Genomic DNA, 115343 nt, shown 5'->3' on the forward strand with positions numbered 1-115343 from the left:
TTTGCGCTGTACGTAATCCAGCGTTGGCTTCAGCGTGGTTGCCACGGTCGCCAGTACGGCGATCCGCTCACCTTTTTCAATCGCCTCTTCCACCATTGCGCAGTCAATGCGCGCGAGCTGCAGTGGGGTCATAAACTGGCATTGCTCCACCGCAGTACCAATTGAGGAGCAGGCGGTAATAAAGATATCGCAGTCCGCCTTTTCGGCAATATGTACATAGTCGGCGATGCGGGCGGCAATATTGGGCGTCACGCCCTGGGCCTTCATTACCTGCTTGATCATGGATTCTTCCACCAGGTGCATGACTTCAACATCCGGCATGATGTCGGCAATCAGCTGTTGCATCATCGTAAGCGTGGCGGCACTGGTATGCAGCATGGCGACCTTTTTCATTGGGCAATCTCCTTAAGTAACGTTTCCGCGACGGCCAGCGCCGCATCATGATCTTCCTGCGCGGATAAACCGCCTACCGCGACGGCCCCAAGGCATTTTCCTTGGTGCAGAATCGGGATCCCGCCCGGCAGCGCCGTAAACAGCGGGTCGGCAAAATAACCAATATCCAGTTGCTCTTTCTGCAGTCGCTGTAAAAATGCCTGCGTGGTACAGCCCAGGCGGCTACTGGTGCGTGCTTTGCGCTGGGTTAACTCGATGGTTAACAGTTTGGCGTTATCCATCCGCACAAAGCTGAGTAGTTCGCCATTGGCGTCGCATACGGCCACGCTTAACGGGCGTTTTGCGTAACATGTTTCGGCGAGGTCGAGCGCAGAGGCCACGGCGCGCAGGGCATGCCCCAGAGTGAGAGTTGTCCTCGTGATTATCCTTTTGACAGATTTTCGCAAGCGGGTTGAACGGGATCTTTGGCTGCGGCGGCCTGCGCCTGTCTGGCGTCTTTCTTGCGCCAGTAGTTCGCGAGCAGCGAGCCGCTGACGTTGCCAAGCGGAGTCATCACCGCCGAGGCCAGGCCAACCGTTGCCAGTTTGCCCATCGCTGCGGCAAGCCCGGACGCCATGCCGCCGTTTTGCAGGCCGACTTCAAAGGCTACGGTGCGGGCAGACTGTACGTCCATGCGGAAGATCCAGCGGCTCATCAGATAGCCAATCAGGAAGCCGCCGAGGTTATGCATCAACATGGCGAAGCAGAGCAGGAAGCCGACCTGCACCAGGTTCTCGCGCCCGGCTGCGGCTGCGGTGGTCGTAAAGAAAATGATCCCCATCATTGAGATGGTCGGCATGATTTTCTTCACGCCCGCCACGCGGCCATACAGCCAGTTGTAGAACAATGCCCAGACGAGACCGCCTGCCACGAAGTTGAGCACCACCGCGTACATTTGCGCGTCGGCGCTGGCGTGACCAAACAGCGCGTCCCAGCCGCCAGCAATCATATACAGCAGCCAAAGAGCGCCGATCCCGGCCAGCATCTGGACGACACGGCGGCCTCGCACGCCCGCATAGGTTTTCAGATAGTCATGCAGAATTGCCGCGCCGATGGGGATTAATACGATTTTCACCACATCCATTACCATCGCGGTGAGCTGGATATCGATCATCGACCCCGCCAGCAGATTAACCCACAGCGGCGTCATCACCGTCGCCGCCAGCGTTGAGACTGCGGCGATCGAGACCGCCAGCGCCAGGTTGGCGTTCGCGATATAGACCATGACGGTAGAGGAGAGTCCGCTTGGGCAGGCGCCAATCAGCAGAATCCCGACCGCCACCTCAGGCGGAAAGTTAAAGATAAGCGTAATGCTCAGGCCGAGCAGAGGCATGATGACGAAGTGGCAGAAGGTGCCAATAAACACCGCCCACGGCATTTTGGCGACGTCAATAAAATCCTGGATCGTTAGCTTAGTGCCCATGCTAAACATGGTGGCCTGAATGACGAGGAACACGATCCATTTATGGGTGATATTGAAACCGCCCCAGACGATTAGATCCGTAGACCAGGTCATGGCGGCGACAAACCCTGCGATGATCCATAGCGTAAACTGATAGCTGCGTAGACCCGGCCAGTAGCCTGCACCGGCGGCGAATCCGGCGGTGAACATCACCAGCCCTGGCTGCCAGAGCGCCGCGGACTGGATTAACGCGCCGATAATCGCCAGCGCCGCGCCCGCAACGCTGACGCCGAGTCCGGTTTTGTGAATAACAGTGGTCATAGTCATGTTGAAATGTCCTTGCTGTTGTTATTGCTGCCGGGATGGAATAGATAACATGTGCCGCGCAATTTCTGGCGTGGCGACTTTTTTATCCATGCTGCGAATGAGCGTGGCGAGTTTGGCAACCTGCTGGTAATTATGCTGTGCTTTTTCTTCAGCGCTTAAATAATAGCTATCCTCAAAGCCGATTCGTACTTCACTGGCCCCCATGCCGACGGCGGCGGCAATAATATCGAAGTTCTTTCTGCCAAAATGAGTAATACCCCATAAGGCATCGCGCGGGATCATGCTACGCAGAGCAATTAAAGCGTCAATGGTTGCTGGCGTACTGCCGCGATGACCGAGGACGATATTAAAGAGCATGGGTTTTTGGAATTTTATTTTATCTTCAAGGTTCAGGATGTTATTAATCATGCCAATTTCAAAAACTTCAAACTCGGGAATGATATTGCGCTCGACTATTTGCCGGGAGCAATATTCCACGTCCGGACCGGGATTAAAGTACACCGCATCTCCGAGGTTGACGGAACCGACGTTCAGCGAAGCCATCTCTACGCCGGGGCAGGAGAGTGGCGCGCAGCGTTCGGCGATGGACATTGAAGAGACGCCGCCGGTAGATGCCTGAATAATCAGGTCTGAATGGCGCATGACGCTATCAATGGTCGCCTGAAAATCGGTGGTATCCGGCGTCAGGCGACCCTGTTTATCGCGAACGTGTAAATGCACGATGGACGCGCCATGCTCTACGCTGGCGAGTATTTCCTGCGCCAGTTCTGCGGGTATAACTCTGGGGCAATCCGCGGCAACGGGTGCCAGCGAAATAATAACAGTATCCGACATATTTTCCTCCGGTACAGAGATATTTAAATTATAGGTAAGGCGTTATCCAGTTTAATGAGTCGGGCCCTGATGTTGATGGTTGATATTCACAGCCAATCCAGCCCTGGTAATTCATTTTTCTAATAAAATCGAATAGCCATGTTTCATTTAATTCACCTGTTCCCGGTTCATGGCGATAGGGGACAGAAGCAATTTGAAAATGTTTAATTAAGGTGAAGTAGCGTTCAATATTTTTTGCCACATTGCCATGAATTTTCTGACAGTGGTAAATATCAAACTGTAAACCGATATTTTTCTTGCCAACCTCTTGAATAATAGATTCGGCCAACGGAAAGCTGTCAATAAAATAACCGGGCATATCCTGCGAATTTAACGGTTCAATCAGCACATCGATTTCCGCTTCAGCCATCATATCGCAGGCGATACGCAGCCGGTTGGTCAGGAGAGTGCGCTGAGCGTGAAGCGTCAGATCGCCGCAGCGCGAACCGGCCATAACGTGAACCCGACGACAGCCCAGCGCCGTGGCGTAATCACGCGCCACGTTGAGGCTATGGTGAAATTCCTGGTCTCGACCGGGCTGCGCGGCCAGTCCCCGCTCACCTTGTGCCCAGTTACCCGCCGGTGCGTTCATCAGCACCACCGGCAGGGACATTTCCCGCTGTGCAGCGTGCAAATGCGCCAGCGGGTGATGCCAGAGAAATAGCCCTTCAACGCCGCGAAAACCAGCCGCCTGCGCCGCCGCAAATCGCGCCGCTATCGGTAAATCTGTAAACAACCAGTCGAGGTTAGCCGCTAACTTCAGCATGGCGCGCACCCTCCCGGTTATCAACCAGATGCAGCTTAACGCCCTGGCTGGCAATAGTTTGCTGGGCGTTTTCCGGTAACCGGTTATCAGAAATAATGTCGGTTAACTGTTCCAGCCCACAGATATGGAACATGCCGTATTTGCCAAACTTACTGCTGTCGCAGACCAGCACCCGACGCCGGGAAACGGTGAGTACCGCTTCTTTAACCGAGGCTTTCCCTTCGCTCGGCGTCGACATGCCGCGTTCGGTATCCCACGATGAGGAGCTCAGAAACGCCACGTCAATATTAATGGTGCGCAGAAAACTGGCGGCGCTTTTTCCAAGGCATGAGCGGTTACGCTGATCCACCAGACCACCGGTGTGATAGAGCGTGATGTGCGGCATATCCATCAGATAGTGGCTGATGGAAAAATCGTTGGTTACTACCGTCAGATTGAAACAGTGGCTGGCGGCGACCGCTTTCGCCACTTCAAACAACGACGTTCCGGCATCCAGATACAGCGTTTGTCCGGGCTCAATGAGCATGGCGGCGAGCTGGCCCATTTTACGTTTCACGTCATGATTCAACTCGGCTTTTTCCCGCCATGGCAGCTCAGATTTCAGCAGGTTATTCAGCTTCACTCCGCCGTTAATGGCGATAACTTTGCCTTCTTCTTCCAGCAACTGGATGTCGCGACGCACGGTCATATGCGACACGCTCATCAAATCTGCCAGTTCATTAAATGAGGCGGCATTTTTTTCGTGCACGTAGCGGTAGATAAAATCACGTCGTTGCTCGGGGATCATTATGTCACCTCACGCTTGCCGGGAATGTTCAAGTTCGGCCACCGCTTCTTCTGAGAGCGGAACATAGCCAAGCGGTTTTAACGTCAGCCAGATGCGGGCGCTGTCTTCCAGTTCTTCAGCGTTAAACACCGCCTCACGCAGCGAGCGACCGCTTACTACCGGCCCGTGATTGGCCAGCAGCGCGGCCGTATGGTCTGCCGCGATTTCACTCAGTGCGCTGGCAATGCCTTCATGGCCAGGCTTGAAATAGGGCAGCAGCGGTAACTGCCCGACGCGCATCACATAGTACGGCGTTAACGGCGGCAGGCAGTTTTTCGGCGTGGTGCACGGCAGGCAGGAGAGCGCGGTCAGCCATGGAGAATGCAGGTGCACGACAGCACCGCAGGATGGCCGATGTCGATACCACGCCAGATGCATGGGCACCTCTTTTGAGGGTTTGTCGCCGCTAAGATGAACGCCGTTGGCATCCAGTCGACTTAGCGTGGCAGGATCAAGCTCGCCCAGACAAGAGTTGGTCGGGGTCACCAGATAGCCGCCATCTGGCATTTTGACGCTAAGATTGCCGGAACCGCCGCTGCTGTAACCGCGCATAAACAGGGAACGGCCATAGTGGACGAGTAGTTCGCGCAGTTGGTGTTCACTCACCGAATTCATAATGCGTACTCCTGGGCAGTAAAAAAGAAATCGTCGTCACCAAAGTTGCCTGACTTCAGCGCCAGCGCCAGACCGGAGGAAAATACCCACGGCACGCCTGGCGCAATGGCTTTGCCGACGGACAGACGCTTCACCTGCAAGGCTTCCACAACGGTGCCGGAGGTTTCTCCGCCCGCGACGATAAAGGTGTTTACACCCGCAGTTCGTAGCTTTGAACTCAGCCGGGCAAAAGCGTGTTCGATTGCCTGGCTGGCGACCTGTTCGCCGTGCTCCTGTTGAATACGTTTGAGTACGTCTGGCGGCTGGGTGGCGTATATCAGTGGCGCTAATGAGTCGCTGATATGCGTCATCGCCCAGGCGCTCAGTTCATCAGTGTAGCGTTCGGCATCAGACAGGCAGCGGGACACATCAAGCAAACGAGACGCTGCTGCGGCCTTATAGCGATTAACCTGACGATTGCTCATTGCCGAACAGCTACCGGAGAACACCACCGTTTTGGCAGGCAGTGGAAAAGAGTCCGGCGGCATGGATTGCTGGCCTCCGCTGCAGGCGGCCAGCGCGCCGCCGAGCCCGGAGCCACCGGCTAACAGAGGGCTGGCATGGAGAGCTTGCGCCAGCGTGTTGAGATCTGCTTCATCCAGCGTATCGACGATAACGTGACGCGTACCTTCAGCCTGAAGTTGGGCCAGGGCGTAAGTGACCGCTTCCACACCTTGACGCAGGGTCGTGAGGTTGATGCAACCAACCGCGCCTGGCGTTTGCGCGCTCAGCAGGCGCGGCAGGCTGGCATCGTTCATTGGATTGAGCGGATGCTTTTCCATCCCGGATTCGTTAAGCAGTATGCCGTGTACAAAAAGATGACCATGCACCACCGTGCGTCCGTTTTGCGGCAGAGCGGGGCAGTGGACGATCAGCGGAACCTGCAGGTCGTTCATCAATGCATCGCTGACCGGGCCAATATTGCCTGTTGGCGTGGAGTCAAACGTCGAACAATATTTAAAATAAATCTGGCGGACACCTGCATTTTGTTTCAGCCAGCGGGCACAGGACAGGGATTGGGTGACGGCCTGTTCTGCGGGTAATGAGCGGCTTTTCAGCGAGATGACGATAGCGTCAACCTCTTCATTCCAGCATTGCGCGGTATCGGGCATACCGGGCAGAAGCGCGACGCGCCACCCCTGCTGCGCCATAAAGCTTGCAATGTCCGTTGCGCCGGTAAAATCGTCGGCGATAACGCCTGTGGTGACGGCCATGGATCAACTCCGTTCAGATTGTTTGCTAATTGAACATATTATTCAGGAGGGCCTTTCACATTCACATGATGATTATCACAAATAAGCACATCATCGATTCAGATTAAAAACGGGTAATTTATTGAAAATAATGAGGTTAGGTGTTGAGTGTTGCGAAAAGAGTCTCACAAGAGAGTGTGAAGATTCGTTAATCTTTGAGAAAGCGGAGTCGGTGGTGTGCTGCAGAGTATTATCGTGGTCGCTATAATTTTCTTGCCAATTGATCATAATCATCTGCACAAATGAGATTATTTTTTGCGGTGAGCATCATTCTTTCCTGAGGCTAATTTTAGCATATTAGCGGCCTTAATATTATTAATGCCGGAGGATAACGTGCCGCTGAAAATCCAGGATGACTATTTACACCGTTTTTTCTCTATCGCAGAACTCTTCTCCCGAGCCACTGGGTTAGCCACAGTCGTCGTTGATATTAACGGTATAGCGTTGTCTGAATGTCATAATTTTAATTCGTTTTGCACATTAATGCGTGCGGATGAGCGCTATCGAGCAGGTTGCCAAAAGTGCGACAAGTACTGTGCTTTTGAGGCATTAAAACAGCTCAAACCCAGAATACTCACCTGTCATGCAGGGCTAAGCCTGTTCTCGATGCCATTAATCCATGAGGGACACCTTCACGGTTTTATTATCTGCGGGCAGGTGCGGGTAAAATATCAGGAATATAAAACTATCGCTATTGATAACAAAAACTCATGGATTAATAACCCCGAAATTAAAGCTGAGTGGGGCCAGTCTGCGGTGGTGGATAATAATGTACTGGTGGCGTCGGCAAATTTGTTAAGTTTTATTGTTGATAATTTTGAGAAAGAACAATTGATCTCTGAGAAGATTGTAGTTCCGGCAACCCGTTACGCTCATCATTATTTCACTGAGCCTTCACGTCACGAGAAAAAACTTATGGCGGCGCTGCGTTATATTGACGAGAATTTGTATGGTGAATTGTCTTTGGAATCTGTCGCGGCTCATGTGTGCTTAAGCGCGAACTATTTCAGCCGGTTTTTCAAGAAACGCCAGGGTGTTAATTTTAAAACCTGGGTGAGTCAGAAAAAAATGCAAAAAGCAGGGGAGTTATTACACGATCCGGTTCATTCCATAGACAGTATTGCCAGGAAATTGCAATACGCGCAAACCAGTTACTTTTGCCGCGTTTTCCGGGCGGCGCATCAAACGTCGCCCCAGTCTTTTCGTCACGCCAGACTTTCGCAGTAAAGATTGTCTGGCAGCGTGATGGCTTCAGGTATAAAAGAGAGCCGATCGCTCAGGGTCACCACATCTCCGATTACAATCAACGCCGGTGGAACAATATTAGCTTCCTGTGCCTTGCTCAATAATGAACCGAGCGTGCAGGTCAGGCGACGTTGATTTTCTCGGGTCGCGGACATAATTAGCGCGGCGGGCGTGTCTGCTGATTTTCCGCCCATCAACAGCTCTTCACAGATAAACGCCAGATTGGCGATACCCATGACGATGACCAACGTGCCGTTAAGTTTCGCCAGTTGACGCCAGTCCTGCTGCTGATTGCCTTCCCGCGTGTGGCCAGTCACCACGTGAAAGCCGGAGGCAAAATCGCGATGCGTCACCGGGATACCGGCATAGGTCAGGCCGCCAATCGTAGAACTAATACCCGGTACAACTTCAAAAGGGATGCCCATTTCAACCAGATCCTCCACTTCTTCAGCCCCACGGCCAAATACATACGGATCGCCACCTTTGAGGCGCACAATGTTGTGGTGTGTTTGGGCATACTGGACCAGCAGTGCGTTGATTTCATCCTGGGGAACGCAATGGAAGCCTGGATTTTTGCCGACATTGATAAGCAGGCAGTCAGGTAATGCCCATTCCAAAATTTTAGGATTGACCAGCCGATCGTAAATAATGACGTCGGCCTGTTTAATGCACATCATTGCTTTGAGGGTCAGTAATGAAATATCACCAGGACCTGCTCCAACGAGCCAGACCTTTCCGAAAGTTTTCACAATGTGTCCTTTATCACGTCTGTCAAAAAATGGCACAAACGACATCAATAAATGATTAAAAGCAGTCGTTTGCCCGTAAGTTATAACGTGAAATTATCCAGGATTAGCGCATGGATAATATTGATTAATCTCGCAAAGTTTTTTCTGCAATAAACAAGAAGACTTGAAAAATTATTAAGAACTTATTGGCACTATTTACTTAGGTTTAACCTTATTTAAATTGTGTTTATTGTTGTGCTTGAGTATTATTGGTTAATATTTATCCGCCATCAGTGTGAGCAAATCATGGATTGGATCAATGACATCAATGGAGAAAATAAAATATAACTCTCGGTGCTTATCTGGGTGCCTTGAATTATTTTTTATAAATTAAACTATTTTTGTACGCTGCATATGGAAGAGGTTATGAGAGGAAAAATACCCAAGACGGAGTTGCTGGTAACTTTTGAAGTGGTTGCGCGTCACGAAAGTTATACCCGGGCAGCTGAAGAGTTGGCGTTAACACAAAGTGCTGTTTTCCGCCAGGTGAATGCACTGGAGGATTTTCTTAATACCGCGCTATTTAATCATGCCAAAAAACGTATTTTTTTAAATGCGGCCGGCAAACTCTATTTAAGTATCGTTAAAGAAACGTTAAATAAACTCGAGCGCGATACGACCACAATAATGACCTGGCAACCGACCGTACAGGTTATTGAGCTGGCGGTAAATCCGACGTTCAGTACGCATTGGTTGATCCCCAACCTGCGCGAGTTTAACGAACTCAATCCTGATATTATCGTGAACATCCATTCGCTGGCGAATATCGGTGATTTTCTTAATCGTGAGTATGATGCGGCAATTATGCGCGAAGATTTCTACTCACCGTGGTCAGAGGTTGAGTACCTGTTTGAAGAGGAAATTCTGCCAGTATGCAGCCGCTGTCTGCTGGCTGAACCGGAACGGAAACTGTCAGTCCACGAACTGCTGAACGAATACCCGCTGTTGCACCAGAGTACGCGAATCAAAGGCTGGCAGGAATGGTTTGCGCTGTCCAACGTCAGCAGCCCGCTGGTAAATAAAGGCCCGAGATTTGATCTGTTGTCGATGTTGATTGCGGCGGTCCGTTCTAATCTGGGGGTTGCGCTGCTTCCTCGTTTTGCCATTCAGCACGATCTGGACAATGGAGATATGGTCATTCCTTGCGATGTTCCGATGCGCACCGGGAACCGTTTCATTATGACGTGGCGTGAAGAGAAATCGGAGTCTGCGCATTTACAGACATTTCGTAACTGGTTGCTCAGCAAGTCCGTGGTGTCGGCTACCTGATGGTGGTTTGCGCTTTATCAGGCCTACAACGATTGGTAGGCCGGATAAGACGCGTTAGCATCGTTATCCGGCAAAAGAACGGCTACCAGTCGATTCCAATCTGTGCCTGAATCCCGCGGTCAAACGCGTGCTTGACCGGGCGAATTTCACTGACCGTATCGGCCAGTTCCAGTAACAGCGCATGGCATCCGCGCCCGGTCACGATGACGCTTTGCTCCGCAGGGCGATTTTCGATGGCGCTGATAACCTCCTGGGTGTCCAGATAGTGGTAAGCCAGCATGTAGGTAAGCTCATCCAACACCACCAGATCGTACTGCGGATCAGCCAGCATGCGCTTACTTTCCTGCCAGACTACCGTTGCCGCCTCGATATCCGCTTGCCGATTTTGGGTTTCCCAGGTAAATCCGGTGCCCATAATATGAAATTCGACACCGAGCGGTTGCAGCGTGTTGTACTCGCCATTATCCCACTGGCCTTTAATAAACTGCGCGATGCCAACGGTTTTTCCGTGACCAACCGCGCGCGTTGCCGTACCAAAGGCTGCGGTGGATTTTCCTTTACCGTTGCCGGTGAAGACAATCAGGATCCCTTTCTTCTCCGTTGCCGCCGCCACGCGGGTATCAACCTGTTCTTTCAGTTTCTGCTGACGCTGGCGGTGTCTGTCATTATTGGCTCGCGCTTCCATGGTGACTCCTTAATGTCCTGCCGGACAGGTTGCGCAGCGGTGCTGCTGCTCAAACTGGCTAAAGAAGTTATTGCCTTTGTCATCCACTAATACGAAGGCCGGCATATTTTTAACTTCCATCATCCACACCGCTTCCATTCCCAACTCGGGATATTCAAGGCAGTGCAGGCTCTTCACGTACTGCTGCGCCAACAAGGCTGCGGCGCCGCCAATGCTGCCAAGGTTAAAACCACCATGTTTGCGACACGCATCCGTGACTTGCGCGCTGCGGTTGCCTTTCGACAACATGATCAGACTGCCGCCCGCGGCCTGGAAAGCATCGACGTAACCGTCCATGCGCCCGCCAGTTGTGGGTCCGAGCGAACCGCAGGCCAGATTACTGGGGGTTTTAGCCGGGCCCGCGTAATAGACGATATGGTTTTTCATGTAATCTGGCATCGGTTCGCCGTTATCCAGGCGCTCTTTGATTTTGGCATGCGCGATATCGCGAGCCACAACAATCGGGCCGCTTAACGATAAACGCGTCCCAATTGGCAGAGTGGTGAGATCCTGCAGGATCTCGCGCAACGGACGATTCAGATCCAGTTGTACGGTCTGGGCGCTATTTTCTACCCGCTGTGAATCGGGAATAAATTTGCCCGGATTATGCTCGAGTTTTTCCAGCCAGATTCCGTGTTTGTTGATTTTGGCCTTGATGTTGCGGTCGGCTGAGCAGGAGAGAGCCATGGCGATAGGGCAGGAGCCGCCGTGGCGCGGCAGGCGGATCACCCGGATATCGTGGGCAAAGTATTTGCCGCCAAACTGCGCGCCGATGCCAAACTCGCGGCTGGCGTTAAGCAGCTCGGCTTCCAGCGCCGTATCGCGGAATGCCTGACCCAGTTCGTTCCCGCTGGTGGGCAGGTTATCGTAATATTTAGTTGAAGCCAGTTTAGCAACTTTCAGCGTCTGGTCGGCGGACAAGCCTCCAACGACGAAAGCGATGTGATACGGCGGGCAGGCGGCTGTACCCAGTGATTTCATTTTTTCGATCAGAAACGCGGTGAGCTTTTCCGGCTGCAGAATAGATTTGGTTTCCTGGAACAGCGCCGCTTTGTTAGCAGAGCCGCCGCCTTTGTTGACGAACAGGAAACGGTATTCGTTACCCGGCGTGGCGCTGATGTCGATTTGCGCCGGCAGGTTAGTCTGGGTATTGACCTCGGTATACATGTCCAGCGGGGCATTTTGCGAGTAACGCAGGTTGTTTTCGGTGAAGGTGGTGTACACGCCTTTGCTTAATGCTTCTGCGTCATCGCCGCCGGTCCAGACATGCTGTCCTTTGCAGGCCACAATGGTTGCCGTCCCGGTATCCTGGCAGTTGGGCAGGACGCCTTTGGCCGAAACCTCAGCATTGCGTAGCAGTTGCAATGCGACGTACTTATCGTTACTGCTGGCCTGCGGATCGTGCAGAATGCTGGCTATCTGTTTTAAATGTCCGGCGCGCAGGAAAAATGAAGCCTCATAAAATGCCTGCTGGGCTAATAAGGTTAGCGCTTCTGGCGCAACCTTAATCACTTCCTCTCCGTCTAACTCCGTTACCGCAACGTGCTGGTTACTCAGTAATTCATATTCGGTATTATCTTTACTCTGAACAAAGAGTTCCTGCCAGACAAATGGTTTAGACATGTTTACATCTCACCTTTTAGTTAATATGTCGGATGGCGCTCACGCCATCCGTAATTGCTTAATGCGCTAAAAAGACATTGGCTTTTGTCGCTTCGGCGACATATTCGATCGTTTTCTGGGCGCGAACGCTGTTACCGGCTTCATCCAGCGGCGGAGAATAGACGGCAATCGCATATTCGCCCGGGACAACGGCGACCATGCCGCCGCCGACGCCGCTTTTTGCCGGGATGCCCACGGTGTAGAGCCATTTACCGCTGCCGTCGTATAGTCCGGCAATCGCCATTTCTGCCAGCACCTGCGGAACATATTTTTCATTCAGCAACTGCTTGCTGTTGAATGGAGATTTGCCTTTGTTCGCCAGTACCGCCCCCATTTTGGCCAGTTGCTCAACGGTGATATCCACCGAGCACTGACGGGTATAAATTTCGACAGCATCGTCGGTATTGCCATAGAAGCTGTTATAGGATTCCATCAGCTTCGCCAGCGCCTGATTGTGCTGGTTGGTTTCCATCTCGGATTTAAAGACCGGCTCATTAACCGTGAGCGTGGCGTCGGCCCAGACGTTCAGGTTGTCGAGGATTTTGTTCCAGCGATCGGTTTTGTCTTTGGCTTCAATTAGGCTAACGGTGCTCATCGCCCCGGCGTTTACCAGCGGGTTCTCAGGCGCGCCTTTGGTCAGCTCAACCGCTAAACCGGAGTTGAAGGGCATGCCGGTGGCATTGGCCCCGAGTTTTTCCAGCACCACCTGAGGGCCGTGCTGTTCCATGGCGAGCGCCATGGTGAAGACTTTGCTCAGGGATTCCATGGGGAAGGGTTTGTTAACATCGCCAACCTGGTAGATCTTGCCGTCCACCGTGGCAATGGTGATGGCAAAGTTATTCGGGCTGTAGGTCGCCAGGGCAGGGATGTAGTCGGCGACTTTTCCATCGTGGTTACTTTTATATTTTTGATGTGCCTGGTCGATAAGCTTTGCGTAATCCGGCGTGGTTTGCGCGAGAGTCGTTGCGCTGAACAAAACGCTGAAGGAAAAAATACTCACGCCGAGAAGAGTTTTAGTCATGGTGTAATCCTGTTGGTGTGCTCATCATGGTGCCGGATGGCGGTGTACCGCCTTATCCGGCCAACGGATAGTTAAACGTTATGCAGGCCGGATAAGCGCAAACGCCATCCGGCAATAACGTCGTATCAGGACAACGCGACTTCTGTTTCGGTAACCGGACGTTCTTGTTCCGGGGTCTTCACTGGTGCAGTGCCACGACAACCCTGGCCGAAGTGTTCACCTTCCCAGCGACCTACAATGGCAGCACCCATTGCGTTACTCATGACGTTGGTAGCAGAACGACCCATATCGAGGAACGGATCGACGCCCATCAACAGGATCAGACCAGCTTCAGGAATGTTGAACTGGTTCAGGGTTGCGGCGATAACCACCATTGATGCACGCGGTACGCCCGCCATCCCTTTAGAGGTCAGCATCAGGATTAACAGCATGGTAATTTGCTCGCCCATGCTCAGCTCAATGTTGCACGCCTGAGCAATAAAGACGGTGGCAAATGAGCAGTACGCCATGGAGCCGACCAGGTTAAAGGAGTAACCGATAGGCAGAACGAAGCTGGCGATTTTTGAAGAAACGCCGAATTTTTCCAGCTTGTCCAGGGTGCCAGGGAAGGCGGCTTCTGAACTGGAGGTAGTAAAGGCCAGCAGTGCAGGCTCGAGGATTGATTTGGTCAAACGCGCGATGCAAGGCCCGACTATCATGGTTGACAGGCCAATCAGGATTGCCCACAGCATACCCAGGGTCAGATAGAATTCACCCATGAAGATCCCGGCGCTGACCATCACACCCAGACCACGTTCGGCAATCAGACCAGAAATAGCGGCAAAAACGGTCAGTGGTGCAAACAGCATGACGTAGCCCGTCAGCTTCAGCATCACGTGTACCAGTGAATCCAGAACCTTCACGATAGGCTCGGCTTTTTCACCAATCGCGGCCAGGCTGCAACCGAGGAAAATTGAGAACACCACGATCTGCAGAATTTCATTACGCGCCATCGCATCGACAATACTGGTCGGTACCGCGTGCGAGATAAACACTTTCAGCGTGAATGGCTCTGACTTAACGGCGGCAACAGCCCCGACGTCATGTGGCACGAAGTTGATCCCCGCGCCTGGCTGGAAGATGTTAACGATAACCAGACCCAGTGCAATTGACACCAGAGAGGCGCAAATAAACAGGAAGAAGGTTTTCGAAAATATACGTCCCAGCGTTTTGGCATCGCCCATTTTGGCAATACCAACAACCAGAGTTGAAATAACCAATGGCGCGATAATCATTTTTACCATGCGTAAGAATATAGTGGTAAAAATAGAAATATCTGCTGCATAGGATTTTGCGGTTTCAGCCGCGGCCATATTATTTATGGCCACCCCGGCAATCATGCCGAGTATCAGGCCTAATATGATCATCTTCGTTAAACTTATTTTCTTCATGTGTACTCCATCGGATAAAGGCTGGTAATTGGAATTGTGTAGGGTGGCGTGCGCCTGAGCCTGGACAGCAGCTCAGACGCACGCCTGTTGTGACCAACCGCATGAATAATTCGAAGCACTGTGATACCGCTGAATTCTGTGCTCCAATGGTTGTTATTGTGTTTTTTGTTACAAGTCGAACTCAATACTTAATAATGGAGCGTGTTGCTGAGCACCATAAACATCATTATCACCGACGTTGCCGGAAATAATATCGCGCGGCATGACGATTTTTACGGCATTCGCCGGATCGAACCACACGATATTGTGAATGAAGTCAGGTTCAACATTATATAAACTGGCAATGAGCTGCGGCGTTAATTGCTCGCAGGCTTTTACCCGCTGATAGTCTTCCCTGGTTTTAAATAAAATATCTAAAACCAGTTCGTACGGTCCGGCGTTTTTGGAGCGAATAACCTGCGCCAGTGAACAAATTGAGTGTTTCATGCCTGAACTCCTTCTGGCGTCACCTGTTCAATGTGGAAATCAAATCGCAGCGCATCGCTCGCTTCAATCAGGTGATAGATCGAGAACTCATACACCGGTCCACTTTGAATATCAGATGGCGAGAACGGGAAGGCGAGGTTGCCCGCAGTCGCAATGCGATTTTCATAGCCGTAGTGCAGCAGGGTAGAGCGTACCAGCGAGCAAACGCTGTTGGCGATATCCTGCGTCGGCGCAACGACATCCAGTAAAATCCCCAGCTCATGACCGGCAGTTTTCATCGGTTCATGGTTGCCCATCACACCGTTCTTACCATACAGGTGGAACGTCATGCGGATACTGTCGTCATTCAGTGAGAGGTTACGCGCCACACTTGCTTGTACCTCTTCGAGAATGGTGTCAATCCCGGCAATCATAATTGGGTCGCGCGTTCCGGCGATGGTCAGGCAACGGAAGCCAACCTGACGCGCGCCTTCCAGTTTCAACGCATACGGTGTTTCTTCATGACGTGAACCACTGACATACACTTCGCCCTCGTTAACCTGGGTAAAGGTGCACGCTTTCAGGTTCAGCACGCCGCCTGGTCCTGGCAGGAAGTACGGATCGGACTTCTCATACAGGGTGTGCGCCGCAGCGGAAGTTTCAGTGAACTTACGCTTGGGATTGAACGCCTTCAGCGTAAAGCCGTTGTCATCAATGATCCCCATCGCACAATCTGAGCCGGAGCCAGGGGTGGCGGCAATGGCAGCACACTCAAGGATCTTCCCGCAATGGAGTGCCAGACCTTCATCAAAGCCCTGCATTATTGGCAGCGCGGCGAAGCAGGCCGGATCGTAGGCACGTCCGCCCAGAACCACCTGCGCGCCAGCTTCGAGCGCACGCTGAAAAGGCTCGACGCCCATCTGCGCGACAATGTAGGTGCTCTCTTCAATTGCATCGTGAGTCAGTTCAGGCACAAAATCGAGCGCGGTGATTTTGCCGTTATCCAGCGCCTGATGAACGATTTCTTTGTCGACATCAGACGGGATTAACGCCATTGAGAAGGACAGTTTTTCTTCCTGTGCGATCTCATGGATTATCTGGCGACACCACTCCAGATGCGGAGCTGCGCCAGAACCACCGGCCGTGCCGATCACTACCGGGATGTTGTTCTTCACGCCTGCCACGATCATATAGCGCAGATCGCGTTTCACACCGGCCCGGTCGGTAAAGGGTTTACCCGCCCCCAGATAGTGGGGGCCTGGATCGGAGGAACCTGCGTCAACAGCAATAAGATCCGGTGACTCTTCCATGGCTTTACGAAAACTTTCTTCCGGGAAGCCATAACCCAGGATAGCCGTAGGCGATAAGATCTTAAATGTGCGTGCCATCTCTTAATCCTTAGTTTGCAACAGCGCGATGGTGCGGTTCATTTCGTTAAACACGATGTTGAGACCTTCATCGAAACCCATACCCGGCTTGATCAGCATGCGCATTGGACGCGCAGCCAGCGCGACGTGTACGCAGGTACGCGCACTGATTTCCGTTTCGTTACAGGTACCGCCCTGATAGGCTTCCATTCCGTGTTTGTTGCAATACAGCACCGCATCGACGATGTTGTGAATACCGCCCAGATCCGGGGTCTTGATCTGCACCATGTGGCAACTGCCCGCGTCGGTGAAGTCCACGATATCCTGATAGGTGTTACACCATTCATCCGCAACAATTTTCACGCCGGAACCCAGACGGGTGAGCTCCTGAGTGATCTCGGTGAGCATGCGGATCTGATCCGGCTTGTTACCGGCATCTACCGGGCCTTCAATGTACAGCGGCAGGCCTTGAGCTTCGGCTTCCAGGCTGGCGATGTATTCGGCGCAACGCACCGGATCCATATCGAAGATCAGACCGATGGTGCCGTAGACATCAATATGCAGCGTCGGGTGATAGGTTTCGTTGGTGCGCAGGCTCAGGATGCGGTTTGATAACCAGCGGACGTACTCACGCAGTTTTTCGCCTTTGAAGCCCAGCTTCTCTTCTACGTTATTGATCAGCGCATGCGGCAGGACGTCCACACCTTTGAGGATCATCTTGTCGACGGCGATATAACGGTCGTCGCCGCTCTGGCCAAATAATGGAATGGCTTCCGGGACGCACGGCAGTTGCCATTCATCACAAACCACTTCTGCTTTCAGACGACCGGTAGCCAGTGCCGCCGCGTCGAGCAGCGCCTGAGACAGACCATAACGTACGGCGGTATGCAGCAGATGGCCGTCAATACGCAGTTCGTCAAAGAAACGGGCGTTGGTCAGGAACGAATCAACGTCGCGGCCTTCCAGCAGCGGTTTGATGTGATCGTTAAGGAACGGAATGAAGTTTTCAGCCAGGAACAGCGGATCGCGTCCACCTGCACCTGAATATTGCACCGCTGCACAATCGCCCACTGCTACTGCGCCGTTTTCCAGAATCAGCTGTACGGATACGCATTCACCCGCCTGACGAACAGACGTAAATCCAGGCGTTACCGGAGCGCCGGTATAGATAAACCCGTCATGACCGGCGCCGTTTTTGATGGCCTGCTGATCGTCAAAATAAAATGAGGAGTAGCCAGCTGTGAAAAGGGCCTGTTTAATTTTCATTATGGTCTTCCTATTAATTTACTGTGGGATACGGCGTTGATGTCATCAATGACCATCTGGAAAGAAGGCTTGCGGCCTTCGAAATGCGCGCGCTCTGCGACGTAGTCGTGGTGCAGGGCGAGAATGTCTTTCGGCAGCGGAACGGAGCCAGCTTCGAGAATACGGATGGCGCCTGTGTTATCGCGAACAGGCAGGATCTTACCGGCGTTACAGGCGGCGGGCGCGAAAGGTACATCCAGTACGCCTGCTTCAAAGGCCAGCACTGTACCGCGCGCAATGTCGCCATTGCCCAGTTCGAAGACTTTCTTCAGCACCGCGCGGACTTCGCTCTTAATCAGATCAACTTCCTGCTCCACGGCAGCGCACTGCGGGAATTTCTGGTCGCTGACCATGTTGAGCATCTGGCGTGAAGCTTTCAGACCCTGGGCGTTCGCTGCCGCCGTTGGGATACCGAACGCTTCGTGCGGGCTTTTGGTGATCACTTTGGTGGCACCTGACATACCGGCAACCGCTGCGCCCCAGGCGATAACGGAGAAGGCTTTTGCTTCATCTTCCGGGAATCCGCCCATCCACTGGTGGAAAACGGTACTCAGTTCGTAATCGTCGAAGCCGTGGTTATGGAAATATTCGTGGGAAAGTTCGCGCAGCGCCTGAATCGCTGCAATATCCTGCGTTAGGCTACCGACCTGGCCGTAGCCAACGGTAATTGACTTCACGCCTTGTTCCAGAGCCAACAGACCTTCGATAATCGCCACCGAGTGGGACATAAATGGCGGGATCAGGGTGCCGGTCAGTGGGCCAAATGGTTCACGGTTGATACGAATACCGTTCTCTTCGTACAGGCCCATCAGGCGGTCGCAGTACTGCCAGTCGCGGATGGATTTTTCCAGAGTGACACGTTTAGCGTAAGGAATGTTGTAGGAGATGCCGCCGCCTTCGTAGCTGGTAAAGCCACTGGCCATGGCGATTTCTGCCAGCAGGCGCGCATCCGGCGTGCCGTGACGAACCTGGATCGGTTTTTCCAGCGCTTCAGTCATACGACGGCAGGCAGCAACCCCGTGATTGACGACCGGTAAACCATTCAGCTTGGAAGTACCTGCTTCGATAGATTTCTGGATCCCGACGGCGGCTTCTTCATAGCGGTTCAGACGGGTATAGGCATCGATCGTACTCGGCAGGAGGTCGCACTCTTCCTGCAATGTTTTGAGCAGCGCAATATGCTCATCCATTAATGCTACGCCTGCGCGCGGCTGGCTCAGGGTTTTCCCTTCCTGATCGGCCTTCAGCAGAGCAAGGGAGAAGCGCTTTTTATCCGGAATTGATTGCTGGTACTTCACGCCATCTTCGAAGTTCTCAACGTCTTTGCCGGTTTCCCAGGTTTGTAATACCTGATGCCTTTCGGTCATGAATTCGTCATGGGTCAATTTTTTATTTCGAAGTTCCATTCGTAGCTGCCTTAAGTTTTATAGGGTTAAACACTGAATGCTGGTGCGAGCAGCGGCTTGCGGGTACAGCCTGGCGACGTTTGCCAGTAGCGGGAGCAGGCCATTTGAATCGCGGTAATACTCAAACTGATTCGGTAACAAAATTCTTTTACCCTGGTCGTCCAGCTCCCGGTATTTGAGCCAGTTATGGATATCGAACTGACTGGCGCGAGAGAGCCATCCCCCTGAACCGACGACTTTGCGTACGGTGGTGAGATCGCGACCCATCTGTAAATCCACGTTACCCACGCAGGTGCAAACCTGCTTTTTAGTGCCCGCGTGGCGCTCAGCGGCATAGCCCACGCACAAACCTGCCAGCAGGGTGTCGAAATATTTCTCCTCCTCGCTGAGCGGCAGGTAATCCGGTTGCCCAACCAGATGACGCAGGTAGCGGTAAAACGCTTCCTCGCGCTGCGGTTGTTGGGCGAAGATGACTTTCATCATATCCTGCGTACTTTCTCCCACCACGACGGCGGAAACGCGCATTCCCAGGTCGCCTTCAACGGTACGTTTGACGAACGGTTCAGGAACACCATGCAGGACGGTATCGGGGGAGAGGGTATTCGCGCTGGCCGAATAGACATCCGTGGTGGCTCCGCCCATATCAATCAGCATGAATTCCTTCCATGCGCTGTCGTAATCGCTAATGGCTTTGACTAACTCATATACCGTCCATGGCGTCGGCATTGGCTCTTCGCCGGTTTCGCCGACGATGACGTCCAGACCTTTACCTTTGACAATGCGTGACAAGAACACATCGCAAATCGCCTTGCGCGCGGCAAACGGATTCGGGTGATCGAGGTCAGGCAGAATGTTGTCTACCGTGGTCAGATCTTTATGTCCCAGAATCGTTTGTATTTCGTCCTGAATGTCCCGATTTCCAGCGTAGATAATGGCGCAATCAAGCGTTGAGCCTGCCAGCGCGTGCGCATTCGCCAGGCCGTAGCTTTCTTCGCCACCGTCTGTACCGCCGGTAAACAACAGAATATCTGGCGGTGATGATTCCAGCTCTTGGATGTCATGCCGGTTCAGTTTGTACGAATAATATTGCGCGATTTTCGCTCCTGCCGAATGGGCGGTAACTTTTGCTGATTCCAGCGTAATGGAAGGCACCAGCCCCATTGCTGCAACGGCGAGTCCACCCTTGGCCGAGGAGGAGTATTTCAACTGCACTTCACCACTTTTCAGTAACGGGCGAGCATCGGCAACGTTCAGCACCTGATTCAGGCTGGCAAAAAAACCGTCTGCCAGATGATGTGTGGTGGTTGGGGTCAGGACATGGTTTACCAGGGTTAATTCCTCGCCTTCATGGGCGAAGAGGGCAGCCTTGGTCCATGTCGAGCCGATATCGACAGAAACTGTTTGCATCAGATAGCCTCTTCCAGGCAACGCTGCTCGAGGCCATTGTGTTGGCGAATATCATTGGTGATAAGCGCGCAGACATCTTCCAGGTCGTGGCTCGGTGCGAAGACGCGGTTAAAACCCATCTCCTTAAACTTCACTTCCACATCGCCGAAGTCATGTTTACCAACTACCAGGTTGCCACCGACGTACAGCAGAATGTCGCCGAGGCCGCGTTCGATGCAGCGCTCACGTAACCCGAGGCAGTCAATGTCGCCATGACCGTAGATAGAGGACACCACGATGGCATCGGCGCCTGTTTCAATCGCGGCATCAATATATTCATCCTGGCTCACCATCACCCCGAGGTTGATTACGTGAAAATCATGAGCAGTAAAAACGCGATCCAGAACTTTATTACCTACTGCATGGCAGTCAGCACCGATGACGCCAATAACAAGTGTAGATTTCTTCATGGGTAATCCTCTGTAGGGCTGATGGTCAATAAGTGAAAATTATTTTCTAATATTTAGAACATGGTTTGTGACAACCTCTTAATAGGGTCGGAGTTTCTGTGTAAGCGGAAAAGGAAGCAATTGATCTATTTTCAAAATATCCTGCGCAAAATGATTGTTATATTTTTTATTTATAAAAATCCTTGTTTATTAGGTAGTTGAATGTTGTTTTTGCGGATTTTTTTAATTTGCCAGGAAAATGACGAATAAATGACTTGCCATGTTTGTGATCGAAATCTTATTTTGTTGTGCGTCTCATTCATGTGTCATTTTTTATAATTTAAAAAATTATCTTTACTAAATAACTTGTGAACGGGATAACGGTTTTTTATTTTTTAATCTTATATGACATAATTATATTTTGTTAAATTTAAGATAAAAATGATAATGAATCGTTTGTGGCATATTTAAACGTTGCCACATAAGAGAAAAAGAGAAGTGAGTGATAACTTTCAGTGATGCTTTAAGCGAAACGCCTGCGCTGTGCTGAGGAACGTCAAACCCAATGCGTCTGTCAATGAGGGACGCTTTCGCTTCCATTTGAGATAGTTACATCTTGGTGTTAATTATAAGTAAAATTTAAATGAATAATTTGTATGAAATAACAATTCCATGACTTGCTAAACAAAAAACTGTGAGCTACCCAGCAATAGTGACTCTTTATCTGCTGGCAATTTTGTCAGTCGGGCGGGTTAAAAGATCGTGTAGATTTAAATAAATATCCTATCATTTGTAGTAACGGCAATTACTCATTGAAAAACATACCGTTAACATGGCGTTCACTAGTCGCCTGACTGTTAAACACTATTAACATTAAATTTGAAAATTGATTTAAATCAATGTTTAAAACTTGGTAAACAGCCTCAAAAGAGGTTAAATTGCTGCAGATCAAATTGGTCTGAAAGTGATAAATTAGCTATAAATTGATCACTATCGAAAAATGCAAATTTACCTCGATAAAAACCTGTTTATTGTAAGGATTTTACGGCGTAATATAATTGCGGGATCAATTTGAGTGTTTTATTAACATGTTTGTAACCTTTCATCATTGTCCTTTCTTCAAATGAGAAGAAAGAGCAGCGGCGGAGGGAAGCAGATAAATTTGTATTGGGGCATGCGTGTGACCCTTTCTAACGGGGTTCACTCTCGGAGTCTTCATGCGATGAGCAAGGAGTCATGATGTTAGATATAGTCGAACTGTCGCGCTTACAGTTTGCCTTGACCGCGATGTACCACTTCCTGTTTGTGCCACTGACGCTAGGTATGGCGTTCTTGCTGGCCATCATGGAAACGGTCTACGTCCTTTCCGGCAAACAGATTTATAAAGATATGACCAAGTTCTGGGGCAAGTTGTTTGGTATCAACTTCGCTCTGGGTGTGGCAACCGGTCTGACCATGGAGTTCCAGTTCGGGACTAACTGGTCTTACTACTCCCACTATGTAGGGGATATTTTCGGTGCGCCGTTGGCGATCGAAGGTTTGATGGCCTTCTTCCTCGAATCCACCTTTGTAGGTCTGTTCTTCTTCGGCTGGGACCGTTTGGGTAAAGTCCAGCATATGTGCGTCACCTGGCTGGTGGCCCTGGGTTCTAACCTGTCCGCACTGTGGATTCTGGTTGCGAACGGCTGGATGCAAAACCCAATCGCTGCGGATTTCAACTTTGAAACCATGCGCATGGAGATGCTGAGCTTCTCTGAACTGGTGCTCAACCCGGTAGCACAGGTGAAATTTGTTCACACTGTGGCATCTGGTTATGTTTGTGGCGCGATGTTCGTTCTGGGGATCAGCTCCTACTATATGCTGCGCGGTCGTGACTTCGCGTTTGCTAAACGTTCTTTTGCAATCGCCGCCAGCTTTGGTATGGCTGCTATTCTGTCTGTTATCGTTCTGGGTGATGAATCCGGTTACGAAATGGGCGACGTGCAGAAAACCAAACTCGCTGCTATTGAAGCAGAATGGGAAACGCAGCCTGCACCGGCTTCCTTTACCCTGTTCGGTATTCCGGACCAGGATGCGCAGGAAAACCATTTTGCGATTCAAATTCCTTATGCGCTGGGCATCATTGCCACCCGCTCTGTTGATACACCGGTCATTGGTCTGAAAGACCTGATGGTGCAGCACGAAGAGCGCATCCGTAACGGGATGAAGGCGTATCAACTGCTGGAAGAACTGCGTGCGGGTACTACCGATCAGGCTGTTCGCGACCAGTTCAACAGCATGAAGAAAGACCTGGGTTATGGTCTGCTGCTGAAACGCTATACGGATAACGTCACCGACGCGACCGAAGCGCAAATTCAGCAGGCAACGAAAGATTCTATTCCTCGCGTTGCGCCGCTGTACTTCGCTTTCCGTATTATGGTGGCGTGCGGCATTCTGATGCTGGCAATCATCGCAGTGTCCTTCTGGACCGTGATTCGTAACCGTATCGGTGAGAAAAAATGGCTGCTGCGCACCGCGCTGTATGCGATTCCTCTACCGTGGATTGCCATTGAATCCGGTTGGTTTGTTGCAGAGTACGGCCGCCAACCGTGGGCGATTGGTGAAGTGTTACCAACAGCCGTAGCGAACTCTTCGCTGACCGCTGGCGACCTCATCTTCTCGATGCTGTTGATTTGCGGCCTGTATACCCTGTTCCTGGTGGCTGAACTGTATCTGATGTTTAAGTTCGCACGCCTTGGGCCGAGCAGTCTGAAAACCGGTCGTTATCACTACGAGCAGTCCACTGTGACTTCTCAGCCGGCACGCTAAGACAGGAGTCGTCAAATGATCGATTATGAAGTATTGCGTTTTATCTGGTGGCTGCTGGTTGGCATTCTGCTGATTGGTTTCGCGGTCACTGATGGCTTCGACATGGGGGTGGGCATGCTCACCCGTTTCCTCGGTCGTAATGATACCGAGCGTCGAATTATGATTAACTCCATCGCCCCGCACTGGGACGGTAACCAGGTTTGGCTCATCACCGCGGGTGGCGCACTGTTCGCTGCCTGGCCGATGGTGTATGCCGCTGCGTTCTCCGGTTTCTATGTGGCGATGATCCTGGTACTGGCGTCTTTGTTCTTCCGTCCGGTCGGTTTTGATTACCGCTCCAAGATTGAAGACATGCGCTGGCGCAACATGTGGGACTGGGGCATCTTCATTGGTAGCTTCGTTCCACCGTTGGTTATTGGCGTGGCGTTCGGCAACCTGCTGCAAGGGGTTCCGTTCCACGTAGACGACTACATGCGTTTGTACTACACCGGTAACTTTTTCCAGTTGCTGAATCCGTTTGGTCTGCTGGCGGGTGTCGTGAGTGTTGGGATGATCATCACCCAGGGCGCGACCTATCTGCAGATGCGTACGGTAGGTGAACTGCATCTGCGTGCGCGTGCAACGTCGCAGGTTGCCGCACTGGTCACTATGGTCTGCTTCGCGCTGGCTGGTGTGTGGGTGATTTACGGTATTGACGGTTATGTTGTGACCTCAGCACTGGATCATCATGCCGCCTCTAACCCGCTGACCAAAGAAGTGGCTCGCGTGGCTGGCGCATGGATGGTGAACTTTAACAATGCACCTATCCTGTGGCTGGTTCCTGCACTGGGCGTGGTTCTGCCGCTGTTGACCATCCTGACTTCTCGTATGGAGAAAGGGGCATGGGCGTTCGTCTTCTCTTCACTGACGTTAGCCTGCATCATCCTGACGGCTGGTATCGCAATGTTCCCGTTTGTGATGCCATCCAGCACCATGATGAACGCAAGTCTGACCATGTGGGATGCAACGTCCAGCCAGCTGACGCTGAATCTGATGACGTATGTAGCTTGTGTGTTCGTTCCGATCATTCTGCTGTACACCGGCTGGTGTTACTGGAAGATGTTCGGTCGCATCACCAAAGAAGATATTGAAAGCAACACCCACTCTCTGTACTAAGTAAGGAGCTTAAAATGTGGTATTTCGCATGGATTTTGGGAACGCTTCTTGCCTGTGCATTTGGGATAATCACAGCGCTGGCGCTTGAGCACGTTGAATCAGGCAAAGCCGGACAAGAAGATAGCTGATGACCAACATTATCGCGATGCAGTATAACGCGATGGACAAGCGCCCCTTGCGGGCGCTTTCCTTTGTGCTGGCAATCGTGTTGGCTGGTTGCATATTCTGGGATCCGTCACGTTTCGCGGCCAAAACCAGTGAGCTGGAAATCTGGCATGGTCTCCTGCTGATGTGGGCGGTCTGCGCAGGCATCATTCACGGCGTTGGTTTTCGTCCTCGCGCCGTACACTGGCAGGGCATTTTCTGCCCGCTAATCGCAGATATCGTCCTGGTTGTTGGTCTGATTTTCTTCTTCTTTTGAATAAGAAACATCCTTAAATATTTATGGGCTTGCATAAGCCCATAAATTTTTACTCTCCGTTTACTTTCCCCCATTCCAAACCACCATTCCCGCGCGTATAGTAGCGAAGTTTGAAAGCATTAACCTAAGGTTGTGCCCTGGAGTTGTGTGCGGTGGCGACACTGGACCATCAGGACGCAACTTAATTGCATTACCGGGATGTAAAGTGAATACAGCGCGATATACAACGACATTCTTGAAGCATCGCGGCGGCAAGAACGCGAGTCACCAGGCGCTTACAAAGTTAAGCGACCGGTGTGAGTGGGCGAAGCCAACAAAGAGGCAGTAAGAATGAACAAGTATATGTTTCGATGGCCGGTTCGTGTCTACTATGAAGACACCGATGCCGGTGGAGTGGTTTACCACGCCAGCTACGTCGCTTTTTACGAAAGAGCACGCACAGAAATGCTGCGTCATCATCACTTCAGTCAGCAGGTCCTGTTGGCCGAACGTGTAGCCTTTGTGGTGCGCAAGATGACGCTGGAGTATTTTGCGCCTGCCCGGCTCGACGATATGCTCGAAGTCCAAACCGAAATTACGTCAATGCGTGGCACCTCATTGGTTTTCACGCAACGCATTGTCAACGCAGAGAACACCGTGCTGAATGAAGCCGAAGTTCTGATTGTTTGCGTTGATCCACTCAAAATGAAGCCTCGTGCGCTTCCCAAGTCTATTGTCGCGGAGTTTAAGCAGTGACTGACATGAATATCCTTGATTTGTTCCTGAAGGCAAGCCTTCTGGTTAAACTTATCATGTTGATTTTGATTGGTTTCTCAATCGCATCCTGGGCCATTATTATCCAGCGGACCCGTATTCTTAATGCGGCTTCACGTGAAGCTGAAGCATTTGAAGACAAGTTCTGGTCCGGCATTGAATTGTCGCGCCTGTATCAGGAAAGCCAGGGGCGTCGTGATAACCTGGTGGGCTCGGAACAAATTTTCTACAGCGGATTCAAAGAGTTTGCGCGTCTGCATCGAGCGAATAGTCATGCGCCGGAAGCGGTCGTTGAGGGGGCATCCCGTGCGATGCGTATCTCGATGAACCGTGAACTGGAAACGCTGGAAACGCATATTCCATTCCTCGGCACCGTCGGCTCCATCAGCCCGTATATCGGTCTGTTCGGTACCGTTTGGGGGATCATGCACGCATTTATCGCGTTAGGCGCGGTAAAACAGGCAACGCTGCAAATGGTCGCACCGGGTATCGCGGAAGCGTTGATTGCAACGGCTATCGGTCTGTTTGCGGCAATCCCGGCGGTTATGGCTTACAACCGACTGAATCAGCGCGTGAACAAGCTGGAACTGAATTACGACAACTTTATGGAAGAGTTCACCGCGATTCTGCACCGCCAGGCGTTTACCGTTAGCGAGAGCAACAAGGGGTAAGCCATGGCCAGAACGCGTGGACGAGGTCGTCGCGAACTCAAGTCCGAAATCAATATTGTACCGCTGCTCGACGTACTACTGGTGCTGTTGCTGATCTTTATGGCAACCGCGCCGATTATTACGCAGAGTGTGGAAGTCGACCTGCCGGATGCGACCGAATCGCAAGCTGTCAGCAGTAACGACGAACCGCCGGTCATTATTGAAGTTTCCGGGATAGGGCAATACAGCGTGGTCGTTGAGAAAGATCGTATGGATCAACTGCCGCCGGAGCAGGTTATCGCGGAAGCGAAAAGTCGCCTGCAGACCAATCCGAAAACGGTCTTTTTAATCGGTGGTGCGAAAGACGTGCCTTATGATGAAATAATTAAAGCGCTGAACTTGTTACACAGTGCAGGCGTAAAATCGGTTGGCTTGATGACGCAGCCAATCTGATGACTGCGTTTTGCTGGCTTGAAAGATAGCGCGTAACAGGCGAACAGTTTTTTGGGAACCGAGAGTGTCAAAGGCAACCGAACAAAACGACAAGCTCAAAAGGGCGATAATTATTTCAGCGGTGCTGCATGTCATTTTATTTGCAGCGCTGATCTGGAGTTCGTTCGATGAGCACATTGATGCTTCAGCCGGCGGCGGTGGCGGTTCGTCCATCGACGCCGTTATGGTCGATCCTGGCGCCGTTGTGCAACAGTACGACAGGCAACAGCAACAGCAGGCAAGTGCTAAACGTGCAGAAGAGCAGCGTGAAAAACAGGCGCAGCAGCAAGCTGAGGAACTTCGCGAGAAGCAGGCGGCCGAGCAAGAGCGACTGAAGCAACTTGAAAAAGAACGTTTAGCCGCGCAAGAAAAAGTGCGCGAACAGGCGGAACAGCAGAAACAGGCCGAAGCCGCCGCCGCGAAAGCGCAAGAGCAACAGAAACAGGCTGAAGAAGCTGCGGCGAAGGCTGCTGCAGACGCGAAGGCCAAAGCTGATGCTCAGGCGAAACAAGCGGCAGATGCCGCGAAGAAAGCCGCTGCGGACGCACAGAAAAAAGCAGAGGCTGAAGCCGCTAAAGCCGCCGCTGATGCGAAGAAAATTGCCGAAGCACAAGCTGCTAAGGCTGCCGCAGACGCTGCGAAGAAAGCTCAGGCTGAAGCCGCTAAGCAAGCAGCAGCCGAGAAAGCTGCTGCGGAGAAAGCAGAAAAAGCCGCTGCCGCGAAAGCTGCCGCTGCTGAAAAGGCTGCGGCTGATAAGAAAGCCGCAGCGGAAAAAGCAGCAGCAGATAAAAAAGCCGCTGCCGATAAGAAAGCTGCGGCAGATAAAGCGGCGGCTGCGAAAAAGGCTGCGGCCGAAAAAGCAGCTGCAGCCTCTGGCGTTGACGACTTGTTGGGTGACTTAAGCTCCGGTAAGAATGCACCGAAATCAGGTGGTGGAGCGAAAGGAAACGGTCAACCGGCGAAAGATAGTGGTACAAGTGGTGCAAATGGCGGTGCATCTGGCGCTGATATCAGTGCTTACGCATCTCAAATTCGTAATGCGATCCAGAGCCGTCTGTATGGTGCCGATTTGTATGCGGGTAAATCTTGCGTATTACATATCAAGTTAGCACCCGATGGTCTGTTACTGGATGTGACCGAAGAGGGCGGAGATCCGGCATTGTGTCAGGCTGCGCTGACGGCTGCGAAAACAGCCAGAATTCCTAAACCGCCTAGCCAGGCTGTTTATGAAAAAGTAAAAGATGCCAAGCTGGACTTTAAACTGTAATAACGTCCCTGAGAATTCAGGGGAAACGGTCTAAGGTTGAGACAGTGTTCTGGTAGTTTTGTGTATTTGAGTTTGTTAACATTCTGCTAAATTATCGTGGGCTTTCCGTCCAGATAAGGGAGATATGATGAAGCAGGCATTACGAGTAGCATTTGGTTTTCTGATGCTGTGGGCAGCGGTGCTGCACGCAGAAGTACGTATCGAGATCACCCAGGGGGTGGACTCGGCACGCCCGATTGGTGTTGTCCCCTTCCAGTGGGCAGGGCCGGGTGCTGCACCTGAAGATATCGGTGGTATCGTAGGCGCTGACCTGCGTAACAGCGGTAAATTTAATCCGTTAGACCGTTCTCGCCTGCCGCAGCAGCCGGGTACCGCACAGGAAGTTCAACCTGCCGCATGGTCTGCGCTGGGTATTGATGCCGTGGTAGTAGGTCAGGTTACGCCAAATCCTGATGGTTCCTACAGCGTTGCTTATCAACTGGTAGATACCGGTGGCGCACCGGGTACCGTACTGGCACAGAACACCTATAAAGTGAACAAGCAGTGGTTGCGTTACGCGGGCCATACTGCAAGTGACGAAGTGTTTGAAAAACTGACCGGTATTAAAGGTGCATTCCGTACCCGTATCGCTTATGTTGTTCAGACGAACGGCGGCCAGTTCCCGTACGAATTACGTGTATCCGACTACGATGGCTACAACCAGTTCGTGGTACACCGTTCTCCGCAGCCGCTGATGTCTCCGGCATGGTCTCCGGACGGTTCGAAACTGGCATACGTCACTTTCGAAAGCGGTCGTTCTGCGCTGGTTATTCAGACGTTGTCTAATGGCGCGGTTCGTCAGGTAGCGTCGTTCCCACGTCACAACGGTGCACCTGCGTTTTCTCCGGATGGCAGCAAACTGGCGTTTGCCCTGTCTAAAACCGGTAGCCTGAACCTGTATGTCATGGACATTGGTTCCGGTCAGATCCGTCAGGTGACGGATGGTCGCAGCAACAACACGGAACCTACCTGGTTCCCGGACAGCCAAAACCTGGCCTTTACCTCTGACCAGGCCGGTCGTCCGCAGGTATATAAAGTTAACGTCAACGGCGGTGCTCCGCAGCGTATTACCTGGGAAGGTTCGCAAAACCAGGATGCGGATGTGAGCAGCGACGGTAAGTTTATGGTAATGGTAAGCTCAGCCAATGGTCAGCAGCACATTGCCAAACAAGATCTGGTAGCGGGTGGCGTACAAGTCCTGTCGTCAACGTTCCTGGATGAAACGCCAAGTCTGGCACCTAACGGCACTATGGTAATCTACAGCTCTTCTCAGGGGATGGGATCCGTGCTGAATTTGGTTTCTACAGATGGGCGTTTCAAAGCGCGTCTTCCGGCAACTGATGGTCAGGTTAAATTCCCTGCCTGGTCGCCGTATCTGTGATAATAAATAATTGATTAATAAAGGAATCATTGAAATGCAACTGAACAAAGTGCTGAAAGGGCTGATGATTGCTCTGCCTGTTATGGCTATTGCAGCGTGTTCTTCTAACAAGAACGCCAGCAATGACGGCAGCGAAGGCATGCTGGGTGCCGGCACTGGTATGGATGCAAACGGCAGCGGCAACATGTCTTCTGAAGAGCAAGCGCGTCTTCAGATGCAACAGCTGCAGCAGAACAACATCGTTTACTTCGATCTGGACAAGTACGATATCCGTTCTGACTTCGCTGCAATGCTGGATGCTCACGCTAACTTCCTGCGTAGCAACCCGTCTTACAAAGTCACCGTAGAAGGTCATGCGGACGAACGTGGTACTCCTGAGTACAACATCTCCCTGGGTGAGCGTCGTGCGAACGCCGTTAAGATGTACCTGCAGGGTAAAGGCGTTTCTGCTGACCAGATCTCCATCGTTTCTTACGGTAAAGAAAAACCTGCAGTACTGGGTCATGACGAAGCGGCTTACGCCAAAAACCGTCGCGCCGTACTGGTTTACTAAGAGAATTGCATGAGCAGTAACTTCAGACATCACCTGTTGAGTCTGTCGTTACTGGTTGGCATAGCGGCCCCTTGGGCCGCTTTTGCACAGGCGCCAATCAGTAGTGTCGGCTCAGGCTCGGTCGAAGACCGTGTCACTCAACTTGAGCGTATTTCTAACGCTCACAGTCAGCTTTTAACCCAACTCCAGCAACAACTCTCCGATAATCAGTCCGATATCGATTCCCTGCGTGGTCAAATTCAGGAAAATCAATATCAACTGAATCAGGTTGTTGAGCGACAGAAGCAGATATTGCTGCAAATGAATAATCTTGGCAGCGGTAGTGCGCCTGCGGCACAGTCTACAGGTGGCGATCAGAGTGGGGCGGCAACCCCTGCACCTGATGCGGGAGCAGCAGCAACGTCAGGGGCTCCCGTGCAAACTGGCGATGCGAATACCGATTACAATGCAGCGATTGCTCTGGTGCAGGATAAATCCCGCCAGGATGACGCAATTGAAGCATTTCAGAACTTCATCAAAAAGTACCCGGACTCTACTTACCTGCCCAATGCGAATTACTGGCTGGGTCAGTTGAATTACAACAAGGGTAAAAAAGATGATGCTGCGTTCTATTTTGCTTCGGTAGTTAAAAACTTCCCAAAATCACCTAAGGCTGCAGACGCGATGTATAAAGTCGGCGTCATCATGCAGGACAAAGGTGACACAGCAAAAGCTAAAGCGGTTTATCAGCAGGTTATCACTAAATATCCTGGCACTGATGGCGCGAAACAAGCGCAAAAACGCCTTGGCGCGATGTAATGACCACCATGCGACCAGAAATCGTGTTATTTCTGGTCGTGTCGTGTGATTCCTAAGCAGTTGAGTTATTTACATCGAAATTTTTGTTGCGCTAAAATCTGAAATCAGTAATATATGCCGCCGTTGCCAAGGGATATCAAACAGCCCGAAAGCGGCGAAAAAAGTGGGGCGTTAGCTCAGTTGGTAGAGCAGTTGACTTTTAATCAATTGGTCGCAGGTTCGAATCCTGCACGCCCCACCACTTAATGCAGTATCCAGCGTAGTATCGGGTGATTAGCTCAGCTGGGAGAGCACCTCCCTTACAAGGAGGGGGTCGGCGGTTCGATCCCGTCATCACCCACCACTCGGGGCGTTAGCTCAGTTGGTAGAGCAGTTGACTTTTAATCAATTGGTCGCAGGTTCGAATCCTGCACGCCCCACCAACTTTAACATTGTACTTAGGTGTTAAACGTGAAGGATAACGTTGCTTTAGCAACGGCCCGTTAGGGCGAGACGAAGTCGAGTCATCCTGCACGCCCCACCAATTCTTATATTGGTGTCGAGTAAAGAATTTTTCAGGTGACATCCGAGCGGGTCGTTAGCTCAGTTGGTAGAGCAGTTGACTTTTAATCAATTGGTCGCAGGTTCGAATCCTGCACGACCCACCATCCTGAATAATTGAAGCAGTAAACCCCATACGGGGGCGTTAGCTCAGTTGGTAGAGCAGTTGACTTTTAATCAATTGGTCGCAGGTTCGAATCCTGCACGCCCCACCAGTGTAAAAAGGCGCCCTAAAGGCGCCTTTTTGCTATCTGCGATTTATAAGATTGCCTGATGTCCTTTGCTTATCAGCCTACAGACGACACTACTCGTGTAGGCCGGATAAGACGTCAGACGCCATCCGGCATTCATCACACGCAATTATTGTGACTTTTCTGCGCCAATCCGCTATCTTGTTTAGCATACAAAACAAATCAAACCGAATATGGCGTGCGTCACGCTTTTAATCGGTTATTTCGTTAAGTCAGTGAAACGAGAAAGCAAGATGAGCGTGATATTTGATCCAGAAGCAGCAATTTATCCGTTTCCGCCGAAGCCAGTACCGCTAAGTGTGGATGAAAAGCAATTTTATCGTGAAAAAATTAAGCGCCTGCTGAAAGAGCGTGATGCCGTTATGGTCGCGCATTATTACACCGATCCTGAAATTCAGCAGTTAGCGGAAGAGACCGGGGGCTGTATTTCTGATTCTCTGGAGATGGCGCGGTTCGGTGCAAAGCATTCTGCCTCTACGCTGCTGGTTGCGGGCGTGAGGTTTATGGGAGAAACTGCCAAAATTCTCAGCCCGGAAAAGACCATCCTGATGCCGACCTTACAGGCGGAATGTTCATTAGATCTGGGCTGTCCGATTGACGCGTTCAGCGCATTTTGCGACGCGCATCCGGATCGTACCGTGGTGGTTTACGCCAATACCTCTGCTGCCGTTAAAGCACGTGCGGACTGGGTCGTGACTTCCAGTATCGCGGTTGAACTTATTGAACATCTTGATAGTTTAGGTGAAAAAATCATCTGGGCTCCGGACAGACATTTGGGCAACTACGTGCAAAAACAGACCGGCGCAGACGTGCTCTGTTGGCAGGGCGCCTGTATCGTCCACGACGAGTTTAAAACCCAGGCTTTAACACGCATGAAAGGGCTTTACCCTGATGCCGCGGTGCTGGTGCACCCGGAGTCCCCTCAATCTATCGTTGATATGGCAGATGCGGTTGGCTCAACCAGCCAGCTCATCAACGCGGCTAAATCGTTACCGCATAAGCAGTTGATTGTGGCGACTGACCGGGGCATTTTTTACAAAATGCAGCAGGCCGTTCCGGATAAAGAGCTGCTTGAAGCTCCGACGGCTGGCGAGGGGGCAACCTGTCGCAGCTGTGCGCATTGTCCGTGGATGGCGATGAATGGCCTGAAAGCGATTGCTGAGGGCCTGGAACATGGCGGCGCGGCTCATGAGATACATGTTGAGGACTCGCTGAGAGAAGGGGCGCTGTTGCCGTTAAACCGTATGTTGGAATTTGCGGCTACACTTCGAGCGTAATTATTTATTTTTGCTCTGGGGGAAAAGATGGACTTTTTTAGCACGCAGAACATTCTGGTACATATTCCGATTGGCGCGGGTGGTTACGATTTGTCGTGGATCGAAGCCGTGGGGACGATCGCCGGGTTGCTGTGTATTGGCCTGGCGAGCCTTGAGAAAATCAGCAATTACTTCTTCGGTCTGATAAACGTCACGCTGTTTGCAATTATCTTCTTTCAGATCCAGCTCTATGCCAGCTTGTTGCTGCAAGTTTTCTTCTTTGCCGCAAATATCTACGGCTGGTATGCCTGGTCCCGGCAAACCAACCAGCATGAAGCGGAACTGAAAATTCGCTGGCTACCGCTTCCAAAAGCGATCGGCTGGCTGGCGGCTTGCGTGGTGGCGATCGGCCTGATGTCGATCTATATCGATCCGGTCTTTGCGTTCCTGACAGGCATTGCGGTGAATATTATGCAGGCATTGGGATTACAGGTTGTTGTGCCTGAACTACAACCCGATGCATTCCCGTTCTGGGACTCCTGCATGATGGTGCTGTCGATTGCGGCGATGATCCTGATGACGCGCAAATACGTTGAAAACTGGCTGCTGTGGGTGATCATTAACGTCATTAGCGTGGTGATCTTTGCCCTGCAAGGCGTATATGCCATGTCGCTGGAATATATGCTCCTGACGGTTATCGCCCTGAACGGTAGCAGGATGTGGATTAACAGCGCGCGTGAGCGGGGTTCCCACGCGCTTTCTCATTAATGGTGATGATGTGAATGGCCGGACACGCCCTGATACAGGTGACAGTCCGGCCCATTGCACGGCTGATACTCCATTTGGATTGTGGCGTGTTCAATCTGGTAGTGATGGATAAGGAAATGCTGAATACGCTCCAGCAACGCATCGTGATCGTGTGGCGGGATCACCTGAACATGCAGTGTCATTACCGGTTTTTCGCCCACCATCCAGACATGGACATGGTGAACGTTGCGGACTTCAGGGATATCCCGGCTGAGATGGCGCTGCAGTGCGGCGATATCCAGCGTCAGCGGGGCACCTTCCAGTAATTCATTAACGCTATCTTTTAGCAATCGCCAGGCGCTACGCAGCACCAGCACGGAAACCAGAATCGAGAGAATTGGGTCCGCGGGTGTCCAGCCCGTCCAGATAATAATCAGCGCAGCGATGATTGCCCCGACAGAGCCGAGTAAATCGCCCATCACATGCAGCGCCGCGGCGCGGACGTTCAGATTTTTCTCTTCACTGCCGCGATGTAAAACCCAAAAAGCGAGCACGTTGGCCAGTAGACCCGCGACAGCAATAACCATCATCATGCCGCCAGCCACGGGGCGAGGCGTCTGGAAGCGCTCAATCGCCTCCCAGACGATTAAAATGGTGATAACGACCAATGCGATGGCATTAACAAATGCGGCCAGCGTCGTGAGCCTCAGCCAGCCGAAGGTGTGTCGTATTGTGGGCGGGCGACGGGAAAACCGGACGGCCAGCAGCGCGAAAAGCAGCGCCGCAGCATCCGTGAGCATATGCCCGGCGTCGGCCAGCAAGGCCAGTGAACCAGAAAGTATTCCACCCACCACTTCAACCAACATAAATCCGGCTGTAATGCAGAATGCGAACATCAGTCGGCGGGCATTATTGTCCTTGGGTTGCTCAGAGGAAGTATGAGTATGTGCGTGCGCCATTATGCCATCCCTTTGTTATTCTCATCTTTACTGTATGCCATCATACCGTTTTTGGGATGATAAAATTAAAAAGGAGAGCTATTGCTCTCCCGTTATTAGCTTTAATTTCAGCGTTACTGCGTGGTGCCATCAGTTTTTGTGTCAACATCATTGTTGATGCCGTTTCCGGTCTCAACCTTCTTATTCACATCAGGGCAGCGACCGTCCTTACACATCGTGTTTTTGTGCATCTCATCTTTGGTCATCCCTTCATGGTTCATTGATGAACCGTCCGGGTGCAGCATTGTGCCACCTGAATTCACGTTACTGTTGTCGACATTATTTGGTGCCACGTTTTCGCGGGCGTCTGGGGCGACTTGTCCTGCATCAGCCGAGGAATTTGCCTGACCGTTATTGGACTGCGCGTTGCTTTCTGCAGCCAGTGCCGCGCCGCTGGCGAGGCTAAGTGTAGCGGTAAGGAAGAGTGAAGCCAGCTTTGTCATATGCATATTATGCTCCTGTTAAGGTCGATATGTCGGATAACGTCTTCCAACAGTGCATGTGCCAGTTACATCATTAATATGTGGTTAATCGTTTTGCTATGGAAATTAAAACCAGCATAGAATCTTGAAATCTATGAAAATTAAAGCTGTTACAGTTAGAAATTGTAGTTTGGATCTCGTTTTTCGCTACTTTATTGCGTTTTTTTGGCCAATTCCAGGATTAATCCGTCCAAAGTGTAAAACCCCGTTTACACTTTATGACTGAAGATATAGATTGGAGGGATTGCATTCATTTATATAAGTATGGCAACGCTGGAATAATCATGAATTATCAGAACGACGATTTACGCATTAAAGAGATCAACGAGTTATTACCACCAGTCGCACTGCTGGAAAAATTCCCCGCTACTGAAAATGTCGCCAATACGGTGGCCCATGCCCGTAAGGCGATTCATAAAATTCTGAAAGGGAGCGACGATCGCCTTCTGGTGGTGATTGGGCCGTGCTCTATTCATGATCCGGCAGCTGCCAAAGAGTATGCCACTCGTCTGCTGGCGCTGCGCGAAGCGTTAAAAGGTGAGCTTGAAATCGTCATGCGCGTCTATTTTGAAAAACCGCGTACCACCGTTGGCTGGAAAGGGCTTATCAACGACCCGCACATGGACAATAGCTTCCAGATCAATGATGGGCTGCGCATTGCGCGTAAACTGCTGCTGGATATCAACGACAGCGGATTGCCGACTGCGGGTGAATTCCTCGATATGATCACCCCACAATATCTCGCCGATCTGATGAGCTGGGGCGCGATTGGGGCACGTACAACAGAATCTCAGGTGCACCGCGAGCTGGCATCGGGTCTGTCCTGCCCGGTTGGTTTTAAAAACGGAACCGATGGCACCATCAAAGTGGCGATTGATGCAATCAACGCTGCTGGGGCACCGCACTGCTTCCTGTCTGTCACCAAATGGGGTCATTCAGCGATCGTGAATACCAGTGGTAATGGCGATTGCCATATCATTCTGCGCGGTGGCAAAGAGCCGAACTACAGCGCTCAGCACGTTGCGGACGTGAAAGAAGGTCTGGTCAAAGCAGGACTCTCTGCGCAAGTGATGATCGACTTCAGCCATGCCAACTCCAGCAAGCAGTTCAAAAAGCAGATGGATGTTGCGAAAGATGTTTGCGGACAAGTCGCCGGTGGCGAAAAAGCAATTATTGGCGTGATGATCGAAAGCCATTTGGTGGAAGGTAATCAGAATCCGGATAGCGGTGAGCCGCTAACCTACGGTAAGAGCATCACCGACGCCTGCATTGGTTGGGAAGATACCGATGCGGTGCTGCGTCAACTGGCGGATGCGGTAAAAGCGCGTCGCGGTTAACCAAGTCCCCTGGGCCTGAGAAGCGTAGCGCCATCAGGCATTCCGTTGCAGACTGCCGGATGGGGCGATGTCTTATCCGGCCTACATTTTCTGGTCGTGCCGAAATAAAAAAGCGTGGAGGAATCCACGCTTTGTCTTTAACTTACCGCGAAAATTACTTCGCTTTACCCTGGTTCGCAACGGCCGCCGCTTTTGCTGCGATCTCGTCAGCGTTACCCAGATAGTAGTGTTTGATCGGCTTGAAGTTTTCGTCGAACTCATACACCAGCGGTACGCCGGTCGGGATGTTCAGTTCAAGGATCTCATCTTCGCCCATGTTATCAAGGTATTTAACCAGCGCACGCAGAGAGTTACCGTGAGCGGCGATAATTACGCGCTCACCGCTTTTCATGCGCGGCAGAATGGTTTCATTCCAGTAAGGGATAACGCGATCGATGGTCAGCGCCAGGCTTTCGGTAACCGGTAACTCTTTGTCGGTCAGCTTCGCATAACGCGGATCGTGACCCGGGTAACGCTCGTCGTCTTTGGTCAGTTCCGGCGGGGTAACCGCAAAGCCGCGACGCCACTGCTTAACCTGCTCATCACCGTATTTTTCCGCGGTTTCTGCTTTGTTCAAACCCTGCAGCGCACCGTAATGGCGTTCGTTCAGTTTCCAGGATTTCTCAACCGGCAGCCAGGCCTGATCCAGTTCGTCCAGTACGTTCCACAGGGTGTGGATGGCACGTTTCAGCACGGAGGTATAAGCAAAATCAAAGCTGTAGCCTTCCTCTTTCAGCAGTTTTCCTGCCGCTTTTGCTTCGCCCACGCCTTTCTCGGACAGATCAACATCATACCAACCGGTAAAACGGTTTTCGTTGTTCCACTGACTTTCACCGTGACGTACCAGAACCAGCTTAGTTACAGCCATACATTCACTCCTATAAATCACATCGAATGATAATAATTCTCATTATATTGCCGTAATGTGTAAGCGGCAATGCTTACGCATAACCATAGCGAAAATAGCGCTACAGTGTAAGGTTCTTGTGAACTCAAGGTTGCGATTTTGTCTTTGAGTGGTGGGGATTTGAGCGGTTCTACTGTGATTAACAAGCACCAGGCCCGAAAAGATACGTCATCGGGCCTGGGAGGGGAAACGATCAAGCTGGAATAAACTGATATTCCGTCACGCTGGCATACTCTTCACCCGGACGCAGGAAACAATCCGCCTGTGGCCACTCTGGGTGGTTCGGGCTGTCCGGCAGAAATTCACTTTCCAGCGCCAGGCCTTGCCAGTCTTCGTAGGCCTCTGGCCCGCGGGAAGGTGTACCACCGAGGAAGTTACCGGAGTAAAACTGCAATGCCGGGGCCGAGGTGTAGACCACCATCTGCAGTTTTTCATCCTGTGACCACAACTGAGCGACCGGCGTACGCGCATTGCCCTGTGCCTGAAGCAGGAAGGCGTGATCGTAACCTTTCACCTTGCGCTGATCGTCATCGGCCAGAAATTCACTACTGATGATTTTAGGGGTGCGGAAATCGAACGTGCTACCGGCGACGGATTTCAGTCCATCATGCGGGATACCCATTTCGTCAACCGGTAAGTACTCGTCCGCCAGAATTTGCAGCTTATGCTGGCGCACATCCGTTTTATCGCCGTCGAGGTTAAAATAGACGTGATTTGTCAGATTCACCGGGCAGGGTTTATCGACCGTGGCACGATAAGTTATCGAAATACGATTATCATCAGTCAGGCGATACTGCGCGGTGGCGCAAAGATGGCCTGGGAAGCCCTGATCGCCATCGTCAGACGTTAAGGCGAACAGCACCTGACGGTCATTCTGATTGACTATCTGCCAGCGACGTTTGTCGAAACCGTCCGGCCCGCCGTGTAGTTGGTTATTGCCCTGACTCGGCAGTAATTCAACGGTTTCGCCAGCAAAGGTATAGCGGCTGTTGGCGATACGGTTCGCGTAGCGGCCAATCGAAGCCCCCAGAAATGCAGCCTGTTCCGGGTATTGTTCCGGGCTGGCGCAGCCGAGTAATGCTTCGCGCACGCTACCATCGCTAAGCGGTATACGCGCAGAGAGCAGGGTAGCCCCCCAGTCCATGAGCGTGACTACCATCCCTGCGTCATTGCGCAGGGTGAGCAGGCGAAACGGTTGACCGTCCGGAGCCTGCACGGGGATTTCGTTTAACATTGTCCGGCTCCTTGTGAAGGTTTGCAGACGTAGAATGTTTCTTTAATACCGGTTTTTGCCTCGTACTGTGCGGCGACAGCCTGCTGAACGGCAGGAACCAAATCTTGCGGGATCAGCGCCACGATGCAGCCGCCGAAGCCGCCGCCGGTCATCCGCACACCGCCTTTATCACCGATGGTCGCTTTGACAATCTCTACCAGCGTATCAATTTGCGGCACCGTGATTTCAAAGTCATCGCGCATTGAGGCGTGAGATTCCGCCATCAGCTGGCCCATGCGCAGCAGGTCGCCTTTTTCCAGTGCCTGTGCGGCTTCAACGGTACGCGCATTTTCCGTGATGACGTGGCGCACGCGTTTGGCAACAATCGGATCCAGCTCGTGGGCGACAGCGTTAAACGCTTCGAGGCTGACATCACGCAGCGCTGGCTGCTGGAAGAAACGCGCGCCAGTTTCACACTGTTCGCGACGGGTGTTGTATTCGCTGCCGACCAGCGTGCGTTTAAAGTTGCTGTTGATGATCACCACCGCTACACCCTCGGGCATAGAAATGGCTTTGGTGCCCAGCGTACGGCAGTCGATCAGCAGCGCATGATCTTTCTTGCCAAGTGCGGAGATCAGCTGATCCATGATGCCGCAGTTACAACCGACAAACTGGTTTTCAGCTTCCTGGCCATTCAGGGCAATCTGCGCGCCGTCGAGCGGCAGATGATAGAGTTGCTGGAATACCGTACCAACAGCGACTTCCAGTGAGGCAGAAGAGCTTAAGCCCGCACCCTGCGGGACGTTACCGCTGATCACCAGATCCGCGCCGCCAAAGGCGTTATTGCGCTTTTGCAGATGCTTTACCACGCCACGCACGTAGTTTGACCACTGCTGGCTGTCGTGGGCGATAATCGGCGCATCGAGAGAGAACTCATCAACCTGATTGTCGTAATCAGCGGCGATGACGCGTACTTTTCGATCGTCGCGTGCCGCGCAGCTGATGACGGTTTGATAGTCGATGGCGCAGGGCAGAACGAAGCCGTCGTTATAATCGGTATGTTCGCCGATCAGGTTTACACGACCCGGTGCCTGAATAGTATGGGTGGCAGGGTAGCCAAACGTTTCTGTAAACAGAGATTGTGTTTTTTCTTTCAGACTCATTATTTACACTCCGGATTCGCGAAAATGGATGTCGCTGACCGCACGCAGTCGCTCAGCCGCTTGTTCTGCAGTCAGATCTCGCTGGGTTTCTGCCAGCATTTCATAACCGACCATAAATTTACGCACGGTCGCGGAACGCAGCGGCGGCGGGTAAAAGTGCGCGTGCAACTGCCAGTGTTCGTTTTCTTCACCGTTAAACGGCGCGCCGTGCCAGCCCATGGAGTAGGGGAATGAGCACTGGAACAGGTTGTCGTAACGACTGGTCAGTTTTTTCAACGCCAGCGCCAGGTCAGCACGCTGCTCGTTGGTCAAATCGGTAATACGCAGCACATGCGCTTTCGGCAGCAGCAGCGTTTCGAACGGCCACGCGGCCCAGTAAGGGACAACCGCCAGCCAGTGCTCAGTTTCAACGACCGTACGGCTGCCGTCTGCCAGTTCACGCTGGACGTAATCAACGAGCATCGGCGCGCCCTGTTCGGCGAAGTATGCTTTCTGTAGGCGATTTTCACGTTCAGCTTCGTTGGGCAAAAAGCTGTTGGCCCAAATTTGACCGTGCGGGTGCGGGTTCGAGCACCCCATCGCCGCGCCTTTATTCTCAAATACCTGCACCCAGGGATAGGTTTTCCCTAAGTCTTCGGTCTGCTCCTGCCACGTTTTTACGATTTCTGTCAGCGCAGGGACGCTGAGTTCTGGCAGCGTTTTGCTGTGATCGGGCGAGAAGCAAATTACGCGGCTGGTACCGCGCGCGCTCTGGCAACGCATCAACGGATCGTGACTGTCTGGCGCGTCCGGGGTATCGGACATCAGCGCCGCAAAATCATTGGTAAAAACATAGGTTCCGGTGTAATCCGGATTTACATCACCGGTAACGCGCGTATTGCCAGCACACAGGAAACAGTCCGGGTCATGTGCAGGCAGTACCTGCTTAGACGGGGTTTCCTGCGCCCCTTGCCACGGACGTTTGGCGCGATGCGGTGATACGAGGATCCACTGCCCGGTGAGCGGGTTAAAACGGCGATGTGGATGATCGACAGGATTGAATTGCGTCATGATTGGTCCTTAATCCGAATATCCTTGCGGGTGGCGTGACTGCCAGTGCCAGGTGTCTTGTGCCATTTCATCCAGTGTGCGGGTCACGCGCCAGTTAAGCTCGCGATCGGCTTTGCTGGCATCTGCCCAGTAAGCCGGAAGATCGCCATCACGGCGCGGGGCGAAATGGTAATTAATGGGTTTACCGCAGGCTTTGCTGAAGGCGTTGACCACGTCCAGTACGCTGCTGCCGATGCCTGCTCCGAGGTTGTAAATATGCACACCCTGTTTGCCCGCCAGTTTTTCCATCGCGACGACGTGGCCGTCGGCGAGATCCATCACGTGGATGTAGTCGCGAACGCCGGTGCCATCTTCAGTTGGGTAGTCGTTGCCAAATATGGCAAGGGACTCGCGGCGGCCCACGGCAACTTGTGCGATGTAAGGCATCAGGTTGTTGGGAATACCTTGCGGATCTTCCCCCATATCGCCCGACGGATGAGCACCAACCGGGTTAAAGTAGCGCAGTAAGGCGATACTCCAGTCGGGGTGTGCTTTTTGCAGGTCGGTCAGGATTTGTTCTACCATCAGCTTGCTTTTGCCGTACGGACTTTGCGGCGTGCCGGTAGGGAAGCTTTCAACGTAAGGAATTTGTGGCTGATCGCCATAGACGGTCGCGGAGGAACTAAAAATGAAGTTTTTCACGTTGGCTGCGCGCATTGCATTCACCAGACGCAGGGTGCCATTGACGTTGTTGTCATAGTACTCCAACGGCTTGGCAACCGATTCTCCAACGGCTTTTAAACCCGCAAAATGGATGACCGTGTCAATGGCATGATCGTGCAGAATCTCGGTTATCAGCGCTTCGTTACGGATATCCCCTTCCACGAAGGTCGGCTGCTTGCCACCTAAACGCTCAATGACGGGCAAAACGCTGCGTTTGCTGTTGCAGAGATTGTCCAGGATCACCACCTCGTGACCGTTTTTCAACAACTGCACGCAAGTGTGGCTTCCAATGTAACCGCTACCACCTGTAACCAATACTCTCATAATTCGCTCCGTTAAGCCTATGGTATGCAATAACCATAGCATAACAAAGATACGAAAAGTGTGACATGGAATAAATTAGTGGAATCGTTTACACTCCATAAGTTTCACGCATTTTTAATGGTTATTTTATTTTAAATCATTATGTTAGGTTGTTATTTCAGCGTTTGTCTGAAAAAAAGCAGAAAAAAAGGGCGTGATAAACGCCCTGCAATGAAAACTAACGCAGAGACGTTAGTCGATAGGCGTAGATGTCGTTCTCGGGCACAAACTCCAGTCGATGGGTAATGCAGGCTGGGGCATCTTCGGCGTGGTGAGAGACGAACAGCAGTTGAGTTTCACCTTCACCGATTAGCACATCCACAAAACGGCGAATCAGTTGGCGATTGAGCGGATCTAACCCTTGCAAAGGCTCGTCAAGGATCAACAACGTCGGGTGTTTAACCAGCGCGCGAACAATCAGTGCCAGCCGCTGCTGTCCCCAGGAAAGACTATGAAATGGCGCATCCGCGGTACGTTTATCGAAGCCAAGGATATCCAGCCACTGTTGCACCAACTTGTGCTGCCTGTCGGAAACGGCCTGATAGATGCCGATTGAATCAAAATAACCAGAGAGAATAACGTTGCGAACTGTGGTACTCACCCGGTAATCCAGATGCAGACTGCTGCTGACGTAGCCGATGTGTTTTTTGATATCCCAGATAGTTTCACCGCTGCCACGGCGACGGCCAAACAGGGTCAGGTCGTTGCTGTAACCTTGGGGGTGATCGCCGGTGATTAAACTGAGCAGAGTTGATTTTCCCGCTCCGTTGGGGCCGACGATTTGCCAGTGTTCCCCCGGATTTACCTGCCAGCTCAAATGGTGAAGGATAGGGCGATCGTTATACGAGACCGTGCCATCGTTAAGCACAATTCGCGGCTCGTTATCTGACAACGTACGGCGCACCGAAGGCTCGTCCGGCTCAGGTAACTGAATTCCTTCCAGCTGCTCGCTATGGGCAAGCTGAGCGATTAATGCCTGTTGCAGAAGGTCGGTTTTTGCGCCGGTTTCTGTCAGTGTGCAATCGGCAAGTACGCCAGCAAACTGCACGAACTCGGGAATTTCATCAAAGCGGTTAAGTACCAGCACCAGCGTAAAGCCGGCCTGATGCAACTCAGCGAGCAGTTCTGCTAACTGACGGCGTGACGCCACGTCCAGCCCGTCAAAGGGCTCATCAAGGATCAGTAAATCCGGCGCGGACATTAACGCCTGACAGAGCAGGGTTTTACGTGTTTCACCGGTGGAAAGGTATTTGAAACGCCTGTTGAGCAGGGAAGAAATGCCAAACTGCCGCGCCAACGCAGCGCAGCGGGCGGGATCGTTGACCTCATCCTGGATGATTTCGGCGGTGGTGCGCCCGGTGTCGTCTTCACCGGGACTAAGAAGATCGGTGTTGTTTCGCTGCCACTCGTCGCTGACTAGCTTTTGTAGCTGCTCAAAGGAGAGTCGGGTAATACGCGTGAACTGACAGTGGCGCTCGCCTTTCAGAAGCGGCAGTTCTCCCGCCAGTGCGCGGGCCAGCGCGGATTTCCCGCTCCCGTTAGCGCCAACAAACGCCCAGCTATCACCCGCGTTTAACGTCAACGCATCTAACTGGAGCGTTTTTGTGTCGCTAAGACGAAACGTGCCTTGCGAAATTTGCAACGATGACATTTTGTATCCCATTATTTGCAGCGATTAATAACAGGGATACGTGTTCTTCAGGCTGATGTCAATCTACTCAGCACAGCGTGGCGATAATCACTCTGTCAGCATTAAACCAGGCGGTGACGTTAGCGCCTTCTTGCAGCGTTGCGGCGTCTTGGGCCGGAACGGTGGCGCACAGCGTCTGGCCGTCTGGTAACGTCATCAGCACTTCACACTGTTCCGCACCGCGTTCAATATGGCTAATCGTGCCCTGCAACTGGTTATCGGCGGCCTGAGCGATGGCGTCGTCCTGAGTGATTCCCACCCATGGCGCTTTCAGCAGAATCAGTACTTCTTTGCCTTCCTCAAGACCCAGACGCTCGCCGCTTTGCGCAGTGATCGCCACTTTCAGGCGCGTTTCGCCATCGGCCAGCAGGACGTCGACATGCTGCTGGACCTGATCGTGGTCGCGGGCGGTGATTGTGCCAAACCATTGGTTACGGGCGCTGGTTTGCAGTGAAAATCGAGAGATAGCCGCCAGCAGGCTATTGAGCGGTAGCGCATCGTCATCGCTCAAAACATCAAAGGCTTTTTGTTGGATCTGCGCCAGCAAATCATACAACTGGATTAAGCGTTGGCCGTAGCGCGTTAATACCGCGCCGCCGCCGCCTTTGCCGCCGGTGGCGCGCTCAACCAGCGTCTGCTCGCTGAGTTGGTTCATTTCGTTAATCGCATCCCAGGCGCTTTTGTAGCTAATACCTGCATCCTTCGCGCCCTGACTGATAGAACCGGAAAGCGCAATATGCTTAAGCAGAGAAATGCGACGGGGATCGGCAAACAGTTTTTGCTGAAGTTTCAGCGTAAGAAGGATTTCGGCCTGCATCACAAGCTCCTGGCAAAAAAGGGTATTGTGACGGAAAACCGTGCCTGAGCAAAGCCGACCGCACAAAAGGGGAGTGCTTTTCTGCGTTATGTGGTTAGAATACAGCTAAGGACTACATCTGGAGTTGACCATGTTAGAGTTATTGAAAAGTCTGGTATTCGCCGTAATCATGGTACCTGTGGTAATGGCCATCATTCTGGGTCTGATTTACGGACTGGGTGAAGTGTTCAACATTTTCTCCGGTATCGGTCAAAAAGACCAGTCCAGACAGAATCATTGATTCCCCAAACGCCCGCTCAGTCGGGCGTTTATATTTTTTATGCCTTCCAACCCGTTTTCTCTGTCTACCGTTTCTCAAGATCCTGCTTTCCCTGCCGATATTTTCTTCGTGTAACCTCAAATTGGTATCAATAACCACTGGGAAAATCCTGGTTTACTCGTTATATTTGCGACTACATAACGAAACGCAAAGGAGTTACAGATGGCACGTACATGGTTACGCTTGTTTGCCGGGGCAACACTTTCTCTTACTGTTGCCGGGCATGCGCTGGCGGATGAAGGAAAAATTACTGTTTTCGCAGCGGCTTCACTGACTAACGCGATGCAGGATATTGCGACGCAATACAAAAAAGAGAAGAACGTTGACGTTGTCTCTTCTTTTGCGTCTTCTTCCACGCTGGCGCGCCAGATTGAAGCAGGCGCTCCGGCCGATCTGTTTATCTCTGCCGATCAGAAATGGATGGATTACGCGGTAGACAAAAAGTCGATTGATACCGCAACGCGTGAAACGCTGTTGGGTAACAGCCTGGTGGTTGTCGCACCGAAAGACAGTGCGCAGAAAGACTTCACCATCGACAGCAAAACCAACTGGACCCGTTTGTTAAATGGTGGGCGTCTGGCCGTTGGCGATCCGGAACATGTTCCGGCGGGCATTTATGCTAAAGAAGCGCTGCAAAAATTGGGGGCATGGGATACCCTGGCCCCGAAACTGGCACCTGCCGAAGATGTGCGCGGTGCGCTGGCGCTGGTAGAGCGTAACGAAGCGCCGCTGGGGATCGTCTATGGTTCCGATGCTGTCGCCAGCAAGGGCGTAAAAGTTGTTGCGACTTTCCCGGAAGATTCACACAAAAAAGTGGAATACCCTATCGCAATTGTTGATGGGCACAAAAACGCAACGGTCAGCGCGTTCTATAATTACCTGAAAGGACCGCAGGCTGCTGAAATCTTTAAACGTTATGGATTTACGACCAAGTAATGATACTGACCGATCCTGAATGGCAGGCCGTTATACTGAGCCTGAAAGTTTCTTCCCTGGCTGTGTTGTTTAGTCTGCCGTTTGGGATCTTCTTTGCCTGGCTGCTTGTGCGATGCAAGTTCCCGGGCAAAGCGCTGCTCGACAGCGTTCTGCATTTGCCGCTGGTACTGCCGCCGGTCGTGGTGGGCTATCTGCTGTTGGTCGCCATGGGACGCCGCGGATTCATTGGCGAATGGCTGTATGACTGGTTTGGCATTACCTTTGCCTTTAGCTGGCGCGGTGCGGTATTGGCTGCGGCGGTGATGTCTTTCCCGCTAATGGTACGGGCTATTCGTCTGGCGCTGGAAGGTGTCGATGTCAAGCTGGAGCAGGCGGCCCGCACGCTGGGCGCTGGACGCTGGCGCGTATTTGTCACGATTACTTTACCGCTGATGCTACCCGGCATTATTGTCGGTACGGTGCTGGCGTTCGCGCGTTCCCTCGGGGAATTTGGCGCAACGATTACCTTTGTCTCCAATATTCCTGGCGAAACCCGCACTATCCCGTCGGCGATGTATACCCTGATCCAGACCCCCGGCGGCGAAAGCGCGGCGGCAAGGTTATGTATCATTTCTATTGTGTTAGCGCTGATTTCACTGCTGATTTCTGAATGGCTGGCGCGTATTAGCCGTGAACGGACGGGGCGGTAATCATGCTGGAACTTAATTTCTCCCAGACGCTGGGGACGCATTGCCTGACGCTTAACGAAACGCTGCCAGCCAGTGGGATCACCGCTATTTTTGGCGTTTCCGGTGCGGGTAAAACCTCGCTGATTAACGCCATCAGCGGCCTGACGCAGCCGCAGTCCGGGCGCATCGTGCTTAACGGTCGGGTTTTGAACGACGTCGAGAACGGTATCTGTTTAACGCCCGAAAAACGCCGGGTGGGCTATGTTTTCCAGGATGCGCGCCTGTTTCCGCATTATAAAGTGCGCGGCAACCTGCGTTACGGTATGGCGAAAAGTATGGCCGGACAGTTTGATAAGCTGGTGGCCCTGTTGGGCATTGAATCGCTGCTTGACCGTCTGCCTGGCGGTCTTTCTGGCGGTGAAAAACAGCGCGTAGCCATCGGTCGGGCGCTGCTTACCGCGCCGGAACTGTTGTTGCTTGATGAGCCGCTAGCCTCGCTGGATATCCCGCGTAAGCGCGAACTGTTGCCTTACCTGCAACGCCTGGCGCGTGAAATTAATATTCCGATGCTGTACGTCAGCCACTCGCTCGATGAAATCTTGCACCTGGCTGACAAAGTGATGGTGCTGGAAAACGGGCAGGTCAAAGCGTTCGGATCGCTGGAAGATGTCTGGGGCAGCAGCGTGATGCACCCGTGGCTACCAAAGGAACAGCAAAGCAGCATTCTGAAAGTCAGCGTGCTGGAACATCATCCACATTACGCAATGACTGCACTGGCGCTTGGCGATCAGCATCTATGGGTCAATAAGCTGGATCAACCGCTGCAAACTGTGCTGCGTATTCGTATTCAGGCATCTGATGTTTCGCTGGTGCTTCAACCGCCGCAGCAGACCAGTATTCGTAACGTGCTGCGGGCGAAAGTCGCGCAGTGCTATGACGATAATGGTCAGGTGGAGGTTCAGCTTGAAGTGGGCGGTAAAACGCTGTGGGCGAGGATCAGCCCGTGGGCCAGGGATGAACTGGGTATCAAACCTGGCCTGTGGCTGTACGCGCAAATTAAGAGCGTATCGATTACCGCGTGATTACAGCAGGTGGGAGTAGATAAATTTCGCGATGCTGTCGGTGGTGTTGTCACCAATTACGATGTTGGCGCGGGCTTTGACCGCGTCGTCCGCATTACCCATCGCCACGCCGGTACCTGCGGCTTCCAGCATGCTGATATCGTTAAAGTTGTCACCAAAGGCAATGACGTTTTCCATTGACCCGCCCTGTGCTTCAATCCACTGGGTAAGGCGTCGTCCTTTGCTGTTGCCTTTACGGGCAATGTCGACCTGATCGTGCCAGGACCATTCACACTCCAGCCCCAACTGTTGTTCAACATGCTTACCAAACTGCTGCAGTTTCGGAATATCTTCGTCGGTGAGGGCAAATTTCCAGACGGCGTTAACGTCATGTGCGGCCTGCGCCAGCGAAGGCACCTGGGTGAAGGTCGGGCGCTGTTCCGGCGGCAGGGTTTGCGCCCAGTTAGCGGTACGCACCACATGCCCGGTTGGGCGCTCATACAGCATGGCCTCATCCACATACATCAGCCCGTGGATCTGATGTTCATCCAGCATTTCGATCAGCTGTAATGCCTGGTTTACCGGAAGGGGATCGGATTCCAGTACCGTTTTTGCCTGATAATCATACAAGTAGGTGCCGTTGCAGCAAATTGCAGGTGTATCCAGCGCCAGTGCCTGATAAAAAGGATGAATAGCAACGTGATGGCGACCTGTGACAATGATAAGTTGGTATCCTGCTTCTCTGGCGCGCGCGAGCGCTTCAACAGAGGATGGCAGCAAGGTTTTTTTCGGGGTCAACAGGGTACCGTCTAAATCCAGGGCAATCACGCGTGCGGTCATAGTTATTTCCAGATTAAGGTTGAGAATTTTATCTGCTGGAATGGTACACCGAGACGGGAGCCGGACAAAATTCTGCGCCTTAATTAAGCATTCACCGTTAAAAGCGTCTACCTTAGGCGTGTGTCAGGCAATTGCAGCCACCTGCCAAAAAGCAAAGGAGTATTCATGAAGCAAACCGTTTATACCGCCAGCCCTGAAAGTCAGCAAATCCACGTCTGGAGCCTGAATCATGATGGTTCTTTGACGCTGACGCAGGTGGTTGATGTGCCGGGTCAGGTACAGCCGATGGTCGTCAGCCCGGATAAGCGCTACCTCTATGTTGGCGTGCGCCCGGAGTTTCGCGTGTTGGCTTACCGCATTGCACCTGATGACGGTGCGCTGACCTTCGCGGCGGAGTCTGCGCTGCCGGGTAGCCCGACGCATATTTCTACCGATCATCAGGGACGTTTCGTGTTTGTCGGCTCTTATAACGCCGGGAGCGTGAGCGTCACGCGTCTGGAAGATGGCCTGCCGGTGGAACAGGTTGACGTGGTTGAAGGTCTGGACGGCTGCCACTCGGCCAACATCTCACCGGATAACCGTATCCTGTGGGTTCCGGCGTTGAAACAGGATCGTATCTGTCTGTTTGAGGTAAGCGATGATGGACATCTGGTGGCGCAGGAACCGGCTGAAGTGACCACCGTTGAAGGTGCTGGCCCGCGTCATATGACGTTCCATCCGAATAAGCAATTTGCCTACTGTGTGAATGAGCTGAACAGCTCCGTTGACGTCTGGGCGCTGAAAGATCCGTACGGCAAGATTGAGTGTGTGCAGACGCTGGATATGATGCCGGCTGATTTCACTGATACCCGTTGGGCAGCGGATATTCACATTACACCGGATGGTCGTCATCTGTACGCCTGTGACCGCACCGCCAGCCTGATTACGATCTTTAGCGTGTCTGAAGATGGCAGCGTGCTGACCAAAGAGGGTTTCCAGCCTACTGAAACTCAGCCGCGCGGGTTTAATATCGATCACAGCGGTAAATACCTGATTGCTGCCGGGCAAAAATCGCACCATATCGCGGTGTATGAGATTGCTGGCGAGCAGGGGCTGCTGGCAGAGAAGGGGCGTTATGCAGTGGGGCAGGGACCGATGTGGGTCGTGGTGAACGCCTACTAACGCCATCAGTCAGAGCAGGAAAAGCCTGTTTAAAGATAAAAGCGAGGTTTACATCCGTGTGAACCTCGCGGGTAACAAATTAACTCATACGGCGCAGACGCCGCCGGTCAGCTATTAATAGCGCGTCTTGTAGGCACATATCTTCTTCAGATAACTTTCACTGGTTTCCCCAGCAGGGACGACTACATATTCAGGGAGTTCCTTAGGGCCTGATGAACATTTCCAGTCATATTTGCGAAGTTTAACCCCTACTCCACCGATACCCGAACCCATGTAATTATCCCTTGCCATGGGGGCGCGGGTGCCACCATCATGTATCTCCATATGGGCGACAGATTTAATGTCCACCTCCAGATAGTCAATATTTCTGAAATCCAAAATGCGACCGTATCCGTCGCTGTCGTTACGTTCCGGTTCATTCAAGTGGAGGTCGGACGCCACTGGGTTCATGTTTCTGAAAGAGGTAAAACCTTTCTCATAAAACGATTTCAGAATAGGGGGCGGATTCGAATCACCCGAGTCATTCGTTGAGGAGTCATTCGTTGAGAGAAATTCCATCTCATAGTTTTCTGGACTCACGCTGGTATATTTTATCGCTATAATGGGGAAAGTATAAAGAGAACCCGGATTACCCCGTTGAGCTTCAAACCCCATTACCTCAATAACCATATACTCCAGATTATTACTGGGGATATAGATATAGCCGCTGGGTTTACCTCCCGCAGCACCAGGACGTTGATAACCACCACAGTACAAGGAACCCGCATCTTCGCAGAGTTCTGGATCTTGCGTATTGAACATAGCAGAAAGCTGGACATCATTATCAGGCTCAGGCATGTCTGCTTTGTCCTCTATGTTATTTCCGCAATCTTTATATCCCAAATAAAACCCCCGAAAAAATCGCGTTCTCCTGCTATAATCAGTTCTATAATACTTTGGGTCGTAGCAATATATGTCATCGTTAGCTTTGGGTGAACCAAGCCAAGTGGATCCAGTAGCCGCACCGGTGTTAGAATAAACCCAGACTAACCCTTCCAGATGCTCCGATGATCCTAGTTGAAACAGTTTTCTATTACGGGCTGTGCTCTCATCATCGCCTTCAGCATTAGCCAAAGTAACGCTACACGGCGCACCGAACGAAAATGGACAATTTGGCAGATTCGGTCCAATAAAAGAAAATCGCGGACGCCCCCGCTCCTGATCGACGCCCTTGGTTTTCCAGTAAACATTCACGCCTGTGGTCTGATAGCGACCAAGCGATGGCATACCCAGACTGTTAAAATCACTCGAAACCTTAACGAGAAAATAATGTGATCCCGGCAGTTTCAGCGGTGGCTGCGGAGGCAGAAAGCCAAAATGCCCTTTGCTGTTCTCTGGCTCCTGAGTGTCGTCACTTGCCAACACACCAGGGTTAAAAAGCAGCGCAGCCGCCAGCAACCCCGCCGATAAAGCGATCCTTTTCTTTTTTTCCATTGTGTAGCTCCTTGTTATACAGCGGAAATAATCTGATATTTACCACTGCGCAACAGCACGACCTGATAGTTGCCAAACACCATACTACCTGGTGCCACGGTGCGCGTTTTGTTGTTAAACCGGACGGTAATCCGGGTTCCGCCCGGTCCCTGAGAAACCAGCACGACCCGAGGCTGAGCGTCGGATTTTTCTTCCGTGGACGCCCGCCCGGCGCGCGCCAGCAGCGGGGTGTTGTTCAGCAAGGGCTGCGGGTCGAGCGCCACGCCCCGCCAGGCAATTTCCAGATGCAGGTGCGGGCCGGTGCTAAAACCGCTGCTGCCGGATGCGGCGATCTCTTCGCCCGCCGTCAGCTTTTCGCCTTTTCGCACCCGCGTAGAGGCGAGATGAAAATAGCGGCTCTGCCAGCCGTCCGCATGACGGAGAGTGATAAAGTATCCGGTGCCGCGACCGTAGCCGCTCTCCACCACTTCGCCGTCGGCAATTGCATGCACGCTGCTGCCGAATGGCACAGGAATATCCATCCCTTTATGCTGCATCATGCGCCCCAGCACAGGGTGCAGGCGTTGTCCAAATCCTGAGCTGATCTGGCGCTTTGCCACGGGCCAGATAAAGCGTACCGGCGCGTTATCATCAATCACCTCCGCAGCGCTGGACGATATCTGCAGGTTCTCTTCTGACCACACTTGCGCCGCCTGTAATGACGGAACGAAAGCTTGCTGCCAGGCCTGCTCGCAGCTGGTCGTCGCCAGCGGCGCCATTGTCAGCCATATGCTCCATATCAGACACGACACGATCGACCCCCGTCAGAGCAGCAGTAAAAACGCGACCAGCGCGATAGCCGGACCGAACGGAATATAAAAGCGATGTTTGTCATCCTCTTGCGTATAAAAGAACCGCACACCGGCGTAAAACAGCAGCCCGGCCAGCGCCGAAAAGCAGAGTAATTCCGGCAGGCGCTGCCAGCCAAGCCATGCCCCGCAGGCGGCGTAGAGCTTGACGTCGCCGTAGCCCAGACCGTCGCGTTTGCACAACGTCTCCCACAGCTTCATCACGCCCCACAGCAATAACCAGGCGATGGCGACGCCATAAACCGCGTCCTTCACTCGCACCATGGAGTAGCCCGATGCGGCAAGCAGTAGCCCGCCCCAGAGCACGGTGAAGACCAGCGCGTCTGGCAGAATCAGATGTTTAAAATCGATAACCGCCGCGCTGTAGAGCACCATAAACAACAGCGCATATGCCAGCGCGAGCTGAGGAGACCATTGCGGCAGGTAAAACCAGGCCAGCGCCCCCCATACCAGCCCCATCGCCAGTTCAGAAATCGGATAAATAACCGGGATCGCAATGCCGCACTGGCGGCATTTGCCCTTCAGTAACAGCCAACTGAGAACCGGAATATTATCCCAGGGCTTAATATCTGATTTACAGGCAGGGCAGTGCGACGGCGGCCACCACAAATTAACAGCCGCCCCTTCTGAATCATCCTCATCTATTACGCCAAGCATCAGCGGCAGACGATAAATAATCACGTTGGCTAAGCTGCCAAACAGCAATCCAAGTGGGATAAAAATAGCCACCATCCATGGCATTAACAGTTCCATGATTTAATTTTCCTAAAAAGAACCGCTGGCGCCCATCGCCGCCAACTTGTCGCTGAGCGAAAACAACGCGGCAAAAACCCATATTACGCAACCGCCTAATATCAGCGTGGAGAGCGCTTTTAATAACCCGGAAAGTTTAGTGATATATTCCCGAATGTGTTCACGTGATTTATTCGATACCGCCAGCAGCACCTCATTAAACGAAGGTAGCGCGGCGTAAAGGCTGATATTGAGCAGCGTTTCCGTGTTCAGTAAACCCGAATTGAGCGCTTCTCCATAGCTGACGCCTGCCGCCATTTTCTTCTGCATCCCGGCCAGGTGCCAGCGCAGCCAGCGGCTGGAGTTCAGGTTAATAATGCTGAGCGCATCGTTGAGCGGAATGCCGTTTTTTAACATCAGCGCAAGGTTGTTGAGAAAAATAGAGGCGGTCAACTGCTTATACGTTGAGAACGGCATAATTCGGTCAAGAAACTGATTACGAATATTCCCGGTCATTTTACCCATCGCCGTTTTTATCACGGTAACCAGCGCAATAAAACCAATGAGGATATATATCCACAGCCCATTACACAGCGCCATCCCAAAAATATAGAGCGCGCTGGTGACGCCAGGCCATTTTTCAACCGGTACAACGCCTTCAAAAGCCGGGAACACCTTATAGGCATAACCCGCAATTACCACCAGCGACAGGACCAGCATAATGAGCGGGAAGGTGATGGCGCCGACGATTTTCTTGCGCAGTTCATCGTTATAATTAATCACGTTTACCAGGGTGATAAAACCGTCGGCCAGGCTGCCGCTGCGCTCCGCCGCGTTAATCACGCTCAGTTCAGATTCAGGGACCAGCCCCTCGAAAACCATTGCAATGGAGGTGGTTTTCGCCATTTTCGCGGTCAGCTCTTCCAGACGTTTAGCAAATCCTTTGCCGAGCAGTTTTTCCCCTTCCGCGCGTAATTTTTGCAACGCGTCATACAACGGAAGTTCAGCGTTAATCATGTCCGCGCAAAACTGATAAAGATAAATACGCTGTTTCTTACCGAATTTTTTCAACTATTACCTCCAGCTCTTCCTGAACGATTTGCCCAAACTCCATTTGAAACCAGGTCGCGCACACGCGTCCCTGAAGTACCGCCGCCATCGTTTTTTCTTTAATTTCGAATCCTTCACTCAGGTCGGTCTGTTTTAATCGCTTCGCGCGCCAGATGGTATAAACTTTAAGCCACTTCTGTTCGGCAATGGCCTCCAGCTCGTCATACACCGGCAGCAAATACTCCATCACCAACTGGCGTCCGCCAATACCGGTATGTTTGCAGGCCGGACAGCCTTCAGCGTTTTTTTCATAAAGCTGGAACTCACGTCCCTTAATGGCGGTGGTCCGTAACGACGTTTTACATTGCGGGCACAGAACTGGTATTAGCTTCTGGCACTGTAAGCCCGCAATAAAGCCCGGCGTTGAAAGCTTATCGCTGGTAATACCGAGCGCGGATAAGCGTTGTAATAACGAAACGATGTTGCCTGCGTGCACGGTGGTAAAGCAGTAGTGACCACTTTCCACCGCCCCGGCCAGCGCGTTAGAAGAGATATTGTCGCGAATTTCCCCTACCATCAGTACGTCCGGGTCGCGACGTAGCGAGGATTTGATCGCCGAATGGAATCCTCCGGATTCGCCGCTTAATACCGAACTTTGCGTCGCGCCATAGATCTGATATTCGACCGGATCTTCTACGGTCAGAAAACAGCCGCGATTGTCGTAGCGGTTGATCTGCATCCATTCCATCAAATTCTTCAGGGTAGTGGATTTTCCCGAACCGGTTGTTCCGGCAATAATATAAGCCCCGTAGGGGTTGCTCAGGATCCTTTTGAGGTCGCTAATTTCTTCATCGGAAACGCCAAGCTTATCCAGGCTCGCGACGCTGGCTCTGTCCAGACCCGATGGAATAATACGCAATACCGCGTGATAGCAATCGCTGGTCTCGCCAAATATCGGATAGTGCGCATAGCGGAAGCGGTAGCTTTTCCCCGCCAGCGAATAGAGGATATTGGCGTTTTGCGCAATATTGCGGTTCCAGGTGGTGTCGCGGGTGCTTGCCTCAACGTTATAGAGCACGAACACCAGCTCATCGCAGCGTGACGCCTTCATCTGTATAAACGGACAAAGCACGCCGTTAATGCGCAGCTCAATATTCGCCACCATATCATTACGCGTGATATGCAGGTCGCTGGCCTTCAACGCCACGGCCTTTTTCAGCATCTCTTCCAGCGCAAGCTGTGTGTTACTGCTTTCCTGCTCAAGCAGCTTACTTCCTGCCGACAGCAGCTGTTCAACGATCAGGTAATAATTTTTCTCAGTAACCTGCGCTATTCCCTTAACCTGAATATTATGGGAAACCTGCAGGCGGTGGCACACCGCCTGCATTGGCGCCAGATTATCAATCAAAGGCGTGGATACCAGTAACCAGGCTTCATCCGCATGTTCAGCAACCAGAATATCGCCGTCATACTCCTGGAATTGCCACTCCTGAGAATGAATGTTCTCCTCGTTAAACTGGATATAATCGATCACTTACCCACAACCTCGACCGTCACGTCATTTGCCTTGTTATGACGCGCAATATAGTCATAACCGCCGTAACTAAAACGCTGATTCAGCGGCACCATCTTCACGCCGCCGTCGGCGCCGGCAATCGCCACGCGTTTTTGACCCGCGATTTCGGAAATCAGCAGCGGCCGCAGCCCTGGCGCAGATTCTGAAGTTGCTCCTGGGGAAGCGCTAATATCATCCATTGTGCTGGCGGTGCTCACCGGCATAACCGCTACGCTATCCGTCTTTTTCTCACCGCGCAGCTTGCGCAGCTCGCTACGGACTTTTTCCAGCGCAAGCTGATTCGCCAGCTCGCGGTACTGGCTCTCGAAGTTGAAATCTTTTTCTATCATCTCAACAACGTGATCCTGCATCGGCGATACGTCCCTTAACGGCGGCGTGCCTTCCGCTTGCACAACCTGCTGCGCGGGGATGATTTCTGCCGTATCTGCGGCGTAAAGAGCAGGTGAAAGCGTCAACACTATTCCCGCAATAATTAATTTCCCTTTTTGCATGCCAGTCCTCCGGTAACGAGCGTTGAGTTTTCATTGAATACGATTGATTTGATAATAAACGCGTCGGCAAAGGGTTGCTTATTCAACACCAGCGACACGCCTGAGAAATCCATTTTGGTCGGTGAGGTGATCGTCCAACCGGCGAACAGCATGCCGAATGACGTTACCGCACTTTTCAGCGCGCTTTCATTTTGCTCGACGTCAGAGGAGGGCATCCCCGTTAATACCAGTTCGGTATTTCGTCCGCCTAATGAGTTCCAGGTGCTGATATAACTTAATACATCGGTACAGACCGGCAGATTGACCGTGTTTTTACTCTGCCACGCGCTGAGCCATGGGTGTTTATTCATCCCGGACTCTACGCCCGTATAGTCCAGGGTGTTATTTGAAAAACTGGGTGACCAGGTTTTTCCCCAGAGATTAATATCGGCCACGCTAAATATCCGCCCTGGATTCAGCGCATAGCTGAGTGAACAGCCCGTACTGGTACATTCAATATCTTTTGGCGCAAAGCCCACCTGCGACAGTTTTTTATTCGCCAGCAAGAGCTGCTCCAGCAGCAGGCTGGCATCAGAAATGCTACCGCCCGTGAGCGAGTTGCGATAAAAATCTTCGATAGCTGTGATTTTTTGCTGGCGGGCAGCCTGTTCAGCCTTGACTCTGGCCAATCGTTCCTGCTCCGGTTTCCAGATAAAATAGTAATAGCCCGACCCGCCGCCGCCAGCTAATAAAATCAGTAGCGTAACGACCCAGACGATAATTTTACCGCCTCGCCCGGTAGAACCGCCCCCTATATTACGACGCTTCCAGAAATAGAGATTTTCAGAGACCGCCACGTTCTCATCCTTTTATAAATAATTTCAGCAGTGTCATAAACACCAGTAAAAATACGATGCCGCCTGCTATCAGAGCGCCGATCATCATCTGCCGCCGCTTTTTCTGCCGATGCTGATGTCCAGTACAGCCTTCAATCACTGCCTCAATGTGCTGTTCCGTTAAATGAATTAACGGTAGCTCCGCATACTGTGGCGATTCTTTCAACTGCTCTTTCAGCTTCATCCAGAAGCGTCTGGAGACCAGACGATCGCTGCCCGAAACGGGAACACCGTGCGAGATAATCAGGAAATAGCAGCTTTCCGCCTGCTCATAATAATAAATACCGTCACCGTACAGGGCTTTCATCCACAGGGCGAAAGGCTCATATAAGGTGGAGTGTTTGGTACAGAAACCCGTAACCATTTCCCCTTCATCAGACTGGCCCGTTAACTGGCGATGGGTTCGCCGCAAATGTGCCAGCCAGTCAAGATAATAAGGCTCGTGATAGGCAGGCTCGTAGCTCCAGACCAGATCAATTAATACCCGATTTTCTGATAAGTGCTTAAGCATGATGCCCTCATCGGGTCTGGGTTGGGGCACGGTAATTATCAATACCGACTACCATAACCACGGTTTCGACATGATCGCTGTTGGTAACCGAGCCTGCCAGCACCGACCATCCCTGACCGTCAGAATCCTCTTTCGCTTCGTATTTGCTGACCAGCAGCAGGCTACCCGGCGTAATTGTGGAAATGTTAAACATTTCCGTCGTGCTTACTGACGGCAACTGAACTTCATCAAAGGTATCGATTGAGTTGAGGTAGCGCTTGGTAAAGCCACTGGCCACTTCAATTCGCCCGTCGGTTAAGATACGCGGGGTAAGAATAAAGCTGGTGCCAGTGACCAGTTCTGTGGTTTCCACCTCCGTGCTGACGTCTCCTGTATTGGAATCTTGTTCCCTGGTGCGACTGGAGACATAATATTGCGACGTGGTCATGTTGAGCGGAATAGGGATGTTATTACGGGTAATAAACGAACCGCTCTGGATCACCTTACTGCCGGTGAGTTCGTACAGGGCATCCAGTTGAGAGCTGATATTCATATGCTGATTGGTCCAGCCTGCGGTTAAGCCGCCGGAGAGCTTCATCAGCATTTCTGAGCTGTCGATACCAAAAGAGGAGGTCCCGTCGTTGAAGGTCATATTGACCCCACCGCCCAGCTCTTTCGTTTTGCGCTTATCAAGGGTAAATATTTTGTAAGTCACGACAAACTGTCGGGTATTATCCGCCTGGAATTTCTTCAGCGACTCATTCAGCGCGTGATATTCCGAAGGACGCGCGGTGATCGTCAGAATCGAGGCGTCTTTGAAAATACTGTAAACGCCGCTGGAGACAAATTTTTCCGCCATATCCTCAACGTCGTCCCAGAAGCTGGATTCAAACTTGGTTTCGGCTTTGCCTTTCAGACCGCCGCCGGAAGTGGCTTCATTACCGGACAGATCGAGACTGGTCTCAAACTTGTTGTCTTCGCCGTAAAAATCGAGCTTCAGCACATAGTTCTGGAAATAAGAGACGACCAGCACGCCGTTGTTATCCAGCAGTGGATTCACGTCATACAGCGCGGAAATATAGCGGGTAAATTCCTCAAACGTTCCGTTGAACTTAACGCTGCGGAACTCCGGTTCCCCCGCATCCGATTTTCCACCGGGAACGGAAGTATTAATACGGTAGCTAATACCGGTTTGCGCGGTTACCGCCTCAAGGATTGTCGCCAGATCGGTAGGCTCGTAAGACTGAATACTCACCTGCTTACGCAGCAGCGCCTGTTTACGGGAGTTATATTCAACCTTTTTGCCCAGATAGGGCTCGTTATATTTCATATAACCGGTCGTTTTCATCTCATCCGGAGTGGTCGGGTTGCCGGTTTCCTGCTGGACAATACTTTTATCGTACTTGGTATCAATAGACGTACAACCCTGAAGAGCCAGCGTCAACGCCAGAAGCGAAACTTTAATTTTCATAGCATTATTCCCTTGCGTAATTACTGCTCATCAATGATCAGTACGTTATTCGCCTGGTAGTCTTTAATCACCAGCCCGTAGTTTTCTGACGTAAATACTTGTCCAAGTTTAACCAGCACATCCTGTGTTGATTTACCCTGCAAATGAATTGCCTTGTAAATAACAAAATCAGTTGAGCTGTTCCAGAGCAGCTTATAGCCATTTTGCTGCGCCCATTTTGAGAGCTGCTGGCTTAATAACTCTTCTTCCAGTAAATCAATTTTTATTTCCACTACTGGCGCACTGACAGGCGCGACGCTTTTCACCGTATCATCTCCGGAAAAGGGATTTCGCGGCGTGGTTGTACTTTCTTTCACTGGCGTGGTGGTTAACATCCCTGCGTCAATTTTTTGCCCGGCTGGCGCGCTGGCGGCAAAACTTCCCTGGCTGCCTAATAATGCGGACACGGCAGCCCCAATTATCCATGTTTTTTTCATCTTACTCTTCCAATGATTAATAGGTGATTCTTTCATGGTCCGGAATATCAAGTTCATTACCGTTTTCTTTATAAAACTTAAGATCGTTATCTTCCGCAACAAGAGAATGGAGCACATACTTATTCGGCTCCGCCTCAGTCCAGGCGTAACCTTCGGATGAAATCATTCCCCCCTGCGGGATTGTGCTGCACCACTGGTTAATTACCACCGAGAGAGACTGTGGGTTTATTTTATTCACATCTTTTTTGCCACCTGGGGTAATCGTTGCCGACGCGGCGCTGATTAACCAGAAGGGCTCGTCCAGATTATTACCTGTGCCTTTAAACCATTTCTCCGCGATCCAGTCCTCAAAGATTCCGTTTACGTTCGCTTTATCCGGGACGTTGGCAGAGACAATATCTTTGTTCACCACGATGTTGGCCTGGATCGCCACAGCGGCTACCGCGCCCAAAGGTTTCGGATCGTTCTTACTCTTGTAGCTATTCGTCCGGGTTGCCCCCTGCTGGGTATAGTCGAAATAGCCACCGGTTTTGTTTGCCCCATCATCCTCATCTGCCGCGACAGATGATATGGCGACCGACAGGCGGGGATAGAGGCTACGCAGCTTGGTTTTACGATCTTTATCGATACCGGTTACTTTAGGACACGTTTGCAACGGTAAACGAATCACGCCCGGCTCACTTAAGAGCTTGTTGTAATTTGTACTATCATTTGCGGCTGTATAAACAGGATCAGCTTCTGTCGGACCTTTACCCTGCGGATAGTCGTTTTTGAATGACTGATAAAAGGTGGTGGTGGGCGTCACCAGTTCATACTGACCATGGAAAGCATCTGCAAATTGATTAGGTAAGCTACTGGTATCATCATCATCCTGGATACCGTTTTTAAGCCTGTCAGCATCAGTTCCATTGTAAGCCACATACCATTTTTCCGGATGCCTGCGCGAGGTATTTTCCATCACTATATTGGCGTACAGCGTGCCGGTGGTGCCTTTGAGCGAGCTCGGCGAAGCAGGATCTACTTCGCTACCGTCTGTTTTATCCGCGCTGGTACGCAGATGCAGAATGCGATCGTCTGGATTATACGGCGTGCCGTCTGGATTAAGCCTGCCATCTGGATTGACGCCGTTGCTGTTCATTGCCGCCAGGCACAGCGTGCTTTTGTTTTGCTCTCTGCTCCAGCACATCGCCGGTTCGTTTTTATCTTTGCCCGTTGCATCGCTGCTGGTAATCAGCAGGCGGTCTTCATCAATCGCCGTAATACACGGTCCGGCTTCGCCTTTGGCATCGTTCCAGCACAGTTTGGCAGCCGGAACAGAACCATCGGCTGCAATATCTTCACTGTTTTTGTCTAAGCTTAAGCGAATGCCGTAACGTTTATTCGCATCGAGCTTGTCCAGATTATTGGGAACGTCCCCCATCTGCAGCGGTTGGTCTGCGGCCGTTGTTACCAGGTTAAAATTACCGCTATTGTTGACTTCAAACACCACCGCCTGCAGATAACCGAGATCGACGCTTTTCAGCGCTTTTTCCAGCGGCTTAATAAATCCGGCAAAATGGAGGCCTTCGTTCTCGACCTCGTTCTGGTAGACGAGATAGAAGTCGACACGTTCAATGCCCAACCCGTTGGTGCGATTGTTGTTGACGAAGTCCACGCGTTCCAGCACTAGCTCCAGCGATTCGGCGCCAGGGCGCAGTTCACACGGCAGCATGGATTCCGTAAGCTTGAAGGGCAGTTTCCCTTTCTCAATATTGCCATTTCTACATTCGCTACCCAGAAACAGATAGCGAGAACCCCGGGTGGGCGATACATCGGTTTGTGTTGACACAGCAGCAGACCAGCCGGAATAAAAATTATTATCATCCCTGTCGGGTGAATCCTGTAATGTCCTGTTAGTGACGCGGTTATCATAATTCGCGATATTGACGTGAGTATTTTTTCCGTATAGTGGGTTGGCTTGTTGTGCGCTATTTGAGGTAGCCAGTTTGTCTTGTGCCACAAAGCGCATCACGCCAGAAATATCACGGGCGATCATATCAGCGACAATCAGTTGGTGACTTTGCTGGGCTTCTTTTCGTTTATAATTGGCATATGTCATCAGGCACATGCCGATAATGGCAAGCACAACAATCATTTCAAGAAGGGTGACGCCTGCCTGACGTTCGTAAATATTAGCGTTGCGCTTACTTATCATCTATTAAATCCATTTAGCAAAACTGCCCCCTTCAGGGGGCAGAACAAGTACAACATAAAATATAAGCGTATTAGCGACTGCCCAGGATTAAAGCATTATCTGAAGCAGTGGCATCACAGAAACCTGCGGCAGATATGGTTACCGGACTCAAGCGGTTTCCTGCAAGGCTTTTCAGAACTACGCCAGTAGCACCCGCGGCCATGTCGATAGGAGCAGTCGAACCCAGTTGTGCACCCGATGCTGCCGTACCACTTGCAACGTAATCCCATTGTGGACCTACCTGCGATGCAAGGTTACGACAGTCTTCCACTTCCAGGCCGTTAATAACAACATAGAAACCTTTATTTACAGTAGCGCCGGTAGTGATGATTGCTGGACCGATTTCAAAAGCATCGCTGGAAATTCCGTTAAAAGCTTCAGCTACGTCAATTTTACCCATTCTCACCAGGCCAACGATTGGCGCATCATTGTTGACTGTGGCGGCGATATTTGCTTTCGTCAAACCAATAACACTACCTGTCGGAAGCGGATAACTAGCCTCGTCTTTATACGCTTCGGCCATTGCAACACGAACAGAGTTCGTATTTTCAATGACATCAGAAATATCCTGCGCTTTAAACGCACGCTGTGCCAAAACAACCACGCCTGCGGCAATAATACCGATAATTCCCAGTACAATGATAATTTCAAGCAGCGTCACGCCTTTCTGCTTTTTCAGCTCACGATACTGCGCTGATTTCCTTTTCCATGAATGAATCATGCTTTTCATATCCATAAATCCTTAGATATTAGTTGCTGTAAAAAATTAACCCTGCACACATTAGTGCCAAAACATTATATGCGGCATTTTTAAGAAAGCACCAGAAGCTAAAAGTTGTGATGGGATAATTAGGAAAAAGAGTGACTGGTCAGATGAGTTGTTTTTTGAATCATTTCCCATATATATTTTATATATAACAAATATCATGAGGTTTTTTTTGAGTTATTTTTAGATTACGTTACGGTAATTTTCCTTTTCTGGAGAGTGATATGTATTGATATGGTTAATATATTAAAATTAATATGAATTGGCTTTTATCTATTTTGGGTTAAAAATTGAGTTTAGCGGCAGAATGATATTTATCAAGTTAATCGTTTCTGTAACTTACTTATGTAAGCGCCTGGGCTTGCCTTCATACAACTCGAATTATTTTGGCTATAAATAGATTGATTCACGCGATCGATTTCAAACCTGCGTTGGTGAAAATATGACCTGTGTGAATAAAAGACGTTGAAAGCGGTGAAGGGGGGTGGCGGGAGTGTTCCCGCCAGCGGTTTGATGGCTGTGATTACTGCTTCGGTTCGGCAACCACTTTGCTACCGATACCGCGGTTGTTGTATTCCCACATGCGGTTGAAGTTGGTGTCGTTCAGGTTGCGCTGGATTTCACCTTTGTCATCTTGTGCACCGGTATTACCGGCAAAAGGACGCTTCGAGATAACGCTGTCAGCCCATGGTTTTGCCATGTTAAAGCCTTCGTTGATCACGCTGTCGCGGATAACGACCTGACCGTTAGTGTTCGAATCGACATCCAGCGAGCGTCCCAACTGTGCCACGCCATCACCATTCGCCGTGAAGCGGCTATTTGTGGCGAGGAAGCCGTAGTAGATGTTTGACAGCGTCGCTGGTGCAAACACATAGGCTTCTTGCTGCGTACGGGAGTTCACAACGCGGAAATCGGTGTTATCGAACACCACGGCGCCGCGACCGGAAACAATATCCACATCCCCTTCAATGTAGCTGTTGGTTACCAAAGTACGCGGTTGACGATCGTTTTCCAGACGGTTTTGTACGCCGCTGTTAGTCACGAAAAACGTATTCTGGCGACCGAGGATGTTGACCTTATTGATCTGCACTTTATCGCCATCGGTACGTAGCGCAACGGCCGGGTGATTACCCGCATCAACGCTGTCACCCAGATTGTTTTCGATGGTCAGGTTCTGCAATTGCAGACCATTATTTTGCGACCAGACGACGGCAGAACACATCACGCCAATATTTGTGCCGCGCTTGTTCTGGCAATTATCAAACATATACCACGCCGGTTTACCCGGCATGTATTTACCGCCCGGGTTCACCGTACGACGCCAGTCTGCGGTGCTCATGTCACCATCAATAGCCTGGCCAATTTTCACATCCAGCGGTTTTTCGCCCATACCGTACAGCGTCAGACTTCCCGTTGCTGCCGGGATATATACCGTGCCCTGATACTCGCCCGGCATAATCGCGATGTACTGACGTTTGTTAGTACGTTTGATGATTGCCGCATCAACCGCAGCCTGAATGCTGGTATGGGTGACGCCCTGAGTCCCAGCCGGGCCAACCACGAAGTCAGGCTGTGCAGGCAGAGAAATAGCAGAAGGGCTCCACGGCGCGGTGTTTGGCGTCAGCGCGGAAAAATAGTGCGCAGCAACGAAGTTATTCGCTTCATTGGCCGACAAGATCGGGCGCGAAGAAGTACCTGGCGCGGTCTGATCGGAAGGAATTTGATCGGGCGGCGTAGAGCTACAGGCGGTCAGCGTCACGCCAAAAGCCATTGCCAGCGCCAGACGGGAAACTGATGATATGTTCACAGGTTGCTCCGGGCTTTGAAAGTTATCCATTGAAGCCTGCTTTTTTATACTAAGTTGAGCGAAACGGGAAGGTTAAAAGGTAAAAAGTTGTTTTTATCGCCGTAATGCCCGGTGCGGAGAGTTCTTATATCACAAATACATAACAATTACGGTCCTTCAGGTTGACAACATCCGTATAATCAAAAATAAATGTCTATACAACCTATGACAAGTGGTGAGTCGAATGCAGCAATTCTTCCCTGATGATGTTATCTGGCGCAATGTTCGTCTGGCGACCATGGATCCCGAACGTAACACCCCGTATGGGCTGGTGGAGGGTCATGCGCTGATCGTCCGCCAGGGGAAGATTCGCGATATCGTCCCGGAGTCATCGCTCTATCTCACACATGACAATACCTTTGATATGCAGGGCAGGCTAATTACACCTGGCCTGATTGACTGTCATACGCATCTGGTCTTTGGTGGAAACCGCGCAGGCGAATGGGAGCAGCGGCTAAACGGTGTCTCCTACCAGCAGATAAGCGCCCAGGGCGGGGGGATCAATGCCACCGTATCAGCAACCCGCAGCGCCAGTGATGAGCAACTCTTACATCTAGCGCATCAGCGTATGGAACAGCTAATCAAAGAAGGCGTTACGTTGCTGGAAATAAAATCCGGTTACGGCCTGGATTTGCAGACAGAAGAGAAAATATTGCGCGTGGCAGCCGCGCTGGCGGCGGAGAATATCATTGAAATAAGCCCCACGCTGCTGGCTGCTCACGCGACTCCAGCAGAATACCGGGATGATCCTGACGGCTATATTACGCTGGTGTGCGAGACCATTTTGCCGCAGCTGTGGGAACAAGGGCTGTTCGAGACTGTGGATCTGTTTTGTGAAAGCGTGGGTTTTTCGTTGGCGCAGAGCGAGCGGGTGTTTCAGGCCGCGCAGGCGTTGGGCATCCCGATTAAGGGCCATGTTGAACAGCTGTCATTGCTGGGTGGCGCACAGCTGGTAAGCCGCTACCACGGGTTATCCGCCGATCATATTGAATATCTCGATGAAGTGGGCGTGGCGGCGATGAGCCAAAGCGGTACGGTCGGCGTGCTGCTGCCCGGCGCATTCTATTTCCTTAAAGAGCAACAGCGTCCGCCGGTGGCGTTGCTGCGTCAGTATCAGGTACCGATGGCGGTGGCGACAGATTTTAACCCGGGTACCAGCCCGTTTATCAGCCTGCACTGGGCGATGAATATGGCCTGCGTTCAGTTTGGCTTAACGCCGGAAGAAGCATGGGCGGGCGTAACCCGTCATGCGGCCCGGGCGCTGGGACGTCATGCCACTCATGGTCAATTGAAGGCCGGGTTTGTGGCCGATTTTGTGGTGTGGGATGCAACTCTCCCGGTCGAGATCCTGTATGAACCAGGGTGTAACCCGCTCTACCAACGCGTATTCAAAGGACAAATAGTATGACTCACTGGCAACCTGTTTCACCTGCGCTGTGGCAGGGACGTGATGACCGCGCCGAATCGCCGAATGCGCTGCGCCTGTTTCAGACTATCACGCTGAGCCCGACATTTAGCCCAGAAATGTATCGCGAGAAGATAGCGCTGCTTGGGTTTGCCTGCGACGAAGGCGTGAAACGTAATCAGGGCCGGACGGGAGCCGCCGGAGCGCCCGATGTGCTGCGCAAGGCGCTGGCGAATTTAGCCAGCCACGATGGGCATCATCGGCTGGTGGATCTGGGAAATATTGTGGCCCAGGCCCCCGACCTTGAGGGCGCGCAGCAGGCGCTACGCAATGCGGTGCAGCGCTGTCAGCAGGAGAATATACGTACCTTTGTTCTGGGAGGAGGACACGAAACCGCATTTGCGCACGGCGCAGGCGTGCTGGATGCGTTCCCGCAGGCGAAAGTGGGGATCGTCAACTTCGATGCCCACCTCGATTTGCGCCATGCCGATCAGGCTACTTCCGGCACACCGTTTCGCCAACTGGCGCAGCTTTGCGATGAACAGCAGCGGGAATTTCACTATGCCTGTATCGGTGTCAGTCGGGCGGCAAACACCCAGGCGTTATGGGATGAGGCGCAGCGGCTTGGTGTGACCGTGGTGGAAGATCTGTACTGTGCAACGGCGCAGGCGCAGTTAGCGCAGTTTGTCGCCAACCTGGATGTTATCTATCTGACTATCGATCTCGACGTGCTGCCGGTGTGGGAAATGCCCGGCGTGTCGGCACCCGCTGCGCTGGGCGTACCGTTGGCGACGCTGCTGAGTCTGATTGAACCCCTGTGTCGTAGCGGTAAACTGCAGGCGGTGGATATGGTTGAATTTAATCCACGCTTTGACGATGATGGCAGAGCGGCGCGCGTTGCGGCGCGATTAGGTTGGCAAATCGCGCACTGGTGGCACTGATATACCTGATGGCGTTGCGCTTATCAGGTTCGGGTAATGTCTGTAAACTGTACCCACTCACATTCTCAGCTTAAGGAAGGCTTACGCATGCTCCCATCCCGTTCTGCTCCGGCACCTTTTTACGAAAAGGTCAAACAGGAGATCAGCGAAAAGATTGCCAGCGGTATCTGGCAACCTCACGATCGCATTCCCTCTGAGGCGGAGCTGGTGGCGCAGTATGGTTTCAGCCGCATGACCATCAACCGGGCGCTGCGTGAGTTAACGGATGAAGGGTTACTGGTTCGTTTGCAGGGCGTAGGGACGTTTGTCGCCGAGCCGAAGGGCCAGTCTGCGCTGTTTGAAATTCGCAGCATCGCGGATGAAATCAACGCCCGTCAGCATCAGCACCGCTGCGAGGTGATCACGCTGGAACGAACCCAGGCAAGCGCGCAGCAGGCTTTGGTGTTAAACGTCAAAGAAGGCACCTCCATTTTTCACTCTGTCATGGTGCACTACGAGAACGAACTGCCGGTGCAGATTGAAGATCGCTGCGTGAATGCCGAAATTGTGCCAGCGTATCTGGCGCAGGATTACAGCCAGACTACGCCGCACGCTTATCTGTCGCTGATAGCCCCTTTAACGGAAGGCGAGCATATTGTTGAAGCGGTCCGCGCCAGTGCCGAAGAGTGCGCGCTGCTGAATATCAAAGAACACGATCCCTGTCTGCTGATCCGCCGTAAAACCTGGTCTGCGTCATCCATTGTCTCTCATGCCCGTTTGCTCTTCCCGGGTTCCCGCTATCGCCTGCAAGGGCGGTTTATGTCCTGAAAAGCGTGATTGCTGCCGCAGTATAATAAAATTGTATCTTTTTTGTTAAAAGTACGCTTGCGACAGCTTGTATAGACAAGTATATGTTACTTATCTGTCCGATCGTTCGCGAGGAGTGCTCTACCATGTCTCATAGCAAGTACCGTCAGCAGGATATTCGTGCCCCACGCGGCACCACTTTAACGGCCAAAAGCTGGCTGACCGAAGCGCCGCTGCGCATGTTAATGAACAACCTGGATCCCGATGTGGCGGAAAATCCGCATGAGCTGGTGGTATACGGCGGGATTGGTCGCGCCGCGCGGGACTGGGAATGTTATGACGCCATCGTCAACGCGCTGACCAAACTGGAGACCGATGAGACCCTGCTGGTCCAGTCCGGTAAACCGGTTGGCGTTTTCAAAACCCATGACAATGCGCCGCGCGTGCTGATTGCCAACTCCAACCTGGTGCCACATTGGGCTACCTGGGAACACTTCAACGAGCTGGACGCCAAAGGGCTGGCGATGTATGGCCAGATGACCGCCGGGAGCTGGATCTACATCGGTAGCCAGGGCATCGTGCAGGGGACTTATGAAACCTTCGTTGAGGCCGGGCGTCAGCATTATCAAGGTAACCTGAGCGGACGCTGGGTGCTGACCGCCGGGCTGGGCGGCATGGGTGGGGCGCAACCGTTAGCCGCAACGCTGGCAGGTGCTTGCTCGCTGAATATTGAGTGCCAGCAAAGCCGGATCGATTTCCGTCTGCGTACCCGCTACGTGGACGAGCAGGCGACATCGCTTGACGACGCGCTGGCACGTATCGAAAAGTACACCCGCGAGGGTAAAGCGGTCTCCATTGCGCTATGCGCTAACGCCGCCGACGTTGTGCCGGAACTGGTGAGGCGCGGTGTGCGCCCGGATATGGTCACTGACCAGACCAGCGCCCACGATCCGCTGCATGGTTATCTGCCGTCCGGCTGGAGCTGGGAAGCGTATCAGGAGAAAGCGGTGTCCGATCCGCAGGGCACGGTACAGGCGGCGAAACGCTCAATGGCAACGCACGTCGAGGCAATGCTGGCGTTCAGCAAAATGGGCGTGCCGACGTTTGATTACGGCAACAACATTCGCCAGATGGCCAAAGAGATGGGCGTGGAAAACGCCTTTGATTTCCCCGGTTTCGTCCCTGCTTATATTCGCCCTCTGTTCTGCCGCGGCATTGGCCCGTTCCGTTGGGTGGCGCTTTCCGGCGATCCGCAGGATATTTATAAAACGGATGCCAAAGTGAAAGAGATCGTGGCTGACGATAAACATCTGCACCACTGGCTGGATATGGCGCGTGAGCGGATTAACTTCCAGGGATTACCGGCGCGTATCTGCTGGGTCGGTCTGGAATGGCGTCAAAAACTGGGGCTGGCGTTTAATGAAATGGTGCGCAGCGGCGAAGTGTCTGCGCCGATTGTTATTGGCCGTGACCATCTGGATTCCGGCTCCGTCGCCAGCCCGAACCGCGAAACCGAGGCCATGCGCGACGGTTCTGATGCAGTATCCGATTGGCCGCTGCTGAACGCGCTGCTTAACACCGCCAGCGGTGCAACCTGGGTGTCACTGCATCACGGTGGCGGGGTAGGAATGGGCTTCTCCCAGCATGCCGGGATGGTGATTGTTTGCGATGGCACTGATGAAGCCGCAGCGCGTATCGCCCGGGTATTACATAACGATCCGGCTACCGGGGTGATGCGCCACGCCGACGCCGGGTATGACATTGCGGTGGAATGCGCCGTCGAAGAAGGGCTGAATTTGCCGATGGTCGCGGCGACGCAGGAGAAACGCTGATATGAACACCATGACATTAACGCCGGGTCATCTGAGCTTTGCGCAACTACGCGACATCTGGCAGCAGCCGGTCAAACTGAGCCTGGATGCCGGGGCGATTGATGCTATCAACGCAAGCGTCGCCTGCGTCAATAATATTGTCGCTGAAGGCCGTACGGCGTATGGCATTAATACCGGCTTTGGCCTGCTGGCTCAGACCCGTATCGCCACGGAAGATTTGCAGAATTTACAGCGTTCGCTGGTGCTTTCCCATGCGGCAGGCGTTGGTGAGGCGCTCGATGACGCGATGGTACGCCTGATTATGGTGCTGAAAATCAACAGCCTGGCGCGGGGTTTTTCGGGTATTCGTCTCAGCGTGATTGAAGCGCTGATTGCGCTGGTGAATGCCGAGGTGTATCCACTGATCCCGGCGAAAGGGTCAGTGGGCGCATCGGGCGACCTGGCACCGCTGGCGCATATGTCTCTGACGCTGCTGGGCGAAGGTAAAGCGCGCTGGCAGGGGGAATGGCTTCCGGCGACCGAAGCGCTGAAAAAGGCCGGGCTGGAGCCGATTACGCTGGAGGCGAAAGAAGGGCTGGCGCTGCTCAACGGTACCCAGGCTTCCACAGCCTTTGCACTGCGCGGGTTAATTGAAGCCCAGGAGCTGTTCGCGTCTGCGACGGTGTGTGGGGCGCTGACCACCGAAGCCGTTTTGGGCTCTCGTCGTCCGTTTGATGCCCGTATTCATGCCGCACGAGGACAGCGTGGGCAGATTGATGCCGCAACGCTGTACCGCCACGTGTTGACCGACACCAGCGCGCTTTCTCAGTCGCATCATAACTGTGAAAAAGTGCAGGATCCGTATTCTTTGCGCTGTCAGCCGCAGGTGATGGGGGCGTGCCTGACGCAAATGCGTCAGGTAATGGAGGTCTTGCTGGTAGAAGCCAACGCGGTTTCCGACAACCCGCTGGTGTTTGCCGAAGAGGGCGATGTCATTTCCGGCGGCAACTTCCATGCTGAACCGGTGGCGATGGCGGCAGATAATCTGGCGCTGGCGATTGCGGAAATCGGGGCGTTATCAGAGCGACGGATTGCGCTGATGATGGACAAACATATGTCGCAGTTGCCGCCGTTCCTGGTGAAAAACGGCGGGGTGAACTCCGGCTTTATGATTGCTCAGGTAACCGCGGCCGCGCTGGCGAGCGAGAACAAAGCGCTGGCGCATCCGCACAGCGTGGACAGCTTGCCGACCTCCGCCAACCAGGAAGATCATGTGTCTATGGCGCCGGCAGCGGGCCGCAGGTTGTGGGAGATGGCGGCGAATACGCGCGGCGTGATTGCCGTGGAGTGGCTGGCGGCGTGTCAGGGGATTGACCTGCGTGAAGGGTTAACCTCAAGCCCGCTGCTGGAGCAGGCGCGCCAGGCTCTGCGCGAGCAGGTTGCGCACTATACGCAGGATCGCTTTTTTGCTCCGGATATTGAGTGCGCAACCGAACTGTTAGCCCAAGGGATGTTGTTGAAATTGTTGCCTGAATTTCTGTAGAGAAGCCTTGTTTAGTAGGCCGGATGCGGCGAAGCCGACATCCGGCACAACACAGCTTAACTGAACATCGCCGTAATCGAGGCGCTGGCGAGCGAGTGGAAGTGAACGTTAAAGCCAACCATCGCGCCGCTGGCGTCCTCATCGACATCAATACGCTCCACATCCAACGCGTGAACCGTAAAGATATAGCGATGGGTTTCACCTTTCGGCGGCGCAGCACCGCCATAACCTGCTTTACCAAAATCCGTACGGGTCTGAATCACCCCATCCGGCAGCGCAACCAGCCCGGAGCCGAAGCCTTGCGTGAGTACGCGGGTATCTGCTGGCAGATTTACCACCACCCAGTGCCACCAGCCGGAGCCGGTTGGCGCATCAGGATCGTAGCAGGTCACGACAAAGCTTTTGGTCCCTGCTGGCACGTCATCCCACGCCAGATGCGGGGAAATATTATCCCCGTCATACCCCATGCCGTTAAAGACGTGGCGATGCGCAAGCTTTTCGCCATCGCGCAGATCGTTACTGATTAGTTTCATGCTGACTCCTCTCGTTAGCCAAAAAGTGTAGCCAGGAACCGTATGTAGCGTGGCGAAATATTCTGGACTGTTTTGCGTTCAATCAAGGGGGGCAAATCCGGTCTCGTGCAAACCAAGGTATGTGAGAATGTCGGCAATAGCGTTCTTGCTGATAATGTCACGACCAACAGAAGTTAAATCAGCCAGCGCTGCCTTATCCTCTCCGGGAAGTCGGGTACTTTATTCGCACTGGTGACCAGTCCAGCCAGTTCGGCATCGAGTAAACTCCAGATACTCCTTCTCGGCGGTGTCAGGGAAAATCTGGCGAATAATCCAGCCCTGATAGGCGTAGAGACCGTCCGCCACGCCTGATACAGCATTAGCCCGGACGGCGTAGTCGCTGTCGCTGCTGGTGTCGACGTTCTCATCGGGTAGCGCGTGCTGAATATCGCGTAACTGGCGGTCGGTACTTTCCGCAACGGTTGGGACGGGAAATGTCATTAAATAATCCTTACTGGGTGCCGGAACGTGTGCGGGGTGCCGGTGCTGTCGGTTAAACCCACTGCATGAGCGGTTGTTGTGTGGTGTTGAGTATTCAGGGAGCGGCTGCGGCACGAAAAATCAAAGGGAAGCGGAGGAAAGGACCCGGCCATATTGACCGGGTTAATTATCTTACTTAACCTGACGGGCTTTGTCTGCTTTCCATTCCTCATATGTTGCTTCGAGGAACCACAAGCAGCGAGCGCCCTTATCAGTGCTTAACAACGCAGGACGTGTCCGCTGATAAAAATCCTCAACGGTTGCTGGAGCTTCAACAGGCACTCCGCAGACAATATCAGTCCCGATCATGTGCGGCCATTTTCCCGCGTCAATGACGCTGAGCGCATCAAGAGCGCCGGTTGTATTTTCTGTTAGGGCAGCAGATAAAGCATCTTCCAGTTTAATGGCCTGCTTAACATCTGCCGCAGCCGCGAGTTCTGGCGTTTTATTCAGCCACGCTTGATCGCCCGTAGCCACGCCTTTCAGCGCATCGGGCCAGTTCACTTCGCCAGCTGCTGAAGTGGCCACAATAAACGGAAGTAGTAGCAACAATGCGAGCCGTTTCATCGTACAACCTCAAGCGGGCCGCCTTCACGTCCATGAACATCGACGGAACCTTTGATATCAGCGCCGCCGTCATCTTTGAGCCATAAATAAGCTGGAATAGCCATTTTCTTAAAACTCCATTTAAGGAAAATCTCATAAAATCCTTTCACTTTAATCACTTACGTGACAAATTCACGCTATCGCTTACTAAATCGCCCGTCAATTTTTGCTCAGCATCGACATAAAACGATTTGCAATTTCTTTGATGCAAATAAAAAAAGGCCGGAATAATCCGACCTTTATGTCTAAATATTGTTACTTAATCAGTCATCGAATAATCCGGGCTGTTTCACTTTTCCACGTCCGGACCGGGCGCTGATTAATCGCTAAAAAATGTTGCACTGCGCACAGCCTCGTTTACGGCCTGGGTCAGACGACGCAACTGATCGGGCTGAATAATGTACGGCGGCATCAGATAGATCAGTTTGCCAAACGGTCGTACCCACACACCCTGTTCAACAAAGAACTTCTGTAACGCCGCCATATTCACCGGATGCGTGGTTTCGATCACGCCGATGGCGCCGAGTACGCGCACGTCGGCTACCCAACTGGAGTCTGCCGCCGGGGCGAGTTCTGTCCGCAGTTGCGCTTCAATAGCCGCTACCTGTGAGCGCCACTCGCCGGTTTCGAGTAACGACAGGCTGGCGGAGGCGACGGCGCAGGCCAGCGGATTACCCATAAAGGTTGGACCGTGCATGAAGCATCCGGCTTCACCGTTGCTGATGGTTTCCGCGACCTGACGCGTGGTCAGGGTGGCGGAAAGGGTCATCGTTCCGCCGGTTAACGCTTTGCCGAGGCACAAAATGTCCGGAGTTATGTTGGCGTGTTCACAGGCAAAAAGCTTGCCTGTACGACCAAATCCCGTGGCGATTTCATCGGCAATCAGCAGGATCCCTTCACGGTCGCACATCTTACGGATGCGTTTTAACCATTCGGGATGATACATGCGCATGCCGCCAGCGCCCTGCACAATCGGCTCAAGGATCACCGCCGCAATCTCGTGGCGATGCGCGGCCATCAGGCGGGCAAAAGGCACCATATCCAGTTCGTCCCACTCGCCGTCCATGCGGCTTTGCGGGGCGGGCGCAAACAGGTTCTCCGGCAGATAACCCTTCCACAGACTGTGCATCGAGTTGTCGGGATCGCAGACCGACATCGCGCCGAAGGTATCGCCGTGATAACCGTTTCGAAATGTCAGGAAACGCTGACGGGATTCGCCTTTGGCCTGCCAGTATTGCAGCGCCATTTTCATTGCTACTTCTACGGCGACCGAACCTGAATCCGCGAGAAAAACGCACTCCAGCGCCTCTGGCGTCATCGCCACCAACTGGCGGCACAGCGCAATGGCCGGGGCATGGGTAATGCCGCCAAACATCACATGTGACATGGCATCAATCTGCGTTTTCATCGCGGCGTTCAGCTGTGGGTGATTGTAACCGTGGATCGCCGCCCACCAGGACGACATGCCGTCTATCAGCCTCTCACCGCGGGCTAAAATCAGTTCGCAACCTTCGGCACGCGCCACCGGATAAACCGGTAACGGGGAGGTCATGGAGGTGTAAGGGTGCCAGATATGGCGTTGGTCAAACGCAAGATCGTCCGTTGTCATAATCGACTTGTAAACCAAATTAAAAAGATTTAGGTTTACGAGTCTACACCAAACTCATAACGAAACGTATACCAATATGGCTCATTCTTCTCGCTGGACAATGTCGCAAGTCACCGAATTATTTGAAAAACCGCTGTTGGATCTGCTGTTTGAAGCGCAGCAGGTTCACCGTCAGCACTTCGATCCGCGGCAGGTTCAGGTCAGTACGCTGCTGTCGATTAAGACCGGTGCCTGCCCGGAAGACTGCAAATACTGCCCACAAAGCTCCCGCTATAAAACCGGTCTGGAAACGGAACGTTTGATGGAGGTTGAACAGGTACTGGACTCTGCGCGTAAAGCGAAACAGGCCGGTTCAACGCGGTTTTGCATGGGCGCGGCGTGGAAGAATCCACACGAACGCGACATGCCTTACCTGGAACAGATGGTTCAGGGCGTAAAAGAACTGGGGCTAGAAGCGTGTATGACGCTGGGTACGCTGAACGAAAATCAGGCCCAGCGGCTGGCCAATGCGGGTCTGGACTACTACAACCATAACCTCGACACCTCGCCGGAATTCTACGGCAATATCATCACAACCCGGTCGTACCAGGAGCGTCTGGATACGCTGGATAAAGTGCGTGAGGCGGGCATTAAAGTTTGCTCCGGCGGGATTGTGGGACTGGGGGAAACGGTGACCGACCGCGCGGGTCTGTTGCTGCAATTAGCAAATCTGCCAACGCCGCCAGAAAGCGTGCCGATCAACATGCTGGTGAAAGTGAAAGGCACGCCGCTTGCCGATAACGACGATGTGGATGCCTTTGATTTTATTCGTACTATCGCCGTGGCGCGGATCATGATGCCGACTTCATATGTCCGTCTTTCAGCCGGACGCGAGCAGATGAACGAACAAACCCAGGCGATGTGCTTTATGGCCGGAGCTAACTCGATTTTCTACGGCTGCAAACTGCTGACCACGCCGAATCCGAACGAAGATAAGGATTTGTTGCTGTTTCGCAAGCTGGGTCTCAATCCGCAGCAAACGGCGGTGCTGGCCGGTGATAACGAACAGCAGCAACGCCTGGAGCAGGCGCTGCGTACCCCGGATACCGACGAATACTACAACGCGGCAACCGTATGACCTGGCAGCAAAAAATAGACGATGCGTTAACGGCGCGTCGTCGTGCTGATGCGTTGCGACGGCGCTATGCGGTGACGCAGGGCGCCGGTCGCTGGCTGCAGGCCGACGGTCGCCAGTATCTGAACTTTTCCAGCAACGACTACCTTGGCTTAAGCCACCATCCGCATATTATCTGCGCGTGGCAGCAAGGCGCTGAGCGTTTTGGCGTCGGCAGCGGCGGCTCGGGTCATGTCAGCGGTTATTCCGTTGCTCATCAGGCGCTGGAAGATGAGCTGGCGCAATGGCTCGGCTATTCACGGGCGCTGCTGTTTATCTCCGGTTTTGCCGCTAATCAGGCGGTCATTGCCGCGCTGATGGGCAAAGAGGACCGGATTGTTGCTGACCGGCTCAGCCATGCCTCACTGCTGGAGGCTGCCAGCCTTAGCCCTGCCGTGCTACGTCGCTTTACCCATAACGATCCCCAACATCTGGAACGTCTGCTGACCACCCCCTGTCCGGGGCAACAACTCGTGGTCACTGAAGGTGTGTTCAGCATGGATGGCGATAGCGCACCGCTGGCGGAAATTCACGCGGTAGCAGAGCGGCAGGGCGCGTGGTTGCTGGTGGATGATGCGCACGGGATTGGCGTCAGCGGTGAGGAAGGGCGCGGTTCGTGCTCCCGACAGCAGGTGAAACCCGAGCTGTTAGTGGTGACGTTTGGCAAAGGGTTTGGCGTCAGCGGCGCGGCAATCTTGTGCTCAGACAGCGTGGCCGATTATCTGCTGCAGTTTGCCCGTCATCTGATCTACAGCACCAGTATGCCTCCGGCCCAGGCCCAGGCCTTGCGCGCCGCGCTGGAGGTGATCCGCAGCCGCGAAGGCGATGAGCGCAGAGAAAAACTGGCGATGCTGATCCAGCGTTTTCGCGCTGGGGTGAATACGCCGGACTTAACGCTGGCGCAGTCAGACAGCGCCATTCAGCCACTGATCGTGGGCGACAATCATAAAGCCTTGCAGCTGGCGGAGGCATTACGTCAACAGGGATGCTGGGTGACGGCTATTCGCCCACCGACGGTGCCGGTTGGTACGGCCAGGCTGCGGCTTACGCTGACCCAGGCGCATGAAGTCCAGGATATCGATCGCTTACTGGAGGTGCTGCATGGCGCAGGTCAATAAGCAGGCGATTGCTGCCGCGTTTGGTCGCGCGGCTACTCACTATGAGCAACACGCGGAACTCCAGCGTCAGAGCGCCGATGCGTTACTGGCGCGACTCGATGGTCGGGCATTCTCTCAGGTTTTAGATGCGGGCTGCGGACCCGGGCGTATGAGCCGTTACTGGCGGGAGCAGGGGAGCGAGGTCTGCGCGCTGGATCTGTCGGCGCAAATGCTGACTGAAGCGCAGCGTCACGATGTCGCCCACCGCTATTTGCTGGCGGATATTGAAGCCATTCCGCAGGCTGCTGCTACTTTCGACCTGGCCTGGAGCAATCTGGCCGTACAGTGGTGCAGCGATCTGCGCGGCGCGTTACGCGAGCTTTACCGGGTGGTGCGTCCTGGCGGGACGGTGGCGTTTAGTACCCTGGCGCAGGGGTCAATGCCGGAACTTCGTCAGGCGTGGCGAGCGGTTGATGAGCGGGAGCACGCCAATCGTTTTTTGCCCGTGGAGCAACTGGAAAACGCCCTGCATGGGTGGGACGTTGAATACCAGTCTCATGCCGTCACGCTGTGGTTTGACGATGCGCTGAGCGCCATGCGCTCGCTGAAGGGCATTGGCGCGACGCATTTGCATGATGGCCGCGAGCCGCGCGTACTGACCCGCTCACAGCTGCGCCAGCTACAGCTAGCCTGGCCCTGCCAGCAGGGGAAATATCCGCTGACCTATCATCTATTTTTGGGAGTGATTCAACGTGACTAACACTTTTTTTGTCACCGGGACGGATACCGAAGTGGGGAAAACTATCGCCAGCTGCGCGTTGCTACAGGCGGCGGGGCAGAGGGGATTGCGAACCGTCGGCTATAAGCCAGTGGCGTCGGGCAGTGAAATGACGGTTGAAGGTCTGCGCAATAGCGATGCCCTGGCATTACAGCGCAACAGCGTTGTGACGGTGGACTATGCGGCTATCAACCCCTATACCTTCGCGGAACCTACCTCACCGCATATCATCAGCGCGGACGAAGGTCGCCCTATTCAGGCCTCTGTAATGTCTGCGGGTTTACGCGCGCTGGAACAACAGGCTGACTGGGTGCTGGTGGAAGGTGCCGGCGGGTGGTTTACGCCGCTTTCGCCAACGCTGAGTTTTGCTGACTGGGTGAAAACAGAGCAGCTGCCGGTTATTCTGGTGGTTGGCGTTAAGCTCGGCTGCATCAACCACGCTGTGCTGACCGCCCAGGCGGTGCAGCAGGCCGGACTGACGCTTGCCGGATGGGTCGCCAATGATGTGACGCCACCTGGCAAGCGTCATGCTGAATATATGGCAACGCTCAGGCGTGTGCTTGCGGCTCCGCTGCTGGGGGAAATTCCCTGGCTGGCAGAAGAGCCGGAGCGGGCATCAACAGGACGTTATATCGATCTTAGCGTTTTGTCTGTGGCGTCACCCAGTCGTTGATTAGCGGGTTGCTGAGCTGTGTGATTTGCCCCTGGGCCACGTTGCGCCCACGGTGTAACAGGCAGTAGCAGTCAGCGACCCGACGAATAAACGGCAGGCTCTGCTCCGCGAGCATTATGGCGATGCCGAGCTCCTGGCTTAACCTTACCACCAGGTTCCCCAGCTTGTGGATATATGCCTGGCCACTTCCCCGCGTGGGCTCATCGAGGATCAGCAGGCGCGGGCGTGTGACCAGCGCGCTGGCGAGCGCAAGCTGGTGCTGATCATCTTCCGATAATGCCGCCCCTTTGGCCTGACGCAGTACGAACAACTGTGGAAACAGGCGGTAAATATCACTGCTGTTCATCGTTTCGCTTTCCTCAACCGCCTGGCGCGCAATATGCAGATTTTCCTCTACCGTCAATTGCGAAAAAATCCGTCTCTCTTGTGAAACGTAGTTAATGCCCAGCGCGATGCGATTTGCCGCCGGAATGGGACTCAGGTCGCGCGGCGGTGCGCCAGCCTGATGCCAGAACATGGTGCCGCTTTCGATCGGTAAATTGCCGATAATGCAATTGGTCAGCGTAGTTTTTCCCATTCCTGGAAGCCCCAGCACACCGGTACATTTACCGGGCAGCAGGTCGAGATCCACATCCCATAGGGAGTGTTGATTACCGTAATAATGATTCACTGCGCGAAGACTCAACATAGATTCCTCCAGCATGATGCTATCCGCCCCACGTACAGGTCGTCGGAAGAAAATTGCAATTCTCTTGCCAGAAGAGGGATTGGGGTCAAAAAACAGCAGGAGAGTGTGCCGCGCAGGCGGTAACGTCTGGCTGGCCGGAGGGCTGGCGTTGTTTTGTGCACATTGCCAGTGCCTGGCGGTGTCGTAATGGTGCAGGCAAGAAAATGATGAAAATGCGAGCAAGATCCCGGCCATTCCAGGCCGCTTCGTTAGCTGATAAATATCAAAAAATAGCGATAAATTTTTTTTATCCCTCCGGAAAAGGGAGTGAGGGCGTTTTTGCCAGGCTACAGTCCATACGGGCTGGAGGCAGTTATCCACTATTCCTGTGGATAACCTTGTGTATTAGAGTTAGAAAACACAATGTAAGCGAGAGAAGACGCGGCCTGCGACTAAATTGATGCGAAAGACGGCTCGGGATAATAGTCATTAAATTACAGAATGTTAGATAAAATCAATGGCTGTCGCAGAAGTGTCATGCGTTGCCACAAAACTTTCATCGGGCGGCTTGACAAATGTTAAAAAAGTCATTGCTTTGGGGATAACACGTTTTTGCTGGTGTTTTATCTTGTCTGAGGCCAAATTTTAGCCTGCGGTCACGGTCATTCTGATGGCGTATCAGAAATATTCTGGTGCGTTACTGTTTTTTCATCCAGTATATTTTACTGGCAAAATATACGACTGCGAGTAAAATTACACACCTGCCCGCCCATTGCTTCAGGTAGCTGCTCATGAGTAAACCGTTCAAACTAAATTCCGCTTTTAAACCCTCTGGCGATCAGCCTGAGGCTATTCGCCGTCTGGAAGAAGGGCTGGAGGATGGTCTGGCGCATCAGACGCTGCTGGGGGTGACGGGCTCGGGGAAGACATTCACCATCGCTAACGTAATTGCGGACTTGCAGCGGCCTACCATGGTGCTGGCTCCCAATAAGACGCTGGCCGCGCAGTTGTACGGTGAGATGAAAGAGTTCTTCCCGGATAACGCGGTGGAGTATTTCGTCTCCTACTACGACTATTATCAACCGGAAGCCTACGTACCAAGTTCTGACACCTTCATCGAGAAGGATGCCTCGGTTAACGAACATATTGAGCAGATGCGTCTGTCAGCGACCAAAGCGCTGCTGGAACGTCGGGATGTCGTTGTCGTCGCGTCAGTTTCCGCTATCTATGGTTTGGGCGATCCGGATCTGTATCTGAAAATGATGCTGCACCTGACGGTGGGGATGATTATCGACCAGCGTGCGATCCTGCGCCGCCTGGCGGAACTGCAATATACCCGCAACGATCAGGCATTTCAGCGCGGAACCTTCCGCGTGCGTGGTGAAGTGATCGACATTTTCCCGGCTGAATCCGACGATATCGCGCTGCGCGTGGAACTGTTTGATGAAGAGGTCGAACGTTTATCGCTGTTTGACCCGCTTACCGGGCAGGTTGAATCCACGATTTCGCGCTACACCATCTATCCTAAAACGCACTACGTGACGCCGCGCGAACGTATCGTGCAGGCGATGGAAGAAATCAAAGTTGAGCTGGCAGAGCGGCGCAAGGTCCTGCTGGCAAATAACAAACTGCTGGAAGAACAGCGGCTAAGTCAGCGTACGCAGTTCGATCTGGAAATGATGAACGAGCTGGGTTACTGCTCGGGGATTGAAAACTACTCCCGCTATCTGTCCGGGCGTGGCCCCGGCGAGCCGCCGCCGACGTTGTTTGATTACCTGCCTGCCGACGGCCTGCTGGTGGTGGATGAATCCCACGTCACTATCCCGCAAATTGGCGGTATGTATCGTGGTGACCGGGCGCGTAAAGAGACTCTGGTCGAATACGGATTCCGTCTGCCGTCGGCGCTGGATAACCGTCCGCTTAAATTTGAAGAGTTTGAAGCGCTGGCCCCGCAGACCATCTACGTCTCAGCGACGCCGGGCAACTATGAACTGGAGAAATCCGGTGATGACGTCGTCGATCAGGTAGTACGACCGACCGGCCTGCTGGATCCTATCATTGAGGTACGCCCGGTGGCGACGCAGGTTGACGATCTGCTGTCTGAGATCCGCATCCGTGCGGCGATTAACGAACGTGTGCTGGTCACTACGCTCACGAAACGGATGGCAGAGGATCTCACCGAATACCTTGAAGAGCACGGTGAGCGGGTGCGCTATCTGCACTCAGACATCGATACCGTGGAACGTATGGAAATCATTCGTGACCTGCGTCTGGGCGAGTTTGACGTGTTGGTGGGTATCAACCTGTTACGTGAGGGTCTGGACATGCCTGAGGTCTCACTGGTGGCGATTCTGGACGCAGACAAAGAAGGGTTCCTGCGTTCTGAACGTTCGCTTATTCAGACCATCGGCCGTGCGGCGCGTAATATCAACGGGAAGGCTATTCTCTACGGCGACAAAATTACCGCCTCAATGGCTAAGGCTATAGGGGAAACTGAACGCCGTCGTGAGAAACAGCAGCTCTACAATGAAGAACACGGTATTACGCCGCAGGGGCTGAACAAGAAAGTGGTCGATATTCTGGCGCTGGGTCAGAATATTGCGAAGACTAAGGCGAAAGGCAAAGGGAAGTCACGCGCAGGCGCGAAGTCTGAAATTGTCGAACTGGATATGACGCCAAAAGCGCTGCAGCAGAAGATTCATGAGCTGGAAGGGCAGATGATGCAGCATGCGCAGAATCTTGAATTTGAAGAGGCTGCGACGATCCGCGACCAGTTGCATCAGCTGCGCGAGTTGTTTATCGCGGCATCGTAAGATTGTTTCCACTTTCCAATTCGCCATCGCGTAAATGCCATGGCGATTGGAAAAATACAGAATTTATTATCATTTATAATTATATTATTCGTTTTTCTATTGCCATTTATTATTCTTAAAATTAATGCACTCACTCTAATTGATTCTTTGCTGAATTGATTTTTGTTTTTCCACTTTGTGAACCTCATCGTTTTATTCTTTACATTTCTGACGATTCTTTCAGCATTTTGGCAGCAAGAAAAAGGCTGTCATTGTTCCTTTTTTTATAATTGTCCTGTCATAGAAATTTCCCTGACGAAAATATAAAGGAAAATTATGAAAGAGATAATATGCAATTACGCTGAGAATGATTATGCCATTCAGGACGCCATGATATGTTCTGGCGTTGGTGAACAACACCAGAAAAATTTTGGTGCAGTCAGCCCTCCCCTAGTAAAAACCAGTCTGTTTGTGCAGCAGAGCTATCAGCAATACTGTGATGATATGCAGCACGAAGCTGAACGTTACATCTATTCCCGGGGGCTTAACCCAACAACGGAACTGTTAGAGCATAAACTGGCAGCGTTGGAGCGTGGCGCGGCCTGCAAAGTTTTTGGCTCGGGCATGGGCGCGATAAGCGCAACATTGTTTGGCCTGCTGAAAAGTGGTGACCATATTATTCTGGTGAATAATGTTTATGGTCCAACAGTTGTGCTGGTGAAGCAAATGCAACAACGATTTGGTATTGACTATGACATTGTTCTCAGTGGCGATGTCGAGGATATTCGGCAGAAAATAAAGCCGAATACTCGCATGATATACACGGAATCCCCAGGAACAATGACCATGCGAGTTGTGGATCTGCAGATGATAGCAGGGTTGGCGAAAGAGAATAATATTATTACTGCCATTGATAATACATGGGCTACGCCACTCTTCCAAAAGCCATTGACTCTTGGTTTCGATTTAGTGCTCCACTCTTGTACTAAATATATCGGCGGTCACAGTGATTTAACGGCGGGTGCTGTAGTAGGCGCAAAAGTCTATCTTGATATTATTCGTGATTTTTCACATCAGCTTCTTGGCGCAGTGCTGGCCCCGGATAGTGCATGGCTAGTGATTCGCGGTTTAAGAACGTTGCCGCTGCGCATGAGACAACATCAGAATAATACCTATGCAATTCTTACTTTTCTCAATAGCAGAGCAAAGGTTGAGAATATCTGTCACCCCCTTATGGCTGATGCAAAACAACGTGAAATTGTTTCACAACAAATGTTTGGTACTTCTGGTCTCATTAGTTTTGAACTTAAAGATGGCAGTTTTGTAAAAGTTAAAGCCATCATTGATAGTTGTAGAATTTTCAAACCGGGGTGCAGTTGGGGGGGATATGAAAGCCTGATTATTTCTCCTAATCGCGGTTATAACCAGGATGTAATATGCAAAGATGGGATGGCGCCTGGTTTAATTAGGATTTCAATTGGACAAGAATCTCCAGAGATGTTAATCGCGGACTTAGAGAATGCGTTTGATTCTATAAAAACATATTAATAGCGGGAAAATAACATGGTAAGCACAAATAAGCAACCGAGCTTTTATGCAGCATTGATGTTATTAGTGGCTATTTTCCTGGTTTTCTTTATAGGTATTGGGATTTTAAATTACCCAGTTGAATTTATCTTAATTGTTATTACGATTATTACAGGTTTTTTTGCCAGATACTATGGCGCGGGCTGGAAGGAAATTCTCCAGACTTTTATAGAAAAAATAAAAGATGCCGTCCCTGCAATGTTAATTCTACTGTCGATCGGTATGTTGATTGGATGCTGGATGGTTAGTGGTACCATTCCGTTAATGGTCTATTATGGCCTGGAAATTATCAACCCAGCTTACTTATATCTTACAGCTTTTTTAGTGACGGTTTGCATCTCGACATTTACAGGCACTTCATGGGGTTCCGCAGGAACAATTGGTGTGGCGTTGGTTGCCGTTGCTGCGGCGATGAATGTGTCATTGCCGATTACTGCTGGAGCCGTTATCTCCGGTGCCTATTTTGGTGATAAATTATCTCCTTTATCAGATACCACAAACATGGCCGCGTTAGCTGCGGGGGCTGAGCTTTATCAAAGTATTAGAAATATGTTGTATACATCGGTTCCTGCTTTTTTGTTTGCCTGCCTGGGGTTTTATATCGCGGGGTTAGATTTAAATTTGGTAAATTCAATCCAACTAGATACTATCCCAGTCATGAAAAAAGCGCTAAACTCATTATTCTGGCTTAACCCTTTATTAATATTACCGACATTGCTGGTCTTTATTGGTGCGATAAAAAAATGGGATACCATTATTGTTTTGATCGCATCTTCTTTTTTTGCTCTGGCAATATGCGCAATTTTTCAGCCGTTTACCATGATGGACCTTGTTCAAGCATCGATTAATGGCTTTAATACCAATATGATCAGCAATTTTTCAGATGTCGCGATGAATGAATCTACGACTAAAAATATTAATATATTGCTTAATCGTGGCGGTATGTATTCAATGGTTAGCCCAATTGTGGTTATGCTTTGTGCATTTATGTTCGCTTCGGCACTTGATGTTTCTGGTGGCCTTAATGTGCTGCTTGGGCGACTGGTTAAGAAATTAAAAACGGTGACCAGTACTCTGTTGGCGACAATGTTCACAAGTTCTTTATTAGTTGCCTGCACTGGCAATGCAGTCATCAGTTTCTTTCTGGTGAAGAATATTTATGATCCTTGTTTTAAAAACAAAAAATTGCATATGGTTAATATGTCCCGATCAATGGAGTCTGGAGCCACGCTACTTGAAGGGCTTTTCCCTTGGACAATATCTGGTATGTTCATGGCGAAGACGCTGGGGGTAGCGACGCTGGATTATGCACCCTGGGTTTTGTTCAATTTAAGTTGCCTGGTTATGGCCGTATTCTTTGCCATTCTTGCCCGGTGGTCTAATTTTGGCACAAGATACGAAGAGCCAATATCCGCCGAGCAGGTACCTGTGCTGAGAGGTTAATGCAGTAAGCTACAATCCTCATTACGATGAGGATTGTATGCTAATCACGCACTTGAGATTACCCCAGCGCCTGTACCGCTTTCTCCAGCGCGTAATGCAATAGCTGGCGGTCATGGCGGTAGGGAATGTCGCTGGCTTCCAGCACTTCCTGAATAACAACGCGGTCGGTAACGGTGGATACATCCACTTTCGGGCCTACAACCACCGCATCAATCACTTTCCTGCCAACGTACTGTTCAATGATTGCCAGCTTATCGTTAAGCGTCAGGCTGGCTGCTGGCAGGCTTAATTCACGACCCAGATTGCCGATGTAGACCATCGGGGCAGGTGTGCGACGTAATGCCTGCGCCAATTCGTCGAGCAGCAGGAGCGGCATCAGGCTGGTGTAAAAACTGCCGGGTCCGATCAAAATCAAATCCGCTTCGGCGATAGCTTCAACTGCCTCCCGCGTGGTGGGGACTTTTGGCGACAGCATCAGTTCCTGAGGCGGGATGGTGAGCTGATCGATATTCACTTCGCCATAGACTTCATGTCCCTGATCGTCGATAGCCATCAGATCCACCGGCAGCTCCGACATCGGAATTAAATGCGCGTCAACTTTCAGCAGATTACGAATTAAATTGATGGCTTCCAGAGGCCGCACGCTGAGGTGATCGAGCGCCTTTAACATCAGATTTCCGAGGTTATGCCCGGAAAGCTCACCATTACCGCCAAAACGATACTCAAACATGGCGGATGCAACGCTGGGTTGAGTAATTAACTGGTTCAGACAGTTACGCATGTCTCCCCAGGCAATGCCTCCTTCAGAGCGACGAATACGACCTGTCGACCCGCCGTTATCGGTCGTGGTGACGATCCCCGTCAGGTGTGAACCTAAAGGGGAAAGAGAGGAGAGAACGCGTCCCAGTCCATGCCCTCCGCCGAGAGCGACAACGCGGTCCAGATCTGCCAGCGTGCGAGTGCGCATATATTTTCCTGATATCAATTGATCGGCGCTACAGTAACGTAAATAGTGTGTTTTCAGCAATTATCCAGGCGGAATCTGGCGTAATTTTTTTCTGCGATCTACTCCTTTCTGACGAGATGCACCTGCCGGCAAGATGATGTATATCAATGCAAAACTGTGGTTTTTGCTTATTCTGTAGCGAAATTGCACGATTATGTCGCTATGTATGTGTTTATACAGCGAAAGTGTACATGGCAAAAGCGTCATTTACACGCTAGTATCGGCATAACCACAATGTACTCTGAATAATTTGAGTTGCAGGAAGGCAGTGAGGGAGAGAATCCCCCGTAAGCGGACATAAGTACGTGACTGGGGTGAACGAATAAAGCCCACGCTTCTGCAATTTGAGGTATGACGAGAATAAACACTCTAGCCTCTGCACCTGGGTCAAATGATACGGTGCTTTGGCCGTGACAATACTTGAATAAGTTTGTCACCAGGGCGTAGGAAGAAATGACTACGTCTCCCGTATTTGGAAAGGTGTACATGGGCTCTCAACTTACCGATGCTTTCGCACGTAAGTTTTACTACTTACGTTTGTCGATTACCGATGTGTGTAACTTTCGTTGCACCTACTGCCTGCCGGATGGCTATAAGCCCGGCGGTGTCACCAATAACGGCTTTTTGACCGTTGATGAAATTCGCCGCGTCACGCGCGCGTTCGCCAGTCTGGGAACGGAAAAAGTGCGTCTGACAGGGGGCGAACCTTCATTGCGTCGCGACTTTACCGACATTATCGCCGCCGTGCGCGAAAACGACGCCATCCGTCAGATTGCGGTGACCACTAATGGTTATCGTCTGGCGCGTGATGCCGCTGCCTGGCGCGATGCCGGACTGACCGCACTTAACGTCAGCGTCGACAGCCTCGATGCCCGTCAGTTTCACGCCATTACCGGGCAGGACAAATTTCAGCAGGTGATGGCAGGCATTGACGCCGCCTTCGATGCGGGTTTTGAAAAAGTGAAAGTCAATACCGTGCTGATGCGCGACGTAAACCATCATCAACTGGACACCTTCCTGGCGTGGGTTCAGCCCCGTCCTATCCAACTACGCTTTATTGAACTGATGGAAACGGGTGAGGGCAGCTCTCTCTTCCGTAAACACCATATCTCAGGCCAGGTCCTGCGTGATGAGCTGTTGCGTCGCGGCTGGATCCACCAGATCCGACAGCGCAGCGACGGCCCGGCTCAGGTTTTCTGTCATCCTGACTATGCTGGTGAAATTGGTCTGATCATGCCTTATGAGAAAGACTTCTGCGCCACCTGCAACCGTCTGCGCGTTTCCTCTGTCGGCAAGCTGCATCTGTGTTTATTTGGTGAAGGCGGCGTAAGCCTGCGTGATTTGCTGGAAGATGACGCTCAGCAGTCGGCGCTGGAAGAACGCATTTCAGCCGCGCTGCTGGAGAAAAAGCAGACACATTTCCTGCATCAGAACAATACCGGTATTACGCAAAACTTATCTTACATTGGCGGCTGATCGCTAAAAGGAGTTTTTCATGAGTCAGGTAAGCGCTGAATTTATCCCGACACGCATTGCTATTCTTACTGTTTCCAACCGTCGCGGCGAAGAAGATGACACCTCCGGCCATTATCTGCGTGACTCGGCGCAAGAGGCGGGTCATCAGATTGTCGATAAGGCGATTGTCAAAGAGAACCGCTACGCCATTCGCGCCCAGGTTTCTGCATGGATTGCCAGTGAGGATGTGCAGGTTGTGCTCATTACAGGCGGCACGGGCTTAACCGAAGGGGACCAGGCGCCAGAAGCGCTGCAACCGCTGTTCGACAGAGAAGTCGAAGGGTTTGGTGAAGTATTCCGTATGCTGTCGTTTGAAGAGATTGGCACCGCGACGCTGCAATCCCGGGCGATTGCCGGAGTGGCCAACAAAACGCTGATTTTCGCCATGCCGGGGTCGACTAAAGCGTGTCGTACCGCATGGGAAAATATCATTGCGCCGCAGCTCGATGCCCGTACGCGTCCGTGTAATTTCCACCCACATTTGAAGAAATAAGTATGTCGCAACTGACTCATATTAACGCCGCTGGCGAAGCGCATATGGTGGATGTCTCCGCCAAAGCGGAAACCGTACGCGAGGCGCGTGCAGAAGCATTCGTGACCATGCGTAGCGAAACGCTGGCGATGATTATCGACGGCAGCCACCATAAGGGCGACGTTTTCGCCACGGCGCGTATTGCCGGTATTCAGGCCGCCAAACGGACCTGGGATCTTATCCCGCTGTGCCATCCGCTGATGTTGAGCAAGGTTGAAGTTAATCTGCACGCCGAGCCGGAACACAACCGCGTACGCATTGAAACGCTGTGTCGCCTGACTGGGAAAACCGGCGTCGAAATGGAAGCGTTAACGGCGGCCTCCGTGGCGGCGTTGACCATCTACGATATGTGCAAAGCGGTGCAAAAGGATATGGTGATTGGTCCGGTGCGTTTGCTGGCTAAAAGCGGTGGCAAATCGGGAGATTTTAAGGTGGATGCGCATGATTAAGGTTCTTTTCTTTGCTCAGGTACGGGAATTGGTGAACACGGATGCGATAGAAGTCGCCGCTGAGTTTGCAACGGTAGAAGCGCTGCGCCGGAGTCTTGCGGCAAAAAGCGATCGCTGGGCGTTGGCGCTGGAAGACGGCAAGCTGCTGGTCGCGGTAAATCAGACGCTGGTCAGTTTTGACCATCCCCTTAATGCGGGTGACGAAGTGGCTTTCTTCCCACCGGTAACCGGAGGCTAAGATGGCTGAAACGCGAATTGTTGTTGGTCATGCGCCGTTCAGCGTCGGGGATGAGTATCCCTGGCTGGCCGAACGCGATGAAGATGGCGCGGTGGTCACTTTCACCGGTAAAGTCCGCAATCACAATCTCGGCGATAGCGTGCAGGCGTTAACGCTGGAACACTATCCGGGAATGACCGAAAAAGCGCTGGCGGAGATTGTCGACGAAGCGCGTGCGCGCTGGCCGCTGGGACGAGTAACGGTCATTCATCGCATTGGCGAACTGTGGCCGGGTGACGAAATCGTTTTTGTTGGCGTGACCAGTGCGCATCGCAGCAGCGCGTTTGATGCCGGGCAGTTCATTATGGATTATCTGAAAACCCGCGCACCGTTCTGGAAGCGCGAGGCCACGCCAGAAGGTGAGCGCTGGGTTGATGCCCGCGACAGCGATAAGCTAGCAGCAAAACGCTGGTAGAGTACAATTGGTGTAGGCTCATACTGATTCAGGAGATTGTCATGGACCGATTCCCACGATCCGATTCTATTGTACAGGCCCGTTCCGGCCTGCAAACGTATATGGCGCAGGTGTACGGCTGGATGACCTGCGGACTGTTGCTGACGGCGTTTATCGCCTGGTATGCGGCAAATACGCCCGCGGTGATGATGTTTGTCTTCTCCAGCAAAATCACCTTCTTTGGACTGATCATCGCCCAGCTAGCGCTGGTGTTCGTCCTGTCCGGCATGGTGCAAAGGCTCAGCGCGGGAATGGCGACCACGCTGTTTATGCTCTATTCGGCATTAACCGGGCTGACGCTATCAAGCATTTTTATCGTCTATACCTACTCGTCTATCGCCAGCACCTTTGTGGTCACCGGCGGGATGTTCGGGATCATGAGTTTGTACGGCTACACCACCAAACGCGATCTCAGCGGCTTCGGCAATATGCTGTTTATGGCGCTGATCGGTATTGTGCTGGCCTCGCTGGTTAACTTCTGGTTGAAGAGCGAAGCGCTGATGTGGGCGGTGACCTATATTGGGGTGATTGTGTTTGTCGGCCTGACCGCTTATGACACGCAGAAGCTGAAAAACATCGGTGAGCAGATCGACCTGCGTGACAGCTCCAATCTGCGTAAATACGCAATTCTTGGGGCCTTAACGCTGTATCTGGACTTCATCAACCTGTTCCTGATGCTGCTGCGTATCTTCGGCAATCGTCGTTAATTCTCTGTTGCCGGATGGCGTAAGCCGCCATCCGGTGAATCATTTCGCCATCGCCTTCTCGTTTTTTACCCGCAACTTTTTCGCACGACTCTCCAGCAGCAAATAGCACATCAGCGCCAGCAGCAGCGGAATAAAATAGTACAGCACGCGATACGCGAGCAGGGCGGCAATGATTGTCCCCTGAGAGGTGTTCTCTCCTGCCAGCAGCGCCATAAAGACCGCCTCCAGCACGCCAATCCCCGCCGGAATATGCACGATAACACCGGCAATACTGCTCACCAGTAGTACGCCCAGCACGAAGAAATAGTTGATATTCTGACCCAGCAACAGCCAGATAATCGCCCCCATTACCATCCAGTTAGTACCGGATATCGCCATTTGCGCGAGGGCAAATTTCCAGGAGGGCAGTACCAGTTTTTGGCCCTTGATGGTGATGTGGCGATGTTTAGCGAAAGCGCAAAACCACAGATAAACAACAATCATCAGCAGCAGCGCAATGCCTAAGAGGCGTAGCGTACCTTCATCGATATACCAGTGCGCGGGCAGTTCAACGACGCCGAAGGTGAAAATAAAACCGCCCAGCAGAATATAGCCCAGCCAGTTGGTGGTAATGCTCAGTGAAAAAATTCGCGTAATTGTGCTCCCCGGTAATCCGAGACGCGAGTAGAGACGATAACGCATCCCAATACCGCCCACCCATGTGCTTAACGTCAGGTTGAAGGCGTAACAGATAAACGACACCAGCATGACCTGGCGTTTTGCCAGCTTGTGCCCGCAGTAGTAGCGCCCGAGCAAGTCATAGCAGCCGTAAAGTAAATAACTGACGATCACCAGCCCTACGGCGCTGAGCAGGGCGATCCGATTGTAATCGCGAATTACCGTCCATACTTCCTGCCAGTTGACCTTACTGGCATAAACGACCAGCAATACGATGACTGCAATAAAAAATAGCCATGTGAGGATCTTTTTCGCTAAGCGCCAGCGTCGGTGGTTTTTTGGCATCAGGTTTCCCCTCCTGCATCCTCAGTTGGAATACGATCCTGGGTTTCCAGAGTTGGCTGTGCGGGTGGTTCTACCTCGGCCAGATGCGGGGTATGCGCCGGTAGCCAGCCGACCAGCGCCGGGAAGTGGCGTAAAAAGTGGAAGGCCAGCACGCTTTTGGTCAGGTTCCACCAGGTGCGTTTTGGCAGCATTGATTCATCAACTCGCTTGCAGTCCTGCGCAATAATGGGGTTCAGGTTGTCACGCAGGGTCTGGTTAAACGTGCGGTCATGAATAATAAGATTTGCCTCCAGATTGAGCGACAGACTGAGCGGGTCGAGATTGCTGGAACCTACCGTCGCCCAATGATCGTCCATCAGCGCGACTTTACCATGCAGGGGCTTACGCCGGTATTCATAGACATGGACGCCGCCTTTAACCAGATAGTTATACAGCAGGCGGGCACCCACTTTCACAATCGGCATATCCGGTTCACCCTGGACGATGAGTTTTACCCGAACGCCGCGTCGCGCAGCTTTTCGTAGGGCATGCAGCAGGCGATAACCCGGAAAGAAATAGGCATTGGCAATGATCACTTCCCGCCGGGCCTGGGTCAGCATTTTCAAATAGTGGCGTTCAATATCATCGCGATGCTCTTCGTTATCGCGCCAGACAAACAGCGCCTGCGCTTCGCCAGGCCGATGATTCTCAATTGCCCGGTGATGACGTCGCCACCAGCGTCGTACGGCGCTCTGTCCCGGTAAGTTATCCAGCACGAATTTCAGGATGTCGGCCACGACAGGACCTTCCACGCGAACGGCATAATCCTGCTTGGCCTCGGGACCGTAATCAGACATGTGTTCAGCGGAATAATTGATGCCGCCGACAAAGGCAACACGGTCATCAATGACCACAATTTTGCGATGCATACGGCGAAAGAGATTGGTGCGCATACCGAACAGACGCGGGCGCGGATCGTAGTAGCGGAAAATAACGCCAGCTACGGTCAACTCTTCGACAAAACTGTCGCTAAGATCCGGCGAACCGTAACCGTCCAGCAGCACCTCTGCTTTGATTCCGCGCTGGGCGGCTCCGAGCAAGGCGGCATGCAGCTGTTTTCCGACCGCATCTTCAAACCAGATAAAAGTCTCAAGGATAATTTTTTTCTGTGCCTGTGCAATGGCGTCAAAGACGGCGGGATAGTATTGATCGCCGTTTTCCAGTAGTTGAATTTGATTGCCTTCACGCCAGCCATTTTTCATAAATGAATCTCCGCACTCAGGGGGGCATGATCGGACAAATGTCGCCAGTGACGCAGCGCCAGCGTCGTTGGAGTACTGGCATTCGCGTTTTTCACATAGATCCTGTCCAGACGCAGCAGGGGAAACTGCACCGGAAACGTCCGCGCCGGGCGACCGTGGGCGCGGGTAAAAATCTCGTCAAGGCCGGCCCTGGCTTTCAACGGGTGATTGGCCGTTTGCCGCCAGTCGTTAAAATCTCCGGCGATCACCACGGGCTCCGCGTCGGGCAGGGCATTGACCCAGTCAGCCAGCATAGCGAGCTGGGCCTGACGGTGTGCTTCACGCAAACCGAGATGCACGCACATGACATGGATTGGGTGCGAGAGCATTGGCGGCGCGATGCGGCAGTAGAGGACCCCGCGCTTTTCACTCGCGCCGACGGACACATCGCGATTTTCATAATGTTCAATGGGATAACGCGACAGCACCGCGTTACCGTGATGCCCTTGCGGGTACACGGCGTTACGCCCGTAGGCGAAGTCGCTCCACATGGTGTCCGCCAGAAATTCGTAGTGGGTGGTATCCGGCCAGTTCTCAATCTGCAGCGAGTGAGCATCGTGCGCGCCCATGACTTCCTGCAGGCACACAATGTCTGCACCGACCGTTCTGACAGCCTCCCGTAGCTCAGGCAAAATAAAACGCCGGTTGAAGGCGGTGAACCCTTTGTGAGTATTAATAGTGAGCACATTGAATGAAAATTGAACTCCCGATCCGCTCATGAGCCTCCCGTTGGCGTCACTTCCTAAATAAAATAGTGTAGTCGTCGTCACAAAAAGATGCGGTGTTGCGGAATTTTCCGTAAAGTCCGGTACTCTGAATAATTAGTTGAAAATCCTTCAGGAGAAAAGCCATGAGGTGGCAACAACGTGTTCGTGTCGCAACGGGTCTAAGTTGCTGGCAGATTGTGTTGCATTTACTGGTAGTGGCGTTGCTGGTAATGGGCTGGATGAGCGGTACGCTGGTGCGCGTCGGCCTGGGATTATGCGTCGTTTACGGCGTAACGGTTTTATTAATGCTGGCCTTGCAACGTCACCATGAACAGCGCTGGCGCGACGTAGCTGATGTGCTGGAAGAGCTGACTACCACGTGGTATTTCGGTGCCGCGATGATCGTACTGTGGTTGCTGTCGCGCGTGCTGCAAAACAACGTCTTGCTGGCCCTGGCGGGGCTGGTGATCCTTGCCGGACCCGCCGTGGTCTCGCTGTTGGCGAAAGACAAAAAGCTACATCACCTTGCGTCTAAACATCGCATACGCCGCTGAGCCGGTCGTGGCCGCTATTACCAACAGCGGCCACAAACTTCCCCACACAATCTGCAGACTCGCATCCTTCAGGTAAATCTGTTTCGTGATGTCCGTAAAATGGCGGATTGGGTTTATCCACGTCAGATTCTGTAGCCAGACCGGCATATTTTCGACCGGCGATACGTAGCCTGAAAGTAAAATCGCCGGCATCATAAACACAAACACGCCGATAAACGCCTGCTGCTGGGTGGCACACAGTGATGAAATCAGCAGACCAAAGCCGACCAGCGACAGCCCGTAAATCACCATCGTGAAATAGAACAGCCCCAGTGAACCGGCAAACGGAATGTGATAAGCCCAGATGCCGATCGCCAGCACAATGGTGGCCTGAAACGTTGCCACAATCAACGCGGGCACCGCTTTACCGATGAATATCTGCCAGGTGGTAAGCGGGGAGACCAGCAGCTGATCCAGCGTGCCTTGCTCGCGCTCACGGGCAACCGAGAGCGAAGTGACGATCATGACGCCGATGGTGGTGATCATGGCGATCAGCGACGGAACCACAAACCATTTGTAATCCAGGTTCGGGTTATACCAGTTACGCACCACCAGCTCGCTGTTATTCGGTTTCGGCTTGCCGTCCATCAGCTCCTGCTGATACTCCTTAACGATTTGTTGCAGGTAATTCGCGGCAATTTGCGCACTGTTAGAGTTACGCCCGTCGAGAATAATCTGCATGGGAGCCTGCTGGAAGGTATCCAGATTACGCGAAAAGTTGGCCGGGAAGCGCACCAGCAACAGGGCTTTTTGCGTGTCGATGGTGGGCTGGATCTCCTGCGGGCTTTTCAGCAGCAGAACGTGCGTAAAGGCGCTGGCGCGAGCGAAGCGCTGGGTTAGTTCCACCGAATGTTTACCGTTGTCTTCGTTATAGATAGCGATAGTGGCGTTGGTGACTTCCAGCGTGGCCGCGAACGGGAACAGAATAACCTGAATCAGCACCGGTAAAATCAGAATGGCTCGCGTCTGCGGTTCACGTAACAGCGATTGCAGCTCTTTACGAATTAATGTCCATAAGCGATGAAACATGCCCGTCCCCTTAATCCAGCCGACGTTTGGTTTTAAGCCACGTCAGGCCAATAAACATCACCGCCGAAGCGATTAAAAACAGCACGTTGATAATCAGCACCACCGGAATATTTCCCGCCAGAAACAGGCTTTGTAGGGTGCTGACGAAATAACGAGCCGGAATAATATAGGTTACTGCCCGGATAATCGCCGGCATGCTGTCTATCTGGAAGATAAAACCCGACAGCATAATCGAAGGCAGGAAGGCGGCGTTTAGCGCGACCTGCGCGGCGTTAAACTGATTGCGGGTGATGGTGGAGATAAGCAACCCCATGCCGAGCGTGCTGAGCAGAAACAGGCTGGTAATGAAAAACAGGATCAGCAACGAACCGCGATAGGGCACGCCGAGAATAAACACCGACACCAGCATACACAGCAGCATCGCCAGCATGCCCAGAAAGTAATAGGGGATCAGTTTGCACAGCAGCAGTTCGACGCGGGTGACTTCGGTAGACAACAGCGCTTCCATGGTTCCGCGCTCCCATTCGCGCGCCACCACTAATGAGGTGAGGATAGCGCCAATAACCGTCATGATGATGGTTACCGCCCCGGGAATAATAAAATGTTGGCTGATGGCCGCCGGGTTAAACCAGTAGCGGGTCTGCACGTCGATCAAAGGTTCAAATGATTCTCCGCGATCTTCCGCCCGCTGTTGTTGCCAAATCTGCCAGATGCCTTCGACATAACCCTGCACAAAGTTAGCGGTATTTGGTTCACTGCCGTCGGTGATCACCTGGATCGGCGCTACGTCGTTGGGTCGCGCCATCTGCTGGGCGAAATCCACCGGGATCACCACCAGCCCGCGAATGCGCCCGGCCTGCATTTTCTCAATCAATTCCTGACGGTTATCGCTGATGGTGGCGTCAATATACGGTGAACCGGTCATGGTATGGGTAAAATCCAGCGCCTCTTCGCTTTGCTGTTCGAGCAAAATCCCTACCCGCAGCTTGCTGGAGTCGAGGTTGATCCCGTAGCCGAAGATAAACAGCAGCAGCAGCGGGATCACCACCGCAATCAGCCAACTGCTGGGATCGCGGACGATCTGGCGCGTCTCTTTCACGCACAGCGCGCGTACGCGACGCCAGGAGAGAACGGAGTTACTCATGTGTATGCTCCTTATCCCAGTCATTGATTAGCGTGATAAAGGCCTGTTCCATGGTCGGGTCTGGCGTCTCACTGTCAGCAGCCTGAGCTTTCAGGTCGTCCGGCGTACCGCTGGCAATCAGTTTTCCGCGATACACCAGCCCGATGCGATCGCAGTATTCTGCCTCATCCATAAAGTGGGTGGTCACCATCACCGTGACGCCTTTTTCCACCATGCTGTTGATATGTAACCAGAACTCCCGACGGGTGAGGGGATCGACCCCGGAAGTGGGTTCATCGAGGAACAGAATGTCGGGTTCATGCATCAGCGAACAGGCCAGCGCCAGGCGCTGTTTAAAGCCCAGCGGCAGTTCGTCGGTGGCGTGGGAGGCGATACTCTTCAGGCCGAATGCCTCGCTCATCCGCTCGATTTTCTCCTTCTGCGCCCGACCGCGCAGGCCGTAGACGCCGGAGAAAAAGCGCAGATTCTGTTCAACCGTCAGGTTGCCATACAGGGAGAATTTCTGCGCCATATAACCCAGATGCTGACGCGCTTTACCGGAGCTGACCTTCAGGTCCATGTCCAGCACCAGCGCTTTACCCGAGGTGGGGACCAGCAGGCCGCACATCATTTTAAAGGTAGTGGATTTGCCCGCGCCGTTGGGTCCTAACAAACCAAAAATCTCGCCGCGCTGCACGGCAAAGTCTACGTGGTCGGTAGCGGCAAAATCGCCAAATTTTTTGGTCAGCGCTTTGGCTTCGATCACCGTTTCACCTGGCGTGCCTTCCACGGTATGCAGGATAGCGCCCAGCGGTGACTCCGATGTTCCGGCCCCGCCGAGTAAATCGATAAAGGCATCCTCGAAGCGGGGGGCGGTTTCGTTGATGGTTATCTCCGGCATGCCGTCAGCGTTTTGAATCTGCTGGGCCGTCGCTTCTTTTTTCAGGATTAAGCGGACGGATTTCCCCTGAATCATCCCGTCGCTAACCTGCGGCAGTTTTAACGTGCGTTGCAGAAGTCGGCGGTTATTTTCCTGCGAACTGCTCATCAGGAAGCTGCGACCCGACATGGTTTGCGTAAGCTGAGTGGGATCGCCCTGATACAGCAATTCACCTTCGTTCATCAGCAGCACATCACGGCATTGTTCAGCTTCATCCAGATACGAAGTGCTCCAGAGGATCAGCATGCCGTCCCCGGCCAGCTCATGAACCATTTGCCACAGTTCGCGACGGGAAATAGGGTCGACGCCTACGCCAGGCTCATCCAGCAGTAACACGCTGGGTTCACCGACCAGCGTACAGGCAAGTCCGAGCTTCTGTTTCATGCCGCCGGAAAGCTTGCCGGCTAGGCGTCCGGTAAACGGCCCCAGCGAGGTAAATTCCAGTAACCGGGCAAAGGTTTTTTCTCGCGCTTCACCGGTAACGCTACGTAAATCTGCATAGAGATTAAGGTTCTCCATGACGGTCAAATCTTCATACAGACCAAATTTCTGCGGCATGTAACCCAGTACCGCATGCAGCGCGCTGTCGTCTTTGATGGGATCAAAACCAATTACCGTTGCGCTACCGGCGTCGGGTTTCAACAGCCCTGCCAGCATTCGCATCAGCGTGGTTTTGCCAGCGCCATCCGGCCCGACCAGCCCGGTCACGTAGCCCGCATGAACGGTACAGTCGAGCGGGGCGACGGCCGGTTTATCCATTCCGGCAAAGTTTTTCGTCAGTCCATTCAGCGTAATGACGGCGTCATTCATGCCGTGCCTCATCGCTGAACTTTATCGTTACCGGCATTCCCTGGCGCAGCGCATCGTCCGCGTCGGTCACCACAATACGCAGGCGATAAACCAGGTCGGTGCGCAGGTCAGGGGTCTCGACTGTTTTTGGGGTAAACTCGGCGGTGGGCGACACGAAGCCGATTTTACCGTGATACGGTTTGTCCGGACGGCCATCGGTGTAAAGCAGGATTTCGCGTCCTGGCTGCGCCTGGCTCAGATTTCGTTCGTCAACGTAGGCGCGAACCCATACCGGACGCGTGAGTGACAGCGTCAGTACCGTGCCCCCTTCGTTCAACATGCTGCCGGGTTCGACCGCACGGGTGAGTAACGTGCCGTCAGACGGCGAGGTCAGCGTGGTGTCATGCAAATTAAGCTCTGCCTGGGCCAGCTCGGCCTGAGCTTGTTCGAGCGTGGCTTTCGCCTGCTCAATGTCCTGCACACGATTACCGCTGCGGTATTGGCTGAGTTTATCCTGTGCGGATTTCAGAGAGGCCAGCGCCTGATCGCGTGATGAACGGGCGTTTTCCAGATCGTTGGCGGAGATAGTGCGGCTTTTCCACAATCCCACCTGCCGATTGTAAAAGTTTTGCGCGTAATCATAGGCTGCCTGCGCCTGTTTGACTGCCGCTGCGGTTTGCGCGATCTCTTCTTCACGATACCCTGCCAGCATCAGATCGTATTGCGCCTGCGCGGCGGCAACATTCGCTTTTGCCTGCATTAATGCGTTTTCATACGGTGCACGGTCCAGTTCGCCCAGCACCTGACCGGCGGTAATGGCATCGCCTTCGTCAACCGCCAGCGAGGCCAGCCTGCCGCCGACGCGAAAACTCAGGTTGACGCTACGTATATCGACATTGCCGTACAGCGTCAGACCGTTATCTTGCCGACTTTGATACCACCACGTTCCACCGGCAATCACGGCAACGAGGGCCGCGATGACCAGCCCGAGAACGACAGGTTTTTTCATGACTCCAGACTCCTTTGCGTTAAACCTTGCAGAATAAGATCGATGTGACAGGTGATCGTTTGGTCAATCAGCGCGGTTTTATCCTCATCAAATTGTGACCAGCCCGTACGCAACAGAATGGTTTCTTTCCCCAGACGAAAGGCCAGTACCTCGCCGAGTAGGGCGTGGGTGTGCAGGATCATTTGGGTATCGTTGGCATCGCCGCCGGTATAGGCAGCAATCAGGCGCGTCAGGTGAGTATGTAGTGGATTGATAACCTGGTCGTGCACCAGTTGATAAGCCGCGGTGGGGGAAAGCTGTTCGCGCGAAATAAATTTGCTCAGGTTAACGGTATCGTCCTGGGTTAACAGCATGATCATATTTTTGCAGGCGCGGAGGATCAGTTCGCGCATCGCGCCACGATCCGGTTCCGGCTGAGCAAACAGACGCTCGGCTTCTTCAGCATGCGGGCGAAACTGTGAGCCGATAAAATCCGCAATCCACTGGGCGCAGGCGAGATATAAATCCTCTTTTGAGCCAAAATAGTAGGTGATGGCAGCAATATTTTGCCCGGCCTGCGCGGCGATATCGCGAGTAGTGGCGTGCAGACCATACTCGCCAAACTGCGCCAGCGCGGCGGCAATGAGCTGATTTTTCGCCTGTTCACCTTTGGTTGTCATGGTGGGTGTATTCATAGCACGACTCAGATCTTAATCAATCGATTGATTAAGATTATGACTGATGTGTAACCTTGTCCAGTCCGGACCGTTATTTTTCAGCGCAGGGATAATTTATGCGGCACATCACAAAAACTGCTACACTCCGCCCCTTCATGACATTGTGGTTTTTGTCATCTTTATTATATGTATCTCCCTGAAAACGACACCGGTAACGGTCAGGGTGGTTCGGAGTTGTTATGTCTTTTGATTCCCTTGGTTTAAACCCTGATATTTTACGTGCCGTTGCCGAGCAGGGTTACCGTGAACCTACCCCTATTCAGCAGCAGGCGATCCCTGCCGTGCTGGAAGGCCGCGATCTGATGGCTAGCGCCCAGACCGGTACGGGGAAAACGGCAGGTTTTACCCTGCCGCTGTTGCAGCACCTGATTACCCATCAGCCGCATGGCAAAAGCCGTCGTCCGGTGCGTGCGCTGATCCTCACGCCAACCCGCGAACTGGCGGCCCAGATTGGCGAAAACGTACGTGATTACAGTAAGTATCTGAATATTCGCTCGCTGGTGGTCTTCGGCGGCGTGAGCATTAACCCACAGATGATGAAGCTGCGCGGCGGTGTGGATGTGCTGATCGCCACGCCTGGTCGTTTGCTCGATCTGGAACACCAGAATGCGGTGAAACTGGATCAGGTTGAGATTCTGGTACTGGATGAAGCTGACCGCATGCTGGATATGGGCTTTATTCATGATATCCGTCGCGTTCTGGCGAAACTGCCGGCAAAACGCCAGAACCTGCTGTTCTCAGCAACGTTCTCTGATGATATTAAGTCGCTGGCCGAAAAGCTGCTGCACAATCCGCTGGAAATCGAAGTGGCGCGCCGTAATACCGCGTCAGAGCAGGTGACTCAGCACGTTCATTTTGTTGATAAAAAGCGTAAACGTGAACTGTTGTCGCAGATGATCGGTCAGGGCAACTGGCAGCAGGTGCTGGTGTTTACCCGTACCAAACATGGTGCGAACCATCTGGCGGAACAGCTGAATAAAGACGGCATTCGCAGCGCGGCGATCCACGGTAATAAATCTCAGGGGGCGCGTACGCGTGCGCTGGCTGATTTTAAATCCGGTGATATTCGTGTGCTGGTGGCGACCGATATTGCCGCGCGCGGTCTGGATATTGAAGAGCTGCCGCACGTGGTGAACTACGAGCTGCCAAATGTCCCGGAAGATTACGTGCACCGTATTGGTCGTACCGGTCGTGCGGCCGCTACCGGCGAAGCGTTGTCTCTGGTGTGCGTCGATGAACACAAGCTGCTGCGTGACATCGAGAAGCTGCTGAAAAAAGAGATCCCGCGAATTGCGATGCCAGGCTACGAGCCAGACCCGTCCATCAAAGCCGAGCCGATCCAGAATGGTCGCCAGCAGCGTGGCGGCGGTGGTCGCGGTCAGGGGGGAGCTGGGCGTGGTCAGCAGCCGCGTCGTCAGGATGGCGGTGCGCCAAAAGCGAAACCGCGTAGCGGCGAAGGCAAACCGGCGGGCGATAAGCCTCGTCCACCGCGCCGTCCGCGCAAACCGTCTTCAGCGCAGTAATTGCGAGCCCGGCCGAAAGGTCGGGCTTTTCTTTTTGCGACACGTATCAGAAAGTGCCACAATAGTGGCTGTTTATACAGTATTTCAGGTTTTCTCATGGCACTAACGGCCGCGCTAAAAGCGCAAATTGCCGCCTGGTATAAGGCGCTTCAGGAACAGATCCCCGACTTTATTCCCCGTGCGCCCCAGCGGCAGATGATTGCTGACGTCGCGAAAACGCTCACCGGGGAAGAAGGGCGGCATCTGGCAATTGAAGCGCCGACCGGGGTGGGGAAAACGCTGTCGTACCTGATTCCCGGTATTGCCATAGCGCGTGAAGAACAAAAAACGCTGGTGGTCAGTACCGCCAACGTTGCTTTACAGGATCAGATCTACAGCAAAGATTTACCGCTGCTGCGCAAAATTATCCCCGATCTGCGTTTTACCGCCGCGTTTGGTCGCGGGCGTTATGTCTGCCCGCGTAATTTAGCGGCGCTGGCCAGTAGCAAACCCAATCAGCAGGATCTGTTGGCCTTTCTCGACGATGACCTGACGCCCAACAACCAGGAAGAACAAAAGCGCTGCGCCAGGCTAAAAGGCGATCTCGACAGCTACAAGTGGGACGGGCTGCGCGATCACACGGATATCGCTATCGACGACGGACTCTGGCAGCGCCTGAGCACTGATAAAGCCAGCTGTTTGAATCGTAACTGTCACTACTATCGTGAATGCCCCTTTTTTGTCGCCCGCCGTGAGATTCAGGAAGCCGAAGTGGTGGTGGCTAACCACGCGCTGGTGATGGCGGCCATGGAAAGCGAAGCTGTTTTGCCGGAGCCGAAGAACCTGCTGCTGGTCCTTGATGAAGGTCACCATTTGCCGGACGTCGCGCGCGATGCGCTGGAGATGAGCGCAGAAATCAGCGCCCCCTGGTATCGACTGCAGTTGGATCTGTTTTGCAAATTAGTGGCCACCTGCCTGGAACAGTTTCGTCCAAAAACCACGCCGCCGCTGGCGAATGCCGAGCGTCTGAACGGTCACTGTGAGGAACTGTATGAGCTGATTTCATCGCTCAATAACATTCTTAATCTGTACATGCCTGCGACCCAGGAGGCGGAACACCGCTTCGCGATGGGCGAACTGCCTGCGGAAGTGATGGAGATTTGTCAGCGTCTGGCGAAGCTAACAGAAATGCTGCGCGGTCTGGCGGAACTGTTCCTCAACGATCTCAGCGAAAAAACCGGCACCCACGATATTGTGCGTCTGCATCGGGTTATTTTGCAGATGAATCGGGCGTTGGGCATGTTTGAGGCGCAAAGCAAACTGTGGCGGCTGGCTTCGCTCGCGCAGTCGTCAGGCGCGCCGGTGAGTAAATGGGCGACGCGCGAAGTGCGTGACGGGCAGATCCACGTCTGGTTCCACTGTGTGGGGATCCGCGTGAGCGATCAGCTTGAACGACTGCTGTGGCGCAGCGTACCGCATATTATCGTGACCTCCGCCACGCTGCGTTCGCTCAACAGCTTCTCGCGTTTGCAGGAGATGAGCGGGCTGAAAGAAAAAGCAGGGGACCGGTTTATCGCGCTGGATTCACCGTTTAATCACGTTGAGCAAGGCAAAATCGTCATTCCGCAGATGCGCTACGAACCGTCAATTGATAACGAAGAGCAGCATATCGCGGAAATGGCCGCCTATTTCCGCGAACAGCTGGAAAGTAAAAAGCATCAGGGCATGCTGGTACTCTTTGCCAGCGGTCGGGCAATGCAGCGTTTTCTTGAGCACGTTACCGATCTGCGTCTGCTGTTGCTGGTACAAGGCGACCAGCCGCGCTATCGACTGGTGGAGCTGCACCGCAAGCGGGTGACCAACGGCGAGCGTAGCGTACTGATTGGGCTGCAATCTTTTGCCGAAGGTCTGGATTTGAAAGGCGACTTGCTGACCCAGGTGCATATTCACAAAATTGCTTTTCCGCCTATCGACAGCCCGGTGGTGATCACCGAGGGCGAGTGGCTGAAAAGCCTGAACCGCTACCCCTTTGAGGTGCAGAGCTTGCCTGCGGCGTCATTCAATTTGATCCAGCAGGTTGGGCGACTCATTCGTAGCCACGGCTGCTGGGGAGAAGTGGTTATTTATGACAAGCGTTTATTGACCAAAAGCTATGGCAAGCGTTTACTGAACGCATTACCCATATTTCCGATAGAGCAACCTGCTGTGCCAGACGTTATAGTAAAACCAAAAGAAAAAGCGAAACCCACGCGTCGCCGTCGGCGTTAACGATGCGAGCAACAGGCAAGGAGTTATCGATGGATTACCACAAAATCATCAAAGAGATTGGGCGAGGAAAAAATCACGCGCGTGACCTGGATAAGGATACTGCTCGCGGACTGTATACCCATATGATGAACGGCGAGGTGCCCGATCTTGAGATGGGCGGTGTACTGATTGCGCTGCGTATTAAAGGCGAAGGCGAAGCGGAGATGCTGGGCTTTTACGAAGCGATGCAGAACCACACCATTCGCCTGACTCCGCCAGTGGCCAAACCCATGCCGATTGTCATTCCCAGCTACAATGGCGCGCGCAAGCAGGCAAATTTGACTCCGCTGCTGGCGATTTTACTGCATAAACTGGGCTTCCCGGTGGTGGTGCACGGTGTCAGCGAGGATCCAACCCGCGTGCTGACTGAAACCATTTTCGAACTGATGGGGATTGCGCCGACGCTGCATGCCGGGCAGGCGCAGGCAAAGCTGGATGGCCATGAGCCGGTATTTATCCCGGTGAGTGCGCTGTGTCCTCCGCTGGAAAAACAGCTGGCGATGCGCTGGCGAATGGGCGTGCGTAACAGTGCGCATACGCTGGCTAAATTAGCCACGCCGTTTGCCGAAGATGCCGCGCTGCGTCTTTCCAGCGTTTCCCACCCGGAATACGTATCGCGCGTGGCGAAATTTTTCGGCGATATCGGTGGGCGTGCCCTGTTGATGCACGGTACCGAGGGTGAAGTGTACGCCAACCCGCAGCGCTGCCCGCAGATAAGCCTGATAGATTCGTCCGGCGTGCGAGTGCTACAGGACCGGCAGAGCGAGATGCCCGATGAGCCGGTCCCACTGCCGGTGGCTAAAGACCCGGAAACTACCGCGCGCTGGATTGAGCGTTGTCTGGCGGGCAGTGAGCCGGTTCCGGCATCGCTGAAAATCCAGATGGCCTGCTGCCTGGTAGCAACCGGTGAATCCGCGACGCTGGCTGAAGGACTTGGCCGCGTCGAGCAAAGCTTCTGATTTTTCTTTCTCCCGACGGGTCATTTGCCTGGCCCGTCGCTTCACGCCTTCCGGCAACGTGAAATTTCTGCACGTTTATTGATCTCCTGAGCGCTGTGGCGCAGCATAGTTTGTTGAAAAATAAGAACCACAATCAACACGCGACACAACAGGAGATTACAATGAACAGTGGACATCGCTTCCATGTGCCAACGCTGCACGCCTTTATCCAGGCCGTTTTTCACCAGATGGGAAGCAATGAACTGGAGGCGCGGCTGGTGGCCGATCATCTGATAGCCTCTAACCTCGCCGGCCACGACTCCCACGGTATCGGCATGATCCCAAGCTATATTCGCTCATTTTCGCAGGGACACCTGCAGATCAACCGCCATGCCAAAGTGGTCAACGATGCGGGAGCGGTGATTACGCTTGACGGCGACTGCGCATTTGGTCAGGTGGCGGCCCACGAGGCAATTACGCTTGGGATCGAAAAAGCGCGCCAGTACGGTATCGCTGCCGTGGCATTACATAATTCGCACCATATTGGACGCATTGGCTACTGGGCGGAGCAATGTGCGGCGGCGGGTTTTGTTTCGGTGCACTTTGTGAATGTGGTAGGGATCCCGATGGTCGCACCGTTTCATGGCCGCGATAGTCGATTTGGCACCAACCCCTTCTGTGTGGTGTTCCCACGTAAAAATACGTTCCCGTTGTTGCTGGACTATGCAACCAGCGCCATCGCGTTTGGCAAAACCCGTGTGGCATGGCACAAGGGTGAGCCGGTGGCTCCGGGATGCCTGATTGATGCTAATGGGGTACCCACAACCGATCCTGCCGTAATGCAGGTCTCTCCACTGGGGTCGTTGCTGACCTTCGCCCAACACAAAGGTTATGCGCTGGCGGCAATGTGCGAAATTATGGGGGGAGCGCTTTCTGGTGGTAAAACCACACATGAAGAGAGCCTGCAGACCAGCGCGGATGCCATCATTAACTGTATGACGACCATCATTATGAATCCGGAACTGTTTGGCGCGCCGGACTGCGACAACCAGGTCGCGGCCTTTGCTAAGTGGGTGAAAGCGTCCCCACATGCTGAAGATGCCCCGATCCTGTTGCCAGGGGAGTGGGAGGTGAATACTCGTGAAGAACGGCTGGAGCAAGGTATTCCGCTGGATGCCGGAAGCTGGCAGGCGATTTGCGAGGCGGCGTTGCAAATAGGGATGCCAGACGCCGTGTTGCAGGAATTCCGTCAACGACTGGAACACTAAGCAAAAAAAAGCCCGTCCAGTGGCGGACGGGCAAACAAAGGGTAACAAACAGGGTCAATGAGGGTTGGAGCATTGGGTCGTACAGGTAATCTTTCGGTTATTTATAGATAACCGCGGTGCCGCTCATTTTGTCTTTGCCGATAGCGGAAGTGATGCTGTAACCCGTTGCACCAGCAGCAGTCGCTTTTTCAGCCAGTTTTGCTTCCAGGCCGTCCAGCGTGGTAGCGCCGTCAGCAGATACCACACCAATTTTGTTCATGTTTTGCGCCTGAGTAGAGGAAACTGGCTCGGCAGCAAAAACGCCAAATGACAGGGTAGACAGAGCGATGGCGGCAACAGCAAATTTGATATTTTTCATGATTAATTTCTCGCAGGTTTGTTCTGTTAGTCAGTGTTCTTTAAGAAGACGTTGTTTCGTCGATGTGAGAAGTATCACGTTTTTTTATGCGAGATAAAATCGAATAGAATTGACGACATCAATCAAAAAAATTGAATGACAAATAACTTATTGAATATTAATAAATTCGAAAGAGGGATTTACAGTTCTTGTCATTGCGCTTTACAGAGAAACCGACAACGGCACATTTTGCTACACAGAGTGCAAAAAAGCGTGCTCGTAAAGGAAATCGTATGCGCTGAAACTTTCGGTAAAGATAAGTCAACGTAGCTGGCTGTCTTTCGAACCTCTGCGATTATATCCTGAAAATGCAGCGCTATGTGAATCTTTATCCTGCTGGCATGTGATGCACAAGCGTACGCCGGGCACGGCCTCCCGTCTGGCCTGAGGGATTGGATTACCACATTCTTCGCATTCATACAGACTTTCCCCCGTCGGTAACTCACCGCGGGCGCGGGCAACAGCATCTTCAATAGTATTGTTGATCTGTTCGTTAACAGCGTCGTCATTTGCCCATCCGGATGCCATACCTACCTCCTGCTGATGTCTACAAAATAAGTATAGCGAATGTGATGGCTGAAAAACGACCACGTGTCAGCGGTATCAGATTTCAGACCATTCGCGCAGCAGGTTATGGTAGAGATTGAGAAGCGACAGGATCTCGCTACTCTCCCCATGACGTGTCTTCAGGGACTGGATGTTTTTATCCAGTTCAAAAAGCATGGCGCGATTTTTATCGTCCCGGATCATCGACTGGATCCACATAAAGGATGCCACCCGAACCCCACGGGTCACTGGCGTAACGCAGTGCAGGCTGCTGGAAGGGTAAAGTACCAGATCGCCTGCCGGAAGTTTTACCGCATGCTGGCCGTAGGTGTCATTGACCAGCAGCTCTCCTCCCTCATAATCGTCAGGATTACTCAGGAATAAGGTGGCGGAAAGATCTGTGCGCATCCAGCCGTTTTGCGGATGACTACGCACCGCGCCGTCAACGTGAAAACCGTAGGTCTCGTTGTCCTGGTAGCGATTGAACAGCGGTGTGGAGAGCGTTTTCGGTAATGCAGCGGCGAAGAATAACGCGCTGTTGTTCACCGCGTTTTGTACCGCCTGTTGTAAAACGCCGTAACGCTCACTTTGCGTATTCACCTGCTGGTTGTTTTTAACCTGCGCGCCCTGAGCGCCGGTGGTTGCGCGGCCATCAACCCAGTCGGCAGCGTCCAGCTGTTCGCGAAACCAGGCGACATCCTGCGCCGACAGAATGCCGGGAATGTGATACATCATCAGTGTTTCTCCTGAAAGTGGGGCTTACGCCCCACGTAAAAGATCAGAAATGCATATTTGCCGTGAGCAGGAAGGTTCTTGGCTCGCCCGGATGGTAACGGTATCCGCTCTTGTTAATGGAGGATACATAATTGGTGTCGAACAGGTTATAGACGTTCAACTGGAAATCGAGATTGCGATTCACGCGATAACCCAGTTTCGCGTCGGCGACCCAGTAACCTTCGGTGTAGGATGGCGTACCCACGGCCCCGTCGGAACCGCGATGCATACTGCCCACGTAGCGAGCGCCTGCGCCAACAGAGATATCATCGGTAGCCTGATACTGGTTCCACAGCGTGAACGCATGTTCTGGCGTGTACGGCAGGGATGAAGAACCATCCTGAGCAACGTTTTTGCCGCTGTGGATCGTCGCGCGCTGCTGGGTGTAACCCCCAATAACCTGCCATGCGGGAGTGATGTTCCCTGCTACCGAGAGTTCGTAACCTTCAACGCGCTTCTCCCCGTACTGGGAATATGTGCCGTCGTCGTTCTGCTCAACTTCGTTCTCAATATCCGTACGGAAAATCGCGGCAGTTAACAGCAGGCGCTTATCCAGCACCTCCCATTTGGTGCCGATCTCGCTGGTTTTCGCTTTCTGCGGTTTGAAATCGGTACGGTTCGCACTGTTACCGCTTCCGCCCTGAGCGAGGGCAAAGTTGCTGCCGCCCGGCGGTTGCTGAGAAACGGCGTAGTTAATGTAAACGTTACCGTTATCGGTCAGGTGATACAGCGCGCCCGCTTTCCAGTTCACCAGATTGCCTGATTTGGCAGTATCCACGGTGGTGACCGGAGAACCTTTCGCCACGCCTGTCGGACACGCGACCGCGCCGCGACCAGAAGCGCCGCAAGCGGTGGCGCTGTCATATTCCGTGCGGTAATTGTCGAGGCGAATACCACCGTTTAGTTCAAACTCACGGGTAATCTGTAGCGTATCAAACGCGTATACACCGAAGGTATCGGTTTGCCCGTTAGCATTAGCGCCGTTACGAGACAATCCGCCGATATTCACATTGCTGTTGGGGTGATAGATATTTACCGACGGCGGAGTGATCGGGTTTACACCATAGTTGGTTTGCGTTTCACGCGTTAGCTCCACGCCGGTGCTGATGTCGTGACCGATGGATCCGGTGTAAAATTTTGAGGTCAGGTTGGTTTGGTTGGTCAGGATCTTATTGCTGACATCTTTGGTATTTGCCAGGCGTGACCAGGTCCAGGTGTCGACGCTGCTGGAGGGTTGGGTGATGTTAGTCGCGCCGCCCATCACCGCCGTCATCAGATAATCCTGCTTAATGCGTGACCAGCGGGTGGTGTTGCGAATAGTGGTGCTGTCGTTCAGGTCATGTTCAAAACGCATCGTTGCAGTATCGGTCGTTGAATCGTCGTAATCCGAGTTGGTACCGTAGAAGTTATGCGTATCCACTTTTCCTGACTGATTCAGTGCAGCAGTCCCCGCGGAAGGCGCGGAATATCCCGGCAGACCGATGGTGGGGACACCGCCATCCGGGGTGTTGTGCTGGGTGACATGCAGATAGTTCAGATACAGTCGGTTCTCAGTGCCTAAGCCAAAGGCGAGCGAGGGGGCCACACCATAACGTTCATTCTTAACGTTATCGCGACCGGCATCATGCGTTTTTTCACCCATCAGGTTTAACCGTGCAGCGGTGGTCTCACCGATGACCTGGTTAATGTCCAGCGTACCACGGCGGAACCAGGCGCTACCGACGCTGGCCGAGGCATCGATCCCTGAGTCAGTGCGCGGCTGTTTGCTGATCATATTGATGGAGCCCGTTGGCGCGCTACGGCCATAGTCGGTGCCGGAGGGGCCTTTGATCACTTCAACCTGTTCGGTATTGAAAGTGTCGCGCGTAACGCTGCCAATATCACGGATACCGTCGATATAAATACTGTTCGAGGTATCCGCACCACGCATGTATACCGCGTCACCGGTAGTGGAGTTGCCGTTCTCACCGGCGAAAAACGCGCCAACGCCCGGTACGTTTTTCAGCGCATCGGTCAGATTGGTTGCGCCTTGATCCTTAATCACCTGCTCAGAAATCACTGTCATGGTGCGGGTTGTATCCGCTACCGGGCGGGAGAACTTAGGGTCGGCAGACTGCGTTGGGGCGTATAGAGAAGGTTTGGCCGCTTCAACAACCAGCGTATCTTCTTGTTTTTTATCTTGATCGCCCGCGGCGACAGCCTGAGCTACCGGAGACAGGCCAATACACAGACCGGCAAAAAAAGTCAGTGAATGAAAACTACTGGCAGGCAAATTGCGATTTTTATCCATGTTAGTGAGTGACTTATTATTTTTTGAGTAGACGGTTTCACTCGCGCGAAGGGACATCTCTGTGGATGTTATACCCTGCAGGCCTCGCGGGAGTGAATGTGTAATTGATAATGATTTTGATAAGTATTACTAATCAGTGCGACGTTTTAGCATTCATTAATTCAAAAATAAATACATTTATTTACATTGGATTCAAAATTGCTACACGATGATTACAATTTGAGCGGTGAACGACGTGAACAGTAGGTAGCAAACTGCATTCGGGGTGAATGCAGTTGGGCTAAGGTGAGGGACTACTTATAGATAGTTGCGCTGCCGTACATCTGGTTTTTACCGCCCGCAGAATTGACGACAAAGCCTTTTGCGCCTTGCTCTTTCGCTTTCTCTGCCAGCTTGTCTTCGAGATCGCTCAGGTTAGAGGCTCCGGTAGCGAAAACAGTACCGGAAGCTTGTAGCTGGCCGGTTTGAGGGCTGGTGTAGGGCTGTGCAGCAAAGGACGCAAATGTCATGCCGGTCAGTACGGTAGCGGCAAGGAATGCGAGGCATTTCTTCATGGTGATATCCTCTGAGAAACAACAGGTCGTGCCTGATAAGTTTAGGCCGTCAGTGGATAACATTTACCGCAAAAAACTGGTGATGAGATGTCTGTTTTTTGAACAATCAGCAAGCCATCAAATAGGTATAAAAAAAGCAAATTTCCTTGCTGTGTGTTTACCGCGTGGCGTTATGCGGGTATCTTACGCCGCTGTTAAAAGGAGAATGCTATGTCCCCCCAGAAACCGGGATTACACCCACGCAACCGCCACAATGGCCGTTATGATCTTGCGACTTTATGCCAGGTTACACCCGAGTTGACGCAATTTCTCACCCTCACGCCAGGCGGCGAGCAGAGTGTTGATTTCGCGAATCCGCAGGCAGTGAAGGCGCTCAATAAAGCACTGCTGGCGCATTTTTATGCGGTGAAAAACTGGGATATTCCAGACGGTTTTCTGTGCCCGCCGGTTCCTGGTCGCGCTGACTACATTCACCATCTGGCCGACCTGTTAGGTGAAACCAGCGGAACCATTCCGGCAAATGCGAGCGTGCTGGACGTGGGAGTTGGGGCAAACTGTATTTATCCGTTGATCGGCGTGCATGAATATGGCTGGCGATTCACCGGTAGTGAGACCAGTAGCGAAGCGTTTAACAGCGCTCAGGCGATCGTAAATGCCAATCCGGGGTTAACTCGTGCTATTCGTCTGCGTCGCCAGAAAGATGCTACGGCAATCTTCAACGGTATCATTCACAAGAATGAGCAATATGAAGCCACATTGTGTAACCCGCCGTTCCATGATTCTGCGGCTTCAGCCCGCGCCGGAAGCGAGCGCAAACGTCGTAATCTGGGGCAGGATAAAGATGATGCGCTGAACTTTGGCGGGCAGCAGCAGGAGCTGTGGTGTGAAGGCGGTGAAGTGGCATTCATCAAAAAAATGATCGCCGAAAGCCAGGCCTTTGGCCGTCAGGTGATGTGGTTCACCACGCTGGTTTCGCGCGGTGAGAATTTGCCTCCGCTGTACCACGCGTTAACGGATGCGGGCGCGGTGAAAGTGGTTAAGAAAGAGATGTCCCAGGGGCAAAAGCAGAGTCGCTTTATTGCCTGGACCTTTATGGATAACGATCAGCGTCGCCGTTTTATGGCGCGTAAACGCTAAAGCGTTGGCTCGGTTGGCGGCAGCGGTTCGCTTGCTGCCGACGCAGGGCCATTCACCGGTGCAGGCAAGACCTGATAGGTCTGTACCGGCGCGCGTACGTTGGCCAGATCGAAGTATTTTTTCACCTGGCTGTCGAGCGCGAAACGTACCGTCCACTGTTTCAGCGGTAATGTGGTAAATGAGACCCGTAGCGTGAAGGCCGTATTGGTTAACCCCACAATCCCGGCAAACGACGGCTCGCCAATAATCAGCCCGCGAATATCGTCCTGTTCCATCACTGCAGCCACAGCGTCTTTCAACGCCTGATTCGCTTTATCCGCATCCTCATGGCGGTCTACGTCGTAATTGGCGACGACCGATCCAATCCCGCGCACAAAGTTGGCGAAGGTCGTTATCGATGACCAAGGAATGATATGGTACGCCCCGGTGTCCTGACGTACGCCCACAGAGCGGATGGACATCCGTTCAACCGTACCGGTGAGTGGACCGATAGTCACCAGGTCACCTGTGTTCATGCCATTTTCGAACTGAATAAAGATCCCGGTAATAATATCTTTTACCAGCGTTTGCGAGCCGAAAGAGATAGCCAGCCCCAGCGCCCCGGCCCCGGCCAGTAAGGGCGCGATATTGACGCCAATTTCGGATAGCACAATCATGATGGTGATCGTGCTGATGATCACCGCCAGCGCGTTGCGAAACAGCGTCAGCAGGGTGCGGGTACGGGCGCTGGGGAGCGGGCGGCCGTGAATATCGGAAGCCAGACGATTTTCAATCAGGCTGGCAAGGATCGTCCAGCCGATGGCGGAGAAGAATAAAATCAGCGCGATACGGATCAGGATATCCACCGTTTTTTCTCCTGCGCCGTAATGCAGCCAGTTCCAGAAGTCGAACAATCCCCAGGCATTCAGTAGCAGCATTACCGCGACGCACACCGTCAGGATCCTGGCCACGCTTAACGCCGTCGACAGCCAGCCATTCAACCGTTTTTGTAATTCCGGATAGCTGCGCTGGGTGTGTGGCGAAAGGGTAATGGTCTTGGCTATCCAGCGGGAAAGCATACCGGAAACAAAAGCGGCGATCCCAATGATCACCAGACTGCGCAGCGTAGCGCCCATCATGAATTTCAGGCTGTTGCCCGGATCAAACAGCGAGAAGAAAAACAGCACAATGAAGTAGGCGCTGGCCAGCCAATGCCATACCAGTGCAAAGGCGCGGATAAACAGGCTGAAAAACGCTAATGATCTTTCCGCCAGATTCAGCAAATGCTGCGTTATCTCTTTCTTGTTTCTGAAAATCAGGTACAGCGCCCATAGCGTGATACACAGCATGATGATGACGTTTGCCATCGCACCGACCTGCACGTTGACCTGATTCGAGATAATGGGCACGGCAACGATAAGTCCGTATCCAATCAGGCTGCTCAATGAACTTAAACGGCGATTCCAGTAGCGCGCACCGGCATCCTGAATGTTAAACGGGCGCAGTTCGGCCACCGTTGGGCAAAATATCAGGCGCAGAATGGCTTTGAAGAACTCAATCAGCGCAAAGGCATTGAGAAACAGACTTTGCTGAAAGGCGATAGTGCGGCTACCGGCGTTCATTCTGTCGCTCAGTATCTGCCCGACAAACAAAGTCAGCGCCAGCAGAAGCAAATCGATAATGAATGCGCCGACGATCATCGCCGGAAGCTGGAGCCAGTTGCTGCGTTCGCGGTTTTTCCGTCGTGCCCATTGCCCCATTTTGCGATACAGCGGCAGCGCGCACAGGCGAAGCAGCCAGAAAAAACCGAACACTGACGCCGCCAGCATTAAAAAATGGGTCAGGGCATTGGTGAACGTTTGCGGGTTAAATGTCTTGTGTGGTGCATCGGTAATATTGCGGTAAAGCTGAGCAAAGCGGCTGGAGAGCGCCTCACCGTAGTGGCGGGTGACATCCGTGACGTTTTCCAGCACCGTTTTTTCTTCCGTTAACGTGGGCGGAACAATGGTTGGCACCGGCTCGGCAGGGGGCGCTGTCGCCACTTTGCGTAACTGACCGATCAGTTCCTGGCGCGAGGCGTCATTTTCCAGCACATCAGCCAGTGCGCCGTAGGCCGCTTTCTTCTGTTCAACATCCGGCTCTTTCGCCGGCGCGGTTTGCGCGTTGGTTGACGTTGGCGTAGTGACGCCAGGTATCGTCACCGCCTGAGTCGGGAGACTCACCAGACAAACAAAGATGAACAGGATCCAGCGCATGACTCCTCCCATGAGAAAATAAATTCAAAAGGATAAGTATAGATGTCAGGGCGGGGGAGAAATGAAATGAGAGGATTCTGGTGAAAAACCTCCCTTCAGGCGAAGGGAGGGAGAGCTATCAGGAAACGTGCTGCAAGAATTCCTGTAAACGTTGGCTGGGCGGATTTTCAATCAGGGCCTGCGGATTACCGTCTTCGGCAATACGTCCCTTATCAATGAAAATCAGGCGTGAAGCCACTTTTTCGGCAAAGCCGATTTCGTGGGTCACAATCACCATGGTCATCCCTTCCTCCGCCAGATCCTGCATAACTTTCAGAACTTCGTGGCGCAGTTCCGGGTCCAGCGCTGAGGTTGGCTCATCAAACAGCATCATTTTCGGCTTCACCGCCAGCGCACGGGCGATCGCCACACGCTGCTGTTGACCGCCAGACAGCTCAGAAGGGTAGTGATGCGCACGCTCGGCCAGACCTACTTTCGCCAGCAGCTCTTTAGCCAGTTTCTCGGCCTGTTCTTTATTCGCCCCGCGTACGCGCTGCGGTCCGAACATGACGTTTTCCAGCGCCGTCAGATGCGGGAACAGGTAGAACTGCTGAAACACCATCCCGGCTTCCTGGCGGATTAACCGCTCGTCTACCTTTGGATCGTTTACCTTCAGACCGTCGACGATCAGATCGCCAGAGGTTATCTCTTCCAGTTTGTTAATGCAGCGCAGCAGGGTTGATTTGCCGGACCCGGATGGCCCGATAATTACCACCACTTCGCCCTGCTGAATGTTCAGGTCAATATTGTGCAGCACCTGGGTTGGGCCAAAGTGCTTAGAAACGTTTTTAAATTCAATCACAGGATTTTCATCCTTCTTTCCAGACGACGCAGAATGAAGCTCAGCACCAGCGTAATGATCAGATAGAACACCGCAACGGCGCTCCAGATTTCCAGTGCGCGGAAGTTACCGGCAATGATTTCCTGGCCCTGACGGGTCAGTTCAGCGACGCCAATGACAATAAACAGCGAGGTATCTTTAATGCTGATGATCCACTGGTTGCCCAGCGGTGGGAGCATACGACGCAGCGCGAGAGGTAAAATAACGTGGCGGATAGTCTCTGTACGTGAAAGCCCAAGCGCCAGTCCGGCTTCGCTGAATCCTTTATGGATTGAGAGCACCGCGCCGCGGGTGATTTCCGCAATATAGGCGCCGGAGTTGATCATGATGGTGACAACGGCGGCGCTAAAGGGATCAATGCGTAAATCGTTAAATGCCATTGGCAGGGCAAAGTAAATAAACATCACCTGCACAACGATTGGCGTACCGCGAATGACTTCGATAAACACCAGCGCTACGTGGTTGGCTATCCAACCGCCGAAAGTACGCGCAAACCCTGCTGCAAGCCCGATTATCAGACCGCCTGCCAGACCGAGGACCGAGATCCACAGGGTCATTTTGGCGCCTTCAATCAAAAGCGGGATGGCGGGCCAGATGGCACTCCAGTCAAACTGCATATTTCGTTCCTGTTACCGTGGTGAGAAAAGTAATGAGCCATAACGCGATGACTCAAAATTGCAGGCCCGGCGGCGCTGGCGCTACCGGGCGTTACAGAACGTTCTTGTTATTTAGGTTCGGTACCGAACCATTTTTTGTAGATTTCGTTGTATGTGCCGTTCTCTTTCAGCGTTTTCAGCGCGCCGTTCACTTTCTCGCGCAGTTCATCGCTGCCTTTCGGGAAGGCGATACCGTACTGCTGGGCTTCCAGGGATTCGCCTACAGCTTTGAACTGACCGTTACCAGCGGTTTTGATGAAGTAAAGAATGTTTGGCGTGTCGTGCAGCACGGCGTCTGCGCGGTTGGTGCCCAGTTCCATATATGCGTTATCGATATTCGGGAACTGACGCAGATCTTTGGTTTTGATGTTAGCTTTCGCGTAATCAACGGAACCCGTGCCGCTCTTCACAGCGACGACTTTACCATCCAGATCTTTCACGCTTTTCACGTCGTTATTATTCGCTTTGACCATCACTAACAGACCGCTTTTGTAGTAGCCGTCAGAGAAGTCGATCGCTTTTTTACGCTCATCAGTGATGGTGATACCCGCCAGCGCCAGGTCGATATTCTTGGTTTGCAGAGCCGGGATGATGCCGCTGAAATCCATTGGTTTCAGTTCATAATCCAGTTTCAGTTCTTTGGCCACGGCAGCCCACAGATCCACATCAAAACCAACGTATTTGTCACCCTGTTTGAATTCGAACGGTACAAACGCGGTGTCGGTTGCGACAACCAGTTTCTTATCTGCGGCATGGGAGGACACCGCAAAAGCCAGGGTAAGTGCAGCCAGTGAGACTTTTAATACAGACTTCATAGGATTTCCTTTTATATCCACGGGGCTATCCCCTGCGAGAACATATGGCTTAATGAAAAAATCGTGCCAGTTTTGCAACTCATTGTTTTAACAAGAGGGAGTCTCGTTTCTCTGCACAATAAGTAGGGCAAAGCGGGTAATCTGCACTGTTTTGGGGCACACATTTGGTGCGTACCTGACACAGTGCAAACGGTATGACTATTTAGCGTAAAAATTGTTGATAAAACAATCTTTCGTTAACGATTGTGTGAAGTGATTATTACAAATAATTTACTTTGGAGTGACGAACGATCAATGTCATGCACCATAGATGTGCAAAACCCCCGCCAGGGCGAGGGTTATATAGGTAATTCTTATGTCTGCTGTTATTCAATGTTGGCTTCGATAAACCACAGGAATTTGTCGAGGTCGCGTGAAGCGGCGGTGAAGATATCTGCTGTATCTTCGTCTTTTGCTTCGCTAATGGCTTTACGGACGCTGTTAGCGACGACGGCATAACGATCGGCCAGCTCTTTTAAGTGGTCCTGTACGCTATGGATATCCAGCGGATAGCTTTTCAGAGGCGTTTTGCTGTTAATAACCTGGGTGGTACCCAATGCCACACCGCCTAACTGTACGGCGCGCTCAGCCATGGTATCGAGGTGGTCGGTCAGGGCAGTACGGAAGCCATCGAGCATTTCATGCACAGCAATGAAGTTCGCGCCGCGCATGTTCCAGTGAGCCTGTTTGGTGATCAAAGA

111 protein-coding genes, 5 tRNA genes, 2 pseudogenes and 1 riboswitch (2 of these 119 cut by a window edge) are annotated in these 115343 nt (G+C 52.6%); of the genes and pseudogenes, 50 read left to right on the plus strand and 68 right to left on the minus strand.

Features of this window, described 5'->3' with window-relative positions:
- The 8 genes in view from OGV38_RS13190 to otnK are tightly spaced (at most 28 nt apart) and all read right to left on the minus strand, a layout consistent with a single transcriptional unit that may run on beyond the window.
- On the minus strand, nt 1-393 hold the 5' portion of the coding sequence (locus OGV38_RS13190; RefSeq protein WP_046274716.1) for an aspartate/glutamate racemase family protein. 261 nt of this gene lie to the left of the window's left edge; only the first 393 of its 654 coding nucleotides appear in the window; the start codon lies at nt 391-393; the stop codon falls past the left edge of the window.
- Nucleotides 390-839: a GlcG/HbpS family heme-binding protein gene (locus tag OGV38_RS13195; protein WP_286473471.1), complete on the minus strand. Its 450-nt coding sequence runs from the start codon at nt 837-839 to the stop codon at nt 390-392. The genes OGV38_RS13190 and OGV38_RS13195 overlap by 4 nt, the downstream gene beginning before the upstream one ends.
- Complete coding sequence (locus OGV38_RS13200) at nt 815-2161, minus strand: bile acid:sodium symporter family protein (RefSeq protein ID WP_016156006.1); 1347 nt, start codon at nt 2159-2161, stop codon at nt 815-817. Before OGV38_RS13200 ends, OGV38_RS13195 begins: the two co-directional genes overlap by 25 nt.
- Nucleotides 2162-2182: 21 nt before the next feature.
- A complete protein-coding gene (locus tag OGV38_RS13205) occupies nt 2183-2995 on the minus strand; it encodes a beta-keto acid cleavage family enzyme (protein ID WP_049269273.1) in 813 nt (270 codons plus the stop codon).
- Nucleotides 2996-3023: 28 nt separating this feature from the next.
- The gene (locus OGV38_RS13210; RefSeq protein WP_286473476.1) at nt 3024-3800 is read right to left on the minus strand and encodes a hydroxypyruvate isomerase family protein; all 777 of its coding nucleotides are present in this window, start codon (nt 3798-3800) and stop codon (nt 3024-3026) included.
- Nucleotides 3781-4587: a DeoR/GlpR family DNA-binding transcription regulator gene (locus OGV38_RS13215; RefSeq protein WP_016156008.1), complete on the minus strand. Its 807-nt coding sequence runs from the start codon at nt 4585-4587 to the stop codon at nt 3781-3783. Before OGV38_RS13215 ends, OGV38_RS13210 begins: the two co-directional genes overlap by 20 nt.
- A gap of 9 nt (nt 4588-4596) precedes the next feature.
- Entirely contained in the window at nt 4597-5241 is a 645-nt protein-coding gene (otnC, locus tag OGV38_RS13220) for a 3-oxo-tetronate 4-phosphate decarboxylase (RefSeq protein WP_016152294.1), read from the minus strand.
- On the minus strand, nt 5238-6494 hold the full coding sequence (gene otnK, locus OGV38_RS13225; RefSeq protein ID WP_016156009.1) for a 3-oxo-tetronate kinase: 1257 nt from the start codon (nt 6492-6494) through the stop codon (nt 5238-5240). The genes otnC and otnK overlap by 4 nt, the downstream gene beginning before the upstream one ends.
- A 372-nt stretch (nt 6495-6866) precedes the next feature.
- Between otnK and OGV38_RS13230 the strand changes: the two genes are divergently transcribed.
- Entirely contained in the window at nt 6867-7760 is an 894-nt protein-coding gene (locus OGV38_RS13230; RefSeq protein ID WP_075847365.1) for a PocR ligand-binding domain-containing protein, read from the plus strand.
- Here the strand turns inward: OGV38_RS13230 and cobA are convergent.
- The gene (cobA, locus tag OGV38_RS13235; protein ID WP_019076302.1) at nt 7739-8527 is read right to left on the minus strand and encodes a uroporphyrinogen-III C-methyltransferase; all 789 of its coding nucleotides are present in this window, start codon (nt 8525-8527) and stop codon (nt 7739-7741) included. The two genes, OGV38_RS13230 and cobA, sit on opposite strands and share 22 nt — an antisense overlap.
- Before the next feature lie 405 nt (nt 8528-8932).
- On the opposite strand from cobA, the gene OGV38_RS13240 reads away from it, so the two are divergent.
- Nucleotides 8933-9835, plus strand: a complete 903-nt coding sequence (locus OGV38_RS13240) for a LysR substrate-binding domain-containing protein (protein ID WP_286473479.1) — start codon at nt 8933-8935, stop codon at nt 9833-9835.
- An 82-nt stretch (nt 9836-9917) separates the two neighbouring features.
- Here the strand turns inward: OGV38_RS13240 and cobO are convergent, their stop codons facing one another.
- From cobO to OGV38_RS13295, 11 genes and pseudogenes are all read right to left on the minus strand, one after another.
- Nucleotides 9918-10520: a cob(I)yrinic acid a,c-diamide adenosyltransferase gene (cobO, locus tag OGV38_RS13245; RefSeq protein WP_016156012.1), complete on the minus strand. Its 603-nt coding sequence runs from the start codon at nt 10518-10520 to the stop codon at nt 9918-9920.
- Nucleotides 10521-10529: 9 nt separating this feature from the next.
- Nucleotides 10530-12182: a class I fumarate hydratase gene (locus OGV38_RS13250; RefSeq protein ID WP_094168594.1), complete on the minus strand. Its 1653-nt coding sequence runs from the start codon at nt 12180-12182 to the stop codon at nt 10530-10532.
- 58 nt (nt 12183-12240) lie between these two features.
- The gene (glsA, locus tag OGV38_RS13255; RefSeq protein ID WP_286473482.1) at nt 12241-13242 is read right to left on the minus strand and encodes a glutaminase A; all 1002 of its coding nucleotides are present in this window, start codon (nt 13240-13242) and stop codon (nt 12241-12243) included.
- Between the two features lie 148 nt (nt 13243-13390).
- Nucleotides 13391-14672 (minus strand): annotated as a pseudogene (locus OGV38_RS13260) (dicarboxylate/amino acid:cation symporter); the annotation flags it as partial.
- Between the two features lie 168 nt (nt 14673-14840).
- Complete coding sequence (locus OGV38_RS13265; protein ID WP_016152303.1) at nt 14841-15158, minus strand: DUF4387 domain-containing protein; 318 nt, start codon at nt 15156-15158, stop codon at nt 14841-14843.
- Nucleotides 15155-16525 (minus strand): acyclic terpene utilization AtuA family protein, encoded by a 1371-nt coding sequence (locus tag OGV38_RS13270; RefSeq protein ID WP_016156013.1) that lies wholly within the window; start codon nt 16523-16525, stop codon nt 15155-15157. The genes OGV38_RS13265 and OGV38_RS13270 overlap by 4 nt, the downstream gene beginning before the upstream one ends.
- A gap of 3 nt (nt 16526-16528) precedes the next feature.
- Nucleotides 16529-17770 (minus strand): methylaspartate ammonia-lyase, encoded by a 1242-nt coding sequence (locus OGV38_RS13275; protein ID WP_016152305.1) that lies wholly within the window; start codon nt 17768-17770, stop codon nt 16529-16531.
- Nucleotides 17770-19215 carry a methylaspartate mutase subunit E gene (locus OGV38_RS13280; RefSeq protein ID WP_016152306.1) on the minus strand — a complete coding sequence of 482 codons (1446 nt, stop codon included), beginning with the start codon at nt 19213-19215 and terminating at the stop codon, nt 17770-17772. The genes OGV38_RS13275 and OGV38_RS13280 overlap by 1 nt, the downstream gene beginning before the upstream one ends.
- Nucleotides 19216-19233: 18 nt before the next feature.
- On the minus strand, nt 19234-20622 hold the full coding sequence (gene glmL, locus OGV38_RS13285) for a methylaspartate mutase accessory protein GlmL (protein ID WP_286473484.1): 1389 nt from the start codon (nt 20620-20622) through the stop codon (nt 19234-19236).
- Nucleotides 20622-21071, minus strand: a complete 450-nt coding sequence (gene glmS, locus OGV38_RS13290) for a methylaspartate mutase subunit S (RefSeq protein WP_016152308.1) — start codon at nt 21069-21071, stop codon at nt 20622-20624. The genes glmL and glmS overlap by 1 nt, the downstream gene beginning before the upstream one ends.
- A gap of 393 nt (nt 21072-21464) precedes the next feature.
- On the minus strand, nt 21465-21650 hold the full coding sequence (locus OGV38_RS13295) for a hypothetical protein (RefSeq protein ID WP_286473487.1): 186 nt from the start codon (nt 21648-21650) through the stop codon (nt 21465-21467).
- Nucleotides 21651-22289: 639 nt separating this feature from the next.
- Between OGV38_RS13295 and cydA the strand changes: the two genes are divergently transcribed.
- The 18 genes from cydA (at nt 22290) to pnuC (ending at nt 34182) form a co-directional block, all read left to right on the plus strand.
- Nucleotides 22290-23858, plus strand: a complete 1569-nt coding sequence (gene cydA, locus OGV38_RS13300) for a cytochrome ubiquinol oxidase subunit I (protein WP_016152309.1) — start codon at nt 22290-22292, stop codon at nt 23856-23858.
- Nucleotides 23859-23873: 15 nt separating this feature from the next.
- Nucleotides 23874-25013: a cytochrome d ubiquinol oxidase subunit II gene (cydB, locus tag OGV38_RS13305; protein ID WP_016152310.1), complete on the plus strand. Its 1140-nt coding sequence runs from the start codon at nt 23874-23876 to the stop codon at nt 25011-25013.
- A gap of 14 nt (nt 25014-25027) precedes the next feature.
- Nucleotides 25028-25141, plus strand: coding sequence for a cytochrome bd-I oxidase subunit CydX (gene cydX, locus OGV38_RS13310; protein ID WP_003022970.1), 114 nt, complete (start codon nt 25028-25030; stop codon nt 25139-25141).
- Nucleotides 25141-25434, plus strand: coding sequence for a cyd operon protein YbgE (gene ybgE / locus OGV38_RS13315; RefSeq protein ID WP_016152311.1), 294 nt, complete (start codon nt 25141-25143; stop codon nt 25432-25434). The genes cydX and ybgE overlap by 1 nt, the downstream gene beginning before the upstream one ends.
- A gap of 330 nt (nt 25435-25764) precedes the next feature.
- Nucleotides 25765-26169 carry a tol-pal system-associated acyl-CoA thioesterase gene (gene ybgC, locus OGV38_RS13320; protein ID WP_003831439.1) on the plus strand — a complete coding sequence of 135 codons (405 nt, stop codon included), beginning with the start codon at nt 25765-25767 and terminating at the stop codon, nt 26167-26169.
- Nucleotides 26166-26858, plus strand: a complete 693-nt coding sequence (gene tolQ, locus OGV38_RS13325) for a Tol-Pal system protein TolQ (protein ID WP_016152312.1) — start codon at nt 26166-26168, stop codon at nt 26856-26858. Before ybgC ends, tolQ begins: the two co-directional genes overlap by 4 nt.
- Before the next feature lie 3 nt (nt 26859-26861).
- Nucleotides 26862-27290: a colicin uptake protein TolR gene (gene tolR / locus OGV38_RS13330; RefSeq protein WP_003022978.1), complete on the plus strand. Its 429-nt coding sequence runs from the start codon at nt 26862-26864 to the stop codon at nt 27288-27290.
- A 64-nt stretch (nt 27291-27354) separates the two neighbouring features.
- Nucleotides 27355-28596 (plus strand): cell envelope integrity protein TolA, encoded by a 1242-nt coding sequence (tolA, locus tag OGV38_RS13335; RefSeq protein WP_181634892.1) that lies wholly within the window; start codon nt 27355-27357, stop codon nt 28594-28596.
- Nucleotides 28597-28723: 127 nt separating this feature from the next.
- Entirely contained in the window at nt 28724-30016 is a 1293-nt protein-coding gene (tolB, locus tag OGV38_RS13340) for a Tol-Pal system beta propeller repeat protein TolB (RefSeq protein ID WP_003022981.1), read from the plus strand.
- A 34-nt stretch (nt 30017-30050) separates the two neighbouring features.
- Nucleotides 30051-30569, plus strand: a complete 519-nt coding sequence (pal, locus tag OGV38_RS13345; RefSeq protein WP_003022983.1) for a peptidoglycan-associated lipoprotein Pal — start codon at nt 30051-30053, stop codon at nt 30567-30569.
- Between the two features lie 9 nt (nt 30570-30578).
- On the plus strand, nt 30579-31367 hold the full coding sequence (cpoB, locus tag OGV38_RS13350; RefSeq protein ID WP_016156016.1) for a cell division protein CpoB: 789 nt from the start codon (nt 30579-30581) through the stop codon (nt 31365-31367).
- Nucleotides 31368-31532: 165 nt separating this feature from the next.
- Nucleotides 31533-31608, plus strand: a tRNA-Lys gene (locus tag OGV38_RS13355).
- A 26-nt stretch (nt 31609-31634) separates the two neighbouring features.
- Nucleotides 31635-31710: transfer RNA gene (locus OGV38_RS13360), tRNA-Val, on the plus strand.
- A gap of 3 nt (nt 31711-31713) precedes the next feature.
- Nucleotides 31714-31789 (plus strand) — tRNA-Lys (locus OGV38_RS13365).
- Between the two features lie 149 nt (nt 31790-31938).
- Nucleotides 31939-32014 (plus strand) — tRNA-Lys (locus OGV38_RS13370).
- A 32-nt stretch (nt 32015-32046) separates the two neighbouring features.
- A tRNA-Lys gene (locus OGV38_RS13375) sits at nt 32047-32122 on the plus strand.
- A 269-nt stretch (nt 32123-32391) separates the two neighbouring features.
- Nucleotides 32392-33435: a quinolinate synthase NadA gene (gene nadA / locus OGV38_RS13380; RefSeq protein ID WP_269517634.1), complete on the plus strand. Its 1044-nt coding sequence runs from the start codon at nt 32392-32394 to the stop codon at nt 33433-33435.
- 27 nt (nt 33436-33462) lie between these two features.
- A complete protein-coding gene (gene pnuC / locus OGV38_RS13385; RefSeq protein ID WP_019076307.1) occupies nt 33463-34182 on the plus strand; it encodes a nicotinamide riboside transporter PnuC in 720 nt (239 codons plus the stop codon).
- On the opposite strand, the gene zitB is transcribed toward pnuC, so the two are convergent.
- Both zitB and OGV38_RS13395 read right to left on the minus strand, forming a co-directional pair.
- Complete coding sequence (gene zitB / locus OGV38_RS13390) at nt 34179-35120, minus strand: CDF family zinc transporter ZitB (RefSeq protein WP_019076308.1); 942 nt, start codon at nt 35118-35120, stop codon at nt 34179-34181. The two genes, pnuC and zitB, sit on opposite strands and share 4 nt — an antisense overlap.
- 113 nt (nt 35121-35233) lie before the next feature.
- A complete protein-coding gene (locus tag OGV38_RS13395; RefSeq protein WP_016152318.1) occupies nt 35234-35608 on the minus strand; it encodes a YbgS-like family protein in 375 nt (124 codons plus the stop codon).
- A gap of 317 nt (nt 35609-35925) precedes the next feature.
- Between OGV38_RS13395 and aroG the strand changes: the two genes are divergently transcribed.
- Nucleotides 35926-36978: a 3-deoxy-7-phosphoheptulonate synthase AroG gene (gene aroG, locus OGV38_RS13400; protein WP_286473495.1), complete on the plus strand. Its 1053-nt coding sequence runs from the start codon at nt 35926-35928 to the stop codon at nt 36976-36978.
- A gap of 154 nt (nt 36979-37132) precedes the next feature.
- Here aroG and gpmA read toward each other — a convergent pair whose 3' ends face one another.
- From gpmA to modE, 7 genes are all read right to left on the minus strand, one after another.
- Entirely contained in the window at nt 37133-37885 is a 753-nt protein-coding gene (gene gpmA, locus OGV38_RS13405) for a 2,3-diphosphoglycerate-dependent phosphoglycerate mutase (RefSeq protein WP_003022999.1), read from the minus strand.
- A 232-nt stretch (nt 37886-38117) separates the two neighbouring features.
- Nucleotides 38118-39158 carry a galactose-1-epimerase gene (galM, locus tag OGV38_RS13410; protein WP_019076309.1) on the minus strand — a complete coding sequence of 347 codons (1041 nt, stop codon included), beginning with the start codon at nt 39156-39158 and terminating at the stop codon, nt 38118-38120.
- Nucleotides 39152-40300 carry a galactokinase gene (galK, locus tag OGV38_RS13415; RefSeq protein WP_286473500.1) on the minus strand — a complete coding sequence of 383 codons (1149 nt, stop codon included), beginning with the start codon at nt 40298-40300 and terminating at the stop codon, nt 39152-39154. Before galK ends, galM begins: the two co-directional genes overlap by 7 nt.
- 3 nt (nt 40301-40303) lie before the next feature.
- On the minus strand, nt 40304-41350 hold the full coding sequence (galT, locus tag OGV38_RS13420; protein ID WP_286473503.1) for a galactose-1-phosphate uridylyltransferase: 1047 nt from the start codon (nt 41348-41350) through the stop codon (nt 40304-40306).
- Nucleotides 41351-41359: 9 nt separating this feature from the next.
- Nucleotides 41360-42376 (minus strand): UDP-glucose 4-epimerase GalE, encoded by a 1017-nt coding sequence (galE, locus tag OGV38_RS13425; protein WP_016152323.1) that lies wholly within the window; start codon nt 42374-42376, stop codon nt 41360-41362.
- A gap of 217 nt (nt 42377-42593) precedes the next feature.
- Nucleotides 42594-44066 (minus strand): molybdate ABC transporter ATP-binding protein ModF, encoded by a 1473-nt coding sequence (gene modF / locus OGV38_RS13430; RefSeq protein WP_269517628.1) that lies wholly within the window; start codon nt 44064-44066, stop codon nt 42594-42596.
- Nucleotides 44067-44133: 67 nt separating this feature from the next.
- Nucleotides 44134-44922 carry a molybdenum-dependent transcriptional regulator gene (modE, locus tag OGV38_RS13435; protein WP_016152325.1) on the minus strand — a complete coding sequence of 263 codons (789 nt, stop codon included), beginning with the start codon at nt 44920-44922 and terminating at the stop codon, nt 44134-44136.
- Nucleotides 44923-45052: 130 nt separating this feature from the next.
- Here modE and OGV38_RS13440 point away from each other — a divergent pair, with 130 nt between their 5' ends.
- The 4 genes from OGV38_RS13440 (at nt 45053) to modC (ending at nt 47927) form a co-directional block, all read left to right on the plus strand.
- A complete protein-coding gene (locus OGV38_RS13440) occupies nt 45053-45202 on the plus strand; it encodes an AcrZ family multidrug efflux pump-associated protein (RefSeq protein ID WP_003023026.1) in 150 nt (49 codons plus the stop codon).
- A gap of 201 nt (nt 45203-45403) precedes the next feature.
- Entirely contained in the window at nt 45404-46177 is a 774-nt protein-coding gene (gene modA, locus OGV38_RS13445; RefSeq protein ID WP_149381143.1) for a molybdate ABC transporter substrate-binding protein, read from the plus strand.
- The gene (gene modB / locus OGV38_RS13450; RefSeq protein ID WP_016152327.1) at nt 46177-46866 is read left to right on the plus strand and encodes a molybdate ABC transporter permease subunit; all 690 of its coding nucleotides are present in this window, start codon (nt 46177-46179) and stop codon (nt 46864-46866) included. The genes modA and modB overlap by 1 nt, the downstream gene beginning before the upstream one ends.
- Before the next feature lie 2 nt (nt 46867-46868).
- Nucleotides 46869-47927, plus strand: a complete 1059-nt coding sequence (gene modC, locus OGV38_RS13455) for a molybdenum ABC transporter ATP-binding protein ModC (RefSeq protein WP_019076313.1) — start codon at nt 46869-46871, stop codon at nt 47925-47927.
- On the opposite strand, the gene OGV38_RS13460 is transcribed toward modC, so the two are convergent.
- Complete coding sequence (locus OGV38_RS13460) at nt 47928-48746, minus strand: pyridoxal phosphatase (RefSeq protein ID WP_019076314.1); 819 nt, start codon at nt 48744-48746, stop codon at nt 47928-47930.
- Nucleotides 48747-48911: 165 nt separating this feature from the next.
- Here OGV38_RS13460 and pgl point away from each other — a divergent pair, with 165 nt between their 5' ends.
- Nucleotides 48912-49907: a 6-phosphogluconolactonase gene (pgl, locus tag OGV38_RS13465; RefSeq protein ID WP_049042052.1), complete on the plus strand. Its 996-nt coding sequence runs from the start codon at nt 48912-48914 to the stop codon at nt 49905-49907.
- A gap of 114 nt (nt 49908-50021) precedes the next feature.
- Here the strand turns inward: pgl and OGV38_RS13470 are convergent, their stop codons facing one another.
- The 13 genes from OGV38_RS13470 to OGV38_RS13530 form a co-directional block, all read right to left on the minus strand.
- A complete protein-coding gene (locus tag OGV38_RS13470; protein ID WP_019076316.1) occupies nt 50022-51380 on the minus strand; it encodes a hypothetical protein in 1359 nt (452 codons plus the stop codon).
- A gap of 14 nt (nt 51381-51394) precedes the next feature.
- Nucleotides 51395-52171 carry a M23 family metallopeptidase gene (locus OGV38_RS13475; RefSeq protein ID WP_237703325.1) on the minus strand — a complete coding sequence of 259 codons (777 nt, stop codon included), beginning with the start codon at nt 52169-52171 and terminating at the stop codon, nt 51395-51397.
- Between the two features lie 12 nt (nt 52172-52183).
- Nucleotides 52184-52981 (minus strand): prepilin peptidase, encoded by a 798-nt coding sequence (locus OGV38_RS13480; RefSeq protein ID WP_149381141.1) that lies wholly within the window; start codon nt 52979-52981, stop codon nt 52184-52186.
- Nucleotides 52982-52993: 12 nt separating this feature from the next.
- Entirely contained in the window at nt 52994-54031 is a 1038-nt protein-coding gene (locus OGV38_RS13485; RefSeq protein ID WP_137381033.1) for a type II secretion system F family protein, read from the minus strand.
- Nucleotides 54015-55544, minus strand: a complete 1530-nt coding sequence (locus OGV38_RS13490) for an ATPase, T2SS/T4P/T4SS family (protein WP_502874073.1) — start codon at nt 55542-55544, stop codon at nt 54015-54017. The genes OGV38_RS13485 and OGV38_RS13490 overlap by 17 nt, the downstream gene beginning before the upstream one ends.
- Nucleotides 55541-56077, minus strand: a complete 537-nt coding sequence (locus OGV38_RS13495) for a hypothetical protein (protein WP_019076321.1) — start codon at nt 56075-56077, stop codon at nt 55541-55543. Before OGV38_RS13495 ends, OGV38_RS13490 begins: the two co-directional genes overlap by 4 nt.
- Nucleotides 56059-56913 (minus strand): hypothetical protein, encoded by an 855-nt coding sequence (locus OGV38_RS13500; protein ID WP_019076322.1) that lies wholly within the window; start codon nt 56911-56913, stop codon nt 56059-56061. The genes OGV38_RS13495 and OGV38_RS13500 overlap by 19 nt, the downstream gene beginning before the upstream one ends.
- Before the next feature lie 4 nt (nt 56914-56917).
- Nucleotides 56918-57463 carry a hypothetical protein gene (locus tag OGV38_RS13505; protein ID WP_019076323.1) on the minus strand — a complete coding sequence of 182 codons (546 nt, stop codon included), beginning with the start codon at nt 57461-57463 and terminating at the stop codon, nt 56918-56920.
- A gap of 7 nt (nt 57464-57470) precedes the next feature.
- Complete coding sequence (locus tag OGV38_RS13510) at nt 57471-58913, minus strand: type II and III secretion system protein (RefSeq protein WP_047415217.1); 1443 nt, start codon at nt 58911-58913, stop codon at nt 57471-57473.
- Between the two features lie 20 nt (nt 58914-58933).
- Complete coding sequence (locus tag OGV38_RS13515) at nt 58934-59389, minus strand: TcpQ domain-containing protein (RefSeq protein ID WP_019076325.1); 456 nt, start codon at nt 59387-59389, stop codon at nt 58934-58936.
- A gap of 16 nt (nt 59390-59405) precedes the next feature.
- Complete coding sequence (locus OGV38_RS13520) at nt 59406-61583, minus strand: type II secretion system protein (protein ID WP_286473513.1); 2178 nt, start codon at nt 61581-61583, stop codon at nt 59406-59408.
- Nucleotides 61584-61653: 70 nt separating this feature from the next.
- Nucleotides 61654-62352: a prepilin-type N-terminal cleavage/methylation domain-containing protein gene (locus OGV38_RS13525; protein ID WP_269517607.1), complete on the minus strand. Its 699-nt coding sequence runs from the start codon at nt 62350-62352 to the stop codon at nt 61654-61656.
- Nucleotides 62353-62911: 559 nt separating this feature from the next.
- Entirely contained in the window at nt 62912-64195 is a 1284-nt protein-coding gene (locus tag OGV38_RS13530) for a putative acyl-CoA thioester hydrolase (protein WP_286473517.1), read from the minus strand.
- A 223-nt stretch (nt 64196-64418) separates the two neighbouring features.
- On the opposite strand from OGV38_RS13530, the gene hutI reads away from it, so the two are divergent.
- The 5 genes from hutI to hutH all read left to right on the plus strand — a co-directional run bounded on the left by hutI (nt 64419) and on the right by hutH (nt 70720).
- Nucleotides 64419-65642, plus strand: coding sequence for an imidazolonepropionase (gene hutI, locus OGV38_RS13535; RefSeq protein WP_286473519.1), 1224 nt, complete (start codon nt 64419-64421; stop codon nt 65640-65642).
- Nucleotides 65639-66580: a formimidoylglutamase gene (gene hutG / locus OGV38_RS13540; RefSeq protein WP_049043085.1), complete on the plus strand. Its 942-nt coding sequence runs from the start codon at nt 65639-65641 to the stop codon at nt 66578-66580. Before hutI ends, hutG begins: the two co-directional genes overlap by 4 nt.
- A gap of 87 nt (nt 66581-66667) precedes the next feature.
- Nucleotides 66668-67387, plus strand: a complete 720-nt coding sequence (locus OGV38_RS13545; protein ID WP_016152334.1) for a histidine utilization repressor — start codon at nt 66668-66670, stop codon at nt 67385-67387.
- A 125-nt stretch (nt 67388-67512) separates the two neighbouring features.
- Entirely contained in the window at nt 67513-69198 is a 1686-nt protein-coding gene (hutU, locus tag OGV38_RS13550; RefSeq protein WP_016156041.1) for a urocanate hydratase, read from the plus strand.
- Nucleotide 69199: 1 nt separating this feature from the next.
- A complete protein-coding gene (hutH, locus tag OGV38_RS13555; RefSeq protein WP_269517600.1) occupies nt 69200-70720 on the plus strand; it encodes a histidine ammonia-lyase in 1521 nt (506 codons plus the stop codon).
- Nucleotides 70721-70776: 56 nt separating this feature from the next.
- Here the strand turns inward: hutH and OGV38_RS13560 are convergent, their stop codons facing one another.
- The 5 genes and pseudogenes from OGV38_RS13560 to bioA form a co-directional block, all read right to left on the minus strand.
- Nucleotides 70777-71253, minus strand: a complete 477-nt coding sequence (locus OGV38_RS13560; RefSeq protein WP_016156043.1) for a kinase inhibitor — start codon at nt 71251-71253, stop codon at nt 70777-70779.
- A 99-nt stretch (nt 71254-71352) separates the two neighbouring features.
- Nucleotides 71353-71501, minus strand: a pseudogene (locus tag OGV38_RS13565) (gp53-like domain-containing protein); the annotation flags it as partial.
- A complete protein-coding gene (locus OGV38_RS13570) occupies nt 71473-71733 on the minus strand; it encodes a hypothetical protein (protein ID WP_049269854.1) in 261 nt (86 codons plus the stop codon). The pseudogene OGV38_RS13565 and the gene OGV38_RS13570, both read right to left, overlap by 29 nt.
- 171 nt (nt 71734-71904) lie before the next feature.
- Nucleotides 71905-72339 carry a hypothetical protein gene (locus OGV38_RS13575; RefSeq protein ID WP_269517597.1) on the minus strand — a complete coding sequence of 145 codons (435 nt, stop codon included), beginning with the start codon at nt 72337-72339 and terminating at the stop codon, nt 71905-71907.
- 358 nt (nt 72340-72697) lie between these two features.
- Entirely contained in the window at nt 72698-73987 is a 1290-nt protein-coding gene (gene bioA / locus OGV38_RS13580) for an adenosylmethionine--8-amino-7-oxononanoate transaminase (protein WP_029139461.1), read from the minus strand.
- A gap of 76 nt (nt 73988-74063) precedes the next feature.
- Between bioA and bioB the strand changes: the two genes are divergently transcribed.
- Genes bioB through bioD form a run of 4 tightly spaced genes read left to right on the plus strand, consistent with a single transcriptional unit; the run spans nt 74064 to nt 77688 of the window.
- A complete protein-coding gene (bioB, locus tag OGV38_RS13585) occupies nt 74064-75104 on the plus strand; it encodes a biotin synthase BioB (protein ID WP_029139462.1) in 1041 nt (346 codons plus the stop codon).
- Nucleotides 75101-76258: an 8-amino-7-oxononanoate synthase gene (gene bioF, locus OGV38_RS13590; protein ID WP_131341735.1), complete on the plus strand. Its 1158-nt coding sequence runs from the start codon at nt 75101-75103 to the stop codon at nt 76256-76258. The genes bioB and bioF overlap by 4 nt, the downstream gene beginning before the upstream one ends.
- Nucleotides 76242-76997: a malonyl-ACP O-methyltransferase BioC gene (bioC, locus tag OGV38_RS13595; protein WP_016156049.1), complete on the plus strand. Its 756-nt coding sequence runs from the start codon at nt 76242-76244 to the stop codon at nt 76995-76997. Before bioF ends, bioC begins: the two co-directional genes overlap by 17 nt.
- Nucleotides 76990-77688 carry a dethiobiotin synthase gene (gene bioD, locus OGV38_RS13600; protein WP_101699852.1) on the plus strand — a complete coding sequence of 233 codons (699 nt, stop codon included), beginning with the start codon at nt 76990-76992 and terminating at the stop codon, nt 77686-77688. Before bioC ends, bioD begins: the two co-directional genes overlap by 8 nt.
- Here the strand turns inward: bioD and OGV38_RS13605 are convergent.
- Nucleotides 77654-78376 carry an ATP-binding cassette domain-containing protein gene (locus OGV38_RS13605; RefSeq protein ID WP_049282683.1) on the minus strand — a complete coding sequence of 241 codons (723 nt, stop codon included), beginning with the start codon at nt 78374-78376 and terminating at the stop codon, nt 77654-77656. The genes bioD and OGV38_RS13605 overlap by 35 nt on opposite strands.
- Before the next feature lie 770 nt (nt 78377-79146).
- Here OGV38_RS13605 and uvrB point away from each other — a divergent pair.
- The 3 genes from uvrB to nhaC all read left to right on the plus strand — a co-directional run bounded on the left by uvrB (nt 79147) and on the right by nhaC (nt 84177).
- A complete protein-coding gene (uvrB, locus tag OGV38_RS13610; protein ID WP_016152344.1) occupies nt 79147-81168 on the plus strand; it encodes an excinuclease ABC subunit UvrB in 2022 nt (673 codons plus the stop codon).
- 315 nt (nt 81169-81483) lie between these two features.
- Complete coding sequence (locus OGV38_RS13615) at nt 81484-82695, plus strand: trans-sulfuration enzyme family protein (RefSeq protein WP_286473528.1); 1212 nt, start codon at nt 81484-81486, stop codon at nt 82693-82695.
- Between the two features lie 15 nt (nt 82696-82710).
- Nucleotides 82711-84177 (plus strand): Na+/H+ antiporter NhaC, encoded by a 1467-nt coding sequence (gene nhaC, locus OGV38_RS13620; RefSeq protein ID WP_200100807.1) that lies wholly within the window; start codon nt 82711-82713, stop codon nt 84175-84177.
- Between the two features lie 58 nt (nt 84178-84235).
- Here the strand turns inward: nhaC and yvcK are convergent, their stop codons facing one another.
- Nucleotides 84236-85144 carry a uridine diphosphate-N-acetylglucosamine-binding protein YvcK gene (gene yvcK, locus OGV38_RS13625; RefSeq protein WP_286473535.1) on the minus strand — a complete coding sequence of 303 codons (909 nt, stop codon included), beginning with the start codon at nt 85142-85144 and terminating at the stop codon, nt 84236-84238.
- A gap of 392 nt (nt 85145-85536) precedes the next feature.
- Nucleotides 85537-85682: riboswitch (molybdenum cofactor riboswitch) on the plus strand.
- Between yvcK and moaA the strand changes: the two genes are divergently transcribed.
- From moaA to OGV38_RS13655, 6 genes are all read left to right on the plus strand, one after another.
- Nucleotides 85670-86659 (plus strand): GTP 3',8-cyclase MoaA, encoded by a 990-nt coding sequence (gene moaA, locus OGV38_RS13630; RefSeq protein ID WP_065554855.1) that lies wholly within the window; start codon nt 85670-85672, stop codon nt 86657-86659. It overlaps the preceding riboswitch by 13 nt.
- Nucleotides 86660-86678: 19 nt before the next feature.
- On the plus strand, nt 86679-87191 hold the full coding sequence (moaB, locus tag OGV38_RS13635; RefSeq protein ID WP_016152347.1) for a molybdenum cofactor biosynthesis protein B: 513 nt from the start codon (nt 86679-86681) through the stop codon (nt 87189-87191).
- A 2-nt stretch (nt 87192-87193) separates the two neighbouring features.
- Nucleotides 87194-87679, plus strand: coding sequence for a cyclic pyranopterin monophosphate synthase MoaC (gene moaC, locus OGV38_RS13640; RefSeq protein ID WP_003035188.1), 486 nt, complete (start codon nt 87194-87196; stop codon nt 87677-87679).
- On the plus strand, nt 87672-87917 hold the full coding sequence (gene moaD / locus OGV38_RS13645) for a molybdopterin synthase sulfur carrier subunit (RefSeq protein ID WP_286473540.1): 246 nt from the start codon (nt 87672-87674) through the stop codon (nt 87915-87917). The genes moaC and moaD overlap by 8 nt, the downstream gene beginning before the upstream one ends.
- A gap of 1 nt (nt 87918) precedes the next feature.
- Complete coding sequence (moaE, locus tag OGV38_RS13650) at nt 87919-88371, plus strand: molybdopterin synthase catalytic subunit MoaE (protein WP_046274634.1); 453 nt, start codon at nt 87919-87921, stop codon at nt 88369-88371.
- 41 nt (nt 88372-88412) lie between these two features.
- On the plus strand, nt 88413-89117 hold the full coding sequence (locus OGV38_RS13655) for a Bax inhibitor-1/YccA family protein (RefSeq protein ID WP_003831536.1): 705 nt from the start codon (nt 88413-88415) through the stop codon (nt 89115-89117).
- Nucleotides 89118-89156: 39 nt separating this feature from the next.
- On the opposite strand, the gene OGV38_RS13660 is transcribed toward OGV38_RS13655, so the two are convergent.
- Genes OGV38_RS13660 through OGV38_RS13670 form a run of 3 tightly spaced genes read right to left on the minus strand, consistent with a single transcriptional unit; the run spans nt 89157 to nt 92118 of the window.
- A complete protein-coding gene (locus OGV38_RS13660; RefSeq protein ID WP_016152350.1) occupies nt 89157-90119 on the minus strand; it encodes a lysylphosphatidylglycerol synthase domain-containing protein in 963 nt (320 codons plus the stop codon).
- Nucleotides 90119-91360, minus strand: a complete 1242-nt coding sequence (clsB, locus tag OGV38_RS13665; RefSeq protein WP_200079517.1) for a cardiolipin synthase ClsB — start codon at nt 91358-91360, stop codon at nt 90119-90121. The genes OGV38_RS13660 and clsB overlap by 1 nt, the downstream gene beginning before the upstream one ends.
- Nucleotides 91357-92118, minus strand: a complete 762-nt coding sequence (locus OGV38_RS13670; RefSeq protein WP_053388796.1) for an endonuclease/exonuclease/phosphatase family protein — start codon at nt 92116-92118, stop codon at nt 91357-91359. Before OGV38_RS13670 ends, clsB begins: the two co-directional genes overlap by 4 nt.
- Before the next feature lie 131 nt (nt 92119-92249).
- Here OGV38_RS13670 and OGV38_RS13675 point away from each other — a divergent pair, with 131 nt between their 5' ends.
- Entirely contained in the window at nt 92250-92660 is a 411-nt protein-coding gene (locus OGV38_RS13675; protein WP_016152353.1) for a YbhQ family protein, read from the plus strand.
- Here the strand turns inward: OGV38_RS13675 and OGV38_RS13680 are convergent.
- The 5 genes from OGV38_RS13680 to cecR are packed head-to-tail and all read right to left on the minus strand — an operon-like array spanning nt 92622 to nt 98263.
- Nucleotides 92622-93728 (minus strand): ABC transporter permease, encoded by a 1107-nt coding sequence (locus OGV38_RS13680; RefSeq protein WP_008784194.1) that lies wholly within the window; start codon nt 93726-93728, stop codon nt 92622-92624. The genes OGV38_RS13675 and OGV38_RS13680 overlap by 39 nt on opposite strands.
- Nucleotides 93729-93738: 10 nt before the next feature.
- A complete protein-coding gene (locus OGV38_RS13685; RefSeq protein WP_016156059.1) occupies nt 93739-94872 on the minus strand; it encodes an ABC transporter permease in 1134 nt (377 codons plus the stop codon).
- Complete coding sequence (locus tag OGV38_RS13690) at nt 94865-96601, minus strand: ATP-binding cassette domain-containing protein (protein ID WP_016152356.1); 1737 nt, start codon at nt 96599-96601, stop codon at nt 94865-94867. The genes OGV38_RS13685 and OGV38_RS13690 overlap by 8 nt, the downstream gene beginning before the upstream one ends.
- Entirely contained in the window at nt 96594-97589 is a 996-nt protein-coding gene (gene hlyD / locus OGV38_RS13695; RefSeq protein WP_016156061.1) for a secretion protein HlyD, read from the minus strand. Before hlyD ends, OGV38_RS13690 begins: the two co-directional genes overlap by 8 nt.
- Nucleotides 97586-98263 carry a transcriptional regulator CecR gene (cecR, locus tag OGV38_RS13700; RefSeq protein WP_016152358.1) on the minus strand — a complete coding sequence of 226 codons (678 nt, stop codon included), beginning with the start codon at nt 98261-98263 and terminating at the stop codon, nt 97586-97588. Before cecR ends, hlyD begins: the two co-directional genes overlap by 4 nt.
- 221 nt (nt 98264-98484) lie before the next feature.
- On the opposite strand from cecR, the gene rhlE reads away from it, so the two are divergent.
- The 4 genes from rhlE to OGV38_RS13720 all read left to right on the plus strand — a co-directional run bounded on the left by rhlE (nt 98485) and on the right by OGV38_RS13720 (nt 104320).
- Nucleotides 98485-99828, plus strand: coding sequence for an ATP-dependent RNA helicase RhlE (gene rhlE, locus OGV38_RS13705; protein ID WP_016152359.1), 1344 nt, complete (start codon nt 98485-98487; stop codon nt 99826-99828).
- Between the two features lie 96 nt (nt 99829-99924).
- A complete protein-coding gene (gene dinG / locus OGV38_RS13710) occupies nt 99925-102075 on the plus strand; it encodes an ATP-dependent DNA helicase DinG (RefSeq protein WP_269517581.1) in 2151 nt (716 codons plus the stop codon).
- 29 nt (nt 102076-102104) lie between these two features.
- On the plus strand, nt 102105-103073 hold the full coding sequence (ybiB, locus tag OGV38_RS13715; protein ID WP_269517578.1) for a DNA-binding protein YbiB: 969 nt from the start codon (nt 102105-102107) through the stop codon (nt 103071-103073).
- A gap of 161 nt (nt 103074-103234) precedes the next feature.
- The gene (locus tag OGV38_RS13720; protein ID WP_046274639.1) at nt 103235-104320 is read left to right on the plus strand and encodes a malate/lactate/ureidoglycolate dehydrogenase; all 1086 of its coding nucleotides are present in this window, start codon (nt 103235-103237) and stop codon (nt 104318-104320) included.
- Nucleotides 104321-104417: 97 nt separating this feature from the next.
- Here the strand turns inward: OGV38_RS13720 and ybiJ are convergent, their stop codons facing one another.
- The 5 genes from ybiJ to mcbA form a co-directional block, all read right to left on the minus strand.
- A complete protein-coding gene (gene ybiJ / locus OGV38_RS13725; protein ID WP_016152363.1) occupies nt 104418-104678 on the minus strand; it encodes a DUF1471 family protein YbiJ in 261 nt (86 codons plus the stop codon).
- A gap of 300 nt (nt 104679-104978) precedes the next feature.
- Nucleotides 104979-105245, minus strand: coding sequence for a DksA/TraR family C4-type zinc finger protein (locus tag OGV38_RS13730; RefSeq protein WP_003035233.1), 267 nt, complete (start codon nt 105243-105245; stop codon nt 104979-104981).
- Between the two features lie 75 nt (nt 105246-105320).
- A complete protein-coding gene (ybiX, locus tag OGV38_RS13735) occupies nt 105321-105998 on the minus strand; it encodes a PKHD-type hydroxylase YbiX (RefSeq protein ID WP_047415262.1) in 678 nt (225 codons plus the stop codon).
- A gap of 43 nt (nt 105999-106041) precedes the next feature.
- Nucleotides 106042-108327 (minus strand): catecholate siderophore receptor Fiu, encoded by a 2286-nt coding sequence (locus OGV38_RS13740; protein ID WP_286473546.1) that lies wholly within the window; start codon nt 108325-108327, stop codon nt 106042-106044.
- Between the two features lie 293 nt (nt 108328-108620).
- On the minus strand, nt 108621-108881 hold the full coding sequence (mcbA, locus tag OGV38_RS13745) for a DUF1471 family periplasmic protein McbA (protein WP_149381110.1): 261 nt from the start codon (nt 108879-108881) through the stop codon (nt 108621-108623).
- 210 nt (nt 108882-109091) lie between these two features.
- On the opposite strand from mcbA, the gene rlmF reads away from it, so the two are divergent.
- Nucleotides 109092-110018, plus strand: coding sequence for a 23S rRNA (adenine(1618)-N(6))-methyltransferase RlmF (rlmF, locus tag OGV38_RS13750; RefSeq protein ID WP_286473553.1), 927 nt, complete (start codon nt 109092-109094; stop codon nt 110016-110018).
- On the opposite strand, the gene ybiO is transcribed toward rlmF, so the two are convergent.
- From ybiO to dps, 5 genes are all read right to left on the minus strand, one after another.
- Nucleotides 110015-112252 (minus strand): mechanosensitive channel protein, encoded by a 2238-nt coding sequence (ybiO, locus tag OGV38_RS13755; RefSeq protein ID WP_046274641.1) that lies wholly within the window; start codon nt 112250-112252, stop codon nt 110015-110017. The genes rlmF and ybiO overlap by 4 nt on opposite strands.
- 118 nt (nt 112253-112370) lie before the next feature.
- Nucleotides 112371-113093, minus strand: coding sequence for a glutamine ABC transporter ATP-binding protein GlnQ (gene glnQ / locus OGV38_RS13760; protein ID WP_003035246.1), 723 nt, complete (start codon nt 113091-113093; stop codon nt 112371-112373).
- On the minus strand, nt 113090-113749 hold the full coding sequence (glnP, locus tag OGV38_RS13765; protein ID WP_003035248.1) for a glutamine ABC transporter permease GlnP: 660 nt from the start codon (nt 113747-113749) through the stop codon (nt 113090-113092). The genes glnQ and glnP overlap by 4 nt, the downstream gene beginning before the upstream one ends.
- A 107-nt stretch (nt 113750-113856) precedes the next feature.
- A complete protein-coding gene (glnH, locus tag OGV38_RS13770; protein ID WP_016152370.1) occupies nt 113857-114603 on the minus strand; it encodes a glutamine ABC transporter substrate-binding protein GlnH in 747 nt (248 codons plus the stop codon).
- A 365-nt stretch (nt 114604-114968) separates the two neighbouring features.
- Nucleotides 114969-115343, minus strand: the 3' portion of a protein-coding gene (gene dps, locus OGV38_RS13775) for a DNA starvation/stationary phase protection protein Dps (protein ID WP_006685362.1). 129 nt of this gene lie beyond the right edge of the window; the window shows 375 of its 504 coding nt (coding positions 130-504); the start codon falls outside the window, past its right edge; the stop codon is at nt 114969-114971.

Origin of the sequence: Citrobacter sp. Cb080, from assembly GCF_030334745.1 — a bacterium.
Classification (GTDB): Bacteria; Pseudomonadota; Gammaproteobacteria; order Enterobacterales; family Enterobacteriaceae; genus Citrobacter; species Citrobacter braakii.

What these genes read in the sequence shown, in the direction of transcription:
- OGV38_RS13200 (WP_016156006.1), bottom strand. Translation starts at nt 2,161, where the DNA reads ATGACTATGACCACTGTTATTCACAAAACCGGACTCGGCGTCAGCGTT.
- OGV38_RS13205 (WP_049269273.1), bottom strand. Translation starts at nt 2,995, where the DNA reads ATGTCGGATACTGTTATTATTTCGCTGGCACCCGTTGCCGCGGATTGC.
- OGV38_RS13210 (WP_286473476.1), bottom strand. Translation starts at nt 3,800, where the DNA reads ATGCTGAAGTTAGCGGCTAACCTCGACTGGTTGTTTACAGATTTACCG.
- OGV38_RS13215 (WP_016156008.1), bottom strand. Translation starts at nt 4,587, where the DNA reads ATGATCCCCGAGCAACGACGTGATTTTATCTACCGCTACGTGCACGAA.
- otnC (WP_016152294.1), bottom strand. Translation starts at nt 5,241, where the DNA reads ATGAATTCGGTGAGTGAACACCAACTGCGCGAACTACTCGTCCACTAT.
- otnK (WP_016156009.1), bottom strand. Translation starts at nt 6,494, where the DNA reads ATGGCCGTCACCACAGGCGTTATCGCCGACGATTTTACCGGCGCAACG.
- OGV38_RS13240 (WP_286473479.1), top strand. Translation starts at nt 8,933, where the DNA reads ATGAGAGGAAAAATACCCAAGACGGAGTTGCTGGTAACTTTTGAAGTG.
- cobO (WP_016156012.1), bottom strand. Translation starts at nt 10,520, where the DNA reads ATGGAAGCGCGAGCCAATAATGACAGACACCGCCAGCGTCAGCAGAAA.
- OGV38_RS13250 (WP_094168594.1), bottom strand. Translation starts at nt 12,182, where the DNA reads ATGTCTAAACCATTTGTCTGGCAGGAACTCTTTGTTCAGAGTAAAGAT.
- glsA (WP_286473482.1), bottom strand. Translation starts at nt 13,242, where the DNA reads ATGACTAAAACTCTTCTCGGCGTGAGTATTTTTTCCTTCAGCGTTTTG.
- OGV38_RS13265 (WP_016152303.1), bottom strand. Translation starts at nt 15,158, where the DNA reads ATGAAACACTCAATTTGTTCACTGGCGCAGGTTATTCGCTCCAAAAAC.
- OGV38_RS13270 (WP_016156013.1), bottom strand. Translation starts at nt 16,525, where the DNA reads ATGGCACGCACATTTAAGATCTTATCGCCTACGGCTATCCTGGGTTAT.
- OGV38_RS13275 (WP_016152305.1), bottom strand. Translation starts at nt 17,770, where the DNA reads ATGAAAATTAAACAGGCCCTTTTCACAGCTGGCTACTCCTCATTTTAT.
- OGV38_RS13280 (WP_016152306.1), bottom strand. Translation starts at nt 19,215, where the DNA reads ATGGAACTTCGAAATAAAAAATTGACCCATGACGAATTCATGACCGAA.
- glmL (WP_286473484.1), bottom strand. Translation starts at nt 20,622, where the DNA reads ATGCAAACAGTTTCTGTCGATATCGGCTCGACATGGACCAAGGCTGCC.
- glmS (WP_016152308.1), bottom strand. Translation starts at nt 21,071, where the DNA reads ATGAAGAAATCTACACTTGTTATTGGCGTCATCGGTGCTGACTGCCAT.
- OGV38_RS13295 (WP_286473487.1), bottom strand. Translation starts at nt 21,650, where the DNA reads ATGGAAGCGAAAGCGTCCCTCATTGACAGACGCATTGGGTTTGACGTT.
- cydA (WP_016152309.1), top strand. Translation starts at nt 22,290, where the DNA reads ATGTTAGATATAGTCGAACTGTCGCGCTTACAGTTTGCCTTGACCGCG.
- cydB (WP_016152310.1), top strand. Translation starts at nt 23,874, where the DNA reads ATGATCGATTATGAAGTATTGCGTTTTATCTGGTGGCTGCTGGTTGGC.
- cydX (WP_003022970.1), top strand. Translation starts at nt 25,028, where the DNA reads ATGTGGTATTTCGCATGGATTTTGGGAACGCTTCTTGCCTGTGCATTT.
- ybgE (WP_016152311.1), top strand. Translation starts at nt 25,141, where the DNA reads ATGACCAACATTATCGCGATGCAGTATAACGCGATGGACAAGCGCCCC.
- ybgC (WP_003831439.1), top strand. Translation starts at nt 25,765, where the DNA reads ATGAACAAGTATATGTTTCGATGGCCGGTTCGTGTCTACTATGAAGAC.
- tolR (WP_003022978.1), top strand. Translation starts at nt 26,862, where the DNA reads ATGGCCAGAACGCGTGGACGAGGTCGTCGCGAACTCAAGTCCGAAATC.
- tolB (WP_003022981.1), top strand. Translation starts at nt 28,724, where the DNA reads ATGAAGCAGGCATTACGAGTAGCATTTGGTTTTCTGATGCTGTGGGCA.
- pal (WP_003022983.1), top strand. Translation starts at nt 30,051, where the DNA reads ATGCAACTGAACAAAGTGCTGAAAGGGCTGATGATTGCTCTGCCTGTT.
- cpoB (WP_016156016.1), top strand. Translation starts at nt 30,579, where the DNA reads ATGAGCAGTAACTTCAGACATCACCTGTTGAGTCTGTCGTTACTGGTT.
- nadA (WP_269517634.1), top strand. Translation starts at nt 32,392, where the DNA reads ATGAGCGTGATATTTGATCCAGAAGCAGCAATTTATCCGTTTCCGCCG.
- pnuC (WP_019076307.1), top strand. Translation starts at nt 33,463, where the DNA reads ATGGACTTTTTTAGCACGCAGAACATTCTGGTACATATTCCGATTGGC.
- zitB (WP_019076308.1), bottom strand. Translation starts at nt 35,120, where the DNA reads ATGGCGCACGCACATACTCATACTTCCTCTGAGCAACCCAAGGACAAT.
- OGV38_RS13395 (WP_016152318.1), bottom strand. Translation starts at nt 35,608, where the DNA reads ATGCATATGACAAAGCTGGCTTCACTCTTCCTTACCGCTACACTTAGC.
- aroG (WP_286473495.1), top strand. Translation starts at nt 35,926, where the DNA reads ATGAATTATCAGAACGACGATTTACGCATTAAAGAGATCAACGAGTTA.
- gpmA (WP_003022999.1), bottom strand. Translation starts at nt 37,885, where the DNA reads ATGGCTGTAACTAAGCTGGTTCTGGTACGTCACGGTGAAAGTCAGTGG.
- galM (WP_019076309.1), bottom strand. Translation starts at nt 39,158, where the DNA reads ATGTTAAACGAAATCCCCGTGCAGGCTCCGGACGGTCAACCGTTTCGC.
- galK (WP_286473500.1), bottom strand. Translation starts at nt 40,300, where the DNA reads ATGAGTCTGAAAGAAAAAACACAATCTCTGTTTACAGAAACGTTTGGC.
- galT (WP_286473503.1), bottom strand. Translation starts at nt 41,350, where the DNA reads ATGACGCAATTCAATCCTGTCGATCATCCACATCGCCGTTTTAACCCG.
- galE (WP_016152323.1), bottom strand. Translation starts at nt 42,376, where the DNA reads ATGAGAGTATTGGTTACAGGTGGTAGCGGTTACATTGGAAGCCACACT.
- modF (WP_269517628.1), bottom strand. Translation starts at nt 44,066, where the DNA reads ATGTCATCGTTGCAAATTTCGCAAGGCACGTTTCGTCTTAGCGACACA.
- modE (WP_016152325.1), bottom strand. Translation starts at nt 44,922, where the DNA reads ATGCAGGCCGAAATCCTTCTTACGCTGAAACTTCAGCAAAAACTGTTT.
- OGV38_RS13440 (WP_003023026.1), top strand. Translation starts at nt 45,053, where the DNA reads ATGTTAGAGTTATTGAAAAGTCTGGTATTCGCCGTAATCATGGTACCT.
- modA (WP_149381143.1), top strand. Translation starts at nt 45,404, where the DNA reads ATGGCACGTACATGGTTACGCTTGTTTGCCGGGGCAACACTTTCTCTT.
- modB (WP_016152327.1), top strand. Translation starts at nt 46,177, where the DNA reads ATGATACTGACCGATCCTGAATGGCAGGCCGTTATACTGAGCCTGAAA.
- modC (WP_019076313.1), top strand. Translation starts at nt 46,869, where the DNA reads ATGCTGGAACTTAATTTCTCCCAGACGCTGGGGACGCATTGCCTGACG.
- OGV38_RS13460 (WP_019076314.1), bottom strand. Translation starts at nt 48,746, where the DNA reads ATGACCGCACGCGTGATTGCCCTGGATTTAGACGGTACCCTGTTGACC.
- pgl (WP_049042052.1), top strand. Translation starts at nt 48,912, where the DNA reads ATGAAGCAAACCGTTTATACCGCCAGCCCTGAAAGTCAGCAAATCCAC.
- OGV38_RS13470 (WP_019076316.1), bottom strand. Translation starts at nt 51,380, where the DNA reads ATGGAAAAAAAGAAAAGGATCGCTTTATCGGCGGGGTTGCTGGCGGCT.
- OGV38_RS13480 (WP_149381141.1), bottom strand. Translation starts at nt 52,981, where the DNA reads ATGGAACTGTTAATGCCATGGATGGTGGCTATTTTTATCCCACTTGGA.
- OGV38_RS13495 (WP_019076321.1), bottom strand. Translation starts at nt 56,077, where the DNA reads ATGCAAAAAGGGAAATTAATTATTGCGGGAATAGTGTTGACGCTTTCA.
- OGV38_RS13505 (WP_019076323.1), bottom strand. Translation starts at nt 57,463, where the DNA reads ATGCTTAAGCACTTATCAGAAAATCGGGTATTAATTGATCTGGTCTGG.
- OGV38_RS13510 (WP_047415217.1), bottom strand. Translation starts at nt 58,913, where the DNA reads ATGAAAATTAAAGTTTCGCTTCTGGCGTTGACGCTGGCTCTTCAGGGT.
- OGV38_RS13515 (WP_019076325.1), bottom strand. Translation starts at nt 59,389, where the DNA reads ATGAAAAAAACATGGATAATTGGGGCTGCCGTGTCCGCATTATTAGGC.
- OGV38_RS13520 (WP_286473513.1), bottom strand. Translation starts at nt 61,583, where the DNA reads ATGATAAGTAAGCGCAACGCTAATATTTACGAACGTCAGGCAGGCGTC.
- OGV38_RS13525 (WP_269517607.1), bottom strand. Translation starts at nt 62,352, where the DNA reads ATGAAAAGCATGATTCATTCATGGAAAAGGAAATCAGCGCAGTATCGT.
- hutI (WP_286473519.1), top strand. Translation starts at nt 64,419, where the DNA reads ATGCAGCAATTCTTCCCTGATGATGTTATCTGGCGCAATGTTCGTCTG.
- hutG (WP_049043085.1), top strand. Translation starts at nt 65,639, where the DNA reads ATGACTCACTGGCAACCTGTTTCACCTGCGCTGTGGCAGGGACGTGAT.
- OGV38_RS13545 (WP_016152334.1), top strand. Translation starts at nt 66,668, where the DNA reads ATGCTCCCATCCCGTTCTGCTCCGGCACCTTTTTACGAAAAGGTCAAA.
- hutU (WP_016156041.1), top strand. Translation starts at nt 67,513, where the DNA reads ATGTCTCATAGCAAGTACCGTCAGCAGGATATTCGTGCCCCACGCGGC.
- hutH (WP_269517600.1), top strand. Translation starts at nt 69,200, where the DNA reads ATGAACACCATGACATTAACGCCGGGTCATCTGAGCTTTGCGCAACTA.
- OGV38_RS13560 (WP_016156043.1), bottom strand. Translation starts at nt 71,253, where the DNA reads ATGAAACTAATCAGTAACGATCTGCGCGATGGCGAAAAGCTTGCGCAT.
- OGV38_RS13570 (WP_049269854.1), bottom strand. Translation starts at nt 71,733, where the DNA reads ATGACATTTCCCGTCCCAACCGTTGCGGAAAGTACCGACCGCCAGTTA.
- OGV38_RS13575 (WP_269517597.1), bottom strand. Translation starts at nt 72,339, where the DNA reads ATGAAACGGCTCGCATTGTTGCTACTACTTCCGTTTATTGTGGCCACT.
- bioA (WP_029139461.1), bottom strand. Translation starts at nt 73,987, where the DNA reads ATGACAACGGACGATCTTGCGTTTGACCAACGCCATATCTGGCACCCT.
- bioB (WP_029139462.1), top strand. Translation starts at nt 74,064, where the DNA reads ATGGCTCATTCTTCTCGCTGGACAATGTCGCAAGTCACCGAATTATTT.
- bioF (WP_131341735.1), top strand. Translation starts at nt 75,101, where the DNA reads ATGACCTGGCAGCAAAAAATAGACGATGCGTTAACGGCGCGTCGTCGT.
- bioC (WP_016156049.1), top strand. Translation starts at nt 76,242, where the DNA reads ATGGCGCAGGTCAATAAGCAGGCGATTGCTGCCGCGTTTGGTCGCGCG.
- OGV38_RS13605 (WP_049282683.1), bottom strand. Translation starts at nt 78,376, where the DNA reads ATGTTGAGTCTTCGCGCAGTGAATCATTATTACGGTAATCAACACTCC.
- uvrB (WP_016152344.1), top strand. Translation starts at nt 79,147, where the DNA reads ATGAGTAAACCGTTCAAACTAAATTCCGCTTTTAAACCCTCTGGCGAT.
- OGV38_RS13615 (WP_286473528.1), top strand. Translation starts at nt 81,484, where the DNA reads ATGAAAGAGATAATATGCAATTACGCTGAGAATGATTATGCCATTCAG.
- nhaC (WP_200100807.1), top strand. Translation starts at nt 82,711, where the DNA reads ATGGTAAGCACAAATAAGCAACCGAGCTTTTATGCAGCATTGATGTTA.
- yvcK (WP_286473535.1), bottom strand. Translation starts at nt 85,144, where the DNA reads ATGCGCACTCGCACGCTGGCAGATCTGGACCGCGTTGTCGCTCTCGGC.
- moaA (WP_065554855.1), top strand. Translation starts at nt 85,670, where the DNA reads ATGGGCTCTCAACTTACCGATGCTTTCGCACGTAAGTTTTACTACTTA.
- moaB (WP_016152347.1), top strand. Translation starts at nt 86,679, where the DNA reads ATGAGTCAGGTAAGCGCTGAATTTATCCCGACACGCATTGCTATTCTT.
- moaC (WP_003035188.1), top strand. Translation starts at nt 87,194, where the DNA reads ATGTCGCAACTGACTCATATTAACGCCGCTGGCGAAGCGCATATGGTG.
- moaD (WP_286473540.1), top strand. Translation starts at nt 87,672, where the DNA reads ATGATTAAGGTTCTTTTCTTTGCTCAGGTACGGGAATTGGTGAACACG.
- moaE (WP_046274634.1), top strand. Translation starts at nt 87,919, where the DNA reads ATGGCTGAAACGCGAATTGTTGTTGGTCATGCGCCGTTCAGCGTCGGG.
- OGV38_RS13655 (WP_003831536.1), top strand. Translation starts at nt 88,413, where the DNA reads ATGGACCGATTCCCACGATCCGATTCTATTGTACAGGCCCGTTCCGGC.
- OGV38_RS13660 (WP_016152350.1), bottom strand. Translation starts at nt 90,119, where the DNA reads ATGCCAAAAAACCACCGACGCTGGCGCTTAGCGAAAAAGATCCTCACA.
- clsB (WP_200079517.1), bottom strand. Translation starts at nt 91,360, where the DNA reads ATGAAAAATGGCTGGCGTGAAGGCAATCAAATTCAACTACTGGAAAAC.
- OGV38_RS13670 (WP_053388796.1), bottom strand. Translation starts at nt 92,118, where the DNA reads ATGAGCGGATCGGGAGTTCAATTTTCATTCAATGTGCTCACTATTAAT.
- OGV38_RS13675 (WP_016152353.1), top strand. Translation starts at nt 92,250, where the DNA reads ATGAGGTGGCAACAACGTGTTCGTGTCGCAACGGGTCTAAGTTGCTGG.
- OGV38_RS13680 (WP_008784194.1), bottom strand. Translation starts at nt 93,728, where the DNA reads ATGTTTCATCGCTTATGGACATTAATTCGTAAAGAGCTGCAATCGCTG.
- OGV38_RS13685 (WP_016156059.1), bottom strand. Translation starts at nt 94,872, where the DNA reads ATGAGTAACTCCGTTCTCTCCTGGCGTCGCGTACGCGCGCTGTGCGTG.
- OGV38_RS13690 (WP_016152356.1), bottom strand. Translation starts at nt 96,601, where the DNA reads ATGAATGACGCCGTCATTACGCTGAATGGACTGACGAAAAACTTTGCC.
- hlyD (WP_016156061.1), bottom strand. Translation starts at nt 97,589, where the DNA reads ATGAAAAAACCTGTCGTTCTCGGGCTGGTCATCGCGGCCCTCGTTGCC.
- cecR (WP_016152358.1), bottom strand. Translation starts at nt 98,263, where the DNA reads ATGAATACACCCACCATGACAACCAAAGGTGAACAGGCGAAAAATCAG.
- rhlE (WP_016152359.1), top strand. Translation starts at nt 98,485, where the DNA reads ATGTCTTTTGATTCCCTTGGTTTAAACCCTGATATTTTACGTGCCGTT.
- dinG (WP_269517581.1), top strand. Translation starts at nt 99,925, where the DNA reads ATGGCACTAACGGCCGCGCTAAAAGCGCAAATTGCCGCCTGGTATAAG.
- ybiB (WP_269517578.1), top strand. Translation starts at nt 102,105, where the DNA reads ATGGATTACCACAAAATCATCAAAGAGATTGGGCGAGGAAAAAATCAC.
- OGV38_RS13720 (WP_046274639.1), top strand. Translation starts at nt 103,235, where the DNA reads ATGAACAGTGGACATCGCTTCCATGTGCCAACGCTGCACGCCTTTATC.
- ybiJ (WP_016152363.1), bottom strand. Translation starts at nt 104,678, where the DNA reads ATGAAAAATATCAAATTTGCTGTTGCCGCCATCGCTCTGTCTACCCTG.
- OGV38_RS13730 (WP_003035233.1), bottom strand. Translation starts at nt 105,245, where the DNA reads ATGGCATCCGGATGGGCAAATGACGACGCTGTTAACGAACAGATCAAC.
- ybiX (WP_047415262.1), bottom strand. Translation starts at nt 105,998, where the DNA reads ATGATGTATCACATTCCCGGCATTCTGTCGGCGCAGGATGTCGCCTGG.
- OGV38_RS13740 (WP_286473546.1), bottom strand. Translation starts at nt 108,327, where the DNA reads ATGGATAAAAATCGCAATTTGCCTGCCAGTAGTTTTCATTCACTGACT.
- mcbA (WP_149381110.1), bottom strand. Translation starts at nt 108,881, where the DNA reads ATGAAGAAATGCCTCGCATTCCTTGCCGCTACCGTACTGACCGGCATG.
- rlmF (WP_286473553.1), top strand. Translation starts at nt 109,092, where the DNA reads ATGTCCCCCCAGAAACCGGGATTACACCCACGCAACCGCCACAATGGC.
- ybiO (WP_046274641.1), bottom strand. Translation starts at nt 112,252, where the DNA reads ATGCGCTGGATCCTGTTCATCTTTGTTTGTCTGGTGAGTCTCCCGACT.
- glnP (WP_003035248.1), bottom strand. Translation starts at nt 113,749, where the DNA reads ATGCAGTTTGACTGGAGTGCCATCTGGCCCGCCATCCCGCTTTTGATT.
- glnH (WP_016152370.1), bottom strand. Translation starts at nt 114,603, where the DNA reads ATGAAGTCTGTATTAAAAGTCTCACTGGCTGCACTTACCCTGGCTTTT.